The organism is Bacillus sp. ABA4_010 (assembly GCF_056159105.1).
The window spans coordinates 288,358-403,700 of the sequence record NZ_JBSWUN010000004.1 but is presented as its reverse complement, the minus strand read 5'-3'; the positions used below and the strand labels follow the sequence as shown (position 1 = coordinate 403,700).

The following is a 115,343-nucleotide window of genomic DNA, read 5'->3' as shown; positions in this document are numbered from 1 at the left end:
TTTTCTCCTTTAATTCGACCAATGTCATTTCCTGCTACTTCAACCGTTCCTTCTGTCGGTGTTTCAAGACCGTTCAGCAGCCGGATCAAAGAGCTTTTCCCTGCTCCGCTATATCCGATAATCCCAAAGATTTCCCCAGATTTGATTTCTAAATTAACGTTATCTACCGCTGTCACATTCCCGTGTTTCGCGCGATAGATTTTTTTGACACCTGTTAATGTAATCATGCCTTCTCACCTTCTTTTGAGCCTTATTCTTTGTTGATCCGCTTCTAAACATGTCCAGACAAATTAAAAAGCCTTTCTACATATGAGTAGAAAGGCTTCAATTGTTCGGTCCTTTCTCTCATCTCTCAAAGCAATCTGCTTTGATGGAATTGGCACCATTTCAGTTTACACTGACGGTTGCCGGGCTTCATAGGGCCATATCCCTCCACCTCTCTTGATAAGAGTACTTATCGTTATCTATTTAAGTTTGTCGTTTATTGTCTAAAAGGTACGAAAGTGATTGTAGCATGGACATGATTCAAGTGTCAATCAATTAGTTGTATTTTCACTCTATTTTTAATACTCAACAAAAGCGGAATCTTCTATCACGGTTTTGTCGACTATATTCACGCGTTTTTTGGTTTTTATATGTTCACAGCCGATGACGTCAAACCCGTCGCCTCTTTAATGGCCTGCTCTAAATCTTCTACAAGGTCATCAATATGCTCAATCCCAACAGACAAGCGAATTAAATCTTCACTGACCCCCGCAGCCTTCAGCTGCTCTGCATTTAATTGCTGATGAGTCGTGCTAGCAGGATGAATAATTAAACTTTTCGCATCGCCCACATTGGCTACATGAGACCAAAGCTGAACCGAGTTGATGAGTTTCTGTCCGGCTTCTCTTCCCCCTTTAATGCCGAATACTAATACCGCACCTGCCCCTTTTGGCAAATATTTTTTCGCCTCTTCATGCTGAGGATGGTCCGCTAATTCTGGATAAAGAATCCAATCAACGGCAGGATGCTGCTCTAAGTAAGCAATTACCTTCCGAACATTTGCTACATGCTCTTTCATCCGCACATGGAGAGTTTCCAATCCAAGACTGAATTGAAATGCATTAAATGGGCTCATCGATGCGCCAATATCGCGAAGCAACTGAACTCTCGCTTTCACAATATACGCTAACGGCCCTAACGCCTCTGCATATACAATGTCATGATAACTTGGATCCGGTGTCGTAAATCCCGGAAATTTAGGCGAGTTCCAATCAAATTTACCTCCGTCAACAATTACACCGCCTAATGTCGTTCCATTGCCAAGCAGCCATTTTGTCGCCGAGTGAATGACAATATCAGCCCCATGTTCAATTGGTCGGCATAAATAAGGTGTAGCAAACGTGTTATCAATAATGAGCGGAATGCCCGCTTCATGAGCAATCTCAGCCACTTTTTCAATATCAAGCACATTCAAGCTCGGATTGCCGATTGTTTCAGCATACAATGCTTTCGTCTTCGGTGTAATCGCTTGGCGGAAGTTTTCTGGATTGGATGGGTCGACAAAGATTGTCTTAATCCCATACCTTGGTAACGTTGTATCAAACAAATTGTAAGTGCCTCCATACAAGTTCGAAGCGGACACGATTTCATCGCCTGCTCCTGCCAAGTTCAACACAGCTGTCGTAATGGCCGCCATTCCGCTTGCTACAGCTAAACTTCCAACGCCACCCTCTAACTGAGCAATCCGCTCTTCAAAAGTCGTCACCGTTGGATTATGTATGCGCGAGTAAATATAGCCGGCCTCTTTTAACGCAAATAAATCGGCCGCATGTTCTGTATTGTTGAACTGATAGGCGTTAGACATGTAAATCGGTAATGAGCGTGCTCCTGTCGCCGAATCGGCCGTTAATCCCCCATGAATTCCAACTGTTTCTAAACGATATTCCTTTTTCGTAGACATACTCCCACTCTCCCTCTTTAAAATGGAAACCCCCGCTTCTGAAAGAAGAGGGGGTTGTACACTCTTCTTATCTTCCAGGGCGCCATGCCCTGCTGGATTTGGCACCGTGTTGAATAACCGGTTGCCGGGCTTCACAGGGCCAGTCCCTCCACCTCTCTCGATAAGTTCATTTTTTATTTGACTTACATCTTTCTACTGTCCAGATGAATTTCGCTTGTTTTATAACTAGTTCTATATGAATAGTAACATATTTCTGAAAATTAAATCAACAGAAAAGATATGGCTATTTCCCAAGAAATTTGTCGTTATATGTGCTATCCCGTCTCACCAATGAGGCAATAACTTCCACGATTCTATTATGAATAAAAGCCCCACTACCACACTCCATAAACAGGATGTTGTAACGAGGGCTCCTTTCTCTCTTTAACGTCATAACTAGACAACGTCAATGACGTATTGACAATCTGTCATCTAGACACGAGGAGCGCGCCAAACACGCTCAAATCAATCCATCTAGTGCATTTAAATGGATTTTAACTCCTCTAAAACATATTCTATCGAATGAAAAGCATATATTTTCTTTTGAATTTCCTGCTCTTTTACTATAACCAAACACGGCACGCTTTCAATTTCATAGTGAGCTGCTTTAGCTGGCATGAAATTTAAGTTACACATACCTACTTCTGTTCCTTCTGTCATGGCTTCCGCTACCATAACCATTTTTTTCGCCAGTTGGCATGTCCCACATAAAGGCGTGTAAAAGAAAATGGCCGCTTCGCCTTTTTCTTTTAGCTCATGATCCAACTGTTCTTCATTCCACTCAATCATGTTTGTCCATTCCTTTAACCCTATATTAAATATTCCGCATTTACGTCGATATTCGCGCTCAACAGCACCGTTGCAATATGATTTTTAGGCGCTGCAGCTACTTCCCTGTACATCTTATCAATATACAAATGTTCGGCTTCAGGCAATTCTCGCTTAAACTGTTTTCGAAGTTTGTTCCCGGCTTCATCTGAATCCACTAAAATGTAGACTTCTTTTTGATCAATGGTATCAATAATTTCATCCAATCGAGATACGCTAATGGTTCCATTCGTACAAATAATTTCAATCGGCTCCTTAATGATACTCTCAATTCTTTTTTTGTCAGATCTGCCTTCCACAATGATTACTTTTCCATTTTCTTCTACTGACATAACCATCACCTATTATTCATCAGTTGTATGTGAAGCGGAAAGTCTTCCTCTCCATTATACAATATTCGTTACATTTTAACTGTTTCCCTGTTTTTTTCATGTCTTAACAAATTCTTTAAGAACGCTCTCCCATCTTCTCTGGCCTTAAGAAAAATTTCTGATGGCTTTTCTTCGTATGCAAAATGGACCGTTTATCCAAACCCTTCTTCTTGCTGGTTTTTCGTAACGGTCCATTTTGCGCAAGTGTCTGAAAAGCGATGTTCTCCCTTTCAGATTCCTTCTGTTTATTCTTAACACCAACCCTCATCCGAATCGCAATCTGTATATTTCATATCATTTTTTTCCGGTACATCTACATATTGATAAAATTTGTATTGTTCGTGTTCATAACCCGGCTCGAGCTCATATTGATAACCGCGTTCACCAATAATAGCTTGTCCGATGGGCTGTTTTTCCATATACAAGTCCATACCGTCGTGGCGGAACTTGGCAGTTACTCGATCCGTTACATCTAATTTTTGCTTTTCAAACATAAAACAGACACCCCTTCCTAAAGTTCCTTTAGTGATAGGGTGCCCGTATTCATGCGGAAAAATCAGATAGTCCGCCGTTTTTAATGGTACGTTATCCTTCGTTTACCATTTTTTCATATTCTTCAGCTGTCATTAAGCTATCTGTTTCACTTGCATCAGATGGCTCAATAACAATCATCCATGCTTTCTCATATGGTGATTCATTCACAAATTCCGGGTTGTCATTTAAATCTTCGTTCACTTCGACTACTTTTCCGCTAATTGGAGCGTATAATTCAGAAACCGTTTTAACTGATTCCACACTTCCAAATGGCTCGTCCGCTTGTACTGTTGCGCCTACTTCTGGCAATTCAACAAATACGATGTCCCCAAGCTCCGATTGAGCAAAATCCGTAATTCCTACACGTACTACATTTCCTTCTGCTTTTACCCACTCGTGCTCTTCAGAATAGCGCAATTCTTTCGGTGTATTCATCTTAATCCCTCCAACAATGGTTTAAAGTTCAATGCTCCTTTTTGAATAGCAACATTTTACAAACAAGCTACTTTTTAGTGTAACGTAATTCCCTTACTTTTTCTATTTCAAACTATGACCGCACGGGTAAAAATTTTTCAGCATGTTGGTCAGTTGAAAAACACACGAAAAGGAAACGACATCTACGCCCATGTTCCTTGAAATTGCTCTTCTTTAAATCCGACCGTTACTTGTTTACCGTCCGTCACTAGAGGGCGCTTCAGCAACATACCGTCTGACGCTAATATCTCTAACAATTCTTGTTCTGTCGCTGTTTTCATCTTGTCTTTCATGCCAAGCTCACGATATTTCATGCCGCTCGTGTTAAAAAATTTTTTCAGCTCCAGTCCGCTTGCTTGATAGTATGACTGAATCTCTTCTTTGGAAGGAGGCTGTTCGACAATGTGAATTTCCTCATAGGAGACTCCGTGATCGTCCATCCACTTTTTCGCTTTTCTGCATGTTCCACACTTCGGATATGTATAAAATTTAATGGTCATTCGTCACACCTACCTGTATATTTTGGGCTTTTTTTCGTATTTTAACACATCCTATTTTTCTTTTCACTTAAAAACAGGAATCCCCTTTCAAGGAGATCCCTGTTGCAAGGTCACAAACAAATTTGATTGAAAGACGAAAAGCAAACGATTGATCCCGTTCTTATACGATATAACGTTCGGCATCAATTAAGATACTGGCAATTTGGCGCTTCTTAGCTACGACATTGATTGGCGTATGTCTCGTAAACTTGCGAAGGGCCGACAACATCATACGAAGCGTATCTCCTTGTTCAACAGCGACGAGCGTTTCTTTCGCATGTGCTTCAATTTCATTAAAGGCTTCTTGGCAAAATACTTGTGTATAAAGAACCTTCAATTCATTTTTCTCCGCTCCTTTATTCTCGATAGCTTTTTCCGTCCGCAAGAGGGTTGATTCCATTGCATACACATTGTTAATGACATCCGCGATATTCACTAGCACTTCCTGTTCTTTTTCGAGCGCTTTTCCGTACTTTTGCGCAGCGAGTCCCATCATAAGCAGACCGATTTTCTTCGCATTTTTGACTAAATATTTCTCTTGCTCCAACACGCCGTCTCCTACTTCTTCTGGCATGAGCATCATTAATTCTTCTTGCAGTGCTTGTGCTTTTTGGAGCAACGGCAGTTCTCCTTTCATCGCCTTGCGCAAATAAGTTCCTGGTACAAGGAGACGATTGATTTCATTTGTCCCTTCAAAAATGCGATTAATTCGGGAGTCGCGGTACATGCGCTCAATTTCGTACTCGGCCATGAACCCGTAGCCGCCATGAATTTGCACGCCTTCGTCTACAAGGTAATCGAGCATTTCTGTTGCAAACACTTTATTTAATGAACACTCAATCGCATACTCAGCAATAGAAGCGGCGACTTGCTTTCCATCTTTTGCTTCTTCAGCTGACAAACGGCCCATCCGGTCTTCGAACAAACCTACCGTACGGTAAACGGAACTTTCAGCCGCATAAAGCTTTGCCCCCATTGTTCCTAGCTTCTCTTGCGTTAATGTAAACTGGGAAATCGGCGTCTTAAACTGTTGTCGCTGATTCGCATACTGAACCGTCAGCTCAAGTGCCCGTTTTCCAGCGCCAACTCCCCCCACTCCGAGCTTATACCGACCGATATTTAAAATGTTAAATGCAATGACATGACCTTTCCCTAAATCCCCAAGTAAGTTCTCTTTCGGCACAAGAGCATCTTCTAAAATCAATGTTCTTGTGGAAGAACTTTTAATTCCCATCTTCTTTTCTTCTGCTCCGGTTGATACCCCTGGAAAGTCACGCTCGACGATGAAGGCCGAAAAATGTTCTCCGTCCACTTTCGCATAGACAACAAACACGTCTGCAAATCCGGCATTCGTAATCCACTGCTTTTCTCCATTTAATACATAATGCGTTCCTTCTGTATTTAAACGGGCTGTCGTTTTCGCCCCGAGCGCATCTGAACCAGACCCAGGCTCTGTCAAAGCATATGCCGCCAGTTTTTCTCCCGTTGCCAATTCCGGCAAATACGCTTGTTTTTGTTCTTCTGTTCCAAATAGCACAATGGGCAGTGACCCAATTCCGACGTGCGCGCCATGCGAAATAGAAAAGCCTCCAGCACGAGCCATCTTTTCAGCAATAAGCGCAGAGCTCACTTTATCTAATCCTAATCCCCCATATTCTTCTGGCACATCCGCTCCCAACAATCCAAGGTCTCCCGCTTGTTTGAGTAGCTTAACAGAGCGATCAAATTCATGGTTTTCTAAATGTTCCACTTCTGGTAGCACTTCCTGAACCACGTAGTCCTCTGTTGTTTTAGCAATCATTTTATGCTCATCCGTATAATCCTCCGGTGTGTACACTTGTGAAGCAAGTACCTCTTCAATTAGAAAACTTCCACCTTTCACTACTTGATCTGTGCGATTCCCCATCGTTCGTTTCCCCCTTTGTTTTGAATAGAAAACTTATAATAGTTCAAACACCCCAGCAGCTCCCATTCCTCCGCCAATGCACATGGTTACTACACCAAATTGTTCATTGCGCCGCTTCATCTCGTGGATAAGACTTAATGTTAATTTCGTCCCGGTACACCCAAGCGGATGACCAAGCGCGATCGCGCCTCCATTTACATTCACTTTTTCTTCGTTTAATCCAAGCTCTCGGATGACTTGAATCGCCTGAGAAGCAAAGGCCTCATTAAGTTCAAATAAACCGATGTCTGATAGTTGAAGCCCCGCCAGCTGCAAAGCTCTCGGAACAGCCACAACTGGACCGACTCCCATGACCTCTGGGGGCACTCCACCGACGGCAAACGAACGGAATTTAGCAAGCGGCGTTAATCCTTCCGCTTCCGCTTTTTCTCGGTCCATAATTAACACCGCCGCACCGCCGTCGCTCGTTTGCGATGAATTTCCTGCTGTGACAGAACCCGTAACTGAAAAAGCGGGACGAAGCTTGCTTAATCCTTCTAGAGAAGTTCCTGGGCGAACGCCTTCATCTTGAGAAAACAAAATGGTTTTCTCTTGCACTTTGTGCTGCTCATCGACGGTACGAACGGTGACTTCAACAGGCACAATCTCTTCAGCAAATCTCCCTTCTTTCAGCGCTTGAACGGCTCGCTCATGACTTCTTACAGCAAATGCATCCTGCTCCTCACGCGTAATGCCATATTTTTGTGCGACTTGCTCTGCTGTATGGCCCATTGCCATGTAATATTGAGGAGCATGTTCAACCAGCTTAATGTTTGGACGGATAACATGCCCAATCATCGGAACTAAGCTCATCGATTCCGCTCCCCCTGCTAGAATGGCGTTCGCATATCCAAGCATGATCCGTTCTGCTCCGTAAGCAATAGTTTGCAGCCCTGAAGAGCAATAGCGATTGACCGTGACGGCTGGTACGGTATACGGAAGTCCCGCAAGCGCTCCGATGTTTCGTGCCATATTGAGCCCTTGTTCAGCTTCTGGGATGGCACATCCGAAAATTAAATCATCAATCGGTCCTTCATAATTGCCCGCTCTTTTCAATGTTTCTTTCACAGCCAATGCCCCTAAATCATCTGGACGAACATTGGCAAGTGTCCCTTTTTTCGCTTTTCCTACCGGCGTTCTAGCACCGGCTACAATGACCGCTTCTCTCATCGTTTATCCCCCTTAGTTACGCAATGGCTTTCCTTTTATCAGCATGTGCTGCATACGCTGTTGAGATTTCGCTTCACCAACTAGGCTCAAAAAGGCTTCCCTCTCTAAATCCAATAAATACTGCTCATCCACCATTGTTCCATAAGGCACCTTTCCTCCCGCGAGGACATAAGCAAGCTTGGTCGCAATTTTATAATCATGCTCGGAAATGTAACCGGAATATTTCATCCCTTGAGCACCAAGCATTAACGTTGCATAACCCGTTTCACCCGTTACCGGTACCTTTTGACGCACTGGCGGCTTGTAGCCTTGATTATAGGAATGAATCACCTGCTGCTTGGCATCATGAAGAAGATGATCGCCATTCACACTAATGCGGTCTTTTTTATTCAAAAAATTGAACTCGCGCGCTTCTGCTGCCGATGTAGACACTTTTGCCATGGCAATCGTTTCAAATACTTTATTGGTGACCTTCTGCAAATCAAAATCAACGCCTGTTGGCATATTGTTTAAATGTTTCATGTAAAGCTCTTTATTACCCCCGCCTCCAGGAATGAGACCGACTCCAACTTCAACAAGCCCCATATACGTTTCACTTGAAGCTTGAATATGACTTGCTGGAAGGCAGATTTCCGTCCCTCCGCCCAGCGTCATCCCAAACGGAGCTGCTACAACTGGTCTAGCGCTGTATTTAATATTCATCATAGCCTGCTGGAAATGGCGTACTACCATGTCTATTTCAAAATAATTGTCATCTTGGGCTTCCATTAAAATCATGGCAAGATTAGCCCCTACACAAAAGTTTTTGGCTTGATTGCCAATGACAAGACCTTTATAGTTGTTCTCCACTTCTTCCAACGCAAAATTAATCATTTGGATAATATCCAAACCAATTGCATTATTGGGAGAAGTAAATTCTAAACAAGCTACATCATCACCTAAGTCGATTAAGCTTGCGCCACTGTTTTTCTTAATGATGCGGCTTTGCTCTTTGAGCGTGTGAAGATGAATTACCTTTTTATTTTCCTCTACAGGCCGATAATCTTCTCCATCGTAAAAATATGCTTGCCCCTCTTGTTGTTGGTAGAACGACTCAAACCCTTTCTCTAGCATATCTTTCACCCAAGAAGGTACCAATTGACCGTTCTCCTCCATTTTCTGAACGGATCGTCGCAACCCAATGGCGTCCCACGTTTCAAACGGTCCAAGTTCCCAACCGAATCCCCATTTCATCGCTCGGTCCACCGCCACAATAGAATCGGCAATCTCATCTTTCAGCTGCGCGGAATAAAGCAGAACAGGACTGACAATATTCCAAAGAAGAGAGCCGGCACGATCGTCTGCATATAGAAGCGCTTTCAATTTGTTTGGCAATGTCTTCTCTTGTTTACTTAGCTCAGTGGAAGTCGTTTTTAATTTTTTTCTTGCCTCATATTGAAGCGTATGAGGATTTAATTCCAAAATGTCCTTTCCTTGCTTTAAAAAGAAACCTTGGCCGGATTTACTACCAATCCACCCTTTGGCCACCATCTCTTTCATAAAGGCCGGAACATCAAATACAGCCTGTTCTTCTCCGTCTGTATGCTCATACACGTTGTTCGCTACATGAATAAATGTATCTAAGCCTACGACGTCGAGTGTACGAAAGGTAGCACTTTTCGGCCGCCCCATTAACGGTCCTGTCACCGAGTCGACCTCTCCAATGCTATAGCCTCCTTTGAGCATTTCTTGTACGGTAACAAGCAATCCGTATGTTCCAATGCGATTCGCAATGAAATTGGGCGTATCCTTTGCGATGACCACACCTTTTCCTAATACATCTTCACTAAATGTTTGCATCAATTGAATGATTTCTCGTTTAGTATCTTTAGTTGGAATGATTTCAAGAAGCTTTAAATAACGAGGAGGATTAAAAAAGTGTGTACCTAAGAAGCATTTCTGAAAGTCTTTGGATCGTCCTTGTGCCATCGCATGAACAGAAATACCAGACGTATTCGAGCTGACGATGCTCCCTGGCTTTCGAATGGCATCAATTTTGCTGAACAGCTCTTTTTTAACCTCCAAGTTCTCTACAACCACTTCAATAATCCAATCACAGTCGGATAACTGGTTTAAATCATCTTCTAAGTTCCCTGTTTGAATGAACGCCACATTCTCTTTTGACGTGAGCGGTGCAGGCTTTTGCTTTAGCAGCTTTTTTAATGCATCTGTACTAAATCGATTACGTACCGACATATGTTGTAATGTTAACCCTCGAGCTTCCTCTTCTTTCGTTAGCTGCGTCGGCACTACATCAAGCAATAACGTTGAAATTCCCACATTGGCGAGAAGTGCGGCAATGCCAGAGCCCATTACTCCAGAACCAATCACAGCCGCCTTTTGAATACGCAAACTCATTCTTCCATCCCCCTCTATATCTTGAATGAATACTCATTCATTTTTATTCCAAAAAAAAGAGAACAAAATATATTTTCTACCCTAAATATAGATGATTTTTTGAATTTTCGCAATATAAAACTTTTAAAAATTTCTTCATCTCTTAAATCAATTAATGATTTTAACGATTGCGGGAAAGATAAGATTTGGAGGTGAACATAATGGCAAAAATTAAAAAACACCCTTCTAAAGCGGCTGTGAGTGCAGCAAGTGTGAAAGGTGATGCGGGACCAACCATTGAACGAGATGGATCTGGCAAGCGCACTTCTCAAAATCAACAGTATACAAAAGCCAATATGCAAGACCAATAAAACACCTTTCAGAAACACTGAGCAGGAGTTTCTTATCGAGTTCAATCGCTTTCTAGAAGACGCTATCTAATTAGCTTTAGCTAAAAAGCATGGTTCACTATGACAATCTAGTCAAACCGTTATTTCTTTAAATTAGGAGGTCATCCAGAATGCAAATGCATCAGCAAAACGAGCAAAGCCAACAAACAGCTATGATGCCACAGCCGCCGCAAATTATTTCGACAAAAGATTCTTTATATTTAACGGACATGCTTTCTTGGAACTTAATCGCCATTAAAAAGGCTCATTCTTTTGCGGCACAATGTACAGATCAAGAGGTGTCGACTGCTATTGATCAATGCTGTCAAATGCATCAGCGGCATTATGACAAAATCCTTCAACACTTGCAAAATAATCAGCAAGCTCAAATGCTTCAATAAGGAGTGACCATTATGAACCAACAAAAAATTCAAAATCCAGAAACTCAAGTGCCGAAAACACCAGAGATGAATGATCGTGATTTCATTAACGAAGTCTTAGCGACGGAAAAATATATGACAGCGTCCTATTGTACGGCTCTTAACGAATGCAGTCATGATGCGCTTTATCAAGATGTATTAAGCATCTTTACTGAAACACAAAACATGCAGCGAGACTTATATAACATGATGTTTAAAAAGGGCTGGTATGGCTTAGAAGTGGCTGATCAGCAAAAGCTTCAGCAATCGTATCAGCAATTTTCAGGATACAAATCACAATTCCCTGTTCATTAATGTCTCATCCATGAAGTCCACTATAGGGCTGTCTAAAAGGAGCCAATCACCTCCTTTTAGACAGCCCCGTAAAATGGACCGTTACGAGAATCCAGAAAGATGAAAGGATTTAATAAACGGTTCATTTTGGATGAAACAGGAAAAAAGCATGTTCTAAAGTGTGTGAGATTTATGGAACAGCTCCATGGCTAAACTAGCTTGAATCATCTTACCAATGAACAAGAATAGATGGTCGCCTTCATTTCGAGCTTCTTCTCTCCTGCTGTTATTGCTTTTTCACATTCAGACGATGTGCTTCATTTAAGGTCTTAATTTCTTTAATCACCTTTACCATTTCATCCTTAGAGTCTGGGTACATGTCGTTCCAATGTTTTGCCAATGCCGGCATCGATTTAGAGATATGTGTATATAAAGCCCACAATTTCACTTTTTCTATGACATTCTCAGAGGTATCCCCTACTAATAATTCCGTATATTTTTCCATTAATGCGTCTACTTGGGCTTGAAATGTTTCATCCATTCCGCCTTCCTCCTTTCTTATTTTGTCTCATGACGCCCGCAAATGACCGGACAGGTTTTACAATGCTGCCCCTTCATAATCGTTAAATACGCAAAACAGCACGTTTTACGTATTTTGATTTCTTTGCCGCTCTCTTCATCATACGACGGCGGCTGGTCATACCTGACAAATGGGTTGTTATGGTAAGAACCAAAAAGATGACCGGGCCCTGTTTTTAAAATATATTCACAATCTTCCTGTATTTGCGCATGAAGGTGAGAAAGCGCTGGGTCCTTCAACAACTCACTGTACATCCAAGCAATGTAAATATATAAGTTTTCCCACATAATGATTTTCGGAAGCTTGCTAACGCGCATCATTTTGGTGAACAAAGCATCAACGTGATGACAGAAGATGTTCTTTAAGACGGACTCCCGCCATCTAAAGCGAGAATCTTCCGAGCACGAAACGGTTGAAAGATCCTCAAACTTAATAGAAGGCTGCCACATCGTTTGGTCTTCCTCAACGGTTTGCAATGAAATATTTTCAATTGAAAAATTCAATGACTTGTTCCATACACTCATGGCATAAAGAGGCGACAATACAGCAAAACTGTATCGTTTCACGAGAAGAGATGCTGCCACCATTAAATTAACAGCTTCCATTTTATTTTTTACTTGCAGCAAATAATCATTCAGTCGTGCTTCATCGAGCAACTCACTACTCTTAATAGATAAAGAAGAAGGAGCTGTGTGGACTGTCACCCGATAGCGATTTTGTAAAACAGCGAATTCCTCATTCCTAACTGACATCATGTGTTATTCCTGCCTTCCCCGTCACCATTCTCCCTTTTCCATGAGGAATACATAAAGGCGTGCCAAAAAGAGGATCGACCGTTATTTCACACTCTAAATTGAATACCTCTTTTACAAGTTCACGGTTCATGATTTGCTCAGGCCTTCCTTGTGCATAAACGGTTTTATTTTTAACAGCGACGACATGATGCGCATAACGACAGGCCAAATTCAAATCATGCAGCACCATCACAATCGTACGCTGCTCTCTTTCATTTAATGCGAACAATAAATCAAGAATTTCAATTTGATGCGTCATATCTAAATAAGTAGTCGGCTCATCTAGTAAAATAATATCCGTGTCTTGCGCCAATGTCATGGCAATCCAGGCACGCTGCCTTTGTCCGCCTGACAAAGAGTCGACTAAACGGTCCGACAAGTCCTCCATCCCAGTTGCACGAAGGGCCTCATGAACAACCCGCTCATCTTCTTCTGACCATTGTCGGTACCATTTTTGATATGGATAACGTCCCTGCTTTACGAGCTGTAAGACCGTCAAGCCTTCCGGAGCGATAGGGCCTTGCGGCAAAATCGCCAACTGTTTAGCGATTTCTTTCGTAGGTAGCTTAGACACGCTTTCACCTTCAATTAAAATTGAACCGGAATGTGGCTTCAACAATCTAGCAAGCGATCGCAACAGCGTTGATTTTCCACAACCGTTACTACCGATAAACACCGTAATTTCTCCTTTCGGAACGGCCAAGTCCAGCTCTTCGATAATAACGGTATCTCCGTAAGACAACGTCAATGATTCCGTTTGTAATGCATGCATATACTTGTCATTCCTCTCTTAAGCATTTCGCTGTTTAAACAATAGATAGATGAAATACGGGGCGCCAATCGCGGCGGTAAACACGCCTGCTGGCACTTCAACAGGCAAAAACAGCGTCCGTCCAATCGAATCCGCACCTAATACGAGAATGGCTCCAATAAGGGCTGAAAGCGGAAGCATCGCTCCAAAGGAAGACCCAACTAGCCTTCTAGCAATATGAGGTGCCATCAATCCGACAAATCCGATTCCGCCGGCAAACGCCACAGCACTTCCAATTAAAGCTGTACTGAGAAGAAGCAACAGAAGGCGCTGTTGTTGCATTTTCGTCCCCACCCCTATTGCAATCTCTTCTCCCAGCTCTTGAATGTTTACATTTCGTATCATGACCATTGCCATACACAGCAACGTGATGGTCACGGGCATTAAAATCTGCACATTATGCCAGCTCGATCCGTATACCGAACCTGTAATCCAAATATTCGCTTGACTGGCACGATAAATAGGACCTAAAAGCATAAATAAATCCGTTAACGCTTTCGTAAGTGCCCACATTCCAATCCCTATAAGAACAAGACGAATCGGTGACAATCCATTCTTCCATGCCAGCATATACAATAGTAACGCAACAATGGTCGCACCAACAAAAGCGCTTAAAGGCATCCAATGAATACTGACCGTCAATGAATTATTTTCATCGCTAAATAACGCCAAAAATAAAACAACCGCAACAGAGGCGCCTCCCGTAATCCCGATAATATCTGGAGAAGCGAGAGGGTTGCGGACGATGGCCTGCAAAATCGTCCCTGCAACAGCTAAGCTCATTCCGACTAGAATAGCTATTACAATGCGCGGCATGCGGAACGAATGAACAATCAGTTGCTCAAACTCTGTTCCTTGTCCGAACAAAATGGCTATAATCCTCCAAGGTTGAATGTATTGTTCTCCCATTCCTGCTCCAATGAGAAACATAACTAGGAGAAAAAGGAAGAACATCATATTGACCCAAATAGATTTTCGATCCAGCAAAAAGGACACATGTCCTTTTCCAGCCCTGAAGATTGTATAGTTCTTCATCATTAACGCCCCCCTTTACGTGCAATGTAAATAAAGAATGGGGTTCCAATTAAAGCCGTCATAATACCAACAGGCACTTCTTCCGGCATAATGACATAGCGGGCACTAATGTCAGCTACTAACAACAAAATCCCTCCAACAACTCCACAATACGGGAGAATCCACCGGTAATCATTTCCGACTAATGAACGGACAAGATGCGGTACTACAATACCGATAAAGCCGATTGGACCAGCAATGGCGACAGATCCTCCAGCCAATAAAATAACGGCTACGCCCGCTAGAAGCTTCACCATTCCGGTACGCTGCCCCAGCCCGGTTGCTACATCTTCCCCCATCGTTAACGTATTAATTTGACGGGACATGAAAAAAGCAATGGAAATACCCGTTAACAAATACGGGGAGACCGAAAATAAAATCTCAAGCTTTCTTCCCTGAACCGACCCGGCCATCCAAAATAAGACTTGCTCCAGAGCCGATTCATCCATCACGAGCAACCCTTGCGTCATTGATGAAAATAAAGCGGCTATGGCAGCGCCAGCCAACGTTAATTTCATCGGCGTTAATCCCTCTCGGCCGATAGATCCTAAAAAGTAAACAATTAACCCAGCCAATGCAGCCCCCGCAAAAGCAAGCCATGTAATTGACTGCAAAGAATTTATTGAAAACATCATAAGTGCGGCGACAATGAAAAAAGCAGCACCGGCATTAAAGCCAAGAATATCAGGGGAAGCAAGCGGGTTCTTCGTCAATGCCTGCAGCAATGCCCCCGCTATCCCGAGACTCCCTCCTACTGCCATTCCAATTAGCGCACGTGGAAGCCGGACATCTCGTATAATAATATGTTCATTCGATCCATTAAACTGCTGAAATGCTTGAAGTGCTGTTTGAAAGCTCGTATCTGTATAGCCAAGTACCACACTAAACACCATGCCTATGCACAATAGCAATAAAGCGACTATGAATCCCAGCCATTTTCCTTGAGTACTTCTAAGCAGCATTATATTTCTCCTCAATCTTTCTAGTTCTATTTTTAGTTTAGGAGATGAAAAAAACGGTGTCAATGAATTTGATAATCATTTTCATTTTATGATTGACAGTTTTTCTAATTTCAAATACCATTCTAATTGTGAATGAAAATCATTTTCATATTAGGAGGGAATTAGATGAGTACATATTTTAAGCAGAAGCGCTTCTCTTCCATGTTCATTGCTTTCATATTGATGGCCCTTCTTGCACTTGCAGGTTGCGGCAACACAGAAAATTCCGCTTCTGAAGAGAAAGATTCAGGAAGTGAACCAAAAACGACGGAAAGTCAGTCATATACTGTAGAGCATGCAATGGGAACAACGGAATTGGAAAAAACACCAGAGCGTGTCGTCATTTTAACAAATGAAGGAACAGAAGCCCTTTTAGCAATCGGTGTCAAACCGGTCGGCGCTGTTCAATCTTGGCTTGGCGACCCTTGGTATGAGCATATTGCAGCCGACATGGAAGGAGTCGAAAGCGTAGGTACGGAAAGCGAACCAAGCTTAGAAACAATCGCCTCTTTACAACCAGATTTAATTATCGGTAATAAAATGCGACAAGAAGCGGTATACGAACAATTAAGCGCCATTGCTCCAACCGTCTTCGCAGAAGAATTACGCGGTGATTGGAAAGTAAATTTTGAACTTTATGCAAAAGCTGTGAACAAGGAAGAAGAAGGAAAGAAAGTCATGGAGGAGTTTGATAACCGTGTTGCTGACTTAAAGACTCGACTTGGTGATCAACTGCAAAAAGAAGTGTCGATCGTTCGTTTCCTAGCTGGAGATGTTCGTATTTATCATAAAGACAGCTTTTCTGGCGTAATTTTAGATCAATTAGGTTTCGCCCGTCCTGAATCTCAAAATGTCGATGACTTTGCGGAAAAGAATGCGACAAAAGAACGGATTCCAGCTATGGATGGGGACGTAATCTTCTATTTCTCTTATGAAACTGGTGACGGTGAAGCATCGAAACTAGAAGAAGAATGGATTAACGATCCTCTTTTCCAAAACTTAAACGCAGTTAAAGCAGGAAATCTTCATAAAGTAAGCGATCCTGTTTGGAACACAGCGGGTGGTGTAAGAGCCGCACACTTAATGTTAGATGATATTGAAAATTACTTTTTAGCAGAATAGGAAACGATTAAGACATTTGGAACGAAGCAGATTGGTTCGTTTCCTCCCTTTCACCATGGATCGTCATGTTTCACATGACGGTCCATTTTTTAATTTCCTTTCTTAGTTTGTATCGTTCAAGCATGGATATAATTGGATCCAAACGGTTTGACCTTTCTATTTTCATTTTTTTTGTTATGATAGAGAGGAAAAAGTTTTAAGAGTAGGTGTAAAAATGGACTATCAAGTATTACTTTATTATAAATACGTGCCAATCGAGGAACCTGAAGCGTTTAAAGAAGAACACATCGCCTTATGCCAGGAACTAGGTTTGAAGGGACGTATTCTTGTTGCAAACGAGGGCTTAAACGGTACGGTATCCGGAACAAAAGCACAAACAGAAGCATACATGAAAGTGATGCACGAAGATGATCGCTTTTCGGATATGGTATTTAAAATCGAGGAAGCAGAAGGACATGCTTTTAAAAAGCTGAAAGTGAAAGTAAAACCGGAAATCGTCCACTTAAATTTAGAAGACGATGTAGATCCGAACGCTACAACAGGAAACTACCTTGCTCCGAAAGAATTTTTTGAGGCGATGCAGCAAGAAGATGTCATCATTCTCGATGCCCGCAATACGTATGAATACGACCTTGGCCATTTTAAAAATGCCATTCGTCCTGACATTGAAACATTCCGCGAACTACCAGATTGGGTTCGCGAAAATTTAAGCGAGCATAAGGACAAGAAAATTTTAACGTACTGTACAGGCGGCATCCGCTGCGAGAAATTTTCAGGGTTCCTTGTAAAAGAGGGCTTCCAAGATGTATCACAGCTTCATGGCGGTATTATCACATACGGCTACGATGAAGAAGTTCAAGGGCGATTATGGGATGGAAAATGCTATGTCTTTGACGAGCGAATCTCGGTTCCGGTTAATCGAACAGAAGAAGCAACCGTGGTTGGAAAATGTTATCACTGCGATAAACCAGAAGAACGTTACGTCAAATGTGGAAACCCAGAATGCAATAAGCACCTACTACTATGCGAAGAATGCGAGCATGAACATTTCCGTGCATGCAGCAGCGAATGTAAAGAGCATCCGCACAATCGCTACGTGAGTGAAAAACAATCAGAAACGACAGTTTAATTTTCAATTACAGGGGCTGTCCAATAAGTCTTGAAATTTTGAGGAAACGATAGTTTTTCTTTTTATGCAAAATGGACCGTTTATCAAAGCCTGTAATACTCCTGGTTTTTTGTAACGGTCCATTTTGCAGAGGGGTCTGAAAAGAGGTGGTTTGTCTCTTTTTAGACCCCTCCTTTTTCCATATTATGTTCATAAACTTCTCAATCATTAAAAATGAACGACCTGTTTACTAATGTCTTCTGGCACACGTAAAGCAATCTCTTCTCCAATCGGAAGACAGGCTGTCGCAGCTGGAGACGGTGCATTACAAACGTGAATACTTCTCTTTCCTGGTACAATGAAAAAATCGTCCACTAAACTTCCATCCTCTTTTAACGCCTGTGCCCGAACACCAGCTGAAGAAGGCACAAGGTCTTCTTCCTTCACATCTGGAATGAGCTCTTGAAGACTTTGAACAAACGCTTTCTTGCTGTAAGAGCGAATCATCTCGCGAAGCCCTTCTTCCCAATATTTGGACGCTATCTTCCAAAACCCTTTATACAGCATTACCTCCGAGACATCTCTCAAGTTAAAGTCCGTTTTTTTATATCCTTCCCGCTTTAATCCGAGCACAGCATTTGGACCGGCTTCGACCCCACCGTTGATCATTCGTGTAAAATGGACGCCCAAAAATGGAAACTCCGGATTGGGGACAGGATAAATTAAATTCCGAACAAGATGATGCTTCTCTTCCTTTAATTTATAATATTCGCCTCGAAATGGAATAATTTTCACATTTGGATGGACTCCTGCCATTTTTGTGACCCGATCACTGTGAAGGCCCGTACAGTTGATAATAAATTTGGCAATGAACGTTTTTTGATTCGTGAACACCTCTACTTGATGCTCACGCTCAAATATTTCGGTGACAGCAGTATTTAAATACAACTCTGCTCCCCGCTTTTGCAGCTGATTGGCAAAAGTTTTGCATACTTGGACATAATCGATAATCCCCGCTTGCGGCACTTTAATAGCTTGTAAACCATTGACATAAGGTTCTATTGCTTTTAAAGCGTCAACATCCAGCTTTTCAAGAGCTAAACCATTTTCTAGTCCACGCTTATACAAATTCTCAAGAAGCGGGAGTTCTTGTTTCTTCACAGCGACAATTACTTTGCCGCACTGATCATAAGGAACTCCGAATTCTTCACAAAACTTCAGCATTTTCCTATTTCCCTCAGTCGCAAACCGCGCCTTATAACTTCCTGGTTTATAATAAATACCAGAATGAATGACCCCGCTGTTATTTCCTGTTTGATGCTGTGCCCAGTCATGTTCCTTTTCTAATACAGTGAGCCGAGCGTTCGGAAAACGACGGCTCACTGCATAAGCCGTCGATAATCCAATGATTCCACCACCAATGACGATGATATCTTCCATTCCACTTCCTCCTGCCTACTTTTAAAGTTTCTTGAAATATCCCCGCTGTCTCATTAGTTCACGATGTAAATATTCATTTGGCTGGAACGCGGCTCTGCCGTGAAGCCAAAACGTATTGTTCACCATAACCAAATCACCGACAGGCAAGGAAAGCTCGACAGTAGCCGGACTGTTTTCCATTGATGCAGATAAAGCTTTCAAGTACTCTGCCTGCTCTAATGTATCGGGATAAACGAATTGATCGATGAAACAAATGCACGGCTTACCATTTTGTTCAAAAAAAGTTTGATTGTACACCGTTTCTGTCACATTTTTACTTGACGGTGCCTTATATTCAAAGCGGTATGTCGCTAACGGATGATGTAAAAATTTATTTAAGTCTTCCCAATCATCTAGATGAAGCAAACGTGATTCCCCACCAATAGCGTTTTCTTCTGCCAATTTCATCATCAACAGCCAATCCGTTTTTTCTTCTACGAAGGTTCCATCCGTATGAAGCGTGAACGGCCGATACGCTTGACGTAAATAGGAATCGCTATAATCTGTATGCTTGACGGTAAAGCGGGCATAATACGTATTCGTCATCGCATCAAAATTAACACCACCTATTAAGTGCGTAAGAGCGGTAGCCAATTTAACATAGTCTTCATCATAGTCTGTTAACCCTTGCATCCCTAACGTAAAGCCGCCTGATTGCCGATCGACTAAAATCTCACGAACTGTTTCCGTAAAATGCTTTCCAAAAATTTCTTGGAACCGACTAGCTAATATGAGTCGCATATAAGGAACATACTCCAAATTTTGAACGGATAATTCCTTATTTTCTTTGATAAAACGGCTCAATGCTTCCTGATCCAATTGAATCTCATATAAACGATGATGCTCTCGATGTTCTTTCACTTCAAATGTATGCTGTACTTGAACAAACGATTTGAACTGCCTTTCCATCATACTCATGAATACATCCTCCTTTAAATAAATATTTCGTCACATTAACTACATAAGCTAGAAACTGCCCAATTTAACCGTATCGCAGACAAATCGGAACAAAAAAAGCCAGTTATATCATTCCATTGAAATGATATAACTGGCTTTTATCTACTTGGCGGCTTCCGGTAAGGAAGTCCGATAGACTTTGCAGTTATTAGTTAATAATTGGGCATTTCCATTTATGAATTACTGGTCTTAAAAGGGGAAACCTTTCTAGATGTAATTCTTTCTTTAAGTATATTTTTCCTCCGAAATATTGTCAAGAACATTCAGATAATTAATCTTATCACTCTGGATAATAATACTTATACTGCTTATGTGCATCTTTTATTGCTGCAATTAACGCGGACTGTGCTTTTCCGTGATAGTGATTTTTGATTACATCTAAAATCGGTTCAATTCCGTCTTTTAAACTGTATCCTTTAATTAATTCTCCAATGAACTGTTGAGCATGTCCAGTCGCAAGCGTACAAGAAGCGGCCACAACGACACCATAAGTAGTATCTACCTCAATCGTGACCGTTAATATTTGATGAATTTCACTAATTGCCATCCCTTGCGGCAGTTTAGAATGCCCTGCAACCATGACCGTTTTCTTCACCTTCTGCTCCCCCTTACCGTCCTTTTTGCTACTAATTCATTAAATGCTGAATTTCATGCAAACACGTACTGCTCCACTACCCTTTTTGAGTACATAATAAAAAAACCACCAAATATGTATTTGGTGGAGACGGTGGGAGTCGAACCCACGTCCAAAAGCATCGGCACTTAAGCTTCTACGAGTGTAGTCGATATATTGGCATTTCGCATACCCTTCAGCCTATCGACAGGCTTCCAAGCAGCTAGTCTGGTTATTCTCTTCCTTTATCCTCAGACGGCGAACTCCGGCGTAGCCCACTAAGTTTGAGTCCGCTACCCTACCACATGGGCGATGGAGGGGCGAACAGCTGCGCTATATTAGGCAGCTAAAGCGTAATTTTGTTTGCCAGTTATTGGCTTTGACGTTTTAACGAGGTCGATCCCCTCGACTCGCAACCTAAGCTCGAACTACCCCTGTCGAATCCGTAACGTCCCCATTATAGAAAGGGAAGCTGGAATATTAGTAGCTTTCCGCTAAAGTTTACTGTTCAATAATTTGTCGTACTGGCTACCGACAAATTTATTATATCACACTCATGAAATTATGCAATTGTAAGTTTTTGTAAAACCTATACCTTTTGACGATCGCGAAAAGCTCTTTCAATTTCTCGCTTCGCTTCTTTCTTTTTCAAATCTTCGCGCTTGTCATATTTCTTTTTCCCTTTACCAAGCCCTAATAAAACTTTCGCAAAGCCATTTTTTAAATAAACTTTGAGTGGAACAAGTGCATACCCTTCTTCTTTCGTATAGCCAATGAGTTTGTTAATTTCACGACGATGAAGGAGCAGCTTTCGTGTGCGAAGCGGGTCATGGTTGTAACGATTTCCTTGTTCATAAGGGCTGACATGCATATTATACAAAAATACTTCTCCATTATGGACACGGGCATACGAATCTTTCAGGTTCGCCCTTCCGTTACGAATGGACTTAATTTCCGTCCCTTGAAGAACCATGCCTGTCTCATACGTCTCTTCAATAAAATAATCATGGTAGGCTTTTTTATTTTGCGCGACCACTTTACCTTCACCTTTTGGCATACCAATTTCCCCCTTCATAGCGGCAACATATATTTTATCAAATAATAACGACTCATACAACGAATAAGAAATGAAATGTCTTGCCCATTCGGGCAAGACATTTCGGAGACACTTCTTTACTTGCGCTTCTTTTTTCGTTTCGCTTTCGGCGCGTTTTCGAAGAACTTCTTCGACTTCGACTTTGATTTCTTTTTCGGTTTTTTCGTTGACCATTCGCCGTCACGGTCTGAAGACTTCTCTTCTTTTTTTCTGTCGCGCCCTTCCTTGCTGCCTTTAATAACAGTCGGTCGAGCTTTTCGTTCGCGTCGCTTCGTTCCTTTCATGCCGACGACCACAAAATCAATAGAGCGTTCATCTTTGTTCACATCGACAACTTGAACGGTAATTTCATCTCCAATTCGGAGAATAGTTCCTGTTCGTTCCCCAACCATGGCATATTGCCGCTCATCATAACGGTAATAGTCATCCGTTAAGTCACTAACGTGAACAAGCCCCTCAATCGTATTTTGCAGCTCGACGAAAATACCGAAATTCGTGACAGAACTAATAATGCCATCGAATTTTTCACCAATTTTATCCGCCATATACTCGGCTTTCTTCATTTCATCGGTTTCCCGCTCTGCTTCCACCGCTCTCCGTTCCATATTGGAGGAGTGCTCAGCGATATCAGCTAACACTTCACTCCACTTCTCTCTCGTTGCCTCATCCACTTTTTGTTCGATTAAATACGTGCGAATTAGACGATGCACGATTAAATCCGGATAGCGACGAATTGGGGATGTGAAATGAGTATAGAACTCGGTTGATAACCCGAAGTGTCCAAGGCTTTCCTTATCATAACGCGCCTGCTTCATAGAACGAAGCATAACGGTTGAAATCACCATTTCTTCTGGGTTTCCTTGTACTGCTTCTAAGATTTCTTGAAGAGCACGAGGGTGAATGTCGTTACCTGTCCCCTTTACGGCGTAACCAAAGTTTGTGACAAACTCAAGAAAACGCTCTAGCTTTTCCGGTTTCGGATCTTCATGGACACGGTACATAAACGGAATATTCATCCAATGGAAATGCTCCGCGACCGTTTCATTGGCTAATAACATAAATTCTTCAATTAAACGCTCCGCGACCGAACGCTCCCGCAAGGTCACATCGTAAGGCTTTCCATCTTCTCCAACAAGCACTTTCGCTTCTTTAAAGTCAAAATCGATAGCGCCTCGTTGCATACGCTTTGTGCGTAAAATATGCGCTAATTCTCCCATCAATTCAAACATTGGAACAAGCGGCTCGTAGCGCTCTAACAGCTCTTCATCTTTATCTGTTAAGATTTTATTTACATCCGTATACGTCATCCGTTCCGTCGTTTTAATCACACTTTGAAAAATTTCATGTGATACAACTTGCCCTTCCTCGTTCACTTCCATTTCACATGAAAGGGTCAAGCGATCGACTTTTGGATTCAATGAGCAAATCCCATTTGACAGACGGTGTGGAATCATCGGAATGACACGGTCCACTAAATAGACACTTGTTCCGCGATCTTGTGCTTCTACATCAATTGGACTGCCTTCTGTGACATAATGACTTACATCGGCGATATGAACACCAAGCTTGTAGTTTCCGTTCTCTAAACGTTGAACCATTACAGCGTCATCTAAATCTTTCGCATCGGCACCGTCGATGGTTACAATTACTTGGTCACGCAAATCACGACGATTTTTCAATTCGTCTTCACTAATCGTATCTGGGGTCTCATTCGCCTGCTGGAGCACTTCTTCCGGAAAGGCCGTTGGAAGACCGTGCTTATGTATGACAGATAAAATATCGACTCCAGGATCGTTTTTATGCCCTAAAATCTGAATGACTTCTCCTTCAGCACTCATACGCCCTTCCGGATAGCTTGTTAAATGGACGATTACTTTATGGCCATCAACCGCTCCCTTGGAAGCATTTTTCGGAATGAAAATATCGCTTCCGAATTTCTTATCATCTGGAATGACAAACCCGAAGCTTTTGCTTTCTGAATATGTCCCGACAATTTCTTGAATTCCGCGCTCAATAATTTTCACAATCGAGCCTTCACGTCGGCTTCCAGACGATTGCTCTGATATACGCGCAAGAACGATGTCTCCGTGCATTGCGTTGTTCGTTTCAGTCGGCGGGATAAAGAGATCATCCATCCCCGGCTCATCCGGCACCACAAAAGCAAATCCTTTCGCATGTCCTGTCAGCTTTCCTCGCACAAGATTCATTTTCTCTGGCAATCCATAGCGATTGCTGCGAGTACGAATGACAAGCCCTTGGTCTTCCATAATGACAAGCGCTTTGACGAATTCTTTAAAAGAAGAAGAATCAGAAATCCCGAAGGCTTGCTCCAATTCCTGAACCGTTAACGGTTTATAACTTTCTTCTTTCATAAATGATAACAGCCGTTCAATGTGCTGTTGAATTTCTTGTTCCATAATTGTCCTCCTTATAGTGGACTTGTTAATTTGCTCGTTTACCAATCTAATGTTTCTAAAAATTGATAGATGTCCTCATGCAATTGGTCTCGCTCTTTATCAAAAGTAATTGCATGCCCTGACTCTTCATACCATTTTATATGTTTATCGGTTGATTCTACTTCATTGTAAATAATATTGGCACTGTCTGTATTAATCATATGGTCATGGCGGGCCTGTACAACAAATGTAGGTGCGTAAATCATATCGATGGAGTGACGAACATCCGAAATGAGATTTTGCAGCGCTTTTAACGTTGTCATCGGTGTCTTTTGAAACTCCGTCATTTCTTGTTCAATTTGCTCGTTCGTTTTTCCTTCACGCTTTTTATATTCTCTAGCGTACTCCAATATTCCTTGGTACATAACCTCTTCACTTTTGATATACATTGGCGCACACATAGGTACAATACCCTTTATAGGTACAGTGTAACCTAATTTCAATGAAAATACGCCTCCCAATGATAAACCAACCACAGCTATCTTTTCATGGCCGCGATCACGCAACAATTGGTAGGCATTCATTACATCTTGCCACCAGTCTTCCGGACCTGTATGAACGAGCTCTTCCGGTGCAACTCCGTGCCCTTTATAAATAGGAGCGTGACATGTATAACCTTTCGTCTCTAAGAAACGGCCAAGCATTCTTACATCTGCTGAATTTCCCGTAAACCCGTGGAGCAATAACACGGCACGTTCTCCGCCTTCAAACGTAAAAGGTTTTGGCTGTACAATTTTCATAGTTCATAACCCCTTTTCATGATTACTTATGCTAAACAAACGTTTGATTAAAATCTTTTAATCCCTTGCGATACCTTGCCTGATGAATTTAAATAAACGTTTGTTTAATCATCGTTTTATGTATGCAAAATCTATTTGCCGCAAGGCATGTCCTATTTAAACAAACGTTTGATTAAGTATTGATTCCTCTTCTTATTATAGCATTCCATCTATTCCAGCAGAATCATTCAGCTTTAACAGAGAAGAATTGTTGCATTCGCCCGATTTGCTGTAAAAACAGAGGAAAGCGAATCTAGTTGATGGCACAAAAAAGAGCAGCTGGAACAGCTCGCTCTTATAACTGGAAATAAGAAACTGCAATTGTTAAAGCAAAGAATAAAATCGACAACACAATCGTCATTCGGTGTAGCACTGCATCAATCCCTCGTGCTTTTTGCTTTCCGAATAATTGCTCCGCTCCACCAGAAATGGCGCCTGAAAGACCTGCACTTTTACCTGATTGCAACAATACGACCGCGATTAAACCAACGCAAACGATAACTAATAACGTAACTAAAAATGTATGCATATATCTGCACCTCCTATTACGCACACTGCATTAAGTTTAATTTATCACAAAATACTAACAGGTACAATAGACAGGGCTGAATTGCCAATGTAACTTTATGATCCGTCTCCTTATTCGATACAAACCAAAAAACGACTTGCTGTTTCTTGTTCATCCTCGGAAAGTCAAAAGCGGATGCACTTTCAACGGAATTGAATATACTATAGAAACTATCTAAAAGGAGACTGCGCGCATGAAAGATTTTGAGCTGAAATTACAAGAGCTTGAAATGAAGATAAGCGAGCTCGAGCAGCAGTTGGAGAATATAGAAGAGTTTCATTCGGGTCACCTTCAAGAAAATGATGTACGGGCACTTATGGACCGTGTTTTAACGGAAAAAGGATATGCCACACATAAAGAAGTCGAAAATGCAGTGGGAAAAAGTCACCTTCAATTAATCAAATGGATTATCGGTACAGGCATTAGTACAGCCGCTGTTGTTGTCGGCCTTATTCAATTTTTTTCTTCTTAACAATCGACTCTATCTTTTTGGCCTTCCCCTATTAAACGTGATTTTTTCTTTCTTTACTTTCCATAAAAATGAACAAATAAAAACCTCCCGTTCATGTCTAAAAGACATGAACGGGAGGTTGAAGGTTACTTACATACATAAGGAATGGATACAAGCCCACCCATATGTCAGCTGAAATCTATTACTTCTTTAAGTTGTAGAAAGATTTCATGCCGTCATATACAGCCAATGTGCCAAGCTCGTCTTCGATGCGAAGTAATTGGTTGTATTTTGCTACACGGTCTGTACGGCTCATAGAACCAGTTTTGATTTGGCCAGCGTTTGTTGCAACTGCGATGTCAGCAATTGTTGCATCTTCTGTTTCACCAGAACGGTGAGAAACTACTGCTGTGTAACCAGCGCGTTTCGCCATTTCGATTGCTTCAAACGTTTCAGTTAATGTACCGATTTGGTTAACTTTAATAAGAATAGAGTTACCTACACCTTTTTCGATACCTTCAGCAAGCTTTTTCGTGTTTGTTACGAATAAATCGTCACCTACTAACTGAACTTTTGTACCGATGCGCTCAGTTAATAATTTGTGACCATCCCAGTCGTTCTCATCTAAACCATCTTCGATTGAAACGATTGGGAATTCGTTTACTAATTGCTCGTAGAAGTCTACCATTTCAGCAGAAGTTAAACCAGTACGGCCTTCACCTGCTAAATCATATTTACCAGTTTCTTTGTTGTAGAACTCAGAAGATGCTACGTCCATACCTAACATAATGTCTTTTCCTGGCTCATAACCAGCTTTTTTGATTGCTTCCATGATTACTTCTAAAGCTTCACGGTTTGAACCTAAGTTAGGAGCGAAACCACCTTCGTCACCTACAGCTGTGTTTAAGCCTTTGCTGCTTAATACAGATTTTAACGCGTGGAATACTTCTGCACCCATACGGATTGCTTCTTTAAATGTAGGAGCACCCACAGGTAAGATCATGAACTCTTGGAAGTCTACGTTGTTGTCTGCATGAGAACCACCGTTGATGATGTTCATCATTGGAGTTGGTAATTGCTTCGCGTTGAATCCGCCAAGGTAACGGTATAATGGAAGACCTACATAATCAGCTGCTGCATGAGCGACTGCCATTGATACACCAAGGATTGCGTTTGCACCTAATTTACCTTTGTTTTCTGTGCCATCTAATTCGATCATAAGACGGTCGATACCGATTTGGTCTGTAACGTCCATACCTACAAGCTCAGGAGCGATTACTTCGTTTACGTTTTCAACTGCTTTTAATACACCTTTGCCAAGGTAGCGAGATTTGTCGCCATCGCGTAATTCTACTGCTTCATATTCACCTGTAGAAGCACCGCTTGGTACTAATGCGCGTCCGAAAGCGCCTGACTCTGTGTATACTTCTACTTCTACAGTTGGGTTACCGCGAGAATCTAATACTTCACGAGCATAAATATCAATAATTGTTGGCATCGTTTCATTCTCCTTTAATATGTTTTATTTAATTAAAGTTTTACCAGTCATTTCTTCAGGCTGCTCTACATTTAGCAGCGTTAACACCGTTGGAGCCAAATCTCCTAAAATCCCATCTTCACGCAGTTCAATATCTTGTTTTGTAACAATAACAGGAACTGGGTTTGTTGTATGGGCCGTCATTGGGCTTCCTTCCATCGTTACAACTTCATCCGCATTACCATGGTCTGCTGTGATGATTGCTGTACCGCCTTTTGCAATAATTGCATCAACGACTCTGCCAAGACATTCGTCGACTGTTTCAATCGCCTTAATTGTCGGCTCAAGCATACCTGAGTGACCGACCATATCAGGGTTGGCAAAGTTTAAGATGATGGCATCATGCTTGTCCGCTTCAATTTCACTTAGTAACGCGTCCGTCACTTCGTAAGCAGACATTTCTGGTTTTAAATCATAAGTAGCTACTTTTGGTGAATCGATTAAAATACGCGTTTCACCAGGGAATTCCGCTTCACGTCCACCGCTCATAAAGAACGTTACGTGAGGATATTTTTCTGTTTCCGCAATACGAAGCTGCTTTAAACCATTTTGCGCAAGAACTTCACCAAGTGTGTTGTCCAAGTTCGTCGGTTTGAACGCTACGTACCCATCTACTGTTTCACTAAAGTGTGTTAAACATACAAAATGTAAGTTTTCTGGATGTTTTTCTCCACGATCGAATGAGCGGAAATCTTTATTTGTAAATGTATTAGAAATTTGGATTGCACGGTCTGGACGGAAGTTATAGAAAATGACTGCATCATTTTCTTGAATCGTTCCTACAGGCTCACCATTTTCTTTTGTCATAACAGACGGTAACACGAATTCGTCAAAGATACCGTTGTTATAAGAGTCTTCAATACATTCATGTGGAGTACGATAAGTTGGACCTTCGCCATATACCATCGCGCGATATGATTTCTCTACACGTTCCCAGCGCTTGTCACGGTCCATTGAATAGTAACGGCCTGATAGAGTCGCGATCTCTCCAATGCCATACTCCTCAATTTTTTCGTTTAATTCATTAACATATCGCTTTGCTGTTTGCGGACCAACATCACGGCCATCTAAGAAGCCATGGATGTAGACATTCTCCACACCTTCTTGTCCTGCAAGACGAAGAAGGGCATATAAATGTTCGATATGGCTGTGTACACCGCCATCAGAAAGCAAACCGAAAACATGGAGGTTCGTACCGTTTTGCTTCGCATGATTCATAGCATCTAAAAAGGTTTGGTTTTTTTCAAACTCACCTTCACGAATTGCCACGTTTACACGCGTTAAGCTTTGATAAACGATGCGCCCCGCTCCAATGTTTAAGTGACCTACTTCAGAGTTCCCCATTTGGCCTTCCGGCAGTCCAACCGCTTCACCAGAAGCTGTTAGCTGTGCATGAGGATACTCATTCCAGAAACGATCAAAGTTTGGCTTTTTTGCTTGGGCAACAGCGTTCCCTTTTGTTTCTTGGCGGCATGCAAAACCGTCTAGGATGATAAGTGCAACCGGCTTTTTGCTCATTATTTACCTGCCTCCAAAAGCTGCAAGAAGGACTTCGGCTCTAAGCTCGCACCGCCTACTAGTGCACCGTCGATATCCGGTTGAGACATGTATTCTTTAATGTTTTCAGGCTTTACGCTTCCACCGTATTGAATGCGGATTGACTCTGCCACTTCTTGAGAGAATTGTTCTGCAATCACACTGCGAATGTATGCACATACTTCGTTTGCATCTTCTGCAGTAGACGATTTTCCTGTTCCAATTGCCCAGATTGGCTCGTAAGCGATAACCACTTGCTTCGCTTTCGCATCATCTAAGCCTTCAAGCGCTTTTTTCACTTGACCTTCAACTACTACTTTTGTTTGGTCTTGCTCGCGCTCTTCGTTTGTTTCACCGCAGCAAACGATTGGGATTAATCCATGTTTGAATGCAGAAATCGTCTTTTTGTTTACTGTCTCATCTGTTTCAGCAAACATTTCACGACGCTCTGAATGACCTAACACAACATATTGAACGCCAAGGTCATTTAAAGCTACAGGGCTAATTTCACCTGTGAAAGCACCGCTTTCTTGGAAGTGCATGTTTTGAGCACCAACTTTTAAGTCAGAGCCTTTTGTTGCTTCTACTAAACGATCTAAAAATAGTGCTGGTGCACATACGACAGAATCTACTTCTGTAGATGAAGGAACTAGTCCTTTTACTTCTTCCACAAAGCTTGACGCTTCAGAAATCGTCTTATGCATTTTCCAGTTACCTGCGATAATTGGCTTACGCATTTGTAACACCGTCCTTCTTTTTAATTATGGTCGGTTTAGAACAGAGCATAGTGTGACGATAAGGAGGTGCTGTCAAAGGCCTTTCTCAAAAGAACAAGGGTTGCGCTCCTTGCCTTTATTCCTTACGGCTGAATGACCTTTGTTCCTTATTGTCCCGCACGCTCGTTCCTTTACTGTCCAGTTGCGGCTTCTAACCTTTCAGTCGTTTCCCTTCTGCCATTGAAACCGAAGAACGGTTGTCTATCAGCAGTTCCAACGCTTTTCAAGGCTAGACAGTCGCCTTCGCTTTTCTTACTTATCGTTTAACGCTACTACGCCTGGAAGCTCTTTGCCTTCCATGAATTCTAATGAAGCACCGCCGCCAGTTGAAATGTGGCTCATTTTATCAGCAAGACCAAATTTCTCAACAGCTGCTGCTGAGTCACCGCCGCCAATTACGGAATATGTATCAGTTGCTTCCGCTAAAGCTTCTGCTACGGCTTTCGTACCGTTTGCGAATGCATCTAATTCAAACACACCCATTGGTCCATTCCAAATAACAAGTTTGGAATTTTTAATAACATCTGCATAAATTTCACGAGATTTTGGACCTGCGTCTAATCCTTCCCAATCGCTAGGGATAGAATCAACAGCAACAATTTGCGTGTTTGCATCGTTAGAGAAATCGTCCGCTACAACTACATCAACAGGCATGTAGAAGTTAACGCCTTTTTCTTTTGCTTTTTCCATGAAGGATTTAGCTAAGTCAATTTTGTCTTCTTCTAACAATGATTTACCTACATCATGGCCTTGTGCCTTAATGAATGTATAAGCAAGACCGCCGCCGATAATTAAGTTGTCAACTTTCTCAAGTAAATTATCGATTACGCCGATTTTGTCTTTTACTTTCGCTCCCCCAACGATTGCCGTGAACGGGCGCTCTGGGTTAGATAATGCTTTTCCAAGCACATCAAGCTCTTTTTCCATTAAGAAACCTGCTACTGCTGGTAAATGGTGAGCGATTCCTTCTGTAGAAGCATGTGCACGGTGAGCCGCACCGAATGCATCATTTACGTAAACATCTGCTAATTCAGCAAACGCTTTAGCTAATTCAGCATCGTTTTTCTCTTCTCCAGCATAGAAACGTACGTTTTCAAGAACTAATACGTCACCTTCAGTCATTTTTTCGATTTCTGCTTTCACGGCATCACCGTAAGCTTCATCTGTTTTAATAACCGTTTTGCCAAGCAATGCTTCTAAGCGCTTTGCCACAGCAGTTAGGCGTAGTTCTTCCACTACTTCACCTTTTGGACGACCAAGGTGGCTCGCTAAAATAACTTTTGCCCCTTGCTCCATTAAGTATTGAATTGTTGGAAGCGCAGCACGAATACGTGTTTCGTCTGTTACTTGGCCATCTTTCATTGGTACGTTAAAATCTACACGACAAAAAACTTTCTTACCTTTTACATCGATGTCTTTTAATGTCTTTTTGTTCATCTTAAAAAGGCCTCCTTTTTGTGAACTCAGACTTCCGTAAATAAAGGGTGGTGCTCCTATTTAAAGAAGTATGAAGAAATGAAGGGAAAGAGGGCTAAATCCCCTTTCCCCCTTGGTCATTTTATCATGTCTTGATTGGCGAGTATATCCAATCAAGACGTATTTTTCTTTTCTTTCTTATAGACCTTTAGAAGCGATGTAGTCTACTAAGTCTACTACACGGTGAGAGTATCCGCTCTCGTTGTCATACCAAGAGATTACTTTAACCATGCTTCCTTCCATTACCATTGTAGATAATGCGTCGATTGTAGAAGAAGCTGGGTTACCGTTGTAGTCACCAGATACTAATGGCTCTTCGCTGTAAGCTAAGATACCTTTTAATTCACCTTCAGCTGCTGCTTGTAATGCTGCGTTTACTTCTTCAGCAGTTACTTCTTGGTTAAGCTCAGCAACTAAGTCTACTAAAGATACGTTTGGAGTTGGAACGCGCATAGCTCCACCGTTTAATTTACCTTTTAACTCAGGTAATACTAGAGATACCGCTTTTGCAGCACCAGTTGAAGTTGGGATGATGTTTTCAGCTGCTGCACGAGCACGACGGTAATCTTTATGTGGTAAGTCTAAGATTTGTTGGTCGTTTGTGTAAGAGTGAACAGTTGTCATCATACCGCGTTTAATACCGAACTTGTCGTTTAATACTTTCGCGAATGGCGCTAAGCAGTTTGTTGTACAAGATGCGTTAGAGATAACATCGTGGCTTGCTGCATCGTATTTGTCATGGTTAACACCCATTACGATTGTGATGTCCTCATCAGTAGCTGGAGCAGAAATGATAACCTTTTTTGCACCTGCTTCTAAATGTTTCGCTGCATCAGAACGTTTTGTGAAGAAACCAGTAGATTCTACTACTACTTCTACACCGCGATCTGCCCATGCTAATTTCGCAGGGTCACGCTCAGCTGATACTTGAATCGTATGACCATCAACGATTAAGTTGTTTCCGTCAACAGAAACTTCAGCGTCTAATTTACCGTGAACTGTATCATATTTTAAAAGGTGAGCTAACATGTTAGCATCTGTTAAATCATTAACAGCCACCACTTCAACGTTAGGATTTTTTAAAGCTGCGCGGAATACGTTACGACCAATACGGCCAAACCCGTTAATACCAATTTTAACTGCCATGAGAATTTCCTCCTTAAATGGTTGTGATGGATAATTTATATGTAGGGGCTAAATTAAGTCCCTTACCAACTCTTTTGCTGCACCTTCATCCGTAATGAGGACGGAATCACGTGCTTGTTGCATAAATGCCTTAATCGCTTTTGCCTTTGAGGAGCCACCGGCTATAGCAATTACACATTTATTGTTCTTTAAATCCTCAAGCTGTATGCCTATTGTTTTGACTTTATGGACGACTTCACCATCTTGATTGAAGTAGTAGCCAAAAGCCTCTCCAACCGCTTGTCCTGATTGGATTTTCTCCAAATCAGCCTTCGGTGTTTGGCGTCGCTCTGCCATTGTCATAGCGTCCCCTATTCCATGAACAACCATACTCGATGATTTAATGAGATGAAGCATCTCTTTAATCGATGGTTCCCCAATAATGGAGCGATACGCTTCATCACTGAGTTGGTCTGGCACATGCAATAAGCGATAATTGCTTGATGACTTTTCCGCCATTTTGGCGCAAATCGTATTAGCTTGATTTTGGACGTTTTCTCCGAGACCGCCTCTTGCAGGGACAAACAGAACATCCGAACCTTTTGCATTCGGTGTCATCATGTCTGCAGTAGCAGCCAGCGTCGTTCCACCTGTAACAGCAACGATATTTTTTTTACCAACAAGGCGTCTTTTTATACATGAGGCACTTGCTCTCCCCATTTCTTTCTGTACCCAAGGCGATATATCGCTGTCACCTGAAACAACAATTGCTTCTGAGAGAGAAAAGACCTCTTTTAATGTTGTTTCCAATAACCTCTGACCTGAAACTTCTTTCATCACTTCTTCAAGTTGCGAAAGAAGAACTTCTCCCTCATCCGTTAACGTCATGCCACTTGAATACACATCCAGTAAATTTTGGTCTTTCAAAAACGTCACTTCACTACGAAGTACTCGTTCTGTAAGTCCGAGACTAACAGCCAAATTCCGTCTTCCAATTGGCTGCATCAAGCGTATGTACTGGAGGATTTGGTATCTTTTTTGCATAACAGAGAGAAGATCAGGCAATAACTTTTGTTGTGCTTGTATAAGCGATTGCATGATTTATTCCCCTTAAGGTATAGAGTGATGGACACTTTTTGTCCCGTATAGACATATTATGTCCCGCATTGAGTAAAAAAAATTCACCCTGTTACATGTTTCATTTTAACAGGGTCAAAATTTTTATTCAACTCATAAATTCGCAGTCTCAGAAAGTAACCGCTTTCTTATTTCGACTTTTCTAATTTGTCCAAACGCTACTTCTTTTCCATCCATCACCACGACGGGAATCATCAGCTGATATTTCTCTAAAAGCATATCATTTTCATAAATATCAACTTCTTGGAATTCAAAAGAATATTCCTGTTGCAGTTCCAATAATGTTGCTTTCGCTTTTTCACATAATGGACAGTCCGTTTTCGTGTACATCATGATTTCCATTCGTTTCACTTCCCTGCTTTATTCATATCGTTTTCGCTGTGATGAGGAAAAGATTTGAAGCTCTTCTCTATATTTAGCGACCGTTCTTCTAGATACCATCACATCATGCTCTTCTTCAAGCTTTTTCGAAATCTTTTGATCAGACAACGGTTTCTTCTTATCTTCTTGATCAACTAATTGTTTAATTAATGTTTTGACATAGGAAGAAGACAATTCTTGATTGTCTTGAGATGAAATGCTGTTCGTAAAGAAAGATTTCATTTCAAACATTCCAAACGGTGTTTGCACATATTTATTTTTAATTGCTCTGCTTACCGTTGATTCATGCACCTCTACCTGATCCGCTAATTCTTTCATTGTTAAAGGCTTTAAAAAAGCGGGCCCTTTCTCGAAAAAGAGAGACTGATATTCAAAAATGCCTTGCATCACCTGATCCAATGTATGTTTACGGTTATTCAACCCTTTTAAAATCCACTGGAATTCTCGGTATTTCTCTTGCAAGTACATGGATAATTCTTTGTTTCTCTTATCATTCAACGCCTTTTTATAGTCTGCATTCATGGTAACTTGAATATCGACGGCGTCATTTCCTTTTAAATACAAGCCCTCCTGATCTTTATACACTACATAATCTGGGATAATGAATTTTTCCTGATCATTTCCAAATTTCAAGCCAGGTCGTGGATTGAGCTGTAAAATTTCATCGTACATTTCTTGTATATCACGAATAGATATATCCAGCTTCTTCGCTAATTTCTCCCATTTTCTATAGGCGAATTCCTCGAAAAATTCAGTCAAAATTATTTCCATTTCAGCTGTACATATCCCTTTTCGTTGCAATTGAATCAATAAACATTCCGGTAAATTTCTAGCTCCTACCCCAACCGGTTCCATTTTTTGAAGAATGGTCAGCGCTTGCTCCACTTCTTCCTCACTGGCATTTAAAGCGCTTTCAATACTTTTTACATCCTCATTTAAATACCCCTTCTCATCAAGACTGTTAATCATATAAACAATGATGGCCTTTTGAGAAGATGAGAGTTTCATAAAACTCAATTGTTCCAATAAGTGTTGATATAAGGTTTCTTTCTTAGATGCAATAACATCAATTGGATTAATGACATTGTTGGATGAGACATTCGTTGATCGAGGAGCCTTTCTTTGGGCTAGCACGCTGCGCTCTTGAAAATCAATTAAGGGATTTTGCAAAGCTTGCTCTTGTAAAAATGACGCAATGTCTAAAGCGGAATATTGCAATAACGAAATAGCTTGAGACAACTCTTTCGTCATCATTACTTTTAGTGATTGCTGCTGAAATAAACCAACTTTCATTCTTTCGCCCCTCCCTTTCTCACATTTTACTACAAATCTGGAAAGAGCGGAACGAGAAAACGAAGAGAAACAATGTTTTCTTGCTTACGAAAAGCGGGTCATGACTTCCTCGTCACGACCTGTTTTTCGTATTTATGCCGCCTTAACAGCCAGTAAATAGGCGTTTTCTTTATTCCTTCGCCTGAATGGTTTGTGCCATCGCTAAGAAAGGCTCGATGTTTTCTTCAGCTTTCGGTGTGTAGATAGACAGTTTCATCGGCTTTTCACCTTTAATTAAAATGAGATTGACCGCATCTTCAGCTGTCACAGCTTTATACCATACAGCATCTTTTAACATACCTTCTTTTTGGAAATCCTCCACGACAGTCGCCTCAGAGCTAATCGCTTCAGCTGTTGTTTTAACGATGTCTTCGACGGTTGTCAATTCCATATCACTTGGAACAATTTCAATGCGCATAAACGCTTTATCGTTCTCTGAAAACATAATAATATCTTTACCTGGCTCTTCTTCTTCTAAAGAGTAGCCATCTAATACATACATGCTATAATTTTGATTATCACTTGTCTTTAAATAGCCTGTTTCTTCAACCGCTTGGCCATCTTTTTCATATGTTAAGGCTTGCTCCGGTGCCCGTTCAGCTTCCGGTTGCTCGTCCCCAGTCTCTGTTTCTCCTACTTCCTGTGACTCTTGATTGTTTTCAGTTACTTCCTGCTCTGCTGTTTCTGACGTGGTTGTTTCGGTTTGTTCAGCCGCACCGTTTGTTGTTTCGGTGACCTCTTCCGTTGTACCGCAAGCAGCTAATAACAGCGCCAATCCAGCACTGACTACAAATCCTTTTTGAACTAACTTCATATTTCTTCCTCCTTTGTAAGGTCCCTACATACTTGTTTTAAACTAAATTGGCAAATAAAGCAACCATGTCGAAATGCTTGCTTCTAATGGACCCTTCTACTCTATTAGTCGGATGAAAACAAAAAATGTTACATGAAAATGAGACGAAAAATTTTCTCTCTTACAAATTATTGAAAAAGCCCCGACCATCTTCGTCAGGGCTTCTTGTAGCTAAATGTAGTTTAAAAATAAAAAAACCGTCTACATTAGACGGTTTTCAAGGACGCCCTCGGCAGGATTCGAACCCACCCTAAGAGAACCGGAATCTCTTGTGCTATCCACTACACTACGAGGGCAAATTTTATGAACTATGTTAGATTATATTCAATAAATAGGTTTTTTGCAAGTAGCTTTTCTATGTTTAAATCCAAAATTAGCGGGAAAACTGGAACTATGTTTATTTCTTGTTACTTTTTTCATATTTTAAAAATTAGACAAGGAATATCGCTCCTATAAGTGGAATATTGTTGAGAGAAAGTTCTTTTGTTTGACCTTCATTGACCTTAGCTGTATTATAAATTACATATACAAAACATTCAAAGGAGGAATTTAGATGAATTTAATTCCTACAGTTATTGAACAAACAAATCGCGGGGAACGTGCCTACGATATTTACTCTCGCTTATTAAAAGACCGTATCATTATGTTAGGAAGCGCCATTGATGATAATGTCGCTAACTCTATCGTTTCTCAGTTATTATTCTTAGCTGCAGAAGACCCTGAAAAAGACATTTCTTTATACATTAACAGCCCAGGTGGTTCGATTACAGCAGGAATGGCTATTTATGATACAATGCAATTCATTAAGCCTAAAGTCTCAACAATTTGTATCGGTATGGCTGCTTCAATGGGGGCTTTCTTATTAGCAGCAGGTGAAAAAGGAAAACGCTTTGCTCTTCCAAACAGTGAAGTGATGATTCACCAACCGCTTGGAGGCGCTCAAGGTCAAGCAACTGAAATCGAAATTGCCGCAAAACGCATCTTATTCTTGCGTGATAAATTAAACGGTATTTTATCTGAGCGTACTGGTCAACCACTTGAAGTTATTGAGCGTGATACAGAACGCGATAACTTCATGACAGCAGAACGTGCACTTGAATACGGATTAATTGATAAAGTATTAGCGCACGATCCTTCTGGTAAATAATAAACGATAACAGCGCAGCCCTTTCAGACATCACACAAAAGTGACGTTTGAAAGGGCTGTTTCTCTTCATACGAAAGAATAAAGCCATGTGAGAAGGAGGTGTTCCCTCTTTTCACATGGCCTGTTCTTTTCTTATCCTTCTTGCTGGACATATTTCGTCAAAGCAGCAAGCGCTTCTTCTTCATCTGTTCCGTCAGCAATAATCGTCACACCAGCACCCAAATTAACAGCTAAGCTCATTAAGCCCATAATACTTTTCGCATTCACTTTTTTGCCGTCCTTCTCTAGAAACACATCTGATGTGAACCGGTTCGCTTCTTGAACAAATAAAGCCGCCGGACGAGCCTGAAGACCTGTCTTCAATAACACTTCCACCTTTTTTTCTACCATGATTTCCTTCCTCCTCTATTCATCCCTTGTTTTTAATTGTATTACACACTTTGTCCTGCACGCAGTTTCTCTGCAATTTCATCAATTTTTCGCAAACGATGATTGATGCCAGATTTGCTAATTTTCCCACCCGATACCATCTCGCCAAGTTCCTTTAGCGTCACATCTTGATAATCAACCCGCAGACGGGCAATTTCTCGAAGTTTTTCAGGGAGTGTATCAAGGCCTACTACTTCATCGATTAAGCGAATGTTCTCAACCTGCCTGATTGCTGCTCCTATTGTTTTATTCAAATTGGCCGTTTCACAGTTCACAAGGCGATTGACGGAATTTCTCATATCTCGAACAATACGCACATCCTCAAAGCGGAGAAGCGCATTATGTGCTCCAATTACACTTAAAAATTCGGTGATTTTCTCTGCTTCCTTTAAATACGTAATAAAGCCTTTTTTTCGTTCTAATGTTTTCCCGTTCAAATGGAATATATTCATTAGTTCACATAATGAATCATTATGCTCCTTATATAAAGAGAAAATTTCAACATGATAAGAAGATGTTTCAGGGTTATTAATAGACCCTCCAGCCAAAAATGCTCCTCTCAAGTAAGAACGCTTGCAGCACTTCTTTTTGATCAAATCATCTGAGATACGGCGGACAAAGGAAAAATCTTCATTCAATATTTTCAAGTCCTCTAAAATAGAACGGGCCTTGTCAACGAGTCGAACAATGTACACATTATTTTTCTTGAGACGCATTTTTTTCCGCACGAGCAATTCAACCGCAGCATCATAGCTTTTTTTAATTAATGTATAAATGCGCCTTGCAATTGCCGCATTTTCTGTTTGAATATCGAGCGTCAGCTTACGATTGGAAAATGACAGCGATCCATTCATTCGAATAAGAGCAGAAAGCTCTGCTTGGGCACAGCAACTTTTCACCTCTAAATTCGTTAGTTCTTTTTTCGTTTCGGATGCAAATGACAATTCTCCACCTCCATTCTATGCAAGTTATGTTTTATCTATTATTGAGGCGATAGAAAATCCGCCTTTCTTCCTTTTATCTCGCATGAACAGGCAGTAGCATCCTACTTCCGATGTAAAGGACGTTACTTGTTTAGTCTTTACTTCCTTGTTGAAGTAGGGAAGAACTACCCGTAGAAGCTCAATAAGTGACAATTATCCTATCGGCTGCGGATCAAGCAGTGAAAAAATTAACGAAGCCACTTTCTTTGTGTCATGACGAATAACTCCATCTTCATAGTCGACAATATGATCGTGAACAACCGTTACCCCTAACGTTTCTAATGCCGCACGATCGTAGATGACCGGCTTCGCTTTTTCTGCTTCATATTTTTTTTGAATGTGCTCTGGAATGTCTGCATCATTAACAATAATGTAATCAATGAACGGCGAAGGGATATGACTGTATAACGCTTTCACATGATCGCTCGCTTTATAATCCATCGTTTCCCCTGCCTGTGTCATCACATTGCAAACATACACTTTCTTCGCTTTTGCTTTACATAGTTCTTCGCCAATTTTTGGAACGACTAAATTGGGCAAAATACTTGTGTATAAACTTCCCGGCCCAATTACAATCAGGTCTGCGCTTCGAATGGCGCGAATCGTTTCAGATAAAGGTTCGACATCATTCGGCGTTAAAAATACTCGCTTAATTGTTTTCCCTGATAGAGGGATATGAGATTCACCGGAAATGATCGTGCCATCTTCCATTTCAGCATGAAGCACCACACTTCGATTTGCTGACGGCAGAACCTTCCCATGCACATTCAATACCTTACTCATTTCTTGAATCGCATGGACAAAGTCCCCTGTAATGGATGTCATGGCAGCTAAAATCAAATTCCCGAGCGAATGTCCCGTCAACTCATTACCCGAAGCAAAGCGATGCTGGAACAAGTCCTCGACGAGAGGCTCGACATCTGATAAAGCTGCCAACACATTGCGGATATCGCCTGGAGCGGGCATAGCCAATTCATTTCGTAAACGGCCTGAGCTTCCACCGTCATCAGCTACCGTTACAATCGCCGTAATGTCAATGGGCAAATATTTAAGTCCCCGCAATAAAACAGGCAGCCCCGTTCCCCCTCCAATGACGACAATTTTAGGTGTTCGTTCTTTGTTCATCGAACGTTTTCCTTTCTCCTCTCGATATCACGATGAGTAATATGTGTCTTATATTCCTTTTCAAAGTGATGACCGATATATTCTGCCAGCGTGACAGATCGGTGCTGTCCTCCAGTACACCCAATGGCAATAACAAGCTGGCTCTTTCCTTCACGTTTATATTGAGGAAGCATGAAAGAGAGCAAGTCGAGGACCTTTTCAATGAACTTTTGCGTCTCGTTCCATTTTAAAACATATGTTGATACTTCTTCTTGAAGTCCCGTTTTCGGCCTCATATGGTCAATATAGTGCGGGTTCGGGAGAAAGCGAACATCAAACACTAAATCAGCATCAATCGGAATGCCATATTTAAAGCCAAACGACATCACATTGACTGTGAACACTTGAGAAGCATGAGTGGAAAACTGACTAATAATCTTTTCCCGCAGTTCACGCGGCTTTAAGTCAGATGTATCATAGATGATTTGGGCTCTTCCCTTCAACTCTTCAAGCAGTTCACGCTCCATTTGAATTCCTTCCAGCGGAAGGCCTGTTTGAGCCAGCGGATGAGAACGTCTCGTTTCTTTATAACGAGTAACGAGCACAGAATCTTTTGCATCCAAAAACAGAATTTGTGGGGTAATCCAGTTCGTCTCAGCTAAGTTATCGAGCGCTTCAAATAAGCTTTCAAAAAACTCGCGTCCCCGTAAATCCATGACGAGTGCCACTTTGTTCATTTTGCTTCCAGATTCCTTCATCAGCTCTAAAAACTTTGGAATTAGCGTAGGAGGGAGATTATCGACACAAAAAAAACCTAAATCTTCAAAACTTTGAATAGCGACGGTTTTCCCAGCCCCTGACATTCCCGTAATGATTACTAATTGAATGTCACTTACAGAACCAACACTCATCCTCAATTGCCCCCTTTAACTAATGGTTTTCAACATGGATCAATTCGATATGATAACAGCTCAAAGTCTGTTGTGTACGTAAAATTACCGTAAATCATTCCAGTCCCTTTTGCGACATAATCAATAATATGATAATCGCCCGGGGCCATGGCTAACTCATGAACATCATTCAAGTCATGCCAAGCTACCTTTCCTTCTTCTGATTCTAACACATTTGTTCCGTCGAAATCTGTAGCAAAAAAAGTAAACATCATCCATTCGGAAACAACTTGATCATTTTCTTTCATTGTGATGGTAAAGATCCCTTTAATGGTAGGATTTTTTAGATATATGCCCGTTTCTTCCCTATATTCGCGCACAACAGAATCTTTGACAGATTCACCTTGCTCCATCTTTCCTCCCGGGGCCACCCACCAATTACGACGAGGTTTTTGAAGCAATAATATTTGATTATCTTTTATTAGTACACAATTTGTGACCCTTTGCATATTTTCCACCTCTTGTAGACACTGTCATTTCTTCTATTATACTATGAATCAAATGCCTCCCACAATGAACTCAACTTGTGACAAACCTTTTCCGATTCGTACTTTTAATTATGTACCCATAAAAAAAGAAGCACAGGTAAGGTTCCTGTGCTTGTCAAAAGATATATTTTATAAAAGGGGGTCAATTACTAACTATATAGTAACCGATGAATGTTGCAGCCGTGTTACAGCACGATTAAAACAGAGTTACGTTTTAAAAAGAGAATAGTTCTTATGACTGCTGAGCTGTTTTGAACTTCTCTTTTAACTCTTCTACATAGTGCTGTGCACTTTGAGCCGCAATACTCCCGTCACCCGTCGCCGTTACAATTTGACGAAGAGATTTTTCACGCACATCTCCTGCAGCAAAAATACCTTCTACTTTCGTTTCCATGCGCTCATTTGTTTCAATGTAGCCATTTTCATTCGTAATTCCAAGTTGGACGAATGGTTTAGAGAGTGGAAGCATTCCCACATAAATGAAGACACCGTCTGCTTTAAATTCTTGTTCTTCACCCGTTTCTGTATGAACAAGTGTAACACTGCCTACTTTGCCGTCTTTTTCATTGATTTCTTTCACCGTGTGATTCCAAATAAACTCAACTTTTTCGTTATCAAACGCACGTTGTTGAAGAATCTTTTGGGCACGAAGCTCATCGCGTCGGTGTACAATGGTTACTTTTGTTGCAAAACGTGTTAAATACACGCCTTCTTCTACTGCAGAGTCGCCTCCACCTACAACAACAAGCTCTTTTCCTTTAAAGAACGCACCGTCACAAACCGCACAGTAAGATACACCACGACCGCCCAGTTCTTTTTCACCAGGTACACCAATTTTTTTATACTCTGCCCCTGTTGAAATAATGACAGAGTAAGCTTTGTATTCTTTGCTTCCTGCGCGTACAATTTTGTAATCCCCGTCTTGAACCACTTCTTTAATATCACCGTACGCATACTCAGCACCGAACTTTTTAGCATGTTCAAACATTTTATTGGATAAATCCGGCCCTAAAATATGGTCATAGCCAGGATAGTTTTCAACTTCTTCTGTATTGGCCATTTGGCCACCAGGTACTCCACGCTCAATCATTAATGTAGATAAATTTGCACGTGATGTATATACTGCTGCCGTCATACCGGCAGGACCCGCCCCAATAATAATGACATCATAAATTTTTTCTTCTGACATGGAATAACACTCCTTTAAGCAATCATTTCATTCCTTACTACTATCCTATATATTGTCACTTCTAACGTCTATTTTTTTGCTCATTGGAGAAGCATATTCACTCTTTTTACGTATTTCGAAACGGTAGAAGACGAAAGAGCGTAAACTGCCGCAATTTCCGCCTGCGAAATTTTTTCCTTTTTAATTTGCTTTGTCCACATATACAAAATGGCGGCCGCCCATGCTTCTCTATTTTTCATGTCCATATGGCTGCCTCGTACACAAAGCTTAAACCAGTAGTCCAATAAACTTGGTGCCTCTTGGAAATCGACTGATTTAAACAGGATGAACGCAATATCATATGCATCATGAATGTCATAAGACTCGCCATTGCTCAAGGCTCCTGCTAACACATATTGATAAAACGACTTCACGTTGTTTTCCTCTGTAAACGATGAACCGAACTGCCGCAGCACGTCAACTTGTTGCGGCTGTCCAAGAAGGTGGGTTAAAAAGATGCCGGTCAGTTGGGATTCTTCTTGATCACTCGACATTTTTTCGTTGATGATATGCTGTAATTCATGCATTTCCTCCAACCATTCTCCTTCATTCCACGGTTCAGATCCTTCTTTTTCTGGTACTTCCTCAATTAGTCGTTTCCACATCAATCGTGAAAAGGCTTCATGCCCCGTATGATAAGCGGCATACGATAACCAGTAATAAAATGACGCTTCTCCTTGAAAACCAATCTTATATAAATGACGAAGCCATTTATAGGCTAAGTCATATCGCTTTACTAATGCAAAGGTTGTGCCTAACTTGTAACGGTGCTCAATTAATAACGGGTACACCGTCGATAACTGTTGCAAAAGATTTTCTGCTTTGTCATCTTCTTGGCAATAATAATGGAAAATTAATCGATTACATAACGCATGGAGGTTACCTGGGTTTTTAGTTAACACTTCATCTAATACATCCATTGCCTCATCTACACGATTCAAATAGAAATGGGCCAACGCTAAATTATTGTAAGCGGACCAAAACTCTGGATATTCTGTAATCATTCCCTTTAATACAGTAATAGATTCCTCAAACTTGGCCTGTTCCAATAAATGCCTTGCCCGTTCTTGCTTAATAATCAAATCGTCTTCATATTCATCTAAATCCAGTTCGCCGTCTTCCACTTCAATCGACAACAAATCAAGCAAATCCTCTGTTTCCTCTGCAAGCGGACCTTCAGATTCCGCTTCAAGGTAGAGATTGGCATATTTTTGTGCTTCTTGAAATAAACCGAGATGGGCATAATTATTAGCGATGAAATAGTAGCATTCATGCATGTGGGGATCGAGTTCTTGAATAATTGACGTCAAAAGCTGATTGGACTGCTGATATTCTCCGATTTCTGTCAGCACAGTGGCCAATTGAAACATCGTATTTATATTGTAAGGCTCTAGGTGATGAGCACGCTGTAAATATTTTTTAGCCTTAAATACATCCCGGCTTCGGTACGCTTTCAGGCCCTTCTTAAAATAATACTCTCCTGTTTGGACGAACGGTAAAATCTGTGCAATACTTTCTTTTATATTTGAGTGTTTTCCCATGGATTCCTCCGAATTTCTATATGTTCACCGTTCGTAGTATATCACATTTTATACAGCTCCCATATAGAGAAATCATGTAACGTTCCTTCACGATAGAACCTCTGCATGATTCACGTACGGAAAATAAAAAGAAAAGTGAAAGAAACCGCACATCCATTGTGTTGTTCCCTTCACTCTTTATCTTCAATCTTCTTTTTTACTGTGACGCTCTTCCAGCACTGCCAGAACTTCGTCTAACGGAAGCTTTTGCTCACGCAATAAAACGAGAAGGTGATACAAAAGATCGGCCGTTTCCCATTTCAACTCTTCCTTATCGCGATTTTTTGCCGCAATAATGACTTCAGCTGCTTCTTCGCCGACTTTCTTTAAAATTTTGTCGACACCCTTTTCAAATAAATACGTTGTATACGCGCCTTCTGGCATGTCTGCTTGACGCTGAGCAATCACTTGCTCTAACTCATTAACAATTGCAAAGCGGTCGGACCTCTTCACACCGTTTTCTTTCCCCATTACCGTTTCATGAAAACAACTGTAAGCACCAGTATGGCACGCCGGGCCGTTTGGCTGAACTTGGACAAGAATTGCATCCGCATCGCAATCATACGTCATCGCCGTAATGGTTTGGGTATTACCTGATGTCGCTCCTTTATGCCAAAGTTCTTGGCGCGAACGGCTGTAAAACCACGTTTCCTTCGTCTCCATTGATTTGGTCAGCGACTCACGGTTCATATAGGCAAGCGTCAGCACCTCTTTGCTTACAGCATCTTGTACAATAGCAGGTACTAACCCTTGTTCATCAAACTTAATTTGATTCATTTCTATCATCTGACGTCCACTCCCTGTTGTTTGAGATACGCTTTAATCTCTTTTACAGATGTTTCTTTATAATGGAAAATCGAAGCAGCCAATGCCGCATCTGCTTTCCCTTCCGTAAACCCTTCGACAAAATGTTCCGCATTTCCTGCGCCGCCAGACGCGATGACCGGTACCGTCACAGCTTCACTGACTGCTTTTGTAAGCGCAATGTTAAAGCCGCTTTTTTCCCCGTCTCGGTCCATGCTCGTTAACAAAATTTCACCTGCACCGCGCTCCACCGCTTCTTTCGCCCACGCTACGACTTCCCACTCCGTCGCATTGCGGCCACCATGTGTGTATACACGCCATGAGCCGAGCTCTTCGTCGTATTTCGCATCAATCGCTACAACGATGCACTGCGAGCCGAAAAAGTCCGCCCCTTCGGTAATGAGCTCAGGACGCAGAAGAGCGGCTGTGTTTAAAGACACCTTATCTGCTCCCGCTCGAAGAATTCGTTTCATGTCTTCAAGGGAATTAATCCCTCCGCCAACTGTAAACGGAATGGCAAGCTCAGCTGCGACTTGCTCCACCACGTGAACCATCGTTTTACGCCCTTCATGCGAAGCGGAAATATCAAGGAAAACAAGTTCATCCGCTCCTTCTTGATCGTAAACCTTTGCTAGTTCAACTGGGTCTCCTGCATCACGGAGCTCTAAAAATTGAATTCCCTTCACTACACGACCGTCTTTCACATCTAAGCAAGGAATAATACGTTTCGTAATCATGAAGAAGACACCTCTTTTAACGCATCACCTAACGCAAATTGATTCGTATAAATGGCTTTTCCGACAATTGCTCCTGCTACTCCGTCCTGTTCGTATTCTTTTAATGACAATAAATCAGCAATCGAGCTCACACCGCCAGACGCGATGACCTGTTTGCCCGTTGCCCTTGCCATTTCAACAATAGCTTCTACATTCGGACCTGACAGCATTCCGTCTGTAGCAATATCGGTAAAAATGAACGTTTCTGCTCCTGCATCGGCCAAGCGTTGGCCAAGCTCCGTTGCTTTTACATTCGATGTTTCCAGCCAGCCTTCTGTTGCGACATACCCGTCACGCGCATCGATTCCGATGGCAATACGCGAGCCATACTCACGAAGCATTTTTTTGACGAATTCAGGGTGAGAAATTGCAGCACTTCCTAAAATGACTCGGTCAATTCCTTGTTCTAAGTAGTACGCAACGTCCTCTTCCCGACGAATGCCACCGCCAATTTGTACTTGAACACCTAACGTCTTTTTCACATCTACGACAAATTGGTCATTCACACGTGCTCCTTGCTTCGCTCCATCTAAATCGACCATATGTATCCATGAAGCCCCTGATTTAGCAAATTCCCCAGCCATCTCGACCGGTGAATCACCGTATACTGTTTCTTGATTATAGTCTCCTTGCAGCAAACGGACGCATTTTCCGCCGCGCATATCAATCGCTGGATAAATCGTAAATATACTCATGTTAACGTCCTCTTTTCTCTACAAAGTTCGCATAGTTTCTCAAGATGTTCATGCCTACATCACTGCTTTTTTCTGGATGGAACTGGGCTCCAAACACATTTCCTTTTCCGACAACCGCCGGCACTTCTACATCGTAATGACTTGTTGCTAATATAATCGAGGGGTCATTTGTCTCGGCATAATAGGAATGAACAAAATAGACGTGACCTTCATCCATCTCCTCTAAAAGCGGCGATGGGTTACGGAAGGTGAGCGAATTCCATCCCATGTGCGGGACTTTATAGCGCACTCCGTCCACTGTTACACCAGGAAATTTTACGATACGTCCTTGTAAAAAGCCGAGCCCCTTCGTCAATCCATTCTCTTCGCTTTCTTCAAAAAGCAACTGCATGCCTAAACAAATGCCCAGTAGTGGCTTTCCTTCTTCCACAACATTTTGAACGAATGTCGTTAAATCCGTTCGGTCCAACTGCTCCATCGCATCTTTAAACGAGCCCACTCCGGGCAAAATATACGCAGTCGCTTTCTCTAGTTCAGCAGGTTGGTCTGACACGAAATAGTCGTAATTCAACCGTTCCAGCGCCTTGCTAACACTGTATAAATTCCCCATTCCATAATCAATAATACCGATCATTTACAACATCCCTTTCGTTGATGGAACGCCTTTAATCCTCGGGTCAATCATTGTCGCTTCATCTAACGCACGGCCTAGTGCTTTAAAGACGGCTTCAATAATGTGGTGGCTGTTGCGTCCGTAATGGATAATCACATGTAGGTTCATTCGGGATTCCAGTGCGAACTTCCATAAAAATTCATGGACGAGCTCTGTATCAAAAGTCCCGACGCGACTTCCTGGTATATCGCCTCTTATTTCAAAATGCGGACGGTTGCTCAAATCTACCACGACTTGTGCTAAAGCATCATCCATCGGAACGAATGAATTTCCGTAACGCTTAATCCCTTTCTTATCACCGACGGCGTCTTTGAACGCCTGCCCTAAACAAATACCGATATCTTCGACTGTATGATGATCGTCAATCTCAATATCGCCCTTTGCATTTACAGTCAGATTAAATAGTGCATTTTTTGTAAACGCATCAAGCATATGATTAAAAAACGGAACACCGGTCTCAAGGGTCGATACTCCTTCTCCGTCCACATTAATGGATAGCTCAATATCCGTTTCCTTCGTTGTTCGCTGTACGCTTGCTTCCCTCATAGATGTATGACTCCTTCCCTTTATTTAAATCGTGACTCGACTGCGCGTGCATGGGCTTCAAGCCCTTCCAGTCTCGCAAATGCGGCGATCTTCCCGTGATGTTGCGTCAGTGCAGCTTCACTATATGAAATAATGCTCGACTTTTTTACAAACGCATCTACCGATAACGCACTCGAAAATTTCGCTGTGCCGTTTGTCGGCAATACATGGTTAGGTCCAGCAAAGTAGTCGCCCACGGGTTCTGAACTATAACGACCTAAGAAAATAGCGCCAGCATGACGGATGGAACCGAGTAAGTTCATCGGCTGTTCCGTCATAATTTCAAGATGCTCCGGTGCCAAATCGTTCACAGCTTGCACGGCCTCAGTCATCGTATCCGCCACATAAATGGCTCCGTATTCTTGAATGGAAGCAGCTGCGATATCTTTCCTCGGCAAAGTTTCAAGCTGTTTTTTCACTTCTTCCGCTACTTCTTCAGCGAGCGACATAGAGGTTGTCACAAGTACGCTGGATGCTCGTTTATCATGCTCTGCTTGTGATAATAAATCTGCCGCTACCTCATTCGCTAAAGCTGTATCATCCGCCAAGACGACAATTTCACTCGGTCCGGCAATAGAATCGATGTCGACCATGCCAAATACTTCTCGTTTCGCAAGGGCCACAAAAATGTTGCCTGGACCGACAATTTTATCGACAGACTGAATCGTTTTCGTTCCATATGCAAGTGCCGCGATCGCTTGAGCTCCTCCAACCTTATAAATCTCTTCTACCCCAAGTTCAGTCGCCGCAACTAACACACCAGCGGGAAGCGAACCGTCTTTTTGCGGTGGCGATACCATCACAATTCGCTGAACGCCAGCCACTTGTGCCGGTACAACATTCATTAAGACAGAGGACGGGTAAGCCGCAGTTCCCCCCGGCACATAAACACCGACAGCATCAAGAGGTGTCACCTTCTGCCCTAAAATTGTACCGTCCTCTTTCGTTACCATCCAAGACTGTTGCACCATTCGTTCATGATAATCGCGAATGTTTGCAGCGGCCTCACGGATAATTGCAATCATCTCTTCACTCACTTGCTCATAGGCTGCCCTTTTTTCCTCTTCACTCACAAGAAACGACGATAAAGACACACCATCAAATGTTGCGGTATACTGCTTCAATGCTTCATCGCCTTGAGTACGAACAGAATCTAGGATAGCTAAAACAGCTTGTCGCTGCTCATCCGTTCCTTGATCAATCGTACGTTTTAAGCTGACTTCCTTCGTTAACCGTTGAATGTTCATGCGCTGACCTCCCTTTATGCTTGCTCTACTACCGCTGTTAAGCGCTGCACAATTTCATCGATTCGCTCATCTTTTAACCGGTAGCTCACCGGATTCACAATTAAGCGGGACGTAATATCCGTAATACGCTCTAATTCCATCAGTCCGTTTTCTTTTAAAGTACGGCCTGTTGAGACAATATCGACAATTCGCTCCGCCAACCCGATCATGGGCGCAAGCTCAATGGAACCGTTCAAATGAATGATTTCCACTTGTTCCCCTTGCTCGCGGAAATACGTAGAGGCAATTTTCGGATACTTCGTCGCAATTTTCGGAGCCACCTCCGAAGCGACCGTATCGGGCAGACCAGCTACCGCTAAATGACATCTACTAATATTTAAGTCGAGCAATTCATACACATCCCGCTCTTCTTCAAGCAACACGTCTTTGCCCGCAATTCCAAGATCCGCCACCCCGTGCTCGACATAAGTAGTAACGTCCATCGGTTTGGCTAAAATAAAACGCATTTGTTCTTCCGGCACATCAATAATGAGTTTCCGGGAATCATCAAATTCAGGAGGAAGCTGAAATCCCGCTTTCCGCAATAAATCGGCCGCCTCTTCAAAAATCCGACCTTTTGGCATGGCGATGGTGACTTGACTCATTCTTCCTCCTCCTTTTTCACTTTTCCAATTAAATAAAGAACATCCGTAAAGCTGCTCGTAAAATTATCAATACTTTGGACACCCGCCACATCTTGCAAAACGACACGCTCGCCTTTGCTTCTTCTTGTTTTCGCTAACTGCAAAGCTTCCTGCAGACGCTCTTGACTAAACAAAATACAGACCGCAGATTGTGATTCGTATCCAGTGCCGTTCAACGCCTCGATTAAACGATCTAACTGAATTCCAAAACCGGTCGCACATGTTGTTTTTTCAAATTTTTCAAGCAATTGATCGTAGCGTCCGCCATTTCCGATTGGTGATCCAACGTTTTCAGCAAACACCTCAAATAAAATACCGGTGTAATAGCTCATATGACTAACTAAATTGAAATCGACCTTGATTTCGTTCGTCACCCCATAGGATTGAAGCGTCGTCCATAAATGCTGAAGTTCGCGAGCCGCCTCTCGTCCTGCTTCACTTTCCACTAAATCAATTGCCTCGCCAATTTTTGTCTCATTCCCACGTAAACTTAATAACTGGAGAAGACGTTGCTTGTCGATGGAAGACAAATTTAATTTGTTTACATGACTGCGGTAACCAACATAGTCTTTCTCATATAAAAAACGGCGAAGCATGTTGGCTCTTTCTTCATTGCCGACAATCTCTAAAAATAAAGCATTCACATAACCAATGTGGCCAATTGCCACTTTGAAAGAAGATAATCCAGCGCGTTTTAACGCTTGAATCATTAAGGCAATCACTTCGGCATCACCACTAATGGTTCCATCTCCGATTAACTCAACGCCTACTTGTTCAAACTCCGCCGGGCGCCCTCCTTCATTTTGCTGGGCTCGAAATACATTCGCTTCATAGGCAAGACGAAGCGGAATCCGATTCAAAAGCTTGGAAGCTGCGACACGAGCAATTGGACTAGTCATATCCGGACGCAAAACGAGCGTATGTCCTTCTTTATCTAACAGCTTAAATAACTGTTGATCGAGAATAGAAGATGTATTTCCAACCGTTTCGTAATACTCAAGAGTAGGTGTTGCCATATATTGATAGCCCCACTCGCTAATCTCGGCTGCCAGTTTCTCACGGGCTTGTTTTTTTCGCTCAAATAAAACAGGTAAGGTATCACGCATACCCAATGGTTTTTCAAACATAAACAACTTGGCCACTAAGACACGTCCTTTTCAAAATACTTTAGTTTGATAACGCATTAGAGAGATAATAAATTAAAGTTATTTGTAGTTTACAACGGTTACCATATAACGTCAACCATTTCCTTTCATTACGTATTCACTATTTTTCCCCATTCCCCTTCTGCCTTCTCCCATTTTCACCGATAAAAAGCGTTATTTCGCTGAAATATTCCATTTTCCGCAAAATTATGGGCCAAGCTTCTATTTATATAGAAAAAAGCTGCCAAGAATTCATATCTTGACAGCTTCAATATCTTTTTATGCAGCTTTTGATTGATCGTTTTCTGTTTTTGTCCCTTTTACTTTGCTGTACAGTAACCCTGCTGCCGCTCCAACAATCGCTGGTACAATCCAGCCGATGCCTTGAGCATAAAGAGGGAAGTACGATAGAACGCCATCCAATGAGCGAGCTAAAAATGTAACATTGATCGTTTCAGTCAGGCTGAATGCACCTGTCAGCACAATCGTTGTTAAATACACCACTTTGGCCTGCTGTAATTGACGGTCTAACAACCCAAGAATAATTAAGACCACTGCCATTGGGTAAATGGCTCCGAGAATCGGCACAGAAACCGCTAAAATTTGTGTTAATCCAAGGTTCGCAACAAAGGCGCTCAATGCTGCTAACACAATCGCCCATTGTTTGTACGAAAGAGCTGGGATGATTCCTGAAAAATATTGGCTACATGAAATCACAAGACCAATTGATACACATAGACAAGCAAGTGTGAACAACGCTCCTAGCATAAGCGTGCCGCCTTGACCAAACAGTTGATTCATTACAGCCGTAAGCACTTGAGCACCATTTTCTGCTTGACCAAGTTCTGCACTAGAAGCGCCTAAGAAACCTAGTATGCTGTAAATAACCGCAAGTAGCGTTCCTGCACCCAATCCCGCGATCATCATATATTTAGATACTTGCTTCTGATCTTCTACTCCCTTTGCGCGAATCGTATTAGCTACAACAATTCCGAACACAAGAGAAGCTAATGCATCCATCGTTAAATATCCATCTAAAAATCCTTTCATTAACGGACTACTTGCATACGCTTCTGCCGTCTCTCCAAATGAACCGATTGGCGTGAAAAGACTCTTTACAAAAATAATCACAATCATAAATAAAAGAATAGGTGTCAATAGTTTTCCAAACCGATCCACAAGTTTAGATGGAGACAAGCTCAACCATAAGACGATGCTAAAAAACACAATCGTATATGCAACAAGCATGAATGGCTGATCAGCAGCACCAGCCGGCACAAATGGCTTCATCCCCATTTCATAAGCGATTGTACCCGCACGCGGAATTGCTAAACCAGGGCCAATTGATACATAGATTAAAAACGGAAACATTACCGCGAATAGCGGATGAACGCGATTCGTTAACGTTGAAAAATCTCCTACCTTCGCAACGGCCATAACCCCAAGAATCGGCAAGCCAACGGCTGAAATAATAAACCCAGCCAAAGCGAATGACAGGTCTTCACCAGCAGAACGGCCTAAAAAGGCCGGAAAAATTAAGTTACCTGCACCAAAAAACATAGAAAATAGCATAAAGCTAAGAAAAATAAGTTCTTTTCGACTAAAACGCTTCATTGTGACTCGTCCTTTCAAATTTCGATAAAGTGAATTATAGCAACTCTTCTTTTTTTAATCTACAGAATAATAAAAAATAACTAAATTTTTTTCTTCCAATTGATATGACAACGTTCCCTGAAATACCATTATTATCCTTATATATCAAAACTAACTCGAAAAAGACTGTGTTAAATAAGGGTTTATCCATTTAACACAGTCTTTTATCAAAAATATTCTATTTTTGCCATTTAAGAGAGCGGCTCCATCTTGCCTTTTGCCTTTTCTTCTAGTTGTTCCTTCGTGTAAATCACTTGCATCGGGTTGCCACCAACAAAGGCGCCCGCTGGAACATCTTTATGAACGAGAGTACCCGCTGAAACGATGGCTCCATCTCCAATGATTACCCCAGGTAAAATCGTCGTATTAGCGCCAATCATAACTTCATCACCGATGATAACCTCGCCAAGTCTATATTCTTTAATCAAATATTCATGTGCGAGAATCGTTGTATTATAACCAATGACTGTATTGCGCCCGACTTGAATTTTTTCAGGGAACATGACATCAAGCATAACCATTAAAGCAAAAGATGTTTCCGCCCCGACCTTCATGCCTAAAAATGTTCGATACAGCCAACTTTTCACAAATAAAAAAGGAGTATAGCGGGCAATCTGGATGACCATAAAATTTTTGACAACCTTCCAAAAAGGAACGGTTTTATACACATGCCAAAGCGAGTTTGCCCCTTCTACATGGTAACGAGTTGTTCTCCTCACACGTTAACGCTCCCGAGAACCTTTCTTAAATCACTCATCGTTTCCAACATAAAGTCTGGTTCGTATTTAGCCAAATAATCACGGCCCTTCACACTCCAAGCTACTCCAGCCGTTTTCGTTCCTGCGTTTTGCCCACCGACGATATCATGGTGGTTATCACCAATCATTAACGCCTCTTCAGGTTTAGCATTTAACTGCTCAAGCGCCTTCTCAATTGGCTCCGGATGTGGCTTCGGATGAGTCACATGGTCAATGGCCACAATGACATCGAAGAATTGGTCCAGCTTCGTCAGCTTCAGTCCCATCATAACGACATTGCTCATTTTCGTTGTCACAATACCGAGTTTGTATCCTTCCTCTTTCAACCATTGAACCGTCTCAAATACTCCTTCAAATTCTTTCACTAATAAGTCATGGTTAGAGATATTATACTCCCGGTATGTGTCGATTAAGTCTTGTACGCGTTCCTCGTCAATATTTGAAAACGTTTCATGCAACGTCGGTCCCATAAACGGGAGCACATCTTCACGCGCATATTGACCTGGATAAAATTTGTTTAACGTGTGAAGAAAAGAAGAAATAATTAATTCATTCGTATCAATCAGTGTTCCATCTAAATCAAACAGTATCGTGTTAATATTCATAAGTTGCTTCCTTTCGTTTTACAGTGTCGATGCGATTCCACGCTCTCGCTACAATGATAGTTAATAAAATGGCCACCACTAACCGGATCAGCAGCAACGGAAGAACATTAATGCCGAGCGGTATGAAAATGAGGGTATCTTCAATGACAGCATGACAAGCCACTAAAAAAATGAACGCAAGCGTTGCATCTTTTTTGGACACCCCATCCTCTTCTACCGCCTGAATCATCACACCCGCTCCATATGCCAAACCAATAACTAAGCCGGTCGCTAGCGTCATCGATGTATTTTCCTTCATGCCAAGCGTCCGTGTCGCTGGTGCCATCCATCGTGAAATTTTAGCTAGCCAATTTAAGTCTTTTAAAATTTGCATCCCAATCATAACAGGAATAACGATCAGAGCCATTTGCAAAATACCGAATCCTGCTTTTTCCATTCCTTGAAGAAAAATAGCCAGCCAACCTTCTACCTCTTCAGTTTTCGGCGACACAAAGCCGTATTGAGCGAGTTCGCTTCCTCCTTGCCATAGTAAATTAATAAAAAAAGCAGAGACAATCGCAAGTCCAAGACGAACCGCTAAAATCACCCAAAGCTTCACGCCCACTTTCAACGCCACACCTGTTTCGATGAAAAGGTTATGGGAAAATGAAAGCATGACCGCAATGATAAATACTTCTTTCACCGTTAAATCAAGTGACAGAATCCCGCCGATTCCTGCATATAAATTGAGACAGTTCCCAAGTACGAGCGGAATGGCCGCATCGCCTGACAATCCAATAAACGTCATAAACGGTTCAATCACATTTGCAAACCACGGAATAACTGGCGTATATTGAAGCATCGAAACGAGCAGCGTAATGGGAAAGATGATTTTTCCTAATGTCCATGTTGTCTTTAATCCAACAAACAAACCCCTTTTAAGTGAACCAGTCAAACGTCTCCCTCCCCGTCCTTAATCTAAATATCGCTCCTTGCTCCAGCCTTTCATGCGGCGAGCGATCCATAAGATGATTGCGAGCGCAATGAAAAACAAAGAAATCACTTGCGCAATGCGAAGAGTTTCCGTCAACATTAAGCTGTCTGTTCGTAACCCCTCCACAAAGAAGCGACCAATGGAGTACCAAATCATATACGTGAAAAACAATTCTCCCCGGCGTAAATTTACTTTCCGTAATGAAATTAGCAAAATAAAGCCCGCAATGCTCCAAAGCGATTCATATAAAAAGGTTGGATGGTAGTATGTACCATTAATATACATTTGATTAATAATAAAGTCTGGTAGCAATAAGCCTTCTAAAAACTCACGTGTCACAGGTCCCCCATGCGCCTCCTGGTTCATGAAGTTCCCCCAACGTCCAATCGCCTGCCCAAGAATGATGCTCGGCGCTGCGATATCAGCAAGCTTCCAAAACGAGACGCCCTTCACTTTCGCAAAGACAAGTCCGGTCGCTACTGCCCCGAGCAAACCGCCATGAATGGCAATTCCCCCTTGCCAAATTTGCGGAATTTCATTTAAATGCTGTGAGTAATAATCCCATTTAAAAGCAACATAATAGATTCTTGCACAAATGATCGCAATCGGTACGGCAAATAAAACAAGGTCTACAAATAATTCTTTCGGCAATCCCCGACGTTCCGCTTCTTTCGTCGCAACATATAACGCCAGTAATACACCCGCGCCAATAATAACTCCGTACCAGTAAATCGAAATTGGACCGAGTTGCAAAAAGACACGATCTAGCGGCTGTATGTTTCCTAGCACGATTTCACTCCCTCTCCTTAAATCTCGTCGTGATGGTCAACGTCTTCAATCACGTCTGTTAAACGGTTGGAAAACTGTTCTGCAGCATTGATGCCCATTCGCTTCAAACGGAAATTCATCGCGGCCACTTCAATAATGACAGCTAAGTTACGGCCCGGGCGAACTGGTACCGTCAACTTCGTCACATCCGTATCAATAATTTTCATTTTTTCTTCTTCTAAACCTAAACGGTCATACTGCTTCGTTTGGTCCCAAAGCTCAAGGTTAATAATTAAAGAAATGCGTTTATAGCTGCGGACAGATCCTGCTCCAAACAAAGTCATCACATTAATAATCCCTAAGCCTCGAATTTCCAGAAGATGCTCAATTAAGCCTGGCGCGTTACCAACGAGCGTATCTTGATCCTCTTGGCGAATTTCCACACAATCATCGGCCACGAGACGATGCCCGCGTTTCACAAGTTCAAGCGCGGTTTCACTTTTACCGACTCCACTTTTTCCCGTAATGAGCACCCCAATGCCGTACACATCTACAAGTACACCGTGCACCGCTGTCGTCGGAGCAAGTCTACTTTCTAAATAATTCGTCAAGTGGCTTGATAAACGGGTTGTTTTCATACGTGAACGCAACACCGGTACCGATTCCCGTTCGGAAGCGTCAATTAATTCCGGCGGTACGTCCATCTCCCGCGACACAATAATGGCAGGTGTAATGTCGGTGCAAAGTTGCTCCATTCTAATTTTTTTATCTTCCGAATCTAACTGTTGGAAAAAAGATAGCTCCGTTTTTCCTAACAGCTGTACCCGCTCAGCCGGATAATAGGCAAAATATCCTGCAATTTCAATCCCTGGCCTTGAAATATCACTAATTGTAATTGGTCGGTTAATACCGTCTCCGCCACTGATTAACTCTAAATTAAATTTTTCAATAATATCCTTTGTGCGAACGTTAGCCACGATGATTCCTCCTTTTATTTCAACAATCATTTTTACCCAAAATAAAGATGCTGCATGACAAAGCAGCATCTTTATTTTAGCACTATTTATGACATTAGAAAAATATGGCGGTCTTCACTAATTATCCTCTTTTTTGAATTCGTTCCACAATGAATTTTTGGATAAGAATATTCAGCAATGAAATAATAATCGCAGCCAACATTGCTGTTCCAAACCCTTCAATCACAAAGGAATCCCCCATCAAGGATTGGGTCATCATTAAAGTAATTGCATTAATTACGACTAAAAACAAACCGAGCGTTAAGACGGTAACAGGTAAAGTAAGTAAAATCAAAATCGGTTTAACGATGACATTAAGAACCGACAATAGCATACTAGCAATGATAGCAGCGCTCGCTGACTGTAAATAGAATGTATCGATGTAGCCTGCCACAACGATTAACACTAACGCATTTACTAAAACACTAATAAACCATTGCAACATATTTAATAAGTCCCCTCTTCATTCGGGACAACAAAAATCCAAATTAAATAAATCAGCGCAAGCGTTCCGTATCCAATCACTAACCCGATGACGAATAAAACGCGGAGTAAGGTCGCATCCCATCCTGTATAATCCGCCAAGCCCCCGATAACCCCAGCCAGCTTTCTTTTTCTTCGGGAACGATATAATTTTTTCATCTTCTTCACTCCTTTTCTTTACTCTTTAATCGTGATGGAGCTTGTTTTCGATTCAGCCACTAGCTTACATACACGCGGTTGCAGTTTATTCGCTTGAAAACGAAGCGACTTTTGAACAGTCTCGTTTTTTTCTTCAAGGATCTCTAAGCCTGGAAGCAAGCAAGTGAAATTCCCAAGATTGGATTTCAAATCCCCTTCGACTGCTAATGTCTTCGGAACGTATACGTCGATACTGCCTGTCGTCGTTTTTAAAAATAGCTTTTGTGTGCTGTCATCTTTTAAATAGCACTTAATGCTGCCATTGAACGTTTGAATATCGACCACTTCGCAAACACCGTCAATTCGAATCAATCCGTTAATAGTTTCCGCTTCACACTTTTTCACACGAGAAGCATCGAGTGAAATATGTCCGTGTGCCGTTTCCAGTTCCACTTCATCCGCTTGAATCGTTTTCAGTTTAATGCCTCCGTTCGCTGTTTTGGCCTTTACTTCCCGAGCGTGTATCCCTTCTGCTGCAATCGGTCCGTTAAACATGCGAACTTTAACCAATTCATACATCGCTGATGGTACATACATTTTTACTTTCACTTTCACATTCTTTTTTTGAACCGCAAAGCGCAGCTGCCCGTTTTCCATTAAAAGTGTCGCATCTTGAAGGAAGGATTGACGAGCTTCTTCCTGATTTTCCACTTTATACACAAGCGCTTCACATTCCACTCGCACATCGTGATGCACCCACGGGAGAAGTTCAACACTGCCGTTCGTTACATCTACATCAACCTGCCGAATACTCCCTGCTGAATGCTGAAAAATATGTCTCACTTCATAAGATGGACCAAAGTTAAAATCTAAGTCGAGATCTTTTACCTTTTTAACAGTTTGATCAATAAACGTTAAAAATTTGTCTTTAAAAGAATGTTGTTTGGATGATTCATACGAGGTTGAACTGCTTTTGCTGCCAAAAACAGCCGTAGAGAGCTCTTGAATCATCTCTTCTTCCTTTACATTCGCCTTTGTTTGCTCCTGTTCCAACGCTTCCAGCAACGTTAACGCCTCTGCCGCTGACAACTTTCCTTCTTCGACCATGTTTAAAATTTGCTTACGTTTTTCCTTCATCTTCCTTGCCTCCCAACCCGCATTTGTATACGTTTTGTTTCCTTACTCGCCTTAAGACATTAATACCTTAATTCCCCTCACTACATTCCATACAACCATAATAAAACTCAGCAAAGAAAATAAAATCATAATCAAAAACAGCCATCCTACGATGATTTCTCCTGATAAAGACATCCCCGGAATAAATACGATAAAGAATAACAAAAACGTTAAAGCAGGGATCACGTGTGACAAAAACGAAGCCTTCGCATGTCGTTTCACATCATGCTCATCCGCTACGAAATAGACGATAATTGGCAATAAAAACGGGGCAAAAAATACACTAAAATAACATAAGGAAGAAATGATTTTTCGCGCTTCCATCTTGTTCAGCTCCTTTAATTTGTTATACGTTTATTCCCCGAAATGGTTTCATATGTTATTTAAATCAACCTAAACGTGAGAGAAGAGTCCTTACAAGATGTTGCCGCACACTTCTATGAGAACCTTTATAAGACAAACGAAAAAAAGCTGAACAGAAAGTACACTTTCCGCTCAGCTTGTGTATTTAGTTTGTAACGATTTCTGCTTGTTTCAGTTTTTCGTCCATACGCTGGCGGTCTCGTTGTAAAATTGGTTTTAAGTAACGACCTGTGTAGGACGCTTCTACTTCTGCAACTTCTTCTGGGGTACCGGTAGCGACAATTTGACCGCCGCCGTCTCCGCCTTCTGGGCCAAGGTCTACAAGGTAATCAGCCGCTTTAATCACATCCAGATTATGCTCGATAACCAAGACTGTATCGCCGTTATCGACAAGACGCTGCAATACTTTCAACAAACGAGAAATGTCATCAATGTGCAATCCAGTGGTTGGTTCATCTAAAATATACAATGTCCGACCTGTCGAACGTCGATGGAGCTCCGAAGCAAGCTTCACACGCTGTGCTTCCCCTCCTGAGAGGGTCGTTGCTGGTTGTCCTAGTTTAATATAGCCAAGCCCGACATCCAAAATCGTTTGGAGCTTCCGCTTAATTTTTGGGATATTTTCAAAGAAGTGTAACCCATCTTCGACTGTCATTTCCAATACGTCCGAAATGTTTTTTCCTTTGTAAGTGACTTCTAATGTTTCACGGTTGTATCGTTTCCCATGACATACTTCACATGGTACATACACATCCGGTAAAAAGTGCATTTCAATTTTGATGATTCCATCTCCACGACACGCCTCACAGCGGCCACCTTTCACATTGAAGCTGAAGCGCCCTTTTTTGTACCCACGCACTTTCGCTTCGTTTGTTTGGGCAAATACATCACGGATGTCATCAAACACCCCTGTATACGTGGCTGGATTTGAGCGTGGAGTACGCCCGATTGGTGATTGATCGATATCAATGACTTTATCGAGATTTTCCAGTCCTTTGATTTCTTTATGTTCACCCGGTTTGCTTTTGGATTTATACAGCTTTTGCGCAAGTGCCTTATGAAGCACCTCATTAATGAGCGTACTTTTCCCCGACCCAGATACACCGGTTACGGCAGTGAATGTACCGAGCGGAAACTTCACCTTCACGTTTTTCAAGTTGTTCTCTTTTGCGCCAATAATTTCAATCATTCGCTCTTTATCAGGCTGTCTTCGTTCCTGTGGGAGCGGAATAAATTTTTTCCCTGCTAAATATTGTCCTGTTAACGAGTTCGGATCGTTCATCACTTCTTCCGGTTTTCCACTTGATACAATTTGTCCGCCATGTACACCGGCACCTGGACCGATATCAATTAAATAATCAGCGGCCATCATCGTATCTTCATCATGCTCGACGACAATAAGGGTGTTGCCAATATCCCGCATATTTTGCATCGTTTGAATTAAACGGTCGTTGTCACGCTGATGCAATCCGATGGACGGTTCATCTAAAATATATAGCACACCTGTTAACCTGGAGCCAATTTGCGTTGCTAATCGAATTCGCTGCGCCTCACCACCCGATAACGTTCCAGCAGAGCGGCTTAGCGTTAAGTAATCTAGGCCCACATTATTTAAGAAGCCCAGCCGCTCCTGAATTTCACGCAAAATCATCTGCGCAATTTTCATTTCCTTTTCCGACAATTGAAGAGTGTCAAAAAAGTCATACGCTTCTTGAACAGACAATCTCGTCACATCCCCAATATGACGACGATCAACCAACACAGCCAAACTTTCTTTTTTCAAACGGTTCCCCTTACAAGTTGGACATGGTTGCTGTGCCATATACTTTTCCATCTGCTCTCGAATGTAATCCGAGCTTGTTTCTCGGTAGCGGCGCTCAACGTTCGGAATGACCCCTTCAAACTGGATATAGTTTTCACGAACTTGTCCAAAATCATTTTCATAGCGGAAGTAAATCTCTTCTCCGTCACTTCCATATAGCACCTTGTCTAATAAATGCTTCGGCAAGTCCTTGACTGGCACATCCATGTCAATGCCGTAATGCTGACAAACCGATTCCAACAGTTGCGGATAATATTGCGAGCTTGTCGGTTCCCACGGTGCAATCGCATGTTGCTTCAACGACAAATCGTGATTCGGAAGAACAAGATCAAGGTCCACTTCCAGCTTTGAGCCCAATCCGTCACAGCTTGGACAAGCCCCGTACGGACTATTGAACGAAAACATTCGCGGCTCCAATTCTCCGATCGAAAAACCGCAATGCGGGCAAGCATGGTGCTCACTAAACAATAGTTCTTCTTCTCCCATTACATCGATAATCACTCGTCCTTCTCCGAGCCTTAACGCTGTTTCCAACGAATCCGCCAGACGTGCTGCGACTCCTTCTTTCACCACAATTCGGTCAATGACTACTTCAATGGAGTGCTTTTTGTTTTTCTCTAGTTCAATCTCTTCCGATAAATCTAAAATCTCGCCGTCAATGCGCGCCCGCACATATCCTTGTTTTTTTATGTCTTCTAACACTTTGACATGAGCACCTTTTCGCCCTGACACAACAGGTGACAGCACTTGAATTTTCGTTCGTTCTGGATACTCCATAATGCGGTCGACCATTTGTTCAATCGTTTGTGACGTGATTTCGATATCGTGTGTCGGACATGTCGGGCGCCCGACGCGCGCAAACAACAGGCGCAAATAATCATAAATTTCCGTGACCGTCCCGACCGTTGAACGCGGGTTGCGGCTTGTTGTTTTTTGATCAATCGAAATAGCAGGTGACAAACCTTCAATCGCATCAACATCCGGCTTATCCATTTGCCCTAAAAACTGGCGGGCATAGGCAGACAACGACTCAACGTAGCGTCGTTGCCCTTCTGCGTATATCGTGTCAAAAGCAAGGGAAGATTTCCCCGAGCCAGATAACCCTGTTACCACCACTAGTTGATCACGCGGAATAGTGACATCGATATTTTTTAAATTGTGGGCTCTCGCCCCTTTTACGACGATGTGTTCCATAGCCATCTTCTTTTCTCATCCTTCCGCTTTCAGCTCTATCAGTAAATCGCGCAATTCGGCTGCCCGTTCGAAATTCAAAGCTTTGGCGGCTTCTTTCATTTCGATTTCAAGCTTCGCTATCATTGTTTCTCGTTCTTTCTTCGTCATTTTTCCAACCTTCGGCGCCGCATCATATGTTTCACTTTCTTCCGCTGCAACTGTTGCTCGAATGGAACCATGAACAGCCTTTTTAATCGTCTTCGGTGTAACGCCATGTTCCTCATTGTAAGCCTGCTGCTTCTCGCGGCGACGCTTTGTTTCATCAAGGGCGATTTCCATCGACTTCGTAATACGGTCCGCATACATAATGACATGGCCGTTTGAATTTCGAGCTGCTCGGCCAATCGTCTGAATTAATGACCGCTCCGAACGAAGGAAACCTTCTTTATCTGCATCTAAAATGGCCACGAGCGACACTTCTGGAATATCAAGACCTTCTCTTAACAAGTTGATGCCAACTAATACATCATACTTACCAAGACGCAATTCTCGAATCGTCTCAATCCGTTCAAGCGTCTTGACTTCTGAATGCAAGTAGTTCACTTTAATCCCGAGCTCTTTTAAATAGTCGGTCAAGTCTTCCGACATCTTCTTCGTCAACGTCGTCACAAGTACCCGCTCATCACGTTTAATGCGCTCGTGGATTTCTCCTAATAAATCATCGATTTGTCCTTCAATTGGGCGCACGTCAATCGTCGGATCAAGCAACCCAGTCGGGCGAATAATTTGCTCTACAACTGCTGGCGCCTTTTCCAACTCATACGGTCCAGGTGTCGCAGAAACGTGAACAATCTGGTTAATATGCTGTTCAAATTCCTCAAACTTCAGCGGTCGGTTATCGAGCGCTGATGGAAGGCGGAAGCCGTGATCGACAAGCACTTGCTTCCGTGCTTGGTCTCCATTATACATACCCCGAATTTGCGGAACTGTCACATGCGACTCATCAATGACAATCAAAAAATCATCCGGAAAGAAATCAAGCAGCGTATAAGGAGTAGAACCAGGAGGGCGCAACGTCAGATGACGGGAATAGTTCTCGATTCCCGAACAAAATCCCATTTCCCTCATCATTTCTAAATCATAGCGAGTTCGTTGCTCCAGCCGCTGTGCTTCCAACAGTTTTCCGTTTTCACGCATTACATGGAGACGTTCTTCCAGCTCTTTTTCAATATTTTGAATGGCTACACGCATCTTTTCTTCTCGTGTCACGAAGTGGGATGCTGGGAAGATGGCGACATGCTCACGCTCTGCTAAAATTTCACCGGTAAGGGCATCGACTTCACGGATGCGATCAATTTCATCTCCGAAAAACTCGATTCGAATGCAGTGCTCATCACGCGATGCTGGAAAAATCTCAACGACATCACCCCGCACACGGAAAGTCCCGCGTTTAAAATCAATATCATTTCGTTCATATTGTACGTCGACAAACTCTCGTAATAGCTCGTTTCGCTCTTTCTCCATCCCAACGCGTAAAGAGACGACCATCTCTTTGTATTCTTCTGGCGAACCTAAGCCATAAATACAGGACACACTGGCAATGATAATGACATCTTTACGCTCAAACAACGCTGACGTAGCCGAGTGGCGCAACTTGTCAATTTCGTCATTAATACTAGCGTCCTTTTCAATGAAAGTATCCGTTTGAGGCACGTAGGCTTCAGGCTGGTAATAGTCGTAATAACTCACGAAATATTCGACGGCATTATTCGGAAAAAACTCCTTAAACTCGCTGTACAGTTGGCCAGCGAGCGTTTTATTATGGGCAATCACAAGGGTTGGCTTGTTCACTTCTTTAATTAAATTGGAAACCGTAAACGTTTTTCCCGTTCCAGTTGCCCCAAGCAGTACTTGATGCTTTTTCCCTTGCCGAATTCCTTCCACAAGCGCCGCAATCGCTTTCGGCTGATCACCTTGCGGGGAATAGGCAGACACTAAATCGAATTGGTCTTTCACACAATTGCCTCCAATCGTACAGAAAAATGTATTTTCATTGTAGCACAAATGAGCTGTAAAACTCCAAAAATACGAACTAATATTCCCCTAAAAAGAGAATTGCACAAAATCCACAAAAGTAGAAAAAAACACTCATCTCAGTTTGTTTTGTACCCTTGATGAGTGTTTTTTATCCGTATTATGTTTTTACACGCAGACCACTCAGCATTTTCCTCGCGTAAATGACCCCAATGATGACAGAAGCAACATCTACTGCGATGATGACGGGATAATCGGCATATCCTTTATAAATAGACAACGCAAGCAGCACGGCAGTCAGCGCTGTTCCCACTGTGACACTGTACGTAACTCTCGTAAAGAAAAGAACGAGTAAAAACGGAATGACCATTCCACATATGATTTTGACCACCATCTGTCTCTCACCTCTTTTACGGAATTAATAAAATTTTCCCCATGCTTTTTCGGCTTTCTAAATAGCGATGCGCTTCCGCTCCCTCACTAAGTGGAAAGGTTGTGGCTGCTGATATGTTCAATTTTCCTTCCTGTATCCATTGAAATAGCTCGTTTGAACGCTCAACCCGTTCTTCATAGGAAGTAAGCACATTCCAAAGGTCCCCACCCGTTAAGGTTTTGGATGTATCCATTAACATTCTTGGATCAACGTGTGCAGGATCTCCTCCGGCCATTCCGTAAAATACGACCGTGCCTCCGATACGCGTCACCTCAAAGCTGTCCATAAGTGTAGACCCCACGGATTCATAGGTAACATCCACCCCATTTTTCTCCGTTACTTGAAGCACGTGTTCTTTCCAATTCTCTTCATATAAAAATACTTCATCTGCTCCGGCATTCTTCGCCGCTTTTCTTTTCTCCTCTGAAGACGTCAATCCGATGACTTTTCCGCCAAGCAATTTCACCATTTGAACGAGAAGCTGCCCGACGCCGCCAGCTGCAGCGTGAACAAGAGCAATATCACCTGCTTGAATGCGATAGCTGTCTTTCGTTAAATAATGAGCGGTCAGCCCTTGAAGCAAAACAGACGCCGCCGTTTCAAACGAAACCCCTTCTGGAAGTGGAATCGCTTTGTCTTTCGGAACCGCTACAAGCTCGGCATTCGCGTGTGGTACATCCGCAAAGGCAATGCGATCGCCTGGCTTAAGACCTGTAACCTCGCTTCCTATTTTTTGAACAACTCCAGCCCCTTCGTAGCCTAAAATATAAGGCGGTTCTCCTGCTAGATGATAATTTCCTTTTCTTCTATATACATCGGCAAAATTCAAACCGATTGCTTTCATATTTAATAAAATGTCATGGGGGCCGATGATAGGTTCTGCTAGTTCTTGATCATGCAGCACCTCCGGACCTCCAAATGTTTCAAACACAAGCGCTCTCATATATGTACCTCCTATTTCGTTCCTTTTCACACTTTTCATCATATCACACTGCCTCTTCTATTTGCCTAAACATAGCCGCAGAACCATAAGGATTTACTTTACCTTTTAAAATTTTTTAAAATAATTTTTGATTTTTTTCCTCTTTTCACCGTTTTTTCACCATTCAAGTTTAAAGTAACACATGTAGACAACACCAATGAGTGAAACAACAATATACACAATTGAGGAGGAAGTAAAAATGATGAACAAAAAGAAATTATTCGGTTATGTAATGACAGGTGCTTTATCAGTAGGAATTATCGGAGGCGCGACTCTTCCTGCGGCAGCTGCCACAGACGATACAAGCTCTACAGCACCAGTTGCACAAATGCTCAAAGGAAAAGGGGCACAAAATTTAGATGAAGCTACTCAACAACAAATTCAAGAAATTATGGAACAGGCAAAAGCTCAATTAGCGGAGCTTGGTGTGAATCTTCCAACTAAAGGCGAGCGCCCTGATTTATTCGCTAACCTTGATGACGAAACGAAAGAACAAGCAAAAGCCATTATGGAGCAAGTAAAAGATGGGACTTTGACTCAAGAAGAAGCTCAAGCTCAATTAGCTGAACTTGGTGTAGAACTTCCGGCTAAAGGTCATAAAGGACCAAAAGGCGACCGTGCTGGCGCTTTCGCTAACCTTGATGACGAAACGAAAGAACAAGTAAAAACCATTATGGAACAAGTAAAAGATGGGACTTTGACTCAAGAAGAAGCTCAAGCTCAATTAGCTGAACTTGGTGTAGAACTTCCGGCTAAAGGTCATAAAGGACCAAAAGGCGACCGTGCTGGCGCTTTCGCTAACCTTGATGACGAAACGAAAGAACAAGCAAAAGCCATTATGGAGCAAGTGAAAGATGGGGCTTTAACTCAAGAAGAAGCTCAAGCTCAATTAGCTGAACTTGGTGTAGAACTTCCGGCTAAAGGTCATAAAGGGCTAAAAGGCGACCGTGCTGATTTATTCGCTAACCTTGATGACGAAACAAAAGAAAAAGCTCAAGCAATCATCGATGAAATGAACGCTCAATTAGCAGAGCTTGGTGTGAAATCTCCAGGTAAAGGCCACAAAGAGTTCACAGAAGCGGCAGAATAATAAATAACTGACCTAACAAAAGCACCGTACTTAGCTGTTACGGTGCTTTTTGCTTTCCATTGTCTGTTTTAGTACACATGACTCAGACGTCCTTGTTAACTGCTAAATCGATGATTCCATGTATGAAAACCCCTTTTTTGACTAAAAATAAGTGGAAAAGGGAGGTTAACCATGAAACAGACAACCGTACTATTTATAAAATTGATTGCTTCTATCCTTGCGTTTACGATTGCACTTGATTTGTTTTTTGAGGCCACATTTGTTGATATTCTATCCTTCAGCGTGCTTGTGACAGCCATCTCTTACATACTCGGCGATCGAATCATTTTGCCGAACTTCGGAAATGCCTCCACAGCTGTCGTCGAATTCCTCTTGATCTATATGAGTGTATGGATTTTTGGAGGAATTCTGTTTGATAATTATTTGCAAATCGCTTGGGGAAGCATTATATCCGCAGGTCTCATTACAGGAGTAGAAGTATTTATTCACCGCTATTTGCTGAACCACCTCGCTGCACGGGAACCGAAGGAACGACCACAAGTAAACTTTAATCGAAGGTTAGCATACGGAACCGAATTTGCAGAAGAATCGGACGTAAGAAATCACACATCGTCCGAAAAAGAAGAATAACACAAAACAAGGGAGGAGAAACTAGCCGTTTCTTCCTCCCTTGTTTTTGCGTTTAGCTTAACTAATTCTTCATACCGCTTCCGGCTTCCAATCTTGATGACTCTGAACAAATAGTACCCCAAGTTCATGATGTTCCCCATCATAAAGCGCACGTTGAACGAAACGCACTTCTCCGTTGACATCATTTACTTCCAGCTTGCAATAGGCGCGATTAAGCTGCAAGGCACGGTAAAACTCGTTGACATCAGAAACAGGCATCCCATTTACCTTCATAATAACTTCCCCTACTTTAAGGTCCATCTTTTCAGCGGGAGACTTCGGAATAAAGCCTAAAATAACCAATCCTTTTTCTCGTTTTCCAAAAAACGAAGGTGCATTTTCATCGTTTATTCGTTGGTTAATACTAATCCATTCACGTACTAAAATAGCGAGACTCCCTATGAACACAGCGGCCAATGGATAGAAAAAAACAATCGGTGTTAACAACGTCACCACTAGCCCAAGTCCAAGTACACGTCTTCCCGTATTGGAAATTGATTCAACCGGTAGCATCCCTTGTACTTTTTGGAAAAATCCAATCCCAAATGGCACAAGAAATAAACTAAAAGTCTCACCTTGTAAAGATAAGGTCGGCCACCATCCAAAAAGCTGTCCGAAGCTATCTCCTGGAATGAGAACCATGACCGGAATTCCCCATAGCTTTTGTGAGAAGTGGACCCCCATCGGCAAACCACGCTTGCTTTTTAACACAGCAGGCGATGTCCCTTTCACGCCAAACTTCCAAACTAAATAACCTTCTGCCAATAAAAGTACCGCCAATAAAACGGTGAGGGAGGTTAACGGTGTTTCCTGTATATCCTTTAGCCACGTTTGGAGAACTCCGCTTGCCCCTGTCTGTTCTGGAATAAAAAAGGCAATAACCATTGTAAATCCAATCACATAAGCAGGAGACAACCAACGGAATGTCCACGGGCCACTCAAAAGCATCGTGATAGCGGCTACGAGGGCAATCACTCCAAATGGCATGTACACACCCGCCAGCACAGCCACCAGAGATGCAATTATTCCAATGACAACACCAGGGAAAAATAAATATTTCAATTCCAACACAAAATCAAACACACGCGTATGAAAATAATTGCGTTCTCGTTTCACCCGTACTTGTCCGACAAAGAAGGCCACCATAATAAAAAAGTATGTTAACGGGTGCATAAAAAAGCGACCAATTCCCGCCAACCCTTCCGTTACAATCTCCATCTCCATTCACCGCCTATCTATCTCTTTTTTTGTTATTCTTCCGTTGCACATAGTCTTATTTTAGCAAAAGGCCCTATTAAACAACAATGTCGATTTTCAATGTTTTGGAATCATTTACGTAAAAAGGGGGGAACTATCTAATCTATTCTAAACACCGCAAAACATCATGGCCTTTCGATTTCATAAAAAATGGACCGTTTATGGAAACCTTTTGTATTCTCAAGGTTTCGTAACGGTCCATTTTGCTCAGTATTGGAAAAAGTCGACTTTTCCGTTATTTTTGGCTAACGAGCTTAATTGCTGTTTGCAATTGAAGGTCATTCGTTTCTGCCTGAATTTGTTCAAGAAGCTTCGTTTGAATTAGAGAAGCAGTTTCCTCATCAATTGTTCCTGTTACCGTTTGTTTATTCGTTTGCTGGAAGGCTTTGACTGCCGTTTCCGTCTGCTTATCGAAATAACCGTCCGTACGGCCTGGTTCAAACCCAAGTCCTTTCAGCATCTCTTGTGCATTTTTCACTTGATCACTGTTCATATCATACGCAAGCGGCTTTTCCACTTGAATCGGATTCGCATAATAGTAATCCGGCTGCTTCACTTCAACGGTCGGCTTCACACCTTTTTCATGAATCCAGTTGCCGTCTGGTGTTAACCACTTATAGAAAGTAAGCTTAATGTTGCTGCCGTCCTCCATTGGTACAGCCTGCTGAACCGTTCCTTTTCCAAACGACGTTTCACCGACTAGTTCATACCCGCCCGCTTCTTTCAGCGCTCCCGCTAAAATTTCAGAGGCGGACGCACTTCCACGGTCAATCAGCGTGACGATTGGATAGTCTTTCTTTTCTTTTAAGGAAGAAAAGATTCGCTGCTTTTCGCCATCTCGTTGCTCAATTTGCACTAATGGTTTTTCTTCTGTGACAAGCTCTTTCAAAATTTCTTCTACACTTTGCAAGTAGCCGCCCGGATTTCCGCGAACATCCAATACGAGTCCGTCAATTCCCTTTTTCTCAAGCGCTGCCAGCTGTTCGTTAAACTCTTTCGCTGTCGATTCTGAGAAGGACGTAATTTCCATGTATCCGATTTGTTTTCCATTGGATTTCTTCACGGATGAATAAACCGTTTCAATTGGAATTTCATCTCGTTTGACGCTAATTTCCAATGCATCTTTCACACCTGGTCGCTCCACATCAAGTTTGACAGTTGACCCTTTTTCACCGCGGATTTTTAATACCGCTTCATACAAATCAAGTCCTTCAATGCTTTTGCCGTCAATGCGAATAATTTGATCATTCGGCTTTAACCCTGCTTTTTCAGCTGGCGAATCTTTGAACGGAGCGACAATGGTTACTTTTCCTTCCACCATGCTGACCTCTGCGCCAATTCCTTCAAAAGAAGAGTCAAGGGATTGAGTAAATTGCTCGGACGTTTCTTTATCCATGTACACAGAGTACGGATCTTTTAACGTCTCCACCATTCCTTGAATGGCGCCATCCAATACTTGGTCTTTATCAATGTCTTTATAATACTGGGTCGAAATTAATTCATAAGCTTGTCTAATTTTTTCAAAATGCTCATCAACGGATTCGCTTTTGGCTTCTCCTTTGACCGGCAATGCCACATGGTCACTGACCGCTAAGTTTTGCGGAAGCAATTGGGCACCAAAATACATCCCGACAGCTCCTGTCATTAATGAGACAAACATTAAAATTGCTACTAATTTCCGGTTCAATCGCGCTAACCTCCTCAGCCCGCATTATCTCTTCCTATTATAAACAAATTGGGATAAACTATGTAAAACTTTTGCGAAAAGCGAAAGGCTATCTGTAAAACCCAACCTCTTCACTTGTTACTTTTCCTCATTTTTTGTAGCAAAAGGCATCACACAAAAGGTGTGATGCCTTTGTACCACTATATGACTGCTTGTACGTTTTATGCGGAATAATTACGGGTAGGTGTTCTTTAGCCCCCGATATACGGTCTTGGGTCTACAGAATTCGACTTGCTTTGATTCCATGCTCCCTTATGGATTTCAAAGTGTAAGTGAGCTCCGTAAGAACGGCCTGTGTTACCCATGTATCCTAAAAATTGTCCTTTTTCAACCGTTTGCCCTTCTGACACAGAACGGTTTTCTAAATGGGCATAAACAGTCGTGTATACTTGTCCATTCAGGTAATGGGTGATAAACACAACATTTCCGTAGCTTGATGAATAGTACGAACGAATAACTTTCCCTGCAGCAGCTGCTACAACGGGTACATCACCGCCGCGCTTGCCAATATCCACTCCGGCGTGAAGTTTGCCCCAGCGGCCGCCGTATCCAGATGTAATGGGTCCTTCTGCCGGTTTCATGAATAGTCCACCTGTGACAGCAGGAAGAGCGCTCGTAGATGGAGCTGTTTTAGAGGAAGAGCTAGACGCTTTTGCCGCTTTTGCCGCTTCTTCCGCACGTTTTTTCGCTTCCGCTACTTTTCGAGCTTCCTCTGCCATTAATGCTTTAATTGCTTCTTCTTGGTTAGCAAGCACTTGATCTTCGTTTTCAAGCAAATGAATTTCATGTTCTTTATGCTCTTCTTCTTGTTCAAGCTGCGCCATTAGTTCGTTCTTTTTCGTCACTTGTTGCTGTAGTTCTTGCTTCAAGCCTTCCAGCTCTTTTAGCTTCGATTGAAGCGATGTTAACTGACTTTGCAGTTCATCTTCCTTCTCCTGCTTTAAGCGCTTATCTTCTTCGTGCTGCCTTAAAATATCCTTATCCGCTTGGACAATGGTGCTCACTGCACTAACGCGGCTAATAAAATCACCAAAGCTTTGCGAACCGAGAATAACTTCTAAATAATCAACCGTTCCGCCGCTTTCTTGTAACGAGCGGGCGCGAAGCTTTAAAAGCTCATTTCGTTTATTAATACGCTCTGTTACGATTTCGATTTCTTTCTTTAATTGTTCAATTGCTTCATTCGTTTTCTGAATTTCTGCTTCTTTCACACGGATTTTTTCATTGGTTTCCGCGACTTGTACATCTAAACGCTCAATTTCCTGCTCAAGCTTTTTTTGTTCTGCCTGTAATCGCTCAATTTCTTGACGATTCTCCTCGACATTATCAGAAATCGTCGAACGTTTTTCTTGTACTTGGTTCATTTTATTTTGAAGTGTTGAATTAGCTGAAACTTCGGTATTGATCGGCCATAGACCGGCAAAACCGATCATTACAGCTGTTGAAACGGTTAAGATGTTTCGTTTCATCGCTTTCTCTCTCCTCGCTTTTCCCGCTTTTTTCGCACACATTCACGCGAATTTTCTGTCTATGTATACAGGACCGTTACCATGCGTACCGCAACGGCCCTCTTCTTCACACATTACTTTTGTAAAAATTTACGAACTGAAATCATACTTCCCCACACACCGATACACGCTCCGATGAGTACAAGCCATAAAGATATTTGAATTGTCAGAGGGAAGGTTGGCAATAATGTAAAGAACGTATCATCCAACTTTGGCTCGACATTCGCAAACAGATAGTTGTAAGACGAAATTAAGACAATAATCGGGATGATTGATCCGAGTATCCCTAAAAACAGACCTTCCAAAAAGAACGGCCAGCGAATAAAGGAATTGGTCGCCCCTACTAATCTCATAATCTCAATTTCTGTACGTCTTGCGACAATCGTAATTTTAATTGTATTCGAGATTAAAAACATGGCTGTGAACACGAGCCCAATAATGAGTCCAAGCCCGATGTTACGTGAAACATTAATAACTTGGAAAAGCTTTTCGACTTGCTTTTCGCCATACTTGACCTTCGCGGCATATGGATATGTTTCAATTTGTTTCGCCACCCCGATGATATCTTCCGGCAGCTTTGTTTTTACGATATACACATCATTGAGCGGATTTTGCTGTTCAAACAGCTTGAAGGCTTGTCCTTCCTCACCGAGACTCTCAATTAAGTTTGCTAGTTCTTCGTCTTTCGAAGAATATTTCACATTGGCTACTTTCGGCAAGGCCTCAATTTGTGCTTTCAATGCTTGCTTGTCTTCTTCTTTCGCCGTTAAATCAATATGAACACGAATTTCGACATCTCCCTCGACAGAAGAGGCAAAATTGTTTAAGTTCAACATTAAAATTAAGAAAACACCAACAAGCAGCAACGTAATCGTTACAGCACTGATGGATGCAAAGGTCATCCAACTATTGCGGCCTAAACTTTTGACTCCTTCACGAAGATGACGGATGAATGTTCTACCCTTCATAACCGTAATCACCTCTTACTTCATCACGCGCAATCTTCCCGTTTTCAATCGCAATAACCCGTTTACGAATGGAGTTTACGATTTCACGGTTATGGGTTGCCATTACAACCGTTGTGCCACGTTTATTAATTTCTTTAAAAATGTCCATGATTTCCCATGATGTTTCCGGATCCAAGTTCCCTGTCGGCTCATCGGCAATAACCATTTTCGGGTTATTTACAATTGAGCGCGCAATGGAAATACGTTGTTGCTCTCCACCTGACAGTTCATCTGGCAATGAACGAATTTTATGCTTCAATTTAACAAGATCAAGCACTTCCATAACACGAGTGCGGATTTTTTCTGGATGCTCTTCAATGACTTCAAGAGCGAAGGCTACATTTTCATAGACCGTCAGCTTCGGCAGTAATTTAAAGTCTTGGAAGACGACCCCAAGCTGTCTGCGGAAGATTGGTACTTTACTATTTTTTAATTTTTCGAGATTCACATCATTGACGATGATTTGACCTGAAGTTGGGACTTCTTCGCGGTACATCATTTTAATGAAGGTCGATTTTCCCGCTCCGCTCGGTCCGACCACATAGACAAACTCACCTTGATTTATTTTCACATTAATGCCGTTAATGGCCTTAACGCCATTCGGATACGTTTTATAAACGTCTTGCATTTCAATCATTTTTATCACCTAATCAATTCTCTTTATAGTAGATGGGTGTACGTTTTTTAAACATTCGACAAAATATGCAGATGTTCTGCAAAATGTGCGCTATTTTTTTCACGCCATATCATTATAACATTAATCGTTGTCAAGATAAGCCTTGAAAATATTACATTTTCGTTTCAAATATGACATTAGTAGTAAAAATATACATTTATCTATGTGAATCGACCTAGAAAATAAGGCATGACTAAAGAGCAAACATCTCCTTAGTTGAATCTTTGAGGGGTTATTCAGGGGGTTAATATACATTCTTTTACTCAATAGAGCTGTGGTCAATGGGAAAGTCGCATGTATTTCTCATTTTTAAGACTAAATTCATAGCAAAATGTCATAAAAAAAAGAAAAAGTTGACAAAAAGAGGTGAAATCACCTTTTTCCGTCAACCTTTGAAATAGTGCAAACAACGAACATTATGAGACTACCTTGTTTTTCTTGGTATTTATTGTTTCGTTGCTAGCCATTCGGCCACTTTTGCTGCGTCTTCGCCCTTGAGAATCCCTTTAGGCATTCCGCCTTGACCGTTCACAATAATATTTTCAATATCTTCTTTTGAATATTTGCCTCCGACTTGTTCAAGGCTTGGACCTGCTCCGCCTTTTAAGTCTTGACCATGACAGGCTGCACAACTTTGCAGAAACAGCTTTTCTCCACTTTCTGTACTTGCTGTCTCTCCTGAAGAAGCTTCTTGTTCTGGTGCTTCTTCCGCTGAGTCACCGCCACCACATGCAGCCAGGGCCAACGATGTACCGAGCAATAATACTAATAATTTCTTTTTCATGCTTTGTTCCCCCTTAAAGGAAATAATCTGCTTATCTCTTTCCTTCTTTCCAACAGGTGAAACTATGTAGGCAGCTTACTCTTCCTAAGCTACGTGAAAGTTGGAAGGTTCACCCATTAGGCAAAGGCTCACCTTATTATAACCTACTTATGTTTGTTTAAAACCCTCTCCGAGCACATCAGTCGCATCCATAACAATGACAAAGGCTGTCGGGTCAATGCTTTTGACAATTTGTTTCAACTTTGTGAATTCGGATTGATCGACGACGACCATCAATACAGGGCGTTCTGTTTCCGTATACCCGCCGACTGCCGGCAGTTTTGTCACCCCACGGTCAATATCTTTAAAAATCAGCTCGCGAATCTCATCTTCTTTCTTCGAAATAATGAGCACGTTTTTCGAGCGGCGCACACCAATTTGCACAAGGTCAATCGTTTTACTTGTCACATATAAAGCAATAAGTGCATACAGCCCTCTTTCTAAATCAAACACAATGGCTGCTGTAAGCACAATGAAGCCATCAATAACGGCGACACATAACCCTAAAGAAAAACCGGTATATTTATGGATAATTTGTGCCGCCAAATCCGTGCCGCCCGTTGAGGCCTTGCCGCGAAACACAAACCCAAGCCCTAAGCCAACCCCAATTCCGCCGAACAACGCTCCAAGCAGCGGGTCCGTCGTCGCCGGCTCCATATCACTTGATAAAAAGACAACCAACGGTAAAAAGACAGTGCCAATTAACGTTTTTAATCCAAACTGTTTCCCTAACAGCACCACTCCTGCAATAAAAAGAGGAATGTTAAAAGCCCATTGCACATAAGCTGGTTCCCAGCCGAACAGCGCATCAAAAATCGTACTAATTCCACTCACTCCACCTGATGCAACCCGATTCGGCAATAAAAAGAAATTAAATGCCAAAGCCACAATGGCAGATCCTAATAAAATATATAAAATCTCCATCAATTTTTCAGCCGTCGTTAGCTGAATTTGTCCATCTTGATGTTTCATAAAACGCCTCCGTTACAATATGTACTCGATCCCTTTACTCCTTTATCCGAAAAAAGACGGCAAAAAAGGGACGAAGCCCGTGCATGATGCACAGGCTTCGCTCACCAAAACACGGGCATACTCTCCCCTTATTTTGGCTTCCTTTTTTATTCTTATGATTAGCTAAGGCGAGAACGCAAGTATGCGTCAATAAATGGATCTAATTCCCCGTCCATTACACCTTGCACATTTCCAACTTCAGCACTTGTACGATGGTCCTTCACCATAGAATATGGATGGAACACGTACGAGCGAATTTGGCTTCCCCAGCCGATTTCTTTTTGCTCGCCACGAATTTCTGCTAATTCGGCTTGCTGTTTGTCGATCTCTAGCTGATAAAGTTTCGCTTTTAACATTTTCATCGCTTTTTCACGGTTTTTAATTTGCGAACGTTCAGATTGGCACGTTACAACCGTATTGGTTGGTATGTGGGTAATACGAACAGCGGAATCTGTCGTATTAATATGCTGACCACCCGCTCCACTTGCACGGTACGTATCAATTTTTAAATCTTCCGTTCGTACTTCTACTTCGATGTCATCATCGAATTCCGGCATAATCTCACATGAAACGAAAGATGTATGACGACGTCCAGATGAATCGAACGGGGAAATACGCACTAAACGGTGAACCCCTTTTTCCGCCTTCAAATAGCCATATGCGTTATGACCTTTAATTAGAAGCGTCACACTTTTAATTCCCGCTTCATCACCAGGTAAATAGTCTAATGTTTCCACTTTAAAGCCTTTTTTCTCGGCCCATCTTGTATACATACGAAGAAGCATGGAACCCCAATCTTGTGATTCCGTACCGCCAGCACCCGGGTGAAGTTCTAAAATTGCATTGTTTTTATCATACGGATCGCTTAACAGAAGCTGAAGCTCGAATTTATTTAACGCAGCCGTTAGTTCTTTTAATTCGTTCCCTAACTCTTCTGCTAATTCTTCATCAAACTCTTCTTTCACAAGTTCATAAGATACTTGCAAGTCTTCATATGTGCTGTTTAAATCATGAAACTCATTCACAGCCTCTTTTAATCCATTTGCTTCATTGATTACCGTTTGGGCTGCTTGCTGGTCATCCCAAAACGATGGATCAGCCATCATTTCATCTAATTCATTGATGCGGTCTTGCTTTGCATCGAGGTCAAAGAGACCCCCTAAAGTCCGCTAATCGCTTAGCTGTTTTTTCAAGTTCTTGCTTAATAACTACTAAATCCATGTATAACACACCTCTTATAATTATTTACTTAATAATAGCTTAAAAACCCGCCCACAACAAACCGCCTTTTCGCCAACATCATCTGTTTTTCTACAAATGATAGGAAAAGGCGGTTTTATTTTTATTTTTTCTCACCGAAATGGGCAGGAATAACCCAACACGGACGGAAGCTTCTCTCTTTCCTCCAAAAAGGATTTTCTCACTTCACCTTCGAGATTTCTCTCCATACAGGGAAAATCTCTTTTGGAAAGGAACGAAAAAGGCTATCTCCTTTTCCGTTACTTTCCGCAGCAGTTTTTATATTTCTTCCCACTGCCACAAATACAATCATCATTCCGTCCAACTTCAATAGCGTTGACTTTCGGCTTTTTCTTCACCGGCGCATCGCCTTCTTTCGGATGAACGGCCGCTTGACCTTGAGCCACTTGCTGACGCTGAAGGTTGTTTTGAATTTGCGCCTTCATAATGTACGTCGCCACTTCTTCTTCAATGGAAGCGACCATGTTTTCAAACATCGCAAAGCCTTCCATTTGATATTCACGAAGCGGATCGATTTGGCCGTACGCACGAAGGTGAATTCCTTGGCGAAGCTGATCCATCGCATCAATATGATCCATCCATTTGGAATCGACCGCACGAAGCACGATGACTTTTTCAAATTCACGCATGCGCTCAGTACCCATGCCTTCTTCTTTCTCATCGTATGCTTCTTTCACTTTTGCGAAAATAAGCTCGGTCATTTCCTCTGAATCTTTACCGCGAAGATCACCTTCTGTTAATGCCCCTTCTTCAAGCATGCTACCGTTTACGAAATCGACAATTCCTTTTAGATTCCATTCTTCTTCCAGCTCTTCACGCGGTGTATTGACATCTACGACACGCTGAATCGTTGATTGAATCATGCGCTCGACGATATCACGCAAGTTTTCAGAATCCAACACTTCAAAGCGCTGTTTGTAAATTACTTCACGTTGCTGACGTAAAACATCATCATATTGAAGAAGCTGCTTACGCGCATCAAAGTTGTTGCCCTCTACACGTTTTTGCGCAGATTCTACCGCTCTTGTGACAATCTTACTTTGAATTGGTTGTGAATCGTCCATTCCTAAACGATCCATCATCGCCATCATATTGTCCGAACCGAAACGGCGCATCAGCTCATCTTCCATTGATAAGTAGAACTGAGAAACCCCCGGGTCTCCTTGACGTCCAGCACGACCACGAAGCTGATTATCAATTCGGCGTGACTCATGGCGCTCCGTTCCAATGACCGCAAGGCCGCCGACTTCTCTCACTCCCTCGCCAAGCTTAATGTCTGTCCCGCGTCCAGCCATGTTCGTAGCAATTGTTACAGCGCCTTTTTGACCGGCGTTTTCAATGATTTGCGCTTCACTCTCATGCTGCTTCGCATTTAAAACGTGATGCGGAACCCCTTTTCGTTTTAATAACGACGACAACAATTCACTTGTCTCAATCGCTACTGTCCCGACTAACACAGGCTGACCATTTTTATGACGCTCGGTAATATCTTCCACCACGGCGCGGAACTTGCCTTCCATCGTTTTGTAAATCAAATCCGCCCGATCATCACGAGCAATGTCACGGTTCGTCGGAATCACCACTACTTGCATGTTATAAATGTTGCGGAACTCCTCTTCCTCCGTTTTCGCCGTTCCAGTCATACCAGAAAGCTTTTCATACATACGGAAATAGTTCTGGAAAGTGATTGTCGCAAGCGTCATGCTTTCGTTTTGAATTTCAACGCCCTCTTTTGCTTCAATTGCCTGATGAAGACCTTCGCTGAAGCGGCGTCCTTTCATTAAACGACCCGTGAACTGGTCGACGATAACAACCTTGTCCTCTTCAACGACATAGTCGACATCGCGTTGCATCGTCACATGTGCTTTTAGCGCCTGGTTAATATGATGCAACAGCGTCACATGAGAAATATCAAACAAATTATCAATACCAAATGCGCGCTCTGCTTTAGACATCCCGTCTTCTGTCAATTGAACGCCCTTCGTCTTTTCATCGTACGTATAATCTTCTTCCTTTTTCATTGTACGCACGAACGCGTTTGCTTGAATATAAAGCGCCGTCGATTTTTGAGCTGTTCCGGAAATAATAAGCGGGGTACGAGCTTCGTCGATTAAAATGGAGTCCACCTCATCGATAACCGCATAATGAAGCGGTCGCTGAACCATTTGCTCTTTATATAGCACCATGTTATCACGCAAATAATCGAAGCCAAGCTCATTGTTTGTGGTATAGGTGATGTCCGCGTTATACGCCTCTTGCTTCTCCTCACGGGACAAACTATTTAAATTTAAGCCGACCGTCAAGCCTAAAAATTCGTATAAACGGCCCATCTCTTCTGCGTCACGGCTTGCTAAATATTCGTTGACCGTAACAACATGAACCCCTTTTCCAGTAATGGCGTTCAAATAAACAGGCATCGTCGCCGTCAGCGTTTTTCCTTCCCCTGTTTTCATCTCAGAGATATTCCCTTCATGAAGGGAAATCCCCCCCATGAGCTGGACCTTATACGGATACATGCCAAGGACACGCTTCGCTGCTTCGCGCACGACCGCAAATGCTTCTGGCAGCATATCGTCAAGTTTTTCACCATTTTGATAACGCTGTTGAAACTCAGCTGTCTTCTCCTTAAACTGGTCGTCACTCAGCTTTTCCATCTCCGGACCAAGCGCATCAATTTGATCCGCCAATCGCTCTAATCGCCCAACTTGGCGTTGATTGCCGTCAAAAACCTTTTTAAAAATTCCAAGCATCTTAAAACGCTCCTCTATTTTTAATGGATAAGGATAACGGAAAAGGAATGAGCATCAACCCTTTTCCGTTATCCTCATGAAAGACACAGATTGCAACCATACCTTTCATCAAAAACCCGTTGTATCTTTAATAATGACCATTGAGTCAGTTTCTCTATCATTTCTTTATACGAGTATGTACAGATAAATTATTATTTATCTCTCTATTATAAATCATTCTCATTAAAATTGTAACACTGCTTCCTCTTAGATGACAACTGATGTCCCCCCTTCTTCCCGCCTGCAAGGGTACATTCCCTCTTTTCCCACACATACTTGTCCAACATCAGACATATCCATGAAGTAACCAAACATAGCCTTGTTGAAAAACAAACTAAAAATAGAAAGGTGGGAATCTATGCGATGAGAAAAATGCCCATCTCCCCCATTCAGGACGGAGAAGACATACACAGGTCCGATTTATCCGAAAGAAAAGGACAACAGCTTGCAGGAGAGATTGTAAACCACCTTATGAACGAAAAACATTTGCTTATTCCGCTATCTGACCTTGTTTTGCCATCAGCACATCTGTTTCATCACGCAGTTCAAGTTGCCGTTATTTCTGTGACTATCGGGATTGCCAAAAGATACAGCACGAACCAGCTGCTCGACTTAGGAACAGGCGCGCTCTTAGTAGATATTGGGATGACGCAAATTCCGACAAGTCTCTGGAACAAGCCCGGCAACCTCACTGAAGCAGAACGAGCTATCATCAACACCCATACAGAAAAAAGCTTCCACATTCTACGTCGACAACTAGACCTCTCGCTTTCGTCCGCTTACTGCGCCCTCCAGCATCATGAACGGTTCGATGGAAGTGGCTATCCGTGCGGGCTTCGGGGCGAAGACATTCACGAATATGCCCGCATCGTCGCACTCGCCGATACGTATACCGCCCTCACCTCCTCTAGAAGCTACCGGAAACGGTATACGCGAAAGGAAGCAGTCGAATATATAGCGGGCTCTGGAAACACCTTATTTGACTATGAGCTCGTTCAACTCTTCTTAAAACATGTTGCCGTCTATCCCATCGCCTCTGTTGTAAAGCTTCACTCAGGGGAAACGGCAGTGGTCTCTGAAACCTTTCCAGACACTCCGCTCCACCCGATTGTTCGAGTCATCCAAAATCCGTACGGAGAAGCGGTTCATCCATATGAACTCGATTTGCGTACAGAGCTAAGGACCAGCATTGTGGACATACTAGCATAAAAAAGGGAAAATTCATCTAAAAAGCCTGACTCTCCACTAGGAAAGTCAGGCTTTAGCAAACTATATGGAGTTTAATTTGGTTCAATTAACCCGTAGCGCCCGTCTTTACGGCGATACACCACGTTTGTCACGTTCGTGTCAGCATTGGTGAAAACGAAGAAGTTATGCCCAAGCATGTTCATTTGTAAAATCGCCTCTTCGCTATCCATCGGCTTTAAGTCAAAGCGCTTGTTACGGACTAATTCTAAATCTTCCTCTTCGTCCTGCACTGCCACCGTGCCTTCGACATTGTTAGCGAATACGTATTTTGCTGGCTCTCTTTCACGCAGCTTGCGATTCACTTTCGTTTTATGCTTGCGGATTTGACGCTCCAACTTGTCGACTACTAAATCAGCTGCCGCGTATAAATCATCATGCACTTCTTCTGCACGAAGAACGAGATGCGTCATCGGAATCGTTACCTCTATTTTTTGTTTGTTGTTGTATACTTTTAAGTTTACATAGACATCAGCGTTTACTTCTTCTGTAAAATAACGCTCTAATTTGCTTAACTTTTTCTCAACATGCTCTCTAATTGCTGGAGTTACCTCAATGTTTTCGCCACGAATGTTATACATCATACCTTGAACTCCTCCTTCTTATCCAAAAGGGATATGTATACCTATTTCTACAATACCCGACAAAATTCCTTCTTAAACTTTAAAAAATAGTGAAAATTTTATGAACTATCTATTTTTTCTTTCGAGTGGCTATCGATACACCGAATACCTTTGTCGGGATTATATAACTATTCCTTTTAAACAAGAAAAATCCCTGCTTTTTTGCAAGGATTTTCATTAGTGAGTAATATAAGGTTTTAATGCCAACAACATCGATTGATTCCAAGCTATAAAAGCAGGCATAATGACAGTAGTCACAATTCTTCGCTTCTCGTCCAGCCACTCCATCTTCCCTTCGAGCTGTAAGCATTCATCGATGACCTGCCTGTACTGCTCGATCATCTCGATGAAACGAACGTCTTCCGCAAAAATTGCTTCCAGCTGAACATGAGCGGACTGAACTTGAATCATTCCATCCAGTACATCACTCAGCACAAGGTCACCCTCTGTTTTGCTGTAATCAGCAAAACTGGCCTCGACATACTCCAGCCCTTCTTCAATCGACTGAAGAAGTTCGACATAACCATGAATAAATTCAATATGAGACCACGCTAAACTGACCATACAACTAACTCACTTCCGTTTATCGTAAAACGTTCCGTCAAACGAAAGGTTCTCATACGGATTCGTGTACTTATTCGTATGCTGTTGCTTTTGCTTTACTCCGCGAAGATCAGCAGCCACTTCCTCTTTTTGTTTCTTCAGTTGCCCTTCAATCACTTTATTCATTTCCATGATTTCCTGCCCGAGCGTCTTCTCCTCGGCTGAAAACGGGGGCTGAACGCGAGGAAGAAGCTGTTGGCGCTGTTCAAGTAGCTTTTCGACCTCTTTAATGTAAGCATCCCGTTCGTTGCGTTCTTGAGGTGTTTGAACAAGCTCATGCAGTCGTTTCGTTAAGCTATACACCTCTACTACTGCACTCACTATGCCTGCCCACCTTGATGCGCCTTTTGACGATTCAACTGAATGACTTGCTTCCACGTATCACGGAACTCAGTCACATACCCTTCCACCTCATCTAAAATCGTTAAATCATTTTTCATATTCACTTCTATTAAACGACGGTTTATGTAATCATACATCGCCATCATCGTTTTCGACATTTCCACATCCATATTGAGCGTCACCATCAGCTCTTGGATAATTTTTTGTGCCTTTAACAAATTCTCATTTTTCGCTTCAATATCTTTTTTCTCAATTGCCATACGAGCAAGCTTCATAAACTTCAAGCACCCGTTATACAACATCAACGTTAACTCTCCAGGCGAAGCCGTGTTCACACTATTTTGCTGATACGCTTGATATGGATTATTCATTGCCATCATGGGTCACTCCTTTTAAAATGAAAATTGCTGCATTAAGTATGAAGACTGAGTGTTGGCTTGCTGGATTGCCTTCTCCATTGCCGTGAACTGGCGCCAGTAACGATCTTCGATTTGGGTGAGGCGGTCTTGGAAGCTGTCAATTTGGTCATTAATACTCTCTAAGTTCCGCCCTAACGTAAACCGCTGATTCGTCCAAACCGATTTTCCTGCTCTTTCTTCCACTTTACTAACCGTTTCTTTAATTGTATCACGTAATCTCCGAGCAATCCCTTTTGATTCAGACGTAGAGCCGTCATTTGCAAACAGCTGATAAATCGCATTCGGATCTTTCGAAATCGCTTCTCTTAATTTATTTTCATCAATGATGAGTTCCCCACGGTCTAAGTAGTTACTTGAGGTCGTAATCCCAATTTCCGATAATTGATCATAGTCATTATTGATACCATCCGTATCATTTCCTACGCGCGAATACATATCTGTTCGCATTTTATTTAACGCACTCGATAAAATCGAATCATTACGAAGCAGTCCGCTTTTCGCCTTCTCTTCCCACAATTCAATTTGCTTCTCCGTCATCGCTTCTTTTTCTTCATCTGTCAAAGGCTCATAAGTACGATAGCGTTCAGCTGTCAGCTCGCCGTTAATTTTGCTGATGACTTCGTTGTATTTATCGACGAAACTTTTAATGGAGTTGAAAATGCTATCTGTATCTGTAGCTGAAGAAATCGTCACAGGTCCAGTCGTTGTATTTTTCAACGTATAGCTCATACCATTTAAAGTGAAATTATTAGAGGTTTTCTCCATCTCGTAACCATTGATTTTGACAGTAGCATTAACTCCTTCTTTATCTTTCGTTAAGTTATTTGAACCATCTAAGCTGAATTTCAGTACATCTCTCATAAAATCTTGAGTTGCCGCATCAACAAGCTCTATCTGGCTTCCAGCCCCAGTCTTATTATTTGAAAAAACAATCGTGTCTTTGTTGCCTGTAAGAGTAGCCCTCATAGCAGTTACACCTAAACCGGAAGCATTAATCTTGTTTAAAACACCTTCCAAGTCATCCTCAGCTGTAATAGACAACATTACATCTCTTGGTATTGATTCTCCTGGATCTGTCACCTTAAAGGATAAGGATAAGGGGAAAGATAAAGATTTTGTCAAATCTTTAAAATCATAGTTCACACCAAGATCGGCTTTCCAAGAAGCTGTAGTCGCTAGATTTGAAACTTCAATCGTTGTATTTATATTAGATACGGCACTAGAAGCTGTAGCAGTTACTTTAGAATCATCCGAACTTGTAATGTTTTTTTTCACAAATGTGGACTGACGAAACACCCCATCAAAAATCGTCGTATCTAAATCTGCCAATAATGTGTTCATGGAACGATAGCTATCACGTTGCCACTCAACTGTTTGCTTTTGTTTTGTTAGCTTGTCGAGCGGCATTCGCTCCGCCTTCATTAACTCTGCAACAAGTGTATCAATATCCATTCCGCTTGCTAATCCACCAATACGCATACTTTCACCCCGCTATATTTTTCGATCAAACATAACCCCTAAAAATTGAGTCATGGTCGCATAAATATCTAATAGTTTCTCAGAAGGAATTTCTCTAATTGTCTCATTCGTCCCTATATCGATCACTTTTACGTAATACTCTTGAGACTCTTCATGTAGCTCGAATTGAATGGATGTACGAGTTGGCTGGACAAACTCATTCAACCCCTTCACCACGTCTTCAATCTGCTCTTTATTAAGAAGCCTACCTTCTTTAGTTTCTTGTCCACCTGTGTTCGTTTCTTCATTTACTTTCTTAATCATCTCTGAGTTGTAAGAAGTCGTAGTTGCTGAGGAAAGTCGTTCAATCATCGAATGGCCCCCTAACTACACAGTTCTTTTGTTTATATTATCGGATAGTTTTAGAAAACCTTTATGGTTGTTCTTTGGATAAAAAAAGACGTGCTATTCGACCTATAATGTTTTCTTATCATGGAGGATGGTTTACACACAGTTATTTATACAAAGTTTTAAAAATTATAAAGCATACCTTCGTTCATTAAACATGTACCACACAAAAAAGGTGACCTCTTTTAAACGATGATCACCTGTTGAAGTATCCGTATAAAATTCTGTTTCTAACAACTTACAAGGAACTAAAAAGAATTCTATCTTGCTCATTTCTAATGGGCAACTGAAATCGACTGCTTATTTAGAAAATTAATATCCTCTTTCAGTTGCTTTAATCGCTCATTAAAATCCGCAACTTCACTTGCAGTAAGTTGCTGTTCCAAAGCATATTCAGCTAGTCTCTTCATTTCATACAGCTTCTTTTCCATTTCCTCTAAAATACAATCCTGTTGCTTACACCATTGGAGTTGTTCTTCCAGAAATTTTTTATCATGGCAAGAATCTTTGTTCATTCAGTGAGCTCCTTAACAAAAAAAGACCCTAGTAAAACTAGAGTCCCTTTCAAGTAATCTAAAATTAACGTAATAATTGAAGAACACCTTGTGGTTGTTGGTTTGCTTGAGCCAACATTGCTTGAGCAGCTTGAGAAAGAATAGAATTCTTTGTTTGGTTCATCATTTCTTTCGCCATATCTACGTCACGGATACGAGATTCCGCAGCAGTTAAGTTTTCAGAAGATGTGCCTAAGTTGTTGATTGTGTGTTCTAGACGGTTTTGGAATGCACCGAGCTTAGATCGTTCAGTGGATACTTCCTCTAAAGCATTTTGGATAACAGTAATTGCTGTTTGTGCGCCTTGTTGAGTTGAAACATCTACTGATGAAAGTGCTAATGAACGAACACTCATTTCATTAATATCAACAGCCATTGTCTGACCTTCATTCGAACCAATTTGAAACGACAAAGAAGTGTCCACTTTTGTATCTTGCGCTTCTTGAGTTTCAGTAAACGCACTTAATTTGTTATTAAAAAGTGAACGACCAGTAATATTTAATTTAATATCAGATAGAGCATTGGCAGTACCTAAATCACCACTAACTTGCAGTTCTCCACTTGATGTTATAGTAGAAGTGCCACCAGTCATGTTATCAATAGTAGTTAATAAGTCATTTAGATGAGTTGACGTATCTGTTGTACCACCAGTTAAAGCAGTTGCATATCCTGCATCTGTTGTAGTAGCAGAAAGTATTTTTATATCTTTTCCTGAAGTAGTTGTAAACCCTAATGTATCATCATTTACACCAACACCTGAACTTCTAGCTACGTTGATATCAGTATTACTTCCACCAACAGCATCCCTAAGAGCCGTCTGAAGTGCTGTTGCTTGTGCTGATAATTGACCTGCACCAGCAGCAACAGTTGATCCAATAGTTGCAGTATATTGTTGACCATCATATTCAAATGTAATAGTATCACCAGCAGTAAGAGCTAATGCAGCTTGGTTATCACCAGTTGCTTCTAGACCAGTCGCAGATGTAGTAGTGTATCCGGCTACAGTAAAACTAGTAGATATCGCAGAACCATTTTTAACCCCACTAACATTAATTACATCTCCACCCTTAATACCTAGACTATTACCGCTAGAGTCTTGAAGGTTTTGAAGTGTTTGTGTTGTAGCACCTGCTGAAGTAATGGCAGTACCACCTGATTTTAAGACAACGGACTCAAGTATAGTTCCCTGTGCTGTTTTTGCACCAGATAAGTCCCCATTAATCAGACTTTTTGTATTAAACTCTGTAGTAGTGGAAATTCTGTCGATTTCCTTTTTTAATTGCTCAACTTCTTTCTGGATTTCCCCACGGTCACTATCAGTGTTTGTATCATTCGAAGACTGGACCGCTAACTCACGCATACGTTGAAGAATTGAATGCGTCTCGTTTAATGCTCCTTCAGCCGTTTGAATTAATGAGATACCATCTTGGGCATTTTTAGAACCCATTTCTAACCCACGAATTTGACCACGCATTTTTTCAGAGATTGCTAAACCTGCTGCGTCATCTCCAGCTTTGTTAATACGAAGACCTGAAGATAATTTCTCCATTGATTTTGCTTGTTGCGTGTTAGCTGCACCAAACTGACGATACGTGTTAAGCGCCGCAATATTGTGATTAATTCTCATTTTTGTTTCCTCCTTGGATTTTAGGTGAACATCCGTTTTCACCTTTTTGATTGATTTATATAATTAGAGATTTTCCTTGTTAGGAACCTCTAGTTATATCCATAAAAAAAAGACGAGTGAATAGTATGAGTAAAAGGATCGTCCTGTCCTTTTGCTCATAGTCATTCACTCGTCCTTGAGTTCTGATTGGTTATTAAGCTTGTTGTGCTTCGTAAAGTTCGCCGCGCATGATGGAGATTTCTTTTGGCGCATCGATGGCCAAACGTAACTGTCCGTCCTCGCTTTTGATTACTTTTACGATAATATTCTCATTAATGACTGCATATTTTCCTGGCTTCCTGCCTAATACTAACATAGCTCTTCCTCCTTGATGGCAATAAAAAAAGGATGAGTTAATAAACCTATTCATGGATTGCGTCCTGCAATTTAAATAGATTTATTAACTCATCCTTGAGTATTTTTTATAAAATTATTGTATATGAGGGTTATTCATCCTAAATAACCAATATCTCCAACTTACACTGTATATATCGTCCGCTCGTTTTGTTTTTTTAGTGTATTTTTTATATTTTTTTATTTTTTTCATACATTTCGCCACGTACAATGGATATTTCTAGCGGCGCCTCAATCGCAAGTCTTAAATGCCCATCTGCGCTTTTCACTACTTTAGTAAATACTTGATTATTAACAACGATATACTCCCCTGGCTTCCTGCCTAATACTAACATTCTCTTTTCCTCCCTGAGTGAATGGTATGATTATCGCTAATCCCTCCATAATGATGGTTTAATAGTGAAAAGGTTCTATGAATAATTACCCAATAACTAAAAGATGACTTCAAGTCAAAAATTCACAAAATCTATTCTATATAAATTTCCATTAGTTAGAAACCGCTATTTTTGTCGAACTTTGTCAAATAGGAAAATAAAAAATAGAAATAATGGATATTAAAGTAAATGTTATGCATTACTTAAAGAAATCACCAAATTCATACTTTTTTCCTAGTTGAATCAATTTCATATTTTAAAGCCTTTGTCGCCCAAGGCTTTTAAGAACTTAAAAAAGGAGTACCTCCCTAAATTCTTGTATACTGTTTAGTAACCACACTAAAACAACACAAGAATGGAAGGTGACTCCCTATGTCTATTATACGACAAGGAAGCCTGTTTGGCATGCAGGATTTATATGAATTAGAACCAACAAAACGATTTGAAGCCATTTTTTCGACACTGAATATAGAGCCATTATTATTTGCCGTGTCTAAAAAGACGGTGTACGGCGCTCCTACTGAATTAAATTATCCAGCGATGATCTACGCCCTCGTTGCTCGTATTGTGGAACGAATTCCCACCATCAAAGATCTCGTCAAACGGTTACGAAACGATTTTATGTTCCACCTTGAATGTGGGTTTCTTTTTTCTGATCGTATCCCTTCTGAGGCTTCTTTTTCTCGGTTCACTCAAAAGTTAAGCGAATCGAAGGCACTAGAAACGGTTCAAGAAACCGTTCTTCTTCAGGCCATTCAAGAAGGGTTTATTGACGATGATGTGGTCTCGTTTGATGCGACACATTTCGAGTCTCGAGACCGGGCTACGCCACAAGAAAAGAAGCCAAAGACCGAACCAAAAAAGCGTGGCCGTAAACCGAAGGCTGAACAAGAAGCCTATCAACAAGAAAAACAAGAGCGAGATGATCAAAAAACTATTTACGAGAAAACGATAGAAGATCAACTATATGTCAGTCTTGAAACCCTACGGACAGATGTACCTTTACACCCAAACTGGGGGATCAAGAAAAATAGTGAAGGAAAGAACGCCTTTTGGTTTGGATTCAAAGCCCATTTGGCGGTTGGATCCAAGAGCCAATATATTCTTCAATCTCTCATGTCATCGGCCAGTTTGAATGATGGAAAAGCCGCGATTCCTCTGTTAAAGGGTCTTCAAAAACGGCTTTCTTCGTTGACCGTTCAGTACGGAGTATTCGATGCAGGCTATGATTACGAAGCGATTTATACGCAGCTTCATCGTATGAAAGCCAAAGCCATTATTGCTTATAATAAGCGAAACGAAGGAGAACCCCTTGGTTTTGATGAACATTTCGCGCCCACTTGCGTACGAGAACACTCGTATCGCTATGATAGTTTTGATGAGAAGTATCAGACTCTGAAATACACGCAGCCAAACGAATGTAAAACCTGTCCGTTAGCTCACGATTCCCTTTGTCAAAAGGTCTATAAAATCAAGATGGAGACAGATATTCGGAAATATAGCGCCCCAGGCCGTGGGTCAGAAGCTTGGAAGAAGCTTTACCATCAGAGGAGTGCCGTTGAACGAGTGAACGCCTATTTAAAAGAATTCTTTCAATTGAAAAACGTCCGATATCGATCTGGAAAACGAGCAAAAGTTCATTTCGATCTGGTAACGCTTGTTTATAATGCCTCGAAATTGGCCGTAGATCGAATCAATCGACAAATGAAAGAAATGAGTCAAGCCGCTTAGCATTAAAAAAAGAAACGACTAAAATTCTGTCCTTCCAACTAAGGAAAAGAAACTATTATGAAATTGATTCAGTTAAGTAGAAAAAGGGCTTTTCCTAAGCTGGTTCCTCTTTTATCTGTTTAAACGGGTAAAAAGAACATATTAAGAAGCGATGTAGAATGATGGAAGTACGTATTTTAACATCACACTTTACTTACATTAAGGAGAAGGCGTTTAAAAAACTCATCCGAAAAGAAAAAGAAGAAGTAGAGGCAACTAGCATCGAAAATATGAGGAATGGATACAGCAAAAAAAAGAGATACCAAACAATCTGATATCTCTTCTAAATCATTTATTTAAACTTAACGAAGTAATTGAAGCAAACCTTGTGGTTGTTGGTTCGCTTGAGCAAGCATCGCTTGAGCAGCTTGAGAAAGAATCGAATGCTTCGTTTGTTTCATCATTTCTTTCGCCATGTCGACGTCACGGATACGAGACTCTGCCGCGGTTAAGTTTTCCGCTGAATTAGCTGTAACCAGCATCGCTTTTTCTAACCGATTTTGTAATGCCCCCATTCCGGCACGGTAACTCGAAACAGTTTTTATGGCATTATCAAAGCTTACAATCCCTTGCTGGGCGTTATTTACAACATCAACTGAATCGATACCGATACTACTGCTTCGAGCATCCACTTTAGAGATATCTATTAATTGTGAGGAATTCGCCCCTATTTGAATCTTTATGCCCCCAGTAGTCGACGTACTTAAAGTAGGCCAAAGTTCAGTAAAGTTAACTAATGGATCGTTCGTTAATCCTCCGTCAGTATCGTCTACCACTGAAGTGGCTGTTTTTTGATCAGCTGGGTTCCCTGTTACATCAGAACCTAACAATGACCCTGTATCTGCATTAGTTAGATTCATTGTGCCAATGTATGCCGCCCCATTTGCTTTAAAGTTTGTCGCAAATGTGGAAGCATCATTAATGGTTGCCCCTAATCCGACAGCTGTGAACGCATCATTAATGGCATTATCTAATGTATAAGCATTATTACCATTATTCGCTACAAGATTGGATAGAACGGTTTTCACACCGTTTGCATCGCCGTTCGTCTTTAATAAATGATCCATATAGCGAACAGCTACGTAGCTCATGGAGTAATCGTCACTTGTGCCGCCCCATGCTGATGTTCCTGTTCCGATAAGATCTACGACCTGTTGAGCGGTTAAAGAGCTCAAGCTCGCGGCTAATCGTTCGTCTGCCCCGTGTACCGCTTCGGCTACCCCTTCCATAAACCATGTTTGCATCCCTGAGGTAACATTTACCGTAGCGACCATGACTGCATGCGTCATCTCATGAGCAATAATGCGGTCACTGTAAAAAGGACCTGTTCCCCCATTTGGAAACGTCGGAGGTGAGAAATCGGCCATATCTATTTGCAACTCGATGTTGCTCCCCGTTGTTGTGACTCCTGGGATATAGCTATACATTACACGCGCAGCCGTATTTCCTACCCCATCAATCGTATCTTGTAAAGTGATGGTCAAGTTCGCTCCTCCACCATTAATACCAAGAGTATTGAATACTAGCTGTTCACTCGCTCTTAACCAAGAGCGTTGTAGATAATCTATTATCTTCTGCTTATCATTTGACGATACATTGGATGTATCTAAAAGGTTAATGCCATTGAACTGCGTTGTTTCTGAAATACGGTCTATTTCTTCTGTTATTTGACTAATCTCTGCCTGCAGTGCTTCACGGTCAAAAAGCGTATTCGTTCCATTACTTGCTTGAACAGATAGCTCTCTCCCTCTTTGAAGGAGGGAATGGACCTCATTTAATCCACCTTCTGCCGTTTGAAGCAAAGAAATGCCATCTTGAATGTTACGAGAAGCTTGATTTAATCCTCTAATTTGTGCTCTCATTTTTTCCGATATGGCTAAACCCGCTGCATCATCCGCTGCTCTATTAATGCGCAATCCACTTGAAAGTTTTTCAGTAGATTTCATCATTTGATTAGAAGCATTCGAGAATCGATTATAAGTATTTAGTGCTGTAATATTATGATTAATTCGCATCCTTCAATCCTCCAAATCTAAAAAAAGAGACCTTAGTAAACCTAAGGTCTCTCTTCCAAAAGCGACTAAAATTAACGAAGTAATTGAAGTACACCTTGTGGTTGTTGGTTCGCTTGAGCAAGCATCGCTTGAGCAGCTTGAGAAAGGATTGAATTTTTCGTTTGGTTCATCATTTCCGCAGCCATGTCTACGTCACGGATACGAGACTCGGAAGCTGTTAAATTTTCAGCAGATGTACCTAGGTTGTTAATAGTATGCTCTAAACGATTTTGTACCGCTCCTAATTTTGCTCTTTCTTCCGATACGGATTTAATAGCAGTATCGATTGTTGTAATTGCTGATTTTGCACTAGTTTGATCATTAACATCTAAATTAGCTACTCCAAGGGCTGCTGCTCTCATATCAGAGATCGCTAATTTAGTCGTCTGATTTTCGTTAGCACCAATTTGGAACTCAACATCACTACCAGCAACTACCAAGCCAGTAGCATCTGTTCCGTCAGCTAATGTCTTATCAACATCAATTCTAAATCCACCAACTTCAACTTCACCGTTATTTGATACTACACCAGTTAAAGCTGTAGATACACCACCAGCATTGGTAACTGTATAATCAGCAGACATTTCTGTTCTAAAAGTTACTGAACCTGCACCATTTGTATTGATTGCAGCATTAAAATCAAATTGATGTGTACCACCGCCAAAATTAAATGCAGTAGTACTTGTCATATCTGCAGTGATTGTAGCTAAAGCATCACCTTCAGAATTTTTTAATGTAATAACTGCTGCAGCTGCGTCACCGTCGTCCCACGAAATAGTGTATGTTTCACCTACATCAGCAGTAGTTGAAGCTACATTTAGTTTCACATTGTCTGCACTTAATGCAGAACCAGTACCTGATGTATTCAATACAGCACCTGAACCTGCTTTATTCGCAACTGTCAAGCTATAGTTTCCATTATCCATTGCTGGTGAAATAACTTTTGCGCTGACAATACTAGTGTTAGTAGCTCCAGCAGTGTTAACATTTTTACCTTGACTACCATCTAGTAAATTCATTGTATTAAATTGAGTTGTATTACCGATACGGTCAATTTCCTCTACAAGTTGAGTAACCTCGGCTTGAATCGCTGAACGATCAGCATCTGTTGCAGTACCATTTGAAGATTGAACAGCCAATTCACGCATACGTTGTAAAATTGAGTGAGTTTCGTTTAATGCACCTTCAGCTGTTTGAATTAAAGAAATACCATCTTGAGAGTTACGAGAAGCTTGCTCTAATCCACGTACTTGCCCACGCATCTTTTCAGAGATTGCTAAACCTGCAGCATCGTCTCCTGCACGGTTAATACGAAGACCTGAAGATAATTTCTCCATTGATTTCGCTTGTGCACCTGAAGCACTGTTTAATTTGTTATACGTGTTAAGCGCCGCAATATTGTGATTAATTCTCATTTTCTTTTCCTCCTTGAATGTCCCTCTCCACGTCCTTGTGGATGGATTCATCTTCTACTCAAAGTCGGCCGCCTTTTTTGTAGATGATGTTTACATTTAATATATCGACAGTGCTTTTGATTTTTATAGTAAAATACAAAAAAATATTATAAAAAATAGAATAAAAGATGAAAACATTTTGTCTCTAAACGCAATAAAACTGCCGCTCGGGCAGTTTTATTGTGGGTTGTTCCAATTTTTCAGTTTATCTCTTAAATCAGTAACAGTATTTGATGCGGTTTTATTCGCTTTTTGAATTTCATCATAAATTTCCGTTCGGTGAATTTCAACGTTCTTTGGTGCATTGATGCCGATTTTCACTTGGTCTCCGCCAATGGATATGACGGTGATTTCAATGTCATCGTTAATTTTGATGGATTCCTTCACTTTCCGTGTGAGAATGAGCATGCCCCCTTCCCTCCTTTATTTTATCGTTGTTGGAAATAGTTTTTGTTTCGTTTCGTACGGTGTGTTCGTTAAGATAATTTGTTTTCCTTTATGTTGTTTCATGTTAATAATGACAGGGGCTTGCAAGTTAGCAGTGGAGTCTGCGAAATTTTCAGCTACCGTTAAAATAACGTAAACAGCAGCATCTTTTGCATCTTCTAACTGCAGCTGTTCAACGTAGCTGTCCTCGATGGTGAAATCGTACTCTTTTAAAAAGTGAAACGGACTTGTCATGACTAATCCTAATGGAGCCGTTTGAACAGATTGAAGAATGTAAAAAACGTTATCGTCATCTAATGGTAAAACGGCAAATTCGTGCTCGTCTTCAAATCCTGGAATTCCTTGTTCAAACTGAATAATATCTTCTGTAGCAATGTCTATTTCTCCGTGATATTTCGTTTCAATTTTCATGTTTATCGACCTCTTTTACAGTTGTACGTCAATTTTTAAAGATGGATACTGGGCAATGTTCATATGTAATTGGCTTGGTGTGTAATGAATTCTCGGCTGATTCGGTTTAATGTCTGTCACTGCTTGATACGTTTTCGGATCGAATCGCACCTGCCCCGGCTCATAGTGAACCTTTACGCTGAATGGAGCCGGTGTGCTACCTGTATCGACTTTTCGCTCTGCCGGAAGGCTGTTTCGCTTTGCCTGTGAGGCAATCGGGTTTCCACCGTTTTCAATCATCATAAGCTCTTTACCTTCTGCTACGGTCTTTTCCAGTACTTGAAGCCATGCTTGCTGTCCTTCTTGCGCATGTTCTTCAATGCGCCGAAAGATATGTTTTAAATCAAGATTCGCCCACGCTTCCGTTTGGTCAATCGTTAGTCTTCCCGGTGTTGTTTCAATTATAAGTTCTGGCTGCTTTTGCTGAAAAGACAGCTCGGCTTGTGGCTGTTCCATTTCGAGCTGACTTTTCGTTTTCGACAGTTCCATTTTGACTGGTGTAGACTCCAATCGTATTTGCGGAAACTGCATCGATCTCTCCTCCTAGTAAAAAGACCCGTCAATGAATCCTTGATTGTACCGGATTTTCATAGCGGGTCCTTTTTTAATGGCATAAAACAAACGTTTGTTTAAGTTATCTTAAAAAGTCCATGAGTGTTGGCTGAATAATTCTTGCCCCAACGCTGAGGGCTGCACGATGCACACTTTCTTGCGTCGTCAAATTGGTAATGACTTCTTCAATGTCCGCATCTTCATTATCAGACAAGATACGTTTAGCAATGATATCCTGTGTTGCTAGACGGGATTCGATGAGTTCTAAACGATTATAGCGGGCTCCAAGTTCGGAGCGCTCCGCAGACAAACTATTCATATGATTATCCAATTCTTGCAATAGACCGTCCAATTGGTCAGATGGATCACCATTTTCCAGCTTTGTGTGAATCGCAGAAACCGTGTCAAACAAACCTTGATTAAACACTTTTGTCGAATCAATATTGGCACGCATGGAAATTCCTTTAGACACTTCAATGCCAAATTCATCCCCGCTTACCCCGGTCGCATCCGGTGTTCCACCTAAGTTATCGTACGTAACGGGTGCTTTATCAATTTGGGTCCCGTTGAAAATATAACGTCCGGATACTTGTGTGTTTGCTGTTTGAACGAGGTCTTGCTTCAACTGTTCAATTTCCTTCGCGATTGCCTGGCGGTTTTCCGAGCTATTCGTATCGTTTTTCGCCTGTACAACCAGCTCACGCATACGCTGCAAAATGGAGTTGACTTGTTCTAATCCTGCTTCTGAGTTTTCCATCCATAAATACACTTCTGAGATGTTGCGTTCATACTGCTCAATTTCTGTACTAGTTGTTCGGTAGTACATCCCTTTCATCGCCACAACTGGATCGTCTGACGGTCGAGTGATTTTCTTCCCCGTCGCCAACTGATCATGATATGTTCCTAACCGTTCATAGCTTTGACTAATATGACGCAATGAATTCGCCGCTAACATTCCTTGTGTAATTCGCATGTTCACTCACCTACCTTCCAGCCATTCCCATACCGTTAATAATTTTATCTAATATTTCATCTACTACACTAATCATTCGGGCATTTGCATTATACGCTTGCTGAAACTGAATCATATTCGTCATTTCTTCATCTAGTGACACCGCACTTGTCGAGTCACGTCGTTGCTGCACCGCATCAAGCAATACGGAACTGTTTCTCATAAGACGGTCCGCTTCCTGGGAATCGACGGCCATTCCACCAATAATGCCTTCATAATAATTTTGAACGGTCGTTTCATTACCGTTAATCGTCAATTTATTATTTTTCACTTCCGCGAGAAGTAACGCATTTTGGCCATCCCCTAACGTTCCATTAGAGGACGCGGCGATGTTGTCTAACGAGTTATTAATGCTGTCATGAAGCTTCAACAAACTGGAAGCACCTGATTTATTCGCATCTGAAGGCTGATTTTGACCTGCTGCCGCTGTGGCATAACCGAAGAAATCTGTTCCAGTATGCGTCCCGTTGTTAATATCCGTGACGTTCCATCCAGCTTCATGAATTCGATTAAACTCTTTAGCAAAGTCATATGCCATTACATCAAGGTCGTACAGCATTTCAGCATATAGTCCTTTTTCCACTCCACCTGCTGTCACATAACCGTTAGATTCAATTAATCCTTTCATTTTTCCAAACGAAGTAAAATTCTCAATCGACTGAGGTGCTCCACCACCTAAGCTGAAACTTTCAACTAGCGTATTATCTTTATATGAAAGTGAAAGAGCGTTAGCTGTAAAGCTAGAAGCATCAACTAGTGAACCGATAGCTGTTCCCGTATCTCCAACAAGGGTAATGCTGGCAACACCTTCTGCAATTGCCAGTGCGCCTCCGCCGCTGCTTGTATAGGAAACCTCAATATTAACGAGTTCCGAGAGTTCATCAATTAACCGGTCTCGCTCATCGTATAGATCATTCGGAAGATAGCCGTGCGGCTCCACTTCACTAATTTGTTTATTCAAATTGTTGATTTGATCCGTCAAAGAGTTCACTTGCTTGACGGTAATCTCAATTTCATTTTTCAAATCACCTTGTATGCTTTTCAATGAATCGGCCAGGTAATTGAATGTTTCTGCTACGGCGACACCGCGCTGGCGAACAACAGAACGAGCACCGGAGTTAGAAGGATTCACCGCTAAATCTTGTAGCGACTGCCAAAAACGATCCATCGTTTTCGCTAACCCTTCCTCGGACGGTTCATTCATAATTTCTTCCATTTTCACGAGTGCTTCAGATCTTGCCTGCCAATAGCCAAGCTTTTGGTTCTCACCACGAAATTGGACATCTAAAAAGCTGTCCCGAATGCGTTGAACACTTCCAGCCTCTACTCCCGTCCCAAGCTGTCCAGGAATTTGCGGACGATTCATTGCTGGTGCTGGATACGGCTCCGTTTGTACGAAATTAACCCGTTGACGTGTATAGCCAGGTGTACTCGCATTCGCAATATTATGCCCTGTCGTATAAAGCGCGGCTTGCTGCGTGACCATTCCTCTTCTTGCCGTTTCAAGCCCATGAAAAGTTGAGAGCATCTTCCATTTCCCCATTTCTCTATCGATTCGATTTACCTTACAATGACAACAACGAATTCTGACAAGTAATCAATCTGTCAGGCTTTGGAGTTAAATATGGAGCGATTTGAGATCGACTGCGTTTCTTTCTTTTGATAGTTGTAGGCGTCCATATCAGTCGGCGGTGTCATCATATCTAAATTTAAATTGACAAATTGTAGTGATTGCATAATCAGTTCTTGATTTAAGGCATTACGTTCTTGAAGCTTGCGGATGGTCTCAAGCAGCTCTGTTTGCAACAATTGCAGCTCCTCACGTTCTGCACTGCTGATGATTGGCAGCAAATCTGACAATGATGGCTCATCACCGCCAATAGGATGGCCGATTAATAAAATGGCCGCTTCCTTTTTACAAGCAGCTTCCAGTTGGTTCATCGCCGCAATGTGAGCCTGTTCGTCCTTCATCATGCTGTTAAGTGCCTCGATATCACCGTGTTTTAACACATCGGTCTTTTGCTGGGCCATTTTCAGCAGGCTTTTATTTAATTGGAGCTGTTTTGTTAACAAGTCGAGCAATTTTGGCATGTGCACGGTCAATCCATCCCTTAGTTATTTTTAGAGTAAAAATCGACAATTCCCTTTGCTGTCGCCTTAAAATCCACTTCATATCCACCGTTTTGGATTTGTTGTTTTAATGCATCAATTTTCTCTTGGCGCGCTGCGGACAACTGACTTGCCTGCTGCATTTCCTTCGCCGCAGAGGAAATTTCTACTTTATCTTGTTTTTTACTTGTCTGTTTTAAATGGTCCGTTTTGTCCATTTGCTTTTTGTAAGGGTTCACACCGAATAATCCTGTTTGATTAATTTTCATTCTTTTCACCTCTTTCGCCTTTGTTTAACGCTTCTTCCCTTTACCCACATTATCGTCCAAAAAGAGAAAAAGTTTATCGTATTTGTAAAAGATATGACAAATATCACAGTTTACTATTAGAAAGGGGAGCTATTTATACCGTTCGTTTTCAGAACGGAATTTATGTCCAGAAACAAGAAAAAGTGATGATGCTTTTTCGCCCATCACTTTCCCGTCATTAACCATTAAAATTCTCTGCGAGTAACGTGGTAAGTCGCTGTTCCTTCTGGTTGCCTTTGATGCTGCTGGCGCTGTTCCATTTCTTGAATAGAACTAAGCTCCTTTTGCAGTTCGTTTCGGCATTCTGCGCACATTTTTCCTTCTCGAATCAGGTTGCCGCAACGATTACACGGATAACCTAAATTCGGAAAGTGGGCAATTTGCAGGCGTCCTTGCTTAATAAATTTATGAATTAAACTTTCATCTACACCGGTTGCTTTAACCACTTGAATCATGGTAGCCGTGCGATTTTCACGTTTTCGAATAAATTCATGCACAGCTTGAAATAAACGTTCTTCTTTCTTATAACAAGATTCACATACTTTACGGAACACGTTCTCTACATATAGCGCGCCGCACACTGGACAATTTGTTAACTGGCTCATTTTTCTAACCCCTTTTCCGGTCTCACTTACTTATCATATCGCCCGTTAGTAATGGGTCTTATATAGGTAAAAAGACCTATTATCCTCTCGCAAGCGTCAGAGAAGACACCGTGTCCGCTCCTGCTTCCTTCAAAATCTTTGCTGCATAGCGAATCGTTGTGCCTGTCGTATAAATATCATCAACGAGAAGAACCTTTTTTCCATATAAGTCTGCAATTTCGTTCAAAAAGAACACTTGCCCTGTTTCCAGTCGCGCTTTTTTCGTCTTTTTCGATTGTTTTTCACTATGATGACGACCTAACACATCGTATACAGGTCTTTGTAGCATTTCAGCGAGAACTAGCGATTGATTAAATCCTCTTTCATATAGACGTTCAGCGCTCAATGGAATCGGAACCATCACGTCATATCCCTTATAATGCCGTTTATAGGCTTGCTTCCACGTTTGCCGAAATATTTCAGCCAGCTTGTAGTCACCTCGAAATTTGTATAAAGCCATCACTTCTTTCATTGAATCATCATACGGATAAAGCGAGCGGTTTTGACACAGAACTCCACACCACTCTGGATTCTCCTCCCACCTGATACAATCAAGGCAACGTCCTCCTTCATAATCGTCTTCCTGCAATTCATTTAACGGACGGCCGCAACCTTCACAGAGATCCCCTTCCAACAGGCGAAATTTCTCGGAACAACGTTGGCACAAAGCCGATTTATTGGCTGGAAAGAGGAATGTTGTCCACGTCAGTCTTTCCTGTAATGATTGATCACAAAGAAGACAATACGCCGTCATTCGTCAATCATTCCTTTCCTCGTCGCTTCTTCATTCATTCGCTGAATTTGCTTTTTCGCCAGTAACATACTGTTTGTTTGGCCAAAATGAAAGAAGACAAGGTCACCAGTCGGAAACTGAGCGCTCCGTCCAACCCGTCCAGAGATTTGCACAAGCGCACTTTCCGTAAAAATCGCATCTTCTGCTCCTAAGACCGCCACATCAATATTTGGCACCGTCACTCCTCGTTCCAAAATGGTCGTCGTCACTAAGATTGGAATGTCTCCTGTTCGAAATTTTAGTACTTTTTCTTTTCGATCACGGTCTTCTGCGTGAACGCCTTCAATGCGGGAGTCGAGCTTTTGAAGCAAAGTGACTACCTCTTCTATTAACTCAATGCGCGGAATAAATAGAAATGCTTGCTTTTCTGCTTTCAAACGAAGCTCGATCCATTTATGAACATTGGCAGGAAGCTGCTTACGCTTCAAGCCTTTCCGCCAGTTGCCACACCATTCAAAACGAGGAACTGGCAATGAATGGCGATGATAACGAGCCGGAATCGTCACAGCCAGTCGTTTACCTGTTTGTACTTCCTTTTGCCAAAGCTGATTCGGAGTCGCCGTTAAATAAATAACCGCTGCCTCTTCTTTTTTCGCTTTTTGTACGGCGTATTGCAGCATTGGCTCGACAGAATACGGAAACGCATCGACTTCATCCATAATGATGACATCAAACGCGCGATAATAGCGAAGAAGCTGATGGGTAGTAGAAATAGTGAGTGGGGCCTGTTTTCCGCGGTCTTCACTGCCACCGTATAAGGCGATAACCTCCATATCAGCAAAGGCTTGTTGGAGTCTTGGTTTCAATTCCAACACCACATCCGTTCTTGGAGTGGCAATGCAGACCGTTTTACTTGAAGCGAGCGCTGACGCAATGCCCGGAAACAATACTTCCGTCTTTCCCGCTCCGCACACTGCCCACACTAACAATTCCCGCCCAGCAGCAATCGCTTCGACAACAGCATCTGCCGCTTGCTGCTGAGCCGGTGACAGTGTGCCGCTCCAATGAAGAAGATGCTCTGGAGGAGAAAAGGAAGGAGTAGGTCCATGCCAATGAAGCAGCGGCGTGCATTCACTCACCCTTCCCATTACAATACACGCACGGCAGTACGTGCACATGTCGTGACAGCGGGCACAATGAAACGAAGCAAAGCGCTCTTGTCGTTCATTTCCACAGCGACGGCAACTATACCCTTTTTTGAATTCAATTCCTTTTTCATACGATACATAGCCATGCTCATAATGCTCATGAAGAACGGGTAATGGAAGCGGGAGATCATCGAGAAGAAGTTCTTTTCCAGCGAGGAGCTGCTGTAACTCGTGAGAATACGAAAACGAAAGGTCGAGAGGAGGTGTGTGCCCATGAGGAAGGGAGGAGATTGGATGAAGGTCAGATGTTGCAAAAGGTTCAGGTACAAGATAAGAACCGTTAAGGGAAAAACGCATAAAACCACCCCTTGTTATATTTTACACAATTTAACATATCAAATCGAAGCGGTCTCGTCCATTCCGATGCAACTTAAATAAAAAGCAACCCATCACAAAATGGATTGCTTTATCGCTCATTATGATTTTTTCATGTTTCGTTCTAAAGTAAACGTATCACTGGCAGCCCGCGTATACAACGGACCGGCAAGTCGCCCAACTGGTTGAAGCTTTTCGGAATCGATTTTACCGTCCTGATACACCGCATCATTGACATGAATGTAAACAACCCGTCCAATGACAAGACTTCCAGATCCCGGTCGGTCCCCAAAATGGAGAACGTCGTGAAGGACACATTCCAGTTGGACGTCGCTTTTTGCTACTCGGGGAGGTTCAATTACTTCACTTGCCGCTTTCGTCAAACCCGCTTCTTCAAACTCATCCACTTCCGGACTGAATTCGGCCGCACATTCATTCATTTCCTTCACAATTGCTTCACTGACGATATTGACGACAAACTCACCTGTTTGTTCAATATTGTTTAACGTATCTTTTTTTTCTCCGTCCGTTCCCCTTCTCATCGGCGAAAAACAAATCATCAACGGTTCTGCACAAATCGCAGTAAAAAAGCTGAACGGGGCAAGGTTAGCCCCTCCGTGTTGATCCACAGTGGAGACGAAAGCAATGGGGCGGGGCTGAATGGCACCCGTCATCAGTTTATACACCTCGCCCCACGGCAATGTATCTGGCTTTATCTTCATCCTATTGCCTCCTTCTACTTCTCATACCAACTGTACATATAGGCACCATCTTCATAATCATGGGCTTGCTTGACGACATGAAGCGGGCGAAACGTATCAATCATGACCGCAAGCTCTTTCGTCTCTTTTTTGCCAATGCTCTCTTCCATTTTGCCTGGATGTGGCCCATGCGGTAGTCCACTTGGATGAAGTGTAATAGAGCCTTCTTCAATCCCACGGCGGCTCATAAAGTCGCCGTCTGCATAATAGAGCACTTCATCGCTTTCCACATTGCTGTGAACATAGGGCGCCGGGATAGCTTCAGGATGATAATCATACAAACGCGGGACAAATGAACAAATGACATAATTGTGTGCTTCAAACGTTTGATGTACAGGCGGCGGTTGATGAATCCGTCCCGTAATCGGTTCAAAATTGTGAATACTGAACGCATATGGAAATAAATATCCGTCCCATCCGACTGCATCAAGAGGGTGAAAATCAAATACATATGATGTCAACATTCCTTGTGCGCGGACACGCACTTCAAATTCTCCCTTTTCATCTTTCGGCTCTAATTTTTCCGGTGTCCGCAAGTCACGTTCACAATACGGGGAATGTTCCAACAGTTGCCCGTATTCGTTGCGGTAACGTTTTGGCGGCATAATCGCCGAATTTGATTCAACGATTAAAAAGCGAGCCTCAACACTTTCTAGTACAATGCGGTAAGTCGTCCCCATCGGAATAACGACATAATCGCCTGGAACGAAGGAAAGTTCGCCAAAAATGCTTTCCATTTTCCCTTCGCCCTCATGGACGTAAAGCAGTTCATCACCTTCGCCATTTCGGTAGAAGTACGGCATTGAAGCAGTCGGACGAGCAATTCCAAGCGCCAAATCCTCGTTCGCGAGGAGGATTTTCCTAGCCTCTAAAAAATCCCCCTTCGCTTCTATGTCCCACGTTCGAAAATGACGGTGCTTCAACGCATCTTTTTCTTCATATTCATAGCGAACGTCCTTTAGCTTTTTCGCTTCCTTCACCCGTGTCGGCGGATTCGTGTGATAAATGATGGATTGGATGCCGGAGAATCCTTTCGTCCCCATCACTTGCTCATAATACAATTCCCCATTTTCTTGACGGAACTGTGTATGACGCTTTCGTGGAACCTTTCCCATCTTCACATAATGTGGCATACTTGCTGCCCCCTTCCTGTCTTCAAATTATTTCATTGCGCAATGTTCCTAACCGCTCAATAGACAGCTCCACTACATCTCCTTTTTTAAGCCAGCCATGAACGTCTGTACCGAGTTCCAAAATACAGCCAGTCGACACCGTTCCTGAGCCAATGACATCACCTGGATATAACGTACAGCCTTGTGACGCTCGTTCAATCATTTCGGCAAACGAGAAATACAACGAGTTCACATTTCCTTCTGACAGAACACGCCCGTTTACAGACGCTGTCATGTTCAAATTGAAATGCTCACCATTCCGGCAATCTTCGAGATCGTCTTTTGTGACCAAATACGGCCCCATCGAGGTCGCAAAGTCTTTTCCTTTAGCTGGACCAAGCCCAACCTTCACTTCTTCCCGCTGTATGTCACGGGCACTCCAATCATTGAGGACCATAAACCCTTCAATATAATCAAGTGCCTGTTCACGCCCAATGTTAGCTCCTTCTTTGCCAATAACACAGGCTATTTCTAATTCGTAATCAAGCCACTCTGTAAACGGCGGCTTTTCTATCGGTTCATTATGGCCTTTAACAGAGCTGGTGTTGGAAAAATAAAAAACAGGGAAGTGATACCATTCTGCCACCATACTAAGACCCCTGTTGGCGCGGGCCGTTTTCACATGTCCTTCAAAGGCATAAAAATCACGAAAACTCAGTGGTCTTGGGATAGGTGCAGCCAATTTTATCTCCTTTAACAAACCCACAGATGAAATGTTTAGTACTTGTTCTTTCGCTAGCTGTTGCAGCCAATGCTTTTGCTCTTGCGGAAGATATAGATACTCGAGCATTGAAACAGGAGAAGCAATGTCAGTTCCTCGCCTCTTTCCTACATAACGGTACGTTTCATTCAAGTCGTATACATAACCTTGATGGATCCAACCTGCCCGCACACTTGACTGATTCGGTGAATAATAGCTAACGAGTTTCATTAAATATTGCCTCGACGCTCTTGCTCACGCTCAATTGATTCAAATAGCGCTTTGAAATTGCCGTCTCCAAAGCCAAGCGCTCCTTTACGCTGAATGATTTCAACAAACAGCGTCGGACGATCGACAATTGGTTTTGTAAAAATTTGCAGTAAATACCCTTCGTCATCGCGGTCGACAAGAATGCTCAAGTCTTGAAGCTTTTTCACATCTTCATCAATTTCCCCTACACGGTTCGTTAGTTCTTCATAATAGGTAGCCGGTGTATCTAAAAATTCGACGCCATTTTCTCTTAACGCCGTAACCGTTGCAATAATGTCATTCGTAAGCAGTGCCAAATGCTGAACACCTGCTCCTTTATAAAAATCCAGATATTCCTGAATTTGCGATTTTCGTTTTCCTTCCGCAGGCTCATTAATTGGAAACTTAATCCGCCCCGTTCCGTTCATCATAACTTTTGACATAAGCGCCGAATACTCTGTCGAAATATCATCATCATCGAAATGTTTCAGCACATTGAAACCAAATACGTTTTCATAATAAGACGTCCATTCATCCATGCTTTCAACATTCCCGACAATGTGATCAATACCGACAAGACCTGTTGGCTTATGCGTAACATTTAAGATGAATGGCTCATACCCTGGAAGAAACGGACCGTTGTAATCCAGCACTTCCACGAGCGTATGAACAGTATCGCCATATGTACCAATAACGGCTTTTTTCACACTACCGTTTTTATCTTTTTCAACCCATGGTTCCCTGACGGCAATGCCGCCTCTTTCCACTGCCCCGTCATACGCTTTTTCCACATCTGATACATTTAATGCGATATCCTTTGCCCCTTCTCCATGCATCTTCAAAAAGGCAGCGGCATCCGTACTGTCATCGAGCGACCCTGTAACGACAAGACGAATCGCGCCTTGTTCGAGCACGTAAGAAACACGATCACGGCAACCCGTTTCCAATCCACGATATGCTTTCACTGTAAATCCGAATGTCTTTGTATAAAAGTAAGCGGCTTGCTTCGCATTTCCAACATAAAGCTCCACATGATGAATATTTTTAACCGGAAAAATCTCTTCTTTTTTTTGTTTGTTCGTGTTGATTACGTTTTCTGTCATGAAAATCCCCCCTATTTTTTATCATCCCTACCTAAATAATATTGTTAATATTTTAAATATTAGAATGTTTTTATTTTTGTAGCAAGCGCTTACATCAACGCGTTTATCTTTTAGAAAAGCTCTTATGTACTGCGTTAAAGCGGGTTCGCGTTCATATGAACTCTTGCACATTGTTTAGATTCGCAGGTAAAATCACCTCAAATTAACGATAAGAAAAGAGGAATGACACATGGGAATGGTTGTAAAATTTTGTCCTTGCAACTTTGAAAGGGAATTAGACAGGGTAAAAGATGAAATTCGTCAGCTTTTGAATGTAGAGCTAATCGATGAGCGCTGTCTGAACTATTGCGGTCAATGCTTAGTTCAGCCCTATGCGCTAGTAAACGGAGAGAATGTCGTAGTGGATCATCCAGACAAATTGCTCGCTGCAATTTTAAAAAAGCTCGAAGTGTCATAAAATGTTATAAAACAGAAAAAGGAACCATCATGAAAACCCGCTGCTTTACACAGGTTTCCGTAACTGTTCCTTTTCCAATACGTTTTACTCTTTATACCAGCCGACACCGATCGCTCCTTGGCCAAGGTGTGTGCCAATGACTGGGCCGAAGTAAGAAAGATTGAACTCCACATTTGGGTATGCCCGTTCAAGTTCTGCTTTCATATCTTCCGCTTCTTCCCGTGCGTTTCCATGAATCACGGACGCTTTCATTGGCGCTCCTTCGCTTGCGACTTCGCCTAAAAGCTCCACGATGCGCTTTAATGCTTTTTTACGCGTACGAATTTTTTCGAACGGCACAATTTTTCCATCTTCGAAATGAACGATGGGCTTCACTTGAAGAAGGCTTCCAACGAAAGCTTGAGCTGCATTCAATCGCCCTCCTCGTTGAAGATGCGATAAATCATCAACCATAATATAAGCCTTCATCGATTGCTTCATTTCATCAAGACGCGCCAAAATATCTTGTGCATCTTTTTCTTCTTTTGCCATCCGTGCTGCTTCCAGCACGTAAAAACCTTGAATCATGCAGCTGATTTCGGAGTCGTATGCATACACATCGATTCCCTCCACCATTCCTCCTGCCGACACAACACTTTGATATGTCCCGCTAATTCCACTTGATAACGTCACCACAATGGCCGCATCATACTCTTTTGATAACGTTTCAAACAGACTAACAAATTCGCCAATGGGAGGCTGAGAAGTGGTTGGAAGCTGTTCCCGCACCTTTTCATAAAACTCAGGATACGTCATATCCATTTCCTCGCGGTATGTTTCTTCCCCAAAGATTACGCTTAGCGGAACCATATGTATATTGAGCTCATCACGCAGTTCTTTCGGTATATATGAGGTACTATCTGTAATAATTGCCGTTTTCATGAGCAAAATCCATCCTTTTAGAAGTTGTTCAAAAAGATTTTTCATCTCATTTTACACTATTTCAATACTGCCTGCATTACAACCTGCCTTCACAAGGAACATCTTAACAAATTGTTAATTATAAACTAAAAAGCACAGAATGAATACATCACCTAGCGCTTCTTACCAAGTTCCTTGTGTTACAAAATCTAATTCTTTCCACCTTCTGAAGCCAAGTCTTTCCATCTTTCCATCCTGAAAAATCCCACAAATGTTCTCGCATAAGCGGCTGTCAAGAGCCCGAAAGGGAACTTGACAGTCGCTTATGCGCAACGAAATGGACATGGGTATCTTTTCCCCATGTCCATTTCGTTGCGTGGATTTACATTATGTGTAGATATTGACGAGAAGACCTTGTACTTCCCCTACCATCCCTAAAATCCGAAGGCCATCCTTCTCTTTCGATAGTACTTCATTCGTCAAATCCATCAACTTCGCGTCGACTTCCTTCACGATTTTGTACACTTTGCTGGAACCGCGGCGATTAAATCCGCGCTGTTCCTGAAGCTCTAAGCCGTTTTTCACAGCATCATCCATAAATTTTTTCACAAGCGTTTTATATTTTTTTAACGCATCAACCGTTTGATGTTTTCCAAGGATTTTCCCTTGCTCTTCGATTTGGGTCATCATCGAAGACAACCGTTCATAATTTAAATCCTGACGGCGTTTTCCCATCACTTCTGTGAAAGAAACCGAATCGGTCAGTTCTTTCTCTTTCATCTGCAGCCTATGATTGGTTACTTTATTAACCTTTTGAACTTCCATTGCCAACACCTCTTTAAGGCATGATTGTTTTAGTATAACCTAAAAAACGAACGGAAAGAAAAGAGGCCCGGAAAAACCGGACTCCTCCCCCTCTTTATTTCAATAATTGTAAAATCCCTTGTGGCAGCTGGTTCGATTGAGCAAGCATCGCTTGTGCTGCCTGATTGAGGATATTGTTCTTCGTAAATTCCGTCATTTCCTCCGCCATATCTAAATCACGGATACGAGACTCAGACGCCACCATATTTTCATTCGTCACTTGTAAATTGTTCATCGTATGTTCCAGACGGTTTTGAATCGCTCCAAGCTTGGCGCGTTCACTTGATACCTTATTGATAGCATTATCTAAAATCGTGATAGCGGCTCCAGCAGCCGTTGTGACATCTATAGTATCTGTAGGCAGATCTGCCGTCCCCATAGCAGAAATGGATAATGTGAGCGTTTGTCCTTCATTAGATCCAATCTGAAAGATAAGGCTGTTAGCATCTGTACCATCTAATAAAGAAATACCATTGAACTCTGTATCTGTACTAATGCGGTCAATTTCTTGATTCAGTTGTTCAATTTCTGCTTGAATATGACCTGAGTCCTGACCCGTATTAGTACCGTTTGCTGCTTGAACAGACAGTTCACGCATGCGCTGTAAAATGCTGTGTATTTCTTGAAGTCCACCTTCAGCCGTTTGGATGAGTGATACAGCATCCAGCGCGTTCCGTTCTGCCATATCAAGCCCGCGAATTTGAGAGCGCATCTTTTCTGAAATCGCTAATCCAGCAGCATCATCAGCAGCTCGATTAATACGCAATCCAGAAGATAATTTCTCTAGATTTTTAGAAGTAGATAGTTGATTTGCAGCAAGATTTCGATAAGCATTTAAAGCTTGAATATTATGGTTAATTCTCATCTATTATCCCTCTCTATCCTTTATTTTATAGATAGCGTCATAATGTTTTGCTCATATGATGCCAAGTTCTTTTGAGTAGACTTTTTAGCGACAGGAGCTTCTTTTTGTTGTAAAGAAACGCGCCATGCATCTGAAATCGTTTGAATGATATGTTTTACTTCTTTCACAATCTCAACGTCTTTTTTCATATTTGCTTCAATTAATCGATTAGCCATGTAGTTATATAATGTATCCAACTGTTCCGCTATAACACCGGCTTCATACTGTAACCCAATACCAAGTCGGTGCAAAATATCATTTGCTTGCTGGAGACTTTTATTTGCCTGCATATATTTTTTGTCTTCAATGAAACTTTCAGCATCCTCCAGATGCTGCAGGCACCCTTCATACAGGATGGCCGTTAGTTGCTGTGAGGATTTTTGATATAGCAGCTCTTCGCTGATAAAATCCACTGAGTCCACTCCCCTTACCTTGTCTCTATCAATAATATCGGATTATTTCTCTAATGATTTAGTCTAGTTTTTCCATTTCTTGAATGAGCAATAGAATTTCGGCAATCACTGCATACAATTGTGGTGGGATGTTTTCTCCTAAATCCAAATCAAGCAAGTTTTGAATTAAAGACGGATCTTCCTGCATGGGGATGTCATTTTCCTTCGCCATCTCAATAATTTTATTGGCAACATGCCCCGTTCCGCTTGCTACAACCTTTGGAGCGGAGGAAGACCCTTCTTCATATTTAATAACCGTCGCCGTCACACCGTTTGCTTTTTTTCGATTCAATTGATTAACATATTGATAGTTCATATTGAATAATCAAATCCTTTCACGGCAAAATTCGGTGAGCCGGAAGTCGCCTTTTCCTCTTCATTTGTTTCTTCTTTCCGGACTTGTAGCGGCTGATGTTGGACACCTGACACAATGTAGCCGATGTCGCTAATTTTTTCCTTCAATCCACCCGCTAGCTCCTCGGTTTTTTGCGGGAAGGTTTCATCATCATTTTTAAACGTAATGCTCAGCTTACGATCCACCGCATTTAATAAAATGCCAACATTTCCAAGCTTCTTCGTTTCAAACAAAAAGTATAAACTGCAGTTTTCCCAATCCATCTTTTCATGTTGCTTTTGCGAATTCACATACACTTTCACATCTTTCACTTCATCTTGAAGCAAGTATGGGAGCTGAAAAAACATATGCTGCAAATTTCCTTGGCTGTCTTGTTTGCTTAATAATTGCTGTCCCGTTACATGCTGCAAAGCCTGTTCGATTTGCCCTGGCATTTTTCCATGTTCGCCCGCAAGCTGCAAGAGCGCACTTTTGACATCTTGCTGCTGAACGGCTTGCTTGGAGGTCAATTGGCTCGCAATGTCATGCTCGCGGTTCAATCCAAGCTGACGCATCATTTCGAGCACTTGCCTTCCAGAGCCGTCTTGTCCGTTCATCATGGACAGCGCAGTGCCGACAGGAGAGGCATTCCCCCACTCTCCTTTCACCATATGCACCATCTTCGTATCAGACGGCTTGAAGGTTGCTTCTTGCACCATCGTCTTCACTTGCTTGACGATTTGCAAGGATTCTTGCATTTCCCCTTTTGCCAGCAGTTTTTTCGCTTGCTGTAAAAGCGTACTCGCTTCAAGCATGGATTTTTCTGTTTTCATATCGGCATACAACATAAAATCACTTTTCATAATCGCTTGGTCCAAGTTTTTAATGACCGTTTCCAACAATCGGTTTGCCTGCATCCGTCCTGATGCTGTACTTGTTTCAACCGCCTGTTCGACCGTTTGCAGCTGTCTCACCGCATCCCGTTGCATCAGTTTAAAATCCTCAGCCGCTTGCGCCAGTTTTTTCGTAATGGTTGTCACAATCATGTCTTTAGACATCCCGCTAACAGGATTCACTTCGTCATATGGCAAATTCGTAGACACCACTCCGTCTTCTCGTAAAAGCTGTGCAAGTGCGTGCAGCTCTTTGCGGGCACCGAGCTCTTTTTGTTCAGCAGCTAGCTGTTCAGCCGCTGCGAGACGAGCAGCTAGTTTCTCACTCGTCTCCTCATTTCCGTCCTGCGGCAGATTGTCTTTCACGAACTGAATTAGCTTATCAACATTCGGTTCTTTTTGAATCATTTTTTCAATTTTATCCGGCAATCCACTTGCTTCCACATCACCTGTTAAGCTGCTTTTCAGTTGCTGCAAAAATTGCTTAAGGGCGATGTCCTGCAATTTCAACGATTCGTCTAACGTGTTCATTAACGTGTCTAGCTCAGAGCCTGGGGGAAACGATTGCTTCAAGAGTGCTTGAATCGATTCTGAGCCCATTTTTAACAAGGATTGCTGCTGAAGGCGTTCAAGCAGCACATCCGCAATATGAGAAGAAGACGCCTTTAACGCTTGAACAAAGCGCTCTTGCCCCGTGTGAAAAATTTTAAGGGATTTCTCCATTTCATTGGCAGCTGATTTGCCAAGCAGCTGCTTCACTTCCAAAAATACGTCCTTTATGTTCAAACTTTTCTCCAACTTTTGTTGAAGTTGTTCCACCTTTTCCCTTACGCCTGGTGTGTTCGATTGATTAGACTGAACGAAATCAGCTAACGCTTTTTTGATAAGAGCGACTGTCTCCTTGTCTAAAGAGATGTCTTGTCCTTCTGCTTTGATGAACTGTTTCATTCCATCCCCATGGAGCGCTTCATGCACGGCCTTCAATTGAACCGGGGTCATTTCCAACTTTTTCGTCCCCATCGCTTCAATCGTCTCAAGCTTGTCTTGAATGGTACCAGGAGCATCTTTTAAAAAGCTGTCCACCTGCTTTACATTTTCTCTCGTCAATGGATATCCTTGATCTGCCAGCCCCGTTAATGCTTGCTTTAACGGCTGGTTGGACAAGTCTGCTCCAAGCTGGGTTAACATTTGGTTCGTACTTTGACGTGCAGATGCTTGTTCGCTAGAAGAAGCAAGCATTTTCACATCTAGCATATCTCCAGTCATTTGCTTCACTTGAACATGCACTTGCTGGTCTACTTTCACAGACTGATCTAATTTCATTTTCATGTTTTTCCCATTCACTTGAACAAGAGCCTCGTTATTACTAATAACTTCTTTGACCGTCCCCTTTAGCATATCTCCTATCTTCAATAGACCTTTTTCCTGTAATCTTGTCTGACTGGTCGATAATTGATTTTGAATTTGCATGATTTTCACGCTCCATAATCCGTTCATGATTTGTCTTTTTTATCGGCAAATTCCGCCCATTTTTTTATACATCTAAATAACTAATATCATGGGAAATTTGTGAAAGAGGAGATAAATTACTTTTGTAAAAAAACAAAATCCCGAAAAACAGCAATGTTTTCCGGGATTTTACTCTTTCTATTATAGCTTATGCGTGCGTGAAGAAGAGGACATGAGTATTTTTTGCCCATGCCCTATTCTTCACGTGGGTTTAAAGTTATCGAACTTCTACCCATCCATTTTTAATGGCCACCACCACCGCCTGCGTGCGGTCATTCACGTTCATTTTTTGTAAAATGTTACTCACATGGTTTTTTACAGTTTTTTCACTAATGTATAATGCTTCACCGATTCCGCGGTTACTTTTTCCGTCTGCTAAAAGCTGCAGAACTTCACACTCACGGCGTGTTAATAAATGAAGCGGACGGCGAATTTCAACGTCCTGCATCGAATATGTAGAAGCTTGTCCTTGTGCTGCCAAGCGACGATATTCTTTCACTAAACTGTGCGTGACCTTCGGATGTAAATATGAACCGCCATCTGCCACCACTTTCACAGCACGAATGAGCGCATCGGCATCCATTTCCTTCAGCAAGTACCCGCGAGCGCCTGTTTGGAGCGCATGCGTGACATATGTTTCATCATCATGAATGGATAGGATGATGACTTTTGTATCAGCGTTCGCCTCTACAAGCTGCCTTGTCGCTTCTACTCCGTTGACCGATGGCATATTAATATCCATAATAATAACATCGGGTTCATACTGCTCTACAAGCTGGAGCGCCTCTTCGCCGTCGTCTCCTTCTGCTACTACTTCAAAGTCCGGTTCAAAATCTAAAATTCGCTTTACCCCTTCACGAAATAATTGGTGATCATCAATGATTACAATTTTCGTCTTCATCCTTAACTCCTCCCCAAACGTTTTTCAGTTCTATTGGTTAATTTGTCCTTCTTCCACAACTAGCATGGGGACCCTTATTACTACAAGCGTGCCGCCGCCTATTTTAGATGTGACCTTTAACTCACCTTCTAATAAGTCAACCCGTTCTTTCATACCTATCAATCCAAAAGAGTTTTCCTTTTTTTCTGCTGGATTAAACCCTTTTCCATTATCACGAACGATAACAGTAACATGCTCTCTGCCCATTTCCATTTTCACTTGAATTTCCGATGCCTCAGCGTGCTTCAAGGCATTCGTAACCGATTCTTGAACTAAACGGAACAAGGCGACTTCTAAATTGGAAGACAGTCTTTTTTCCTGTCCGATGGAAAGAAACGTAATTTTCGGGTATTCATTATTATATTCTTCAATCGTTGCTAAATACTTTCGAAGGGTGGGAACTAGGCCTAAATCATCAAGGGCCATCGGTCTTAAATCATATATGATACGCCTCACTTCATATAGAGCCGAACGAACCATTTTTCGTAAATCCCGTATCTCTTGTAATGCTTCTTCAGGACTACGCTCGCGGTAAATTCGTTCAATCAATTCAGAACGAATCATCACATTTGCGAGCATTTGAGCAGGTCCGTCATGGATTTCACGAGAAAGACGTTTTCGTTCTTCTTCCTGCGCCTCCAAAATACGAAAGCCAAAATATTCTTTTTGAGCGGCATCTTCTACAATTTCGCCCACTTTCCGCAAATCATTCGTTAAATAATTCAACACAACGGATATTTGAGTTACTAAATGGTCGGCACGTTCGATGGTTTCATTCAACATAATTAAACGGCGCTCCAGCTCATCTCTTCGGCTTCGAAGCTGTGCTTCCGTCTGACGATTCATCATCAGCTTCGTTTGCAGTTCATGTGCTTTTTCATAAGCCTCTTTTACTTCCGGCTCGGTATATACCTTAAAATGTTGACTCACTTCCGAAAGTCGCTGTCTCGCCAATCGGCTATGCGCTTCAATCCGATCTCCTTCAGTAATCGTCTCAATCACCTGCACCTTCAACAACTCCAATTCTTTTTGAAGGTGTTCATGCTCTTTGCGTGCATCTTCTGCAATCCGATAAATTTCATCTTTGCTGTCATCCACCGTAAAAATCACTTTATCTAAAATTTCATCTAAAATCTTGCTTGTTAATTTATTTTTAGACATTTTTTCACCTCAAAAGGTAAACCTCTTACTGCCATATCCATTTATAGGTTTAAACTATACCTTCTCTTTATATTATTCGTTCCCCTTCTTTTTTTGCGGGGGTCGTCTTATAATTTTAGTAATATTTTTTCATTCATTTCAAAGTATTTGTTTGCCGCATAAAATTGGACGTTTTATAATGAAAAAAGGTTTCATATTTTGGGGGAAAACGACATTTTTCATTCATATGGGTGTTTACTTTATACTTCATATTATACGCATTTAGGAGGTTTGATATTTTTGTTACCTCAATATTATACCGTAAAAGGACAAGGGGAACATGAAATCACCATTCAAAAGTCCCGGTTTATCTGCCATGTTAAAAGGGTGGTGTCCGAAGCGGAAGCACAGGAATTTATTCAAGAGATTAAAAAACAGCACTGGAATGCAACGCATAACTGTTCCGCTTACTTAGTGGGAGAACGCGACCAATTTCAGAAAGCGAATGATGATGGAGAGCCGAGCGGAACGGCTGGTGTTCCAATGCTTGAAGTATTAAAAAAACGCGGGCTGAAAGATACAGTAGTCGTCGTCACCCGCTATTTTGGCGGCATTAAACTAGGTGCAGGCGGCCTCGTTCGGGCATATGGGAAATCTGTCTCGGAAGGTCTTGATGCAGTCGGCATTGTCAAACGAACTCTGATGCAAGTAATGCATACAACGGTCGACTATACATGGCTTGGGAAATTGGAAAATGAATTGCGCTCATCGGTCTATGCGATTAAAGACATTCATTACCTGGAGAAAGTCGAAGTCGAAACCTTTGTCGAAGAAAGTCAAACCGAGGCCTTTACAGAATGGATGGTGGAGCTTACAAACGGTCAATGTGATATTCGAAAAGGCGATGTGACTTACTTAGAAGAAGATGTGACGAAGTAAAACTGTCCGATTAAAAAGACTGGTATCTTTTACAAAAATGGAGCATAAGTCCGAAAGTGACAGTTTACGAATAATCAAAAAACATGTACAATGAAATTTGGCGTACTTTGTTGAAACTTTTCATTTGACTTTACTAATTAGAAAATTTATACACAAGAATGAATTTGTTTTGAGATACAGCTATAGCACACATACTAATGAAAACCGTGATTTCATTCTTTCTTAAAAGGAGAAACCATATGTCTGATTATAGACGTTACCAAAAAAAGGTGAATAAGCGAAAAAGAAGACGAAGACTGTTTTTCATATTTATTTTGCCTCTTTTAATTATTGGCCTCAGCGCCACCGCTTATGGATCCTACTTATTCGCAAAAGCAAAATCGGTCGTGACCGAATCATTCGAAGAGGCGGGAGACCGTAAAAACTCTTCTTTACGCTCCGAAACCATTGATCCGAAAAAAGACAACATTTCGGTTCTTTTCATCGGAATTGATGAAAGTGAAATGCGAAAAGCCAATTTCGGATATACAAGCACGAACACCCGTACAGATGCATTAATTTTAGCGACACTGAACGAAAAAGATAAATCCGTTAAACTCGTCAGCATCCCCCGCGATTCGCGAGTGGACATTGCTTGTACAGACGAAAAATCAAAAATTAATTCCGCACACGTTAAAGGCGGAACACTTTGTACAATTGAAACAGTCGAAAATTTATTTGACGTACCTGTCGATTATTATGTAAAAGTTAACTTCAATGCCTTTATTGAAGTCGTAGACTCGCTTGGCGGTATTGAATTCGATGTTCCTTACGATTTAAAAGAAAAAGATTCTCAAGACCGTCATAATGCGATTGTCCTTCAAAAAGGCGTTCAAACATTAGACGGGGAAGAAGCGTTAGCCATTGCAAGAACGCGGAAATACGATAACGATATCGAACGCGGAAAACGCCAGCAACAGCTTATTCAAGCCATTGTGAAAGAGACAGCGTCAATTGGCTCCATCACAAAATACGGCGACATTATTGAAGCCGTAGGCGATAACATGAAAACGAACATGAAGTTCGGTGAGATGCTGTCATTTTATGATTATGCCACAAAAGGTTCGAATGTCCAAATTGACACGATTGCGCTCAAAGGAGAAGATTATCAGCCTGGGAGCATCTATTACTACAAACTTGATGAAGACTCGCTCAAAAGCACAAGCGAACTGCTAAAATCCCACCTTGAATTACCGGGAAGCACACCGCTAGCGGAGCTGGAAGCTGAACTAAATGGTGACACAGAGTCTGAAGAAACAAACTAATAAGTACTACCCCCTTGTTGGAGACAGCAAGGGGGTTTTTGCGTCCTTTTTACGGAAATCAAAAAAGCGCCAAAACCCTTTTCGGATTTTGACGCTTTATTACTATGCTGTTACTGTTTGACGCGGCTATACCGAACACCGCTCACTAAATTTAAGATCGGACGATAGTTCTTATCAACTAAACCAATTTTTTCCACGATAATTTCAATCGCTACAAGTAAAATTCCTAATACGAGAAGTGATGCCCACATTCCCTGTACTTTCGAGAAAATAACTGCTGCCAGTCCAAAAATGGCGCTCATCGCATAAATAATTAGCACCGTTTGACGATGGCTGTACCCTAAACGCAGCAAGCAATGGTGCAAGTGGGATTTATCCGGTGCAGATAATGGCTTGTTTTGCACAATTCGGCGAATAATCGCAAAAAATGTATCGGAAATTGGCACACCTAAAATGATGACCGGCACGATAAAGGAAATGACCGTCGCACTTTTAAATCCTAAAAGTGATAAGACAGAAATCATATATCCTAAAAACAACGCTCC

At 41.9% G+C, this 115,343-nt stretch carries 118 protein-coding genes, 1 tRNA gene, 1 other RNA gene, 2 pseudogenes and 2 riboswitches (2 of these 124 only partly in view); of the genes and pseudogenes, 15 read left to right on the top strand and 107 right to left on the bottom strand.

Features of this window, described 5'->3' with window-relative positions:
- The 10 genes from ACXAEO_RS21525 to ACXAEO_RS21480 form a co-directional block, all read right to left on the bottom strand.
- Positions 1-227 carry the start of a methionine ABC transporter ATP-binding protein gene (locus tag ACXAEO_RS21525; RefSeq protein WP_474884929.1) on the bottom strand. It extends 799 nt beyond the left edge of the window, so the window shows 227 of its 1,026 coding nt (coding positions 1-227); the start codon lies at positions 225-227; its stop codon lies beyond the left edge, outside the window.
- Between the two features lie 115 nt (positions 228-342).
- Positions 343-451: riboswitch (SAM riboswitch) on the bottom strand.
- 180 nt (positions 452-631) lie between these two features.
- The gene (locus tag ACXAEO_RS21520) at positions 632-1,945 is read right to left on the bottom strand and encodes an O-acetylhomoserine aminocarboxypropyltransferase/cysteine synthase family protein (RefSeq protein ID WP_474884926.1); all 1,314 of its coding nucleotides are present in this window, start codon (positions 1,943-1,945) and stop codon (positions 632-634) included.
- Between the two features lie 64 nt (positions 1,946-2,009).
- A riboswitch (SAM riboswitch) is annotated at positions 2,010-2,112 on the bottom strand.
- 355 nt (positions 2,113-2,467) lie between these two features.
- A complete protein-coding gene (locus tag ACXAEO_RS21515; RefSeq protein ID WP_474884925.1) occupies positions 2,468-2,773 on the bottom strand; it encodes a thioredoxin family protein in 306 nt (101 codons plus the stop codon).
- 20 nt (positions 2,774-2,793) lie between these two features.
- Positions 2,794-3,150, bottom strand: coding sequence for a toprim domain-containing protein (locus ACXAEO_RS21510; protein ID WP_474885127.1), 357 nt, complete (start codon positions 3,148-3,150; stop codon positions 2,794-2,796).
- 284 nt (positions 3,151-3,434) lie between these two features.
- On the bottom strand, positions 3,435-3,677 hold the full coding sequence (locus ACXAEO_RS21505) for a YusG family protein (RefSeq protein ID WP_474884923.1): 243 nt from the start codon (positions 3,675-3,677) through the stop codon (positions 3,435-3,437).
- Positions 3,678-3,768: 91 nt separating this feature from the next.
- Complete coding sequence (gene gcvH / locus ACXAEO_RS21500; RefSeq protein ID WP_474884921.1) at positions 3,769-4,152, bottom strand: glycine cleavage system protein GcvH; 384 nt, start codon at positions 4,150-4,152, stop codon at positions 3,769-3,771.
- Between the two features lie 182 nt (positions 4,153-4,334).
- On the bottom strand, positions 4,335-4,691 hold the full coding sequence (locus ACXAEO_RS21495; protein WP_474884920.1) for an arsenate reductase family protein: 357 nt from the start codon (positions 4,689-4,691) through the stop codon (positions 4,335-4,337).
- A gap of 160 nt (positions 4,692-4,851) precedes the next feature.
- The gene (locus tag ACXAEO_RS21490) at positions 4,852-6,636 is read right to left on the bottom strand and encodes an acyl-CoA dehydrogenase family protein (RefSeq protein WP_474884918.1); all 1,785 of its coding nucleotides are present in this window, start codon (positions 6,634-6,636) and stop codon (positions 4,852-4,854) included.
- Between the two features lie 33 nt (positions 6,637-6,669).
- Positions 6,670-7,845: an acetyl-CoA C-acetyltransferase gene (locus ACXAEO_RS21485; RefSeq protein WP_474884915.1), complete on the bottom strand. Its 1,176-nt coding sequence runs from the start codon at positions 7,843-7,845 to the stop codon at positions 6,670-6,672.
- A 12-nt stretch (positions 7,846-7,857) separates the two neighbouring features.
- Positions 7,858-10,242: a 3-hydroxyacyl-CoA dehydrogenase/enoyl-CoA hydratase family protein gene (locus ACXAEO_RS21480; protein WP_474884913.1), complete on the bottom strand. Its 2,385-nt coding sequence runs from the start codon at positions 10,240-10,242 to the stop codon at positions 7,858-7,860.
- A 200-nt stretch (positions 10,243-10,442) separates the two neighbouring features.
- Here ACXAEO_RS21480 and ACXAEO_RS21475 point away from each other — a divergent pair, with 200 nt between their 5' ends.
- The 3 genes from ACXAEO_RS21475 (at position 10,443) to ACXAEO_RS21465 (ending at position 11,344) form a co-directional block, all read left to right on the top strand.
- Positions 10,443-10,592: a YuzL family protein gene (locus ACXAEO_RS21475; RefSeq protein WP_474884910.1), complete on the top strand. Its 150-nt coding sequence runs from the start codon at positions 10,443-10,445 to the stop codon at positions 10,590-10,592.
- 149 nt (positions 10,593-10,741) lie between these two features.
- Positions 10,742-11,011 carry a hypothetical protein gene (locus ACXAEO_RS21470; protein ID WP_474884908.1) on the top strand — a complete coding sequence of 90 codons (270 nt, stop codon included), beginning with the start codon at positions 10,742-10,744 and terminating at the stop codon, positions 11,009-11,011.
- A gap of 12 nt (positions 11,012-11,023) precedes the next feature.
- Positions 11,024-11,344 (top strand): spore coat protein, encoded by a 321-nt coding sequence (locus tag ACXAEO_RS21465; protein ID WP_474884907.1) that lies wholly within the window; start codon positions 11,024-11,026, stop codon positions 11,342-11,344.
- Between the two features lie 265 nt (positions 11,345-11,609).
- Here ACXAEO_RS21465 and ACXAEO_RS21460 read toward each other — a convergent pair whose 3' ends face one another.
- The 5 genes from ACXAEO_RS21460 to ACXAEO_RS21440 are packed head-to-tail and all read right to left on the bottom strand — an operon-like array spanning position 11,610 to position 15,544.
- Complete coding sequence (locus tag ACXAEO_RS21460; protein ID WP_474884905.1) at positions 11,610-11,864, bottom strand: DUF2573 family protein; 255 nt, start codon at positions 11,862-11,864, stop codon at positions 11,610-11,612.
- Positions 11,865-11,881: 17 nt separating this feature from the next.
- Positions 11,882-12,658 (bottom strand): iron reductase, encoded by a 777-nt coding sequence (locus tag ACXAEO_RS21455; protein ID WP_474884903.1) that lies wholly within the window; start codon positions 12,656-12,658, stop codon positions 11,882-11,884.
- Positions 12,645-13,469 carry an ABC transporter ATP-binding protein gene (locus tag ACXAEO_RS21450; RefSeq protein WP_474884901.1) on the bottom strand — a complete coding sequence of 275 codons (825 nt, stop codon included), beginning with the start codon at positions 13,467-13,469 and terminating at the stop codon, positions 12,645-12,647. Before ACXAEO_RS21450 ends, ACXAEO_RS21455 begins: the two co-directional genes overlap by 14 nt.
- A gap of 18 nt (positions 13,470-13,487) precedes the next feature.
- A complete protein-coding gene (locus ACXAEO_RS21445) occupies positions 13,488-14,543 on the bottom strand; it encodes a FecCD family ABC transporter permease (RefSeq protein WP_474885124.1) in 1,056 nt (351 codons plus the stop codon).
- Between the two features lie 2 nt (positions 14,544-14,545).
- On the bottom strand, positions 14,546-15,544 hold the full coding sequence (locus tag ACXAEO_RS21440; protein WP_474884898.1) for a FecCD family ABC transporter permease: 999 nt from the start codon (positions 15,542-15,544) through the stop codon (positions 14,546-14,548).
- A 165-nt stretch (positions 15,545-15,709) separates the two neighbouring features.
- Here ACXAEO_RS21440 and ACXAEO_RS21435 point away from each other — a divergent pair, with 165 nt between their 5' ends.
- Complete coding sequence (locus ACXAEO_RS21435; protein ID WP_474884896.1) at positions 15,710-16,705, top strand: ABC transporter substrate-binding protein; 996 nt, start codon at positions 15,710-15,712, stop codon at positions 16,703-16,705.
- 214 nt (positions 16,706-16,919) lie between these two features.
- Positions 16,920-17,834, top strand: a complete 915-nt coding sequence (gene trhO, locus ACXAEO_RS21430) for an oxygen-dependent tRNA uridine(34) hydroxylase TrhO (RefSeq protein ID WP_474884894.1) — start codon at positions 16,920-16,922, stop codon at positions 17,832-17,834.
- A 207-nt stretch (positions 17,835-18,041) separates the two neighbouring features.
- On the opposite strand, the gene lhgO is transcribed toward trhO, so the two are convergent.
- The 8 genes from lhgO to secG all read right to left on the bottom strand — a co-directional run bounded on the left by lhgO (position 18,042) and on the right by secG (position 25,722).
- Positions 18,042-19,253 carry an L-2-hydroxyglutarate oxidase gene (lhgO, locus tag ACXAEO_RS21425; RefSeq protein ID WP_474884893.1) on the bottom strand — a complete coding sequence of 404 codons (1,212 nt, stop codon included), beginning with the start codon at positions 19,251-19,253 and terminating at the stop codon, positions 18,042-18,044.
- Between the two features lie 21 nt (positions 19,254-19,274).
- Positions 19,275-20,210 (bottom strand): glutarate dioxygenase GlaH, encoded by a 936-nt coding sequence (gene glaH, locus ACXAEO_RS21420; protein ID WP_474884891.1) that lies wholly within the window; start codon positions 20,208-20,210, stop codon positions 19,275-19,277.
- Positions 20,211-20,529: 319 nt separating this feature from the next.
- Positions 20,530-20,829: a DUF3870 domain-containing protein gene (locus tag ACXAEO_RS21415; protein ID WP_474885120.1), complete on the bottom strand. Its 300-nt coding sequence runs from the start codon at positions 20,827-20,829 to the stop codon at positions 20,530-20,532.
- 136 nt (positions 20,830-20,965) lie between these two features.
- Positions 20,966-21,318: a transfer-messenger RNA gene (gene ssrA, locus ACXAEO_RS21410) on the bottom strand.
- Positions 21,319-21,451: 133 nt separating this feature from the next.
- Complete coding sequence (smpB, locus tag ACXAEO_RS21405) at positions 21,452-21,919, bottom strand: SsrA-binding protein SmpB (protein ID WP_474884889.1); 468 nt, start codon at positions 21,917-21,919, stop codon at positions 21,452-21,454.
- Positions 21,920-22,035: 116 nt separating this feature from the next.
- On the bottom strand, positions 22,036-24,375 hold the full coding sequence (gene rnr / locus ACXAEO_RS21400) for a ribonuclease R (RefSeq protein WP_474884887.1): 2,340 nt from the start codon (positions 24,373-24,375) through the stop codon (positions 22,036-22,038).
- A 38-nt stretch (positions 24,376-24,413) separates the two neighbouring features.
- Positions 24,414-25,154 carry an alpha/beta hydrolase gene (locus ACXAEO_RS21395; protein ID WP_474884884.1) on the bottom strand — a complete coding sequence of 247 codons (741 nt, stop codon included), beginning with the start codon at positions 25,152-25,154 and terminating at the stop codon, positions 24,414-24,416.
- Positions 25,155-25,488: 334 nt separating this feature from the next.
- A complete protein-coding gene (secG, locus tag ACXAEO_RS21390) occupies positions 25,489-25,722 on the bottom strand; it encodes a preprotein translocase subunit SecG (protein ID WP_474884882.1) in 234 nt (77 codons plus the stop codon).
- A 232-nt stretch (positions 25,723-25,954) separates the two neighbouring features.
- Here secG and ACXAEO_RS21385 point away from each other — a divergent pair, with 232 nt between their 5' ends.
- A complete protein-coding gene (locus tag ACXAEO_RS21385) occupies positions 25,955-26,233 on the top strand; it encodes a hypothetical protein (protein WP_474884879.1) in 279 nt (92 codons plus the stop codon).
- A 181-nt stretch (positions 26,234-26,414) separates the two neighbouring features.
- Here the strand turns inward: ACXAEO_RS21385 and eno are convergent, their stop codons facing one another.
- The 10 genes from eno to ACXAEO_RS21335 form a co-directional block, all read right to left on the bottom strand.
- On the bottom strand, positions 26,415-27,710 hold the full coding sequence (gene eno / locus ACXAEO_RS21380; protein ID WP_474884877.1) for a phosphopyruvate hydratase: 1,296 nt from the start codon (positions 27,708-27,710) through the stop codon (positions 26,415-26,417).
- 24 nt (positions 27,711-27,734) lie between these two features.
- The gene (gene gpmI, locus ACXAEO_RS21375) at positions 27,735-29,267 is read right to left on the bottom strand and encodes a 2,3-bisphosphoglycerate-independent phosphoglycerate mutase (protein ID WP_474884875.1); all 1,533 of its coding nucleotides are present in this window, start codon (positions 29,265-29,267) and stop codon (positions 27,735-27,737) included.
- Positions 29,267-30,022 (bottom strand): triose-phosphate isomerase, encoded by a 756-nt coding sequence (gene tpiA, locus ACXAEO_RS21370; protein ID WP_474884872.1) that lies wholly within the window; start codon positions 30,020-30,022, stop codon positions 29,267-29,269. Before tpiA ends, gpmI begins: the two co-directional genes overlap by 1 nt.
- 291 nt (positions 30,023-30,313) lie before the next feature.
- On the bottom strand, positions 30,314-31,498 hold the full coding sequence (locus ACXAEO_RS21365) for a phosphoglycerate kinase (RefSeq protein WP_474884870.1): 1,185 nt from the start codon (positions 31,496-31,498) through the stop codon (positions 30,314-30,316).
- A 177-nt stretch (positions 31,499-31,675) separates the two neighbouring features.
- The gene (gap, locus tag ACXAEO_RS21360; RefSeq protein ID WP_474884868.1) at positions 31,676-32,683 is read right to left on the bottom strand and encodes a type I glyceraldehyde-3-phosphate dehydrogenase; all 1,008 of its coding nucleotides are present in this window, start codon (positions 32,681-32,683) and stop codon (positions 31,676-31,678) included.
- Positions 32,684-32,731: 48 nt separating this feature from the next.
- Positions 32,732-33,760: a sugar-binding transcriptional regulator gene (locus ACXAEO_RS21355; RefSeq protein WP_474884867.1), complete on the bottom strand. Its 1,029-nt coding sequence runs from the start codon at positions 33,758-33,760 to the stop codon at positions 32,732-32,734.
- 132 nt (positions 33,761-33,892) lie between these two features.
- On the bottom strand, positions 33,893-34,141 hold the full coding sequence (locus ACXAEO_RS21350; protein WP_474884864.1) for a glutaredoxin family protein: 249 nt from the start codon (positions 34,139-34,141) through the stop codon (positions 33,893-33,895).
- Between the two features lie 18 nt (positions 34,142-34,159).
- A complete protein-coding gene (rpoN, locus tag ACXAEO_RS21345) occupies positions 34,160-35,473 on the bottom strand; it encodes an RNA polymerase factor sigma-54 (protein ID WP_474884862.1) in 1,314 nt (437 codons plus the stop codon).
- A gap of 169 nt (positions 35,474-35,642) precedes the next feature.
- Positions 35,643-36,326 (bottom strand): hypothetical protein, encoded by a 684-nt coding sequence (locus ACXAEO_RS21340; RefSeq protein WP_474884859.1) that lies wholly within the window; start codon positions 36,324-36,326, stop codon positions 35,643-35,645.
- A 263-nt stretch (positions 36,327-36,589) separates the two neighbouring features.
- Positions 36,590-36,661, bottom strand: a tRNA-Arg gene (locus tag ACXAEO_RS21335).
- Between the two features lie 257 nt (positions 36,662-36,918).
- Between ACXAEO_RS21335 and clpP the strand changes: the two genes are divergently transcribed.
- Entirely contained in the window at positions 36,919-37,512 is a 594-nt protein-coding gene (gene clpP / locus ACXAEO_RS21330; RefSeq protein ID WP_474884858.1) for an ATP-dependent Clp endopeptidase proteolytic subunit ClpP, read from the top strand.
- A 132-nt stretch (positions 37,513-37,644) separates the two neighbouring features.
- Here the strand turns inward: clpP and ACXAEO_RS21325 are convergent, their stop codons facing one another.
- The 29 genes from ACXAEO_RS21325 to ACXAEO_RS21185 form a co-directional block, all read right to left on the bottom strand.
- Positions 37,645-37,902 carry an HPr family phosphocarrier protein gene (locus ACXAEO_RS21325; protein WP_474884856.1) on the bottom strand — a complete coding sequence of 86 codons (258 nt, stop codon included), beginning with the start codon at positions 37,900-37,902 and terminating at the stop codon, positions 37,645-37,647.
- Positions 37,903-37,943: 41 nt separating this feature from the next.
- Positions 37,944-38,885: a DNA-binding protein WhiA gene (gene whiA, locus ACXAEO_RS21320; protein ID WP_474884853.1), complete on the bottom strand. Its 942-nt coding sequence runs from the start codon at positions 38,883-38,885 to the stop codon at positions 37,944-37,946.
- A 192-nt stretch (positions 38,886-39,077) separates the two neighbouring features.
- Complete coding sequence (locus ACXAEO_RS21315) at positions 39,078-40,049, bottom strand: gluconeogenesis factor YvcK family protein (RefSeq protein WP_474884852.1); 972 nt, start codon at positions 40,047-40,049, stop codon at positions 39,078-39,080.
- Entirely contained in the window at positions 40,046-40,939 is an 894-nt protein-coding gene (gene rapZ, locus ACXAEO_RS21310; RefSeq protein ID WP_474884850.1) for an RNase adapter RapZ, read from the bottom strand. Before rapZ ends, ACXAEO_RS21315 begins: the two co-directional genes overlap by 4 nt.
- 29 nt (positions 40,940-40,968) lie before the next feature.
- The gene (locus ACXAEO_RS21305) at positions 40,969-41,427 is read right to left on the bottom strand and encodes an NUDIX domain-containing protein (protein ID WP_474884847.1); all 459 of its coding nucleotides are present in this window, start codon (positions 41,425-41,427) and stop codon (positions 40,969-40,971) included.
- A gap of 271 nt (positions 41,428-41,698) precedes the next feature.
- Positions 41,699-42,655 carry a thioredoxin-disulfide reductase gene (gene trxB / locus ACXAEO_RS21300; protein WP_474884845.1) on the bottom strand — a complete coding sequence of 319 codons (957 nt, stop codon included), beginning with the start codon at positions 42,653-42,655 and terminating at the stop codon, positions 41,699-41,701.
- An 80-nt stretch (positions 42,656-42,735) separates the two neighbouring features.
- Positions 42,736-44,235 (bottom strand): tetratricopeptide repeat protein, encoded by a 1,500-nt coding sequence (locus ACXAEO_RS21295; protein WP_474884843.1) that lies wholly within the window; start codon positions 44,233-44,235, stop codon positions 42,736-42,738.
- Between the two features lie 183 nt (positions 44,236-44,418).
- On the bottom strand, positions 44,419-45,060 hold the full coding sequence (gene hisIE, locus ACXAEO_RS21290; protein ID WP_474884841.1) for a bifunctional phosphoribosyl-AMP cyclohydrolase/phosphoribosyl-ATP diphosphatase HisIE: 642 nt from the start codon (positions 45,058-45,060) through the stop codon (positions 44,419-44,421).
- Entirely contained in the window at positions 45,057-45,815 is a 759-nt protein-coding gene (gene hisF, locus ACXAEO_RS21285; protein WP_474884839.1) for an imidazole glycerol phosphate synthase subunit HisF, read from the bottom strand. Before hisF ends, hisIE begins: the two co-directional genes overlap by 4 nt.
- Entirely contained in the window at positions 45,812-46,549 is a 738-nt protein-coding gene (hisA, locus tag ACXAEO_RS21280; protein WP_474884838.1) for a 1-(5-phosphoribosyl)-5-[(5-phosphoribosylamino)methylideneamino]imidazole-4-carboxamide isomerase, read from the bottom strand. Before hisA ends, hisF begins: the two co-directional genes overlap by 4 nt.
- A 1-nt stretch (position 46,550) precedes the next feature.
- Entirely contained in the window at positions 46,551-47,183 is a 633-nt protein-coding gene (gene hisH, locus ACXAEO_RS21275; RefSeq protein ID WP_474884836.1) for an imidazole glycerol phosphate synthase subunit HisH, read from the bottom strand.
- The gene (hisB, locus tag ACXAEO_RS21270) at positions 47,184-47,768 is read right to left on the bottom strand and encodes an imidazoleglycerol-phosphate dehydratase HisB (protein ID WP_474884834.1); all 585 of its coding nucleotides are present in this window, start codon (positions 47,766-47,768) and stop codon (positions 47,184-47,186) included.
- A 20-nt stretch (positions 47,769-47,788) separates the two neighbouring features.
- Complete coding sequence (gene hisD / locus ACXAEO_RS21265) at positions 47,789-49,054, bottom strand: histidinol dehydrogenase (RefSeq protein WP_474884833.1); 1,266 nt, start codon at positions 49,052-49,054, stop codon at positions 47,789-47,791.
- A gap of 14 nt (positions 49,055-49,068) precedes the next feature.
- Positions 49,069-49,698, bottom strand: a complete 630-nt coding sequence (hisG, locus tag ACXAEO_RS21260) for an ATP phosphoribosyltransferase (protein WP_474884832.1) — start codon at positions 49,696-49,698, stop codon at positions 49,069-49,071.
- The gene (locus tag ACXAEO_RS21255; RefSeq protein ID WP_474884830.1) at positions 49,695-50,879 is read right to left on the bottom strand and encodes an ATP phosphoribosyltransferase regulatory subunit; all 1,185 of its coding nucleotides are present in this window, start codon (positions 50,877-50,879) and stop codon (positions 49,695-49,697) included. Before ACXAEO_RS21255 ends, hisG begins: the two co-directional genes overlap by 4 nt.
- 282 nt (positions 50,880-51,161) lie before the next feature.
- Positions 51,162-52,496, bottom strand: coding sequence for a branched-chain amino acid transport system II carrier protein (brnQ, locus tag ACXAEO_RS21250; protein WP_474884829.1), 1,335 nt, complete (start codon positions 52,494-52,496; stop codon positions 51,162-51,164).
- 230 nt (positions 52,497-52,726) lie between these two features.
- Positions 52,727-53,254, bottom strand: a complete 528-nt coding sequence (locus ACXAEO_RS21245) for an acyltransferase (protein ID WP_474884828.1) — start codon at positions 53,252-53,254, stop codon at positions 52,727-52,729.
- The gene (ppaX, locus tag ACXAEO_RS21240) at positions 53,251-53,898 is read right to left on the bottom strand and encodes a pyrophosphatase PpaX (RefSeq protein ID WP_474884826.1); all 648 of its coding nucleotides are present in this window, start codon (positions 53,896-53,898) and stop codon (positions 53,251-53,253) included. The genes ACXAEO_RS21245 and ppaX overlap by 4 nt, the downstream gene beginning before the upstream one ends.
- Positions 53,888-54,832, bottom strand: coding sequence for a nucleoside recognition domain-containing protein (locus ACXAEO_RS21235; protein WP_474884825.1), 945 nt, complete (start codon positions 54,830-54,832; stop codon positions 53,888-53,890). The genes ppaX and ACXAEO_RS21235 overlap by 11 nt, the downstream gene beginning before the upstream one ends.
- A gap of 18 nt (positions 54,833-54,850) precedes the next feature.
- Positions 54,851-55,660 carry a prolipoprotein diacylglyceryl transferase gene (gene lgt / locus ACXAEO_RS21230; protein ID WP_474884823.1) on the bottom strand — a complete coding sequence of 270 codons (810 nt, stop codon included), beginning with the start codon at positions 55,658-55,660 and terminating at the stop codon, positions 54,851-54,853.
- Positions 55,661-55,677: 17 nt separating this feature from the next.
- The gene (gene hprK / locus ACXAEO_RS21225) at positions 55,678-56,616 is read right to left on the bottom strand and encodes an HPr(Ser) kinase/phosphatase (RefSeq protein WP_474884822.1); all 939 of its coding nucleotides are present in this window, start codon (positions 56,614-56,616) and stop codon (positions 55,678-55,680) included.
- Positions 56,617-56,737: 121 nt separating this feature from the next.
- On the bottom strand, positions 56,738-57,100 hold the full coding sequence (locus tag ACXAEO_RS21220) for a phage holin family protein (protein WP_474884819.1): 363 nt from the start codon (positions 57,098-57,100) through the stop codon (positions 56,738-56,740).
- Between the two features lie 2 nt (positions 57,101-57,102).
- The gene (locus ACXAEO_RS21215; RefSeq protein ID WP_474884816.1) at positions 57,103-57,297 is read right to left on the bottom strand and encodes a PspC domain-containing protein; all 195 of its coding nucleotides are present in this window, start codon (positions 57,295-57,297) and stop codon (positions 57,103-57,105) included.
- A gap of 18 nt (positions 57,298-57,315) precedes the next feature.
- Positions 57,316-58,413 carry a DUF4097 family beta strand repeat-containing protein gene (locus ACXAEO_RS21210; RefSeq protein WP_474884814.1) on the bottom strand — a complete coding sequence of 366 codons (1,098 nt, stop codon included), beginning with the start codon at positions 58,411-58,413 and terminating at the stop codon, positions 57,316-57,318.
- A gap of 51 nt (positions 58,414-58,464) precedes the next feature.
- Positions 58,465-58,776 carry a magnetosome magnetite crystal formation protein family gene (locus ACXAEO_RS21205; protein WP_474884811.1) on the bottom strand — a complete coding sequence of 104 codons (312 nt, stop codon included), beginning with the start codon at positions 58,774-58,776 and terminating at the stop codon, positions 58,465-58,467.
- A 184-nt stretch (positions 58,777-58,960) separates the two neighbouring features.
- Positions 58,961-61,837 (bottom strand): excinuclease ABC subunit UvrA, encoded by a 2,877-nt coding sequence (gene uvrA, locus ACXAEO_RS21200; protein WP_474884808.1) that lies wholly within the window; start codon positions 61,835-61,837, stop codon positions 58,961-58,963.
- A gap of 9 nt (positions 61,838-61,846) precedes the next feature.
- A complete protein-coding gene (gene uvrB, locus ACXAEO_RS21195) occupies positions 61,847-63,826 on the bottom strand; it encodes an excinuclease ABC subunit UvrB (protein ID WP_474884806.1) in 1,980 nt (659 codons plus the stop codon).
- Between the two features lie 178 nt (positions 63,827-64,004).
- On the bottom strand, positions 64,005-64,238 hold the full coding sequence (locus ACXAEO_RS21190; RefSeq protein WP_474884804.1) for a DUF2198 family protein: 234 nt from the start codon (positions 64,236-64,238) through the stop codon (positions 64,005-64,007).
- Between the two features lie 16 nt (positions 64,239-64,254).
- Positions 64,255-65,220 carry a quinone oxidoreductase family protein gene (locus ACXAEO_RS21185; RefSeq protein WP_474884802.1) on the bottom strand — a complete coding sequence of 322 codons (966 nt, stop codon included), beginning with the start codon at positions 65,218-65,220 and terminating at the stop codon, positions 64,255-64,257.
- A 238-nt stretch (positions 65,221-65,458) separates the two neighbouring features.
- On the opposite strand from ACXAEO_RS21185, the gene ACXAEO_RS21180 reads away from it, so the two are divergent.
- On the top strand, positions 65,459-66,349 hold the full coding sequence (locus tag ACXAEO_RS21180; RefSeq protein ID WP_474884800.1) for a hypothetical protein: 891 nt from the start codon (positions 65,459-65,461) through the stop codon (positions 66,347-66,349).
- Between the two features lie 171 nt (positions 66,350-66,520).
- Positions 66,521-66,979 carry a YndM family protein gene (locus ACXAEO_RS21175; RefSeq protein ID WP_474884799.1) on the top strand — a complete coding sequence of 153 codons (459 nt, stop codon included), beginning with the start codon at positions 66,521-66,523 and terminating at the stop codon, positions 66,977-66,979.
- 69 nt (positions 66,980-67,048) lie between these two features.
- Here the strand turns inward: ACXAEO_RS21175 and ACXAEO_RS21170 are convergent, their stop codons facing one another.
- The 9 genes from ACXAEO_RS21170 to secA all read right to left on the bottom strand — a co-directional run bounded on the left by ACXAEO_RS21170 (position 67,049) and on the right by secA (position 79,036).
- Positions 67,049-68,236 carry a PDZ domain-containing protein gene (locus ACXAEO_RS21170; protein ID WP_474884798.1) on the bottom strand — a complete coding sequence of 396 codons (1,188 nt, stop codon included), beginning with the start codon at positions 68,234-68,236 and terminating at the stop codon, positions 67,049-67,051.
- Positions 68,237-68,510: 274 nt separating this feature from the next.
- Positions 68,511-69,962, bottom strand: coding sequence for a S41 family peptidase (locus ACXAEO_RS21165; RefSeq protein WP_474884796.1), 1,452 nt, complete (start codon positions 69,960-69,962; stop codon positions 68,511-68,513).
- Positions 69,963-70,192: 230 nt separating this feature from the next.
- Positions 70,193-71,470: a murein hydrolase activator EnvC family protein gene (locus ACXAEO_RS21160; RefSeq protein ID WP_474884795.1), complete on the bottom strand. Its 1,278-nt coding sequence runs from the start codon at positions 71,468-71,470 to the stop codon at positions 70,193-70,195.
- Between the two features lie 113 nt (positions 71,471-71,583).
- Positions 71,584-72,477 carry a permease-like cell division protein FtsX gene (gene ftsX, locus ACXAEO_RS21155; RefSeq protein WP_474884793.1) on the bottom strand — a complete coding sequence of 298 codons (894 nt, stop codon included), beginning with the start codon at positions 72,475-72,477 and terminating at the stop codon, positions 71,584-71,586.
- Positions 72,467-73,153, bottom strand: a complete 687-nt coding sequence (ftsE, locus tag ACXAEO_RS21150) for a cell division ATP-binding protein FtsE (protein WP_474884791.1) — start codon at positions 73,151-73,153, stop codon at positions 72,467-72,469. The genes ftsX and ftsE overlap by 11 nt, the downstream gene beginning before the upstream one ends.
- Positions 73,154-73,637: 484 nt before the next feature.
- On the bottom strand, positions 73,638-73,976 hold the full coding sequence (gene cccB / locus ACXAEO_RS21145) for a cytochrome c551 (RefSeq protein ID WP_474884789.1): 339 nt from the start codon (positions 73,974-73,976) through the stop codon (positions 73,638-73,640).
- A gap of 147 nt (positions 73,977-74,123) precedes the next feature.
- Positions 74,124-74,987, bottom strand: a complete 864-nt coding sequence (locus ACXAEO_RS21140; protein WP_474884787.1) for a YitT family protein — start codon at positions 74,985-74,987, stop codon at positions 74,124-74,126.
- A 158-nt stretch (positions 74,988-75,145) separates the two neighbouring features.
- A protein-coding gene (gene prfB / locus ACXAEO_RS21135; protein WP_474884785.1) for a peptide chain release factor 2 occupies positions 75,146-76,247 on the bottom strand; the annotation gives its coding sequence in 2 pieces (ribosomal slippage) (positions 75,146-76,174 and positions 76,176-76,247; 1,101 coding nt in all).
- A gap of 278 nt (positions 76,248-76,525) precedes the next feature.
- On the bottom strand, positions 76,526-79,036 hold the full coding sequence (secA, locus tag ACXAEO_RS21130; RefSeq protein ID WP_474884782.1) for a preprotein translocase subunit SecA: 2,511 nt from the start codon (positions 79,034-79,036) through the stop codon (positions 76,526-76,528).
- A gap of 402 nt (positions 79,037-79,438) precedes the next feature.
- On the opposite strand from secA, the gene ACXAEO_RS21125 reads away from it, so the two are divergent.
- Positions 79,439-80,284, top strand: a complete 846-nt coding sequence (locus ACXAEO_RS21125; protein WP_474884779.1) for an HD-GYP domain-containing protein — start codon at positions 79,439-79,441, stop codon at positions 80,282-80,284.
- Positions 80,285-80,355: 71 nt separating this feature from the next.
- Here ACXAEO_RS21125 and hpf read toward each other — a convergent pair whose 3' ends face one another.
- The 11 genes and pseudogenes from hpf to ACXAEO_RS21070 form a co-directional block, all read right to left on the bottom strand.
- Positions 80,356-80,904 carry a ribosome hibernation-promoting factor, HPF/YfiA family gene (hpf, locus tag ACXAEO_RS21120; RefSeq protein ID WP_474884778.1) on the bottom strand — a complete coding sequence of 183 codons (549 nt, stop codon included), beginning with the start codon at positions 80,902-80,904 and terminating at the stop codon, positions 80,356-80,358.
- A 216-nt stretch (positions 80,905-81,120) separates the two neighbouring features.
- On the bottom strand, positions 81,121-81,507 hold the full coding sequence (locus ACXAEO_RS21115; protein WP_474884776.1) for a DUF8042 domain-containing protein: 387 nt from the start codon (positions 81,505-81,507) through the stop codon (positions 81,121-81,123).
- Between the two features lie 9 nt (positions 81,508-81,516).
- Complete coding sequence (gene fliT, locus ACXAEO_RS21110; RefSeq protein WP_474884773.1) at positions 81,517-81,867, bottom strand: flagellar protein FliT; 351 nt, start codon at positions 81,865-81,867, stop codon at positions 81,517-81,519.
- On the bottom strand, positions 81,867-82,265 hold the full coding sequence (gene fliS, locus ACXAEO_RS21105; RefSeq protein WP_474885117.1) for a flagellar export chaperone FliS: 399 nt from the start codon (positions 82,263-82,265) through the stop codon (positions 81,867-81,869). Before fliS (ACXAEO_RS21105) ends, fliT begins: the two co-directional genes overlap by 1 nt.
- Positions 82,266-82,280: 15 nt before the next feature.
- The gene (locus tag ACXAEO_RS21100; protein ID WP_474884771.1) at positions 82,281-83,786 is read right to left on the bottom strand and encodes a flagellar hook-associated protein 2; all 1,506 of its coding nucleotides are present in this window, start codon (positions 83,784-83,786) and stop codon (positions 82,281-82,283) included.
- A gap of 12 nt (positions 83,787-83,798) precedes the next feature.
- Positions 83,799-84,137, bottom strand: coding sequence for a flagellar protein FlaG (gene flaG / locus ACXAEO_RS21095; RefSeq protein ID WP_474884769.1), 339 nt, complete (start codon positions 84,135-84,137; stop codon positions 83,799-83,801).
- Between the two features lie 311 nt (positions 84,138-84,448).
- Entirely contained in the window at positions 84,449-84,688 is a 240-nt protein-coding gene (locus tag ACXAEO_RS21090; RefSeq protein ID WP_474884768.1) for a hypothetical protein, read from the bottom strand.
- A gap of 64 nt (positions 84,689-84,752) precedes the next feature.
- Positions 84,753-85,022 (bottom strand): annotated as a pseudogene (locus ACXAEO_RS21085) (flagellin); the annotation flags it as partial.
- A 978-nt stretch (positions 85,023-86,000) separates the two neighbouring features.
- Positions 86,001-86,354, bottom strand: a pseudogene (locus ACXAEO_RS21080) (flagellin N-terminal helical domain-containing protein); the annotation flags it as partial.
- Positions 86,355-86,547: 193 nt separating this feature from the next.
- Complete coding sequence (locus ACXAEO_RS21075) at positions 86,548-86,709, bottom strand: carbon storage regulator (RefSeq protein WP_474884766.1); 162 nt, start codon at positions 86,707-86,709, stop codon at positions 86,548-86,550.
- 208 nt (positions 86,710-86,917) lie between these two features.
- The gene (locus tag ACXAEO_RS21070) at positions 86,918-87,082 is read right to left on the bottom strand and encodes a carbon storage regulator (protein WP_474884764.1); all 165 of its coding nucleotides are present in this window, start codon (positions 87,080-87,082) and stop codon (positions 86,918-86,920) included.
- A gap of 411 nt (positions 87,083-87,493) precedes the next feature.
- Between ACXAEO_RS21070 and ACXAEO_RS21065 the strand changes: the two genes are divergently transcribed.
- Both ACXAEO_RS21065 and ACXAEO_RS21060 read left to right on the top strand, forming a co-directional pair.
- On the top strand, positions 87,494-88,852 hold the full coding sequence (locus ACXAEO_RS21065) for a transposase (RefSeq protein WP_474880048.1): 1,359 nt from the start codon (positions 87,494-87,496) through the stop codon (positions 88,850-88,852).
- 158 nt (positions 88,853-89,010) lie between these two features.
- Positions 89,011-89,166 (top strand): hypothetical protein, encoded by a 156-nt coding sequence (locus ACXAEO_RS21060; RefSeq protein ID WP_474884762.1) that lies wholly within the window; start codon positions 89,011-89,013, stop codon positions 89,164-89,166.
- Positions 89,167-89,193: 27 nt separating this feature from the next.
- Here the strand turns inward: ACXAEO_RS21060 and ACXAEO_RS21055 are convergent, their stop codons facing one another.
- The 16 genes from ACXAEO_RS21055 to hppD form a co-directional block, all read right to left on the bottom strand.
- Positions 89,194-90,906, bottom strand: a complete 1,713-nt coding sequence (locus tag ACXAEO_RS21055; RefSeq protein ID WP_474884761.1) for a flagellinolysin — start codon at positions 90,904-90,906, stop codon at positions 89,194-89,196.
- A gap of 71 nt (positions 90,907-90,977) precedes the next feature.
- Positions 90,978-92,360, bottom strand: a complete 1,383-nt coding sequence (locus ACXAEO_RS21050) for a flagellin N-terminal helical domain-containing protein (protein ID WP_474884759.1) — start codon at positions 92,358-92,360, stop codon at positions 90,978-90,980.
- Between the two features lie 216 nt (positions 92,361-92,576).
- Positions 92,577-92,807: a carbon storage regulator CsrA gene (gene csrA, locus ACXAEO_RS21045; protein ID WP_474884757.1), complete on the bottom strand. Its 231-nt coding sequence runs from the start codon at positions 92,805-92,807 to the stop codon at positions 92,577-92,579.
- A gap of 15 nt (positions 92,808-92,822) precedes the next feature.
- A complete protein-coding gene (gene fliW / locus ACXAEO_RS21040) occupies positions 92,823-93,257 on the bottom strand; it encodes a flagellar assembly protein FliW (protein ID WP_474884753.1) in 435 nt (144 codons plus the stop codon).
- Positions 93,258-93,272: 15 nt separating this feature from the next.
- On the bottom strand, positions 93,273-93,827 hold the full coding sequence (locus tag ACXAEO_RS21035) for a DUF6470 family protein (protein WP_474884751.1): 555 nt from the start codon (positions 93,825-93,827) through the stop codon (positions 93,273-93,275).
- A gap of 103 nt (positions 93,828-93,930) precedes the next feature.
- Complete coding sequence (flgL, locus tag ACXAEO_RS21030; protein WP_474884749.1) at positions 93,931-94,821, bottom strand: flagellar hook-associated protein FlgL; 891 nt, start codon at positions 94,819-94,821, stop codon at positions 93,931-93,933.
- Positions 94,822-94,831: 10 nt separating this feature from the next.
- Complete coding sequence (gene flgK, locus ACXAEO_RS21025) at positions 94,832-96,388, bottom strand: flagellar hook-associated protein FlgK (protein WP_474884747.1); 1,557 nt, start codon at positions 96,386-96,388, stop codon at positions 94,832-94,834.
- 77 nt (positions 96,389-96,465) lie between these two features.
- Positions 96,466-96,951 (bottom strand): flagellar protein FlgN, encoded by a 486-nt coding sequence (locus ACXAEO_RS21020; protein ID WP_474885115.1) that lies wholly within the window; start codon positions 96,949-96,951, stop codon positions 96,466-96,468.
- Between the two features lie 20 nt (positions 96,952-96,971).
- Positions 96,972-97,238 carry a flagellar biosynthesis anti-sigma factor FlgM gene (gene flgM, locus ACXAEO_RS21015; protein ID WP_474884744.1) on the bottom strand — a complete coding sequence of 89 codons (267 nt, stop codon included), beginning with the start codon at positions 97,236-97,238 and terminating at the stop codon, positions 96,972-96,974.
- Between the two features lie 224 nt (positions 97,239-97,462).
- Positions 97,463-97,882 carry a TIGR03826 family flagellar region protein gene (locus tag ACXAEO_RS21010; RefSeq protein WP_474884743.1) on the bottom strand — a complete coding sequence of 140 codons (420 nt, stop codon included), beginning with the start codon at positions 97,880-97,882 and terminating at the stop codon, positions 97,463-97,465.
- 79 nt (positions 97,883-97,961) lie between these two features.
- A complete protein-coding gene (locus ACXAEO_RS21005) occupies positions 97,962-98,675 on the bottom strand; it encodes a phosphoribosyltransferase family protein (RefSeq protein WP_474884740.1) in 714 nt (237 codons plus the stop codon).
- Complete coding sequence (locus tag ACXAEO_RS21000; RefSeq protein ID WP_474884738.1) at positions 98,672-100,159, bottom strand: ATP-dependent helicase ComFA; 1,488 nt, start codon at positions 100,157-100,159, stop codon at positions 98,672-98,674. Before ACXAEO_RS21000 ends, ACXAEO_RS21005 begins: the two co-directional genes overlap by 4 nt.
- A 119-nt stretch (positions 100,160-100,278) precedes the next feature.
- Complete coding sequence (locus tag ACXAEO_RS20995; RefSeq protein WP_474884737.1) at positions 100,279-100,899, bottom strand: flavin reductase family protein; 621 nt, start codon at positions 100,897-100,899, stop codon at positions 100,279-100,281.
- 14 nt (positions 100,900-100,913) lie between these two features.
- Positions 100,914-102,071, bottom strand: coding sequence for a homogentisate 1,2-dioxygenase (locus tag ACXAEO_RS20990; protein WP_474884735.1), 1,158 nt, complete (start codon positions 102,069-102,071; stop codon positions 100,914-100,916).
- 22 nt (positions 102,072-102,093) lie between these two features.
- Positions 102,094-103,041, bottom strand: coding sequence for a fumarylacetoacetate hydrolase family protein (locus ACXAEO_RS20985; RefSeq protein ID WP_474884733.1), 948 nt, complete (start codon positions 103,039-103,041; stop codon positions 102,094-102,096).
- Positions 103,041-104,162: a 4-hydroxyphenylpyruvate dioxygenase gene (gene hppD / locus ACXAEO_RS20980; RefSeq protein ID WP_474884730.1), complete on the bottom strand. Its 1,122-nt coding sequence runs from the start codon at positions 104,160-104,162 to the stop codon at positions 103,041-103,043. Before hppD ends, ACXAEO_RS20985 begins: the two co-directional genes overlap by 1 nt.
- Before the next feature lie 229 nt (positions 104,163-104,391).
- Here hppD and ACXAEO_RS20975 point away from each other — a divergent pair, with 229 nt between their 5' ends.
- Entirely contained in the window at positions 104,392-104,619 is a 228-nt protein-coding gene (locus ACXAEO_RS20975) for a DUF1450 domain-containing protein (protein WP_474884728.1), read from the top strand.
- 84 nt (positions 104,620-104,703) lie between these two features.
- Here ACXAEO_RS20975 and ACXAEO_RS20970 read toward each other — a convergent pair whose 3' ends face one another.
- From ACXAEO_RS20970 to ACXAEO_RS20935, 8 genes are all read right to left on the bottom strand, one after another.
- The gene (locus ACXAEO_RS20970; RefSeq protein ID WP_474884727.1) at positions 104,704-105,540 is read right to left on the bottom strand and encodes a DegV family protein; all 837 of its coding nucleotides are present in this window, start codon (positions 105,538-105,540) and stop codon (positions 104,704-104,706) included.
- 366 nt (positions 105,541-105,906) lie between these two features.
- On the bottom strand, positions 105,907-106,344 hold the full coding sequence (locus ACXAEO_RS20965; RefSeq protein WP_474884725.1) for a YaaR family protein: 438 nt from the start codon (positions 106,342-106,344) through the stop codon (positions 105,907-105,909).
- Positions 106,345-106,438: 94 nt separating this feature from the next.
- Positions 106,439-107,248 (bottom strand): flagellin N-terminal helical domain-containing protein, encoded by an 810-nt coding sequence (locus ACXAEO_RS20960; protein ID WP_474884723.1) that lies wholly within the window; start codon positions 107,246-107,248, stop codon positions 106,439-106,441.
- A gap of 20 nt (positions 107,249-107,268) precedes the next feature.
- Positions 107,269-107,700, bottom strand: a complete 432-nt coding sequence (gene fliS, locus ACXAEO_RS20955; protein WP_474884720.1) for a flagellar export chaperone FliS — start codon at positions 107,698-107,700, stop codon at positions 107,269-107,271.
- Between the two features lie 58 nt (positions 107,701-107,758).
- Positions 107,759-108,055 carry an EscU/YscU/HrcU family type III secretion system export apparatus switch protein gene (locus tag ACXAEO_RS20950; RefSeq protein ID WP_474884718.1) on the bottom strand — a complete coding sequence of 99 codons (297 nt, stop codon included), beginning with the start codon at positions 108,053-108,055 and terminating at the stop codon, positions 107,759-107,761.
- Positions 108,052-110,436, bottom strand: coding sequence for a hypothetical protein (locus ACXAEO_RS20945; RefSeq protein ID WP_474884716.1), 2,385 nt, complete (start codon positions 110,434-110,436; stop codon positions 108,052-108,054). Before ACXAEO_RS20945 ends, ACXAEO_RS20950 begins: the two co-directional genes overlap by 4 nt.
- Positions 110,437-110,692: 256 nt before the next feature.
- Positions 110,693-111,376, bottom strand: a complete 684-nt coding sequence (locus tag ACXAEO_RS20940; RefSeq protein WP_474884714.1) for a response regulator — start codon at positions 111,374-111,376, stop codon at positions 110,693-110,695.
- A 30-nt stretch (positions 111,377-111,406) separates the two neighbouring features.
- On the bottom strand, positions 111,407-112,576 hold the full coding sequence (locus ACXAEO_RS20935; RefSeq protein WP_474884712.1) for a sensor histidine kinase: 1,170 nt from the start codon (positions 112,574-112,576) through the stop codon (positions 111,407-111,409).
- 279 nt (positions 112,577-112,855) lie between these two features.
- Here ACXAEO_RS20935 and ACXAEO_RS20930 point away from each other — a divergent pair, with 279 nt between their 5' ends.
- Positions 112,856-113,494, top strand: a complete 639-nt coding sequence (locus ACXAEO_RS20930; RefSeq protein ID WP_474884711.1) for a YigZ family protein — start codon at positions 112,856-112,858, stop codon at positions 113,492-113,494.
- A gap of 239 nt (positions 113,495-113,733) precedes the next feature.
- Complete coding sequence (locus tag ACXAEO_RS20925; RefSeq protein WP_474884709.1) at positions 113,734-114,798, top strand: LCP family protein; 1,065 nt, start codon at positions 113,734-113,736, stop codon at positions 114,796-114,798.
- A gap of 110 nt (positions 114,799-114,908) precedes the next feature.
- Here the strand turns inward: ACXAEO_RS20925 and ACXAEO_RS20920 are convergent, their stop codons facing one another.
- Positions 114,909-115,343 carry the final stretch of a glycosyltransferase family 4 protein gene (locus ACXAEO_RS20920; protein ID WP_474884707.1) on the bottom strand. It continues 627 nt past the right edge of the window, so 435 of the gene's 1,062 nt are visible here — the last part of the coding sequence; its start codon lies off the right edge, out of view — the gene reads right to left on this strand; it ends in the stop codon at positions 114,909-114,911.

What these genes read in the sequence shown, in the direction of transcription:
- ACXAEO_RS21520 (WP_474884926.1), bottom strand. Translation starts at nt 1,945, where the DNA reads ATGTCTACGAAAAAGGAATATCGTTTAGAAACAGTTGGAATTCATGGG.
- ACXAEO_RS21515 (WP_474884925.1), bottom strand. Translation starts at nt 2,773, where the DNA reads ATGATTGAGTGGAATGAAGAACAGTTGGATCATGAGCTAAAAGAAAAA.
- ACXAEO_RS21510 (WP_474885127.1), bottom strand. Translation starts at nt 3,150, where the DNA reads ATGGTTATGTCAGTAGAAGAAAATGGAAAAGTAATCATTGTGGAAGGC.
- ACXAEO_RS21505 (WP_474884923.1), bottom strand. Translation starts at nt 3,677, where the DNA reads ATGTTTGAAAAGCAAAAATTAGATGTAACGGATCGAGTAACTGCCAAG.
- gcvH (WP_474884921.1), bottom strand. Translation starts at nt 4,152, where the DNA reads ATGAATACACCGAAAGAATTGCGCTATTCTGAAGAGCACGAGTGGGTA.
- ACXAEO_RS21495 (WP_474884920.1), bottom strand. Translation starts at nt 4,691, where the DNA reads ATGACCATTAAATTTTATACATATCCGAAGTGTGGAACATGCAGAAAA.
- ACXAEO_RS21490 (WP_474884918.1), bottom strand. Translation starts at nt 6,636, where the DNA reads ATGGGGAATCGCACAGATCAAGTAGTGAAAGGTGGAAGTTTTCTAATT.
- ACXAEO_RS21485 (WP_474884915.1), bottom strand. Translation starts at nt 7,845, where the DNA reads ATGAGAGAAGCGGTCATTGTAGCCGGTGCTAGAACGCCGGTAGGAAAA.
- ACXAEO_RS21480 (WP_474884913.1), bottom strand. Translation starts at nt 10,242, where the DNA reads ATGAGTTTGCGTATTCAAAAGGCGGCTGTGATTGGTTCTGGAGTAATG.
- ACXAEO_RS21475 (WP_474884910.1), top strand. Translation starts at nt 10,443, where the DNA reads ATGGCAAAAATTAAAAAACACCCTTCTAAAGCGGCTGTGAGTGCAGCA.
- ACXAEO_RS21470 (WP_474884908.1), top strand. Translation starts at nt 10,742, where the DNA reads ATGCAAATGCATCAGCAAAACGAGCAAAGCCAACAAACAGCTATGATG.
- ACXAEO_RS21465 (WP_474884907.1), top strand. Translation starts at nt 11,024, where the DNA reads ATGAACCAACAAAAAATTCAAAATCCAGAAACTCAAGTGCCGAAAACA.
- ACXAEO_RS21460 (WP_474884905.1), bottom strand. Translation starts at nt 11,864, where the DNA reads ATGGATGAAACATTTCAAGCCCAAGTAGACGCATTAATGGAAAAATAT.
- ACXAEO_RS21455 (WP_474884903.1), bottom strand. Translation starts at nt 12,658, where the DNA reads ATGATGTCAGTTAGGAATGAGGAATTCGCTGTTTTACAAAATCGCTAT.
- ACXAEO_RS21450 (WP_474884901.1), bottom strand. Translation starts at nt 13,469, where the DNA reads ATGCATGCATTACAAACGGAATCATTGACGTTGTCTTACGGAGATACC.
- ACXAEO_RS21445 (WP_474885124.1), bottom strand. Translation starts at nt 14,543, where the DNA reads ATGAAGAACTATACAATCTTCAGGGCTGGAAAAGGACATGTGTCCTTT.
- ACXAEO_RS21440 (WP_474884898.1), bottom strand. Translation starts at nt 15,544, where the DNA reads ATGCTGCTTAGAAGTACTCAAGGAAAATGGCTGGGATTCATAGTCGCT.
- ACXAEO_RS21435 (WP_474884896.1), top strand. Translation starts at nt 15,710, where the DNA reads ATGAGTACATATTTTAAGCAGAAGCGCTTCTCTTCCATGTTCATTGCT.
- trhO (WP_474884894.1), top strand. Translation starts at nt 16,920, where the DNA reads ATGGACTATCAAGTATTACTTTATTATAAATACGTGCCAATCGAGGAA.
- lhgO (WP_474884893.1), bottom strand. Translation starts at nt 19,253, where the DNA reads ATGGAAGATATCATCGTCATTGGTGGTGGAATCATTGGATTATCGACG.
- glaH (WP_474884891.1), bottom strand. Translation starts at nt 20,210, where the DNA reads ATGAGTATGATGGAAAGGCAGTTCAAATCGTTTGTTCAAGTACAGCAT.
- ACXAEO_RS21415 (WP_474885120.1), bottom strand. Translation starts at nt 20,829, where the DNA reads ATGGTTGCAGGGCATTCTAAACTGCCGCAAGGGATGGCAATTAGTGAA.
- smpB (WP_474884889.1), bottom strand. Translation starts at nt 21,919, where the DNA reads ATGCCAAAAGGTGAAGGTAAAGTGGTCGCGCAAAATAAAAAAGCCTAC.
- rnr (WP_474884887.1), bottom strand. Translation starts at nt 24,375, where the DNA reads ATGGAACAAGAAATTCAACAGCACATTGAACGGCTGTTATCATTTATG.
- ACXAEO_RS21395 (WP_474884884.1), bottom strand. Translation starts at nt 25,154, where the DNA reads ATGAAAATTGTACAGCCAAAACCTTTTACGTTTGAAGGCGGAGAACGT.
- secG (WP_474884882.1), bottom strand. Translation starts at nt 25,722, where the DNA reads ATGCATACATTTTTAGTTACGTTATTAGTTATCGTTTGCGTTGGTTTA.
- ACXAEO_RS21385 (WP_474884879.1), top strand. Translation starts at nt 25,955, where the DNA reads ATGAAAGATTTTGAGCTGAAATTACAAGAGCTTGAAATGAAGATAAGC.
- eno (WP_474884877.1), bottom strand. Translation starts at nt 27,710, where the DNA reads ATGCCAACAATTATTGATATTTATGCTCGTGAAGTATTAGATTCTCGC.
- gpmI (WP_474884875.1), bottom strand. Translation starts at nt 29,267, where the DNA reads ATGAGCAAAAAGCCGGTTGCACTTATCATCCTAGACGGTTTTGCATGC.
- tpiA (WP_474884872.1), bottom strand. Translation starts at nt 30,022, where the DNA reads ATGCGTAAGCCAATTATCGCAGGTAACTGGAAAATGCATAAGACGATT.
- ACXAEO_RS21365 (WP_474884870.1), bottom strand. Translation starts at nt 31,498, where the DNA reads ATGAACAAAAAGACATTAAAAGACATCGATGTAAAAGGTAAGAAAGTT.
- gap (WP_474884868.1), bottom strand. Translation starts at nt 32,683, where the DNA reads ATGGCAGTTAAAATTGGTATTAACGGGTTTGGCCGTATTGGTCGTAAC.
- ACXAEO_RS21355 (WP_474884867.1), bottom strand. Translation starts at nt 33,760, where the DNA reads ATGCAATCGCTTATACAAGCACAACAAAAGTTATTGCCTGATCTTCTC.
- ACXAEO_RS21350 (WP_474884864.1), bottom strand. Translation starts at nt 34,141, where the DNA reads ATGGAAATCATGATGTACACGAAAACGGACTGTCCATTATGTGAAAAA.
- rpoN (WP_474884862.1), bottom strand. Translation starts at nt 35,473, where the DNA reads ATGAAAGTTGGTTTATTTCAGCAGCAATCACTAAAAGTAATGATGACG.
- ACXAEO_RS21340 (WP_474884859.1), bottom strand. Translation starts at nt 36,326, where the DNA reads ATGAAGTTAGTTCAAAAAGGATTTGTAGTCAGTGCTGGATTGGCGCTG.
- clpP (WP_474884858.1), top strand. Translation starts at nt 36,919, where the DNA reads ATGAATTTAATTCCTACAGTTATTGAACAAACAAATCGCGGGGAACGT.
- ACXAEO_RS21325 (WP_474884856.1), bottom strand. Translation starts at nt 37,902, where the DNA reads ATGGTAGAAAAAAAGGTGGAAGTGTTATTGAAGACAGGTCTTCAGGCT.
- ACXAEO_RS21315 (WP_474884852.1), bottom strand. Translation starts at nt 40,049, where the DNA reads ATGAACAAAGAACGAACACCTAAAATTGTCGTCATTGGAGGGGGAACG.
- rapZ (WP_474884850.1), bottom strand. Translation starts at nt 40,939, where the DNA reads ATGAGTGTTGGTTCTGTAAGTGACATTCAATTAGTAATCATTACGGGA.
- ACXAEO_RS21305 (WP_474884847.1), bottom strand. Translation starts at nt 41,427, where the DNA reads ATGCAAAGGGTCACAAATTGTGTACTAATAAAAGATAATCAAATATTA.
- trxB (WP_474884845.1), bottom strand. Translation starts at nt 42,655, where the DNA reads ATGTCAGAAGAAAAAATTTATGATGTCATTATTATTGGGGCGGGTCCT.
- ACXAEO_RS21295 (WP_474884843.1), bottom strand. Translation starts at nt 44,235, where the DNA reads ATGGGAAAACACTCAAATATAAAAGAAAGTATTGCACAGATTTTACCG.
- hisIE (WP_474884841.1), bottom strand. Translation starts at nt 45,060, where the DNA reads ATGATAGAAATGAATCAAATTAAGTTTGATGAACAAGGGTTAGTACCT.
- hisF (WP_474884839.1), bottom strand. Translation starts at nt 45,815, where the DNA reads ATGATTACGAAACGTATTATTCCTTGCTTAGATGTGAAAGACGGTCGT.
- hisA (WP_474884838.1), bottom strand. Translation starts at nt 46,549, where the DNA reads ATGAGTATATTTACGATTTATCCAGCGATTGATATGCGCGGCGGAAAA.
- hisH (WP_474884836.1), bottom strand. Translation starts at nt 47,183, where the DNA reads ATGATCGGTATTATTGATTATGGAATGGGGAATTTATACAGTGTTAGC.
- hisB (WP_474884834.1), bottom strand. Translation starts at nt 47,768, where the DNA reads ATGAGGGAAGCAAGCGTACAGCGAACAACGAAGGAAACGGATATTGAG.
- hisD (WP_474884833.1), bottom strand. Translation starts at nt 49,054, where the DNA reads ATGAACATTCAACGGTTAACGAAGGAAGTCAGCTTAAAACGTACGATT.
- hisG (WP_474884832.1), bottom strand. Translation starts at nt 49,698, where the DNA reads ATGAGTCAAGTCACCATCGCCATGCCAAAAGGTCGGATTTTTGAAGAG.
- brnQ (WP_474884829.1), bottom strand. Translation starts at nt 52,496, where the DNA reads ATGAAGCGTTTTAGTCGAAAAGAACTTATTTTTCTTAGCTTTATGCTA.
- ppaX (WP_474884826.1), bottom strand. Translation starts at nt 53,898, where the DNA reads ATGAATATTAACACGATACTGTTTGATTTAGATGGAACACTGATTGAT.
- ACXAEO_RS21220 (WP_474884819.1), bottom strand. Translation starts at nt 57,100, where the DNA reads ATGTTGCAATGGTTTATTAGTGTTTTAGTAAATGCGTTAGTGTTAATC.
- ACXAEO_RS21215 (WP_474884816.1), bottom strand. Translation starts at nt 57,297, where the DNA reads ATGAAAAAATTATATCGTTCCCGAAGAAAAAGAAAGCTGGCTGGGGTT.
- ACXAEO_RS21210 (WP_474884814.1), bottom strand. Translation starts at nt 58,413, where the DNA reads ATGAAGGAAAAACGTAAGCAAATTTTAAACATGGTCGAAGAAGGAAAG.
- ACXAEO_RS21205 (WP_474884811.1), bottom strand. Translation starts at nt 58,776, where the DNA reads ATGGAAGCGCGAAAAATCATTTCTTCCTTATGTTATTTTAGTGTATTT.
- uvrA (WP_474884808.1), bottom strand. Translation starts at nt 61,837, where the DNA reads ATGGCTATGGAACACATCGTCGTAAAAGGGGCGAGAGCCCACAATTTA.
- ACXAEO_RS21190 (WP_474884804.1), bottom strand. Translation starts at nt 64,238, where the DNA reads ATGGTGGTCAAAATCATATGTGGAATGGTCATTCCGTTTTTACTCGTT.
- ACXAEO_RS21185 (WP_474884802.1), bottom strand. Translation starts at nt 65,220, where the DNA reads ATGAGAGCGCTTGTGTTTGAAACATTTGGAGGTCCGGAGGTGCTGCAT.
- ACXAEO_RS21180 (WP_474884800.1), top strand. Translation starts at nt 65,459, where the DNA reads ATGATGAACAAAAAGAAATTATTCGGTTATGTAATGACAGGTGCTTTA.
- ACXAEO_RS21175 (WP_474884799.1), top strand. Translation starts at nt 66,521, where the DNA reads ATGAAACAGACAACCGTACTATTTATAAAATTGATTGCTTCTATCCTT.
- ACXAEO_RS21170 (WP_474884798.1), bottom strand. Translation starts at nt 68,236, where the DNA reads ATGGAGATTGTAACGGAAGGGTTGGCGGGAATTGGTCGCTTTTTTATG.
- ACXAEO_RS21160 (WP_474884795.1), bottom strand. Translation starts at nt 71,470, where the DNA reads ATGAAACGAAACATCTTAACCGTTTCAACAGCTGTAATGATCGGTTTT.
- ftsX (WP_474884793.1), bottom strand. Translation starts at nt 72,477, where the DNA reads ATGAAGGGTAGAACATTCATCCGTCATCTTCGTGAAGGAGTCAAAAGT.
- ftsE (WP_474884791.1), bottom strand. Translation starts at nt 73,153, where the DNA reads ATGATTGAAATGCAAGACGTTTATAAAACGTATCCGAATGGCGTTAAG.
- cccB (WP_474884789.1), bottom strand. Translation starts at nt 73,976, where the DNA reads ATGAAAAAGAAATTATTAGTATTATTGCTCGGTACATCGTTGGCCCTG.
- ACXAEO_RS21140 (WP_474884787.1), bottom strand. Translation starts at nt 74,987, where the DNA reads ATGAAACATCAAGATGGACAAATTCAGCTAACGACGGCTGAAAAATTG.
- secA (WP_474884782.1), bottom strand. Translation starts at nt 79,036, where the DNA reads ATGCTTGGAATTTTTAAAAAGGTTTTTGACGGCAATCAACGCCAAGTT.
- ACXAEO_RS21125 (WP_474884779.1), top strand. Translation starts at nt 79,439, where the DNA reads ATGAGAAAAATGCCCATCTCCCCCATTCAGGACGGAGAAGACATACAC.
- hpf (WP_474884778.1), bottom strand. Translation starts at nt 80,904, where the DNA reads ATGATGTATAACATTCGTGGCGAAAACATTGAGGTAACTCCAGCAATT.
- ACXAEO_RS21115 (WP_474884776.1), bottom strand. Translation starts at nt 81,507, where the DNA reads ATGGTCAGTTTAGCGTGGTCTCATATTGAATTTATTCATGGTTATGTC.
- fliS (WP_474885117.1), bottom strand. Translation starts at nt 82,265, where the DNA reads ATGGCAATGAATAATCCATATCAAGCGTATCAGCAAAATAGTGTGAAC.
- ACXAEO_RS21100 (WP_474884771.1), bottom strand. Translation starts at nt 83,786, where the DNA reads ATGCGTATTGGTGGATTAGCAAGCGGAATGGATATTGATACACTTGTT.
- flaG (WP_474884769.1), bottom strand. Translation starts at nt 84,137, where the DNA reads ATGATTGAACGACTTTCCTCAGCAACTACGACTTCTTACAACTCAGAG.
- ACXAEO_RS21090 (WP_474884768.1), bottom strand. Translation starts at nt 84,688, where the DNA reads ATGAACAAAGATTCTTGCCATGATAAAAAATTTCTGGAAGAACAACTC.
- ACXAEO_RS21075 (WP_474884766.1), bottom strand. Translation starts at nt 86,709, where the DNA reads ATGTTAGTATTAGGCAGGAAGCCAGGAAAATATGCAGTCATTAATGAG.
- ACXAEO_RS21070 (WP_474884764.1), bottom strand. Translation starts at nt 87,082, where the DNA reads ATGTTAGTATTAGGCAGGAAGCCAGGGGAGTATATCGTTGTTAATAAT.
- ACXAEO_RS21065 (WP_474880048.1), top strand. Translation starts at nt 87,494, where the DNA reads ATGTCTATTATACGACAAGGAAGCCTGTTTGGCATGCAGGATTTATAT.
- ACXAEO_RS21060 (WP_474884762.1), top strand. Translation starts at nt 89,011, where the DNA reads ATGATGGAAGTACGTATTTTAACATCACACTTTACTTACATTAAGGAG.
- ACXAEO_RS21055 (WP_474884761.1), bottom strand. Translation starts at nt 90,906, where the DNA reads ATGCGAATTAATCATAATATTACAGCACTAAATACTTATAATCGATTC.
- ACXAEO_RS21050 (WP_474884759.1), bottom strand. Translation starts at nt 92,360, where the DNA reads ATGAGAATTAATCACAATATTGCGGCGCTTAACACGTATAACAAATTA.
- csrA (WP_474884757.1), bottom strand. Translation starts at nt 92,807, where the DNA reads ATGCTCATTCTCACACGGAAAGTGAAGGAATCCATCAAAATTAACGAT.
- fliW (WP_474884753.1), bottom strand. Translation starts at nt 93,257, where the DNA reads ATGAAAATTGAAACGAAATATCACGGAGAAATAGACATTGCTACAGAA.
- ACXAEO_RS21035 (WP_474884751.1), bottom strand. Translation starts at nt 93,827, where the DNA reads ATGCAGTTTCCGCAAATACGATTGGAGTCTACACCAGTCAAAATGGAA.
- flgL (WP_474884749.1), bottom strand. Translation starts at nt 94,821, where the DNA reads ATGCGAATTACACAAGGAATGTTAGCGGCGAATTCATTGCGTCATATT.
- flgK (WP_474884747.1), bottom strand. Translation starts at nt 96,388, where the DNA reads ATGCTCTCAACTTTTCATGGGCTTGAAACGGCAAGAAGAGGAATGGTC.
- ACXAEO_RS21020 (WP_474885115.1), bottom strand. Translation starts at nt 96,951, where the DNA reads ATGCCAAAATTGCTCGACTTGTTAACAAAACAGCTCCAATTAAATAAA.
- flgM (WP_474884744.1), bottom strand. Translation starts at nt 97,238, where the DNA reads ATGAAAATTAATCAAACAGGATTATTCGGTGTGAACCCTTACAAAAAG.
- ACXAEO_RS21010 (WP_474884743.1), bottom strand. Translation starts at nt 97,882, where the DNA reads ATGAGCCAGTTAACAAATTGTCCAGTGTGCGGCGCGCTATATGTAGAG.
- ACXAEO_RS21005 (WP_474884740.1), bottom strand. Translation starts at nt 98,675, where the DNA reads ATGACGGCGTATTGTCTTCTTTGTGATCAATCATTACAGGAAAGACTG.
- ACXAEO_RS21000 (WP_474884738.1), bottom strand. Translation starts at nt 100,159, where the DNA reads ATGCGTTTTTCCCTTAACGGTTCTTATCTTGTACCTGAACCTTTTGCA.
- ACXAEO_RS20995 (WP_474884737.1), bottom strand. Translation starts at nt 100,899, where the DNA reads ATGAAGATAAAGCCAGATACATTGCCGTGGGGCGAGGTGTATAAACTG.
- ACXAEO_RS20990 (WP_474884735.1), bottom strand. Translation starts at nt 102,071, where the DNA reads ATGCCACATTATGTGAAGATGGGAAAGGTTCCACGAAAGCGTCATACA.
- ACXAEO_RS20985 (WP_474884733.1), bottom strand. Translation starts at nt 103,041, where the DNA reads ATGAAACTCGTTAGCTATTATTCACCGAATCAGTCAAGTGTGCGGGCA.
- hppD (WP_474884730.1), bottom strand. Translation starts at nt 104,162, where the DNA reads ATGACAGAAAACGTAATCAACACGAACAAACAAAAAAAAGAAGAGATT.
- ACXAEO_RS20975 (WP_474884728.1), top strand. Translation starts at nt 104,392, where the DNA reads ATGGGAATGGTTGTAAAATTTTGTCCTTGCAACTTTGAAAGGGAATTA.
- ACXAEO_RS20970 (WP_474884727.1), bottom strand. Translation starts at nt 105,540, where the DNA reads ATGAAAACGGCAATTATTACAGATAGTACCTCATATATACCGAAAGAA.
- ACXAEO_RS20965 (WP_474884725.1), bottom strand. Translation starts at nt 106,344, where the DNA reads ATGGAAGTTCAAAAGGTTAATAAAGTAACCAATCATAGGCTGCAGATG.
- ACXAEO_RS20960 (WP_474884723.1), bottom strand. Translation starts at nt 107,248, where the DNA reads ATGAGAATTAACCATAATATTCAAGCTTTAAATGCTTATCGAAATCTT.
- ACXAEO_RS20950 (WP_474884718.1), bottom strand. Translation starts at nt 108,055, where the DNA reads ATGAACTATCAATATGTTAATCAATTGAATCGAAAAAAAGCAAACGGT.
- ACXAEO_RS20945 (WP_474884716.1), bottom strand. Translation starts at nt 110,436, where the DNA reads ATGCAAATTCAAAATCAATTATCGACCAGTCAGACAAGATTACAGGAA.
- ACXAEO_RS20940 (WP_474884714.1), bottom strand. Translation starts at nt 111,376, where the DNA reads ATGAAGACGAAAATTGTAATCATTGATGATCACCAATTATTTCGTGAA.
- ACXAEO_RS20935 (WP_474884712.1), bottom strand. Translation starts at nt 112,576, where the DNA reads ATGTCTAAAAATAAATTAACAAGCAAGATTTTAGATGAAATTTTAGAT.
- ACXAEO_RS20925 (WP_474884709.1), top strand. Translation starts at nt 113,734, where the DNA reads ATGTCTGATTATAGACGTTACCAAAAAAAGGTGAATAAGCGAAAAAGA.